This is a genomic window from Phenylobacterium sp. (genome assembly GCF_035309685.1).
Lineage (GTDB): Bacteria > Pseudomonadota > Alphaproteobacteria > Caulobacterales > Caulobacteraceae > Phenylobacterium.
This window is the reverse complement of record NZ_DATGEX010000067.1, coordinates 1-109,085: the sequence shown is the minus strand read 5'-3', so window position 1 is coordinate 109,085 and position 109,085 is coordinate 1. Positions and strand designations below refer to the sequence as shown.

Genomic DNA, 109,085 nt, shown 5'->3' with positions numbered 1-109,085 from the left:
GGTAGTATTCCAGGCAACGGTCCGCCGCGAGGTTGGTCTTCTTGTCGGCGCAGAGCTTCTGCTGGTCGGCGGCGCAGGCCAGCCGCATCTGCGGCACGGCGATCTTCAGCCCATCGTTGACCTGCTGCACCATGCGGGTCTGCAGGCCGCTGGGCAGCGGGCTGATTTCCCGGCCGATGGGGCGCCCGGGATCGTCGTAGCCATCCCAGAGCTCCGGATTGGTCCAGTGGGAGCCGAGCGGTTGGACCGGCGGCGGCCCGAAGGCCTCGCTGCGCTGAAAGCCGCCGGCGACGCCGCCGGTGGGCCCGGGCTGGGCTATGGCGATGCCGCCTGCCACGAGGGCGGCGAGACCGGCGACGACGATCTGGGAACGTATGGCCATTCGAACCTCCATCCGCGCTGCATATTCGGCGGTTCACATATCGCGATTATTTCAACGACATAAGAAATCCATAAAATCCCGTCAGTCGTCTCGACTTGCGCGGGGGCGCGAACCGCGCCTCCATGCCCGGAAACAGCCACGCCTGTTTCGGGGGATCTTGGATGGACGACCGAAGAACGTTCCTGCGCTTCCTGGCGGCGAGCCCGCTCTACGCCGGCCTGCCTTGGGCGGCTGCGGCCTTGGCCCAGGCCCCGGACAGCGAGCCTCTGGTCACCCGCGCCCAGGACGCGCTCGACGTCTTCGACCTGGAGAAGGTGGCCCACAAGACGATCCCCGTGGCGCACTGGGGCTACCTGATGACCGGGGTCGACGGCGAGGAGACGCTGAAGGCCAACCGCGAGGCCTATGCGCACTGGCAACTGCGCACGCGCCGGCTGGTGGACCTGAGCAAGCTGGACATGGGGACGGAGCTGTTCGGGGTGCGCTACGCCAGCCCGATCTTCCTCTGCCCGCTCGGCAGCCAAAAGGCGTTTCAGGCCGAGGGCGAACTGGCCTCAGCGCGGGCGGCGAAGGCCAGGAACACGCTGCAGATCCTGTCCTCCGCCACCTCGACCGGCGTGGAAGACGTGGTCGCCGCGCATGGCGGGCCCCTCTGGTACCAGCTCTACACCTCGTCCGATCTGAACGTGGCGATGAAGATCGTGGCGCGCGCCGAGCGGGCGGGCTGCACGGCGGTGGCGGTGACGGTCGACCTGCCGGCGGGCCGCAACACCGAGACGCTGAGCCGCGCGATGCGCGCCGACACCCGCCAATGCGCGGCCTGTCACGGCGACGCCGGGCCGGGGGCGCTCTCCGCCCGTCCCATGTATCAGGGGATCGACACCAAGGGCCTGCTCAACACCTCCCCGGCCCTGACCTGGGATTTCATCAAGCGGCTGCGCGACGCCACCAGGATGAAGGTGCTGGTGAAGGGCCTGGAGTCCGGCGAGGACGCCGCGCTGGCGGTGAAATACGGCTGCGACGGGGTGATGGTCTCCAACCACGGCGGGCGCGCCACGGAGACCGCGCGCGGCACGCTGGAGAGCCTGCCCGAGGTCGTGGCGGCGGTGAAGGGGCGCATTCCGGTGCTGGTGGACGGCGGCGTGCGGCGGGGCACCGACGCGCTGAAGGCGCTGGCGCTCGGCGCGACAGCGGTCGGCATCGGGCGGCCCTACATCTGGGGCCTGGGCGCCTTTGGACAGGCGGGCGTCGAGCGGACGCTGGATGTGCTGAACAACGAACTGCGGCTGGCGATGGGCGGGGTCGGCGCGCGGACGGTGAAGGAAATCACCCCCGCAGCCCTGATCCGCCGCGCCTAAGTCTCCTTCGCGGCCTCCGCCTTGACTCGTTCCGCGACGCGGATCGCCTCCCCGGCCTCGTCGAACATGAAGGGCAGATAGGCGTAGCGGACGCCGGAGGTGACGCGGCGCACCCCGTGCAGGATCGCGGCCGGAAAGACCACCGCCCAACCGGCCGGCGCCTTATAGCCGGCCAGGTTGTACTCGGGGAACACGACCTCGCCGCCCTCGAAGTCGTCGTTGAGATTGATCGAGACGGCGAAGCGCCGGTGCGCCGTCGAAGGGGCCCCGTTGTCCACATGGGGCATGAAGTGGCCGCCGTCCGCGGCCGAGTAGCCGCCGATCAGGTGCCGTTCGACGTAGCTGGCCCGCATGAAGAACAGCTTCTCGATTTCCGGCAGCACGCGCCGGCCGAGCTTCTCCTTCAGGATCTCGATCAGCGCCGGGTCGGCGATGCTGACGTCGCTGCGGCTCTTGAAGCTTGGATCGAACACCTTCTTGCCGCCGCGAAAGAAGCCGATGTCGCGGCCGCCCCCGCCGGCATGCAGATCGACCAGACGGCGGCAAAGCTCCGGCTCCAGCACGTTGGGCAGCATCAGCACGGGCGCCGGCCGGCTGACGCCGCCGAAGCGGTCCGGCGGCGGCAGGGCCTCGACCGTGGCGATCACCGCCTCCACGGGCGTCTCGCGCATGGGCCAGATGTTCACGACGCGCATCGAGGGATCGAGCAGGATCCACTTGCGGCTGACCGCGGAGATGTTGTCGGAGGCCGCGTTCAAGGGGGTTGCGCCGCAGACGTCGGACATCCGCCGGTCGAAATCCCAGACGAACCGCACGCCGGGCTCGGCGTTGGCCAGGCGGTGGGCGTCGCGGTCGCCCGGCATGACGCTGACGCCGAAGAACGAGGCATGGACGTCGTCGAACAGATCGCGGCGCGCGGCCACCGCCTCGATCGCCTGACGGATCGCGGGGTCGTCGGCCGAAAGGAAGAAGCCATAGAGCTGATAGCGGCCGGCCAGGGTGACGAAGGCGAACTTGGCGTGGTCGCCGCAAAGCTGCGGCTCCGCCGGGAACCGGTCGCCGGGCAGCAGCCGCTTGTAGATGGCGCTCGCCGGCGCGGCGGCGTCTGGATCGGCGGCCTTGGTCATCGGCCGACGATATCGCAGAACCGCGTCGCGTCTCCAGCGGCGAGGATAAGGCGCTTACGTCCCGCGCGGCTTGGCCCGGGCGGTGGGCTCGGCGACCGACGGGTCCTCCGGCCAGACGTGCTTGGGATAGCGGCCGCGCATGTCGGCGCGAACGTCCTTCCACGAGCCCTTCCAGAAGCCCGGCAGGTCCTTCGTGGTCTGGATGGGCTTGTGGCCCGGCGAGAGCAGCGAGAAGGTCAGCGGGACGCCGGCGACGGTGGGATGCGTCGTGAGACCGAAGACCTCCTGCACGCGCACGTCGATGCGGGGTCCGGCGTCGCCAGCGTAGTCGACGGCGAAGCTGTTGCCGGTAGGCGCGGTCCAGCGCGCCGGCGCCTGGCTCTCGAGGCGGCGCTGCAGGTCCCAGGGGATGAGTGTGCGGAGCGCCGCGTCCAGGGCGTCGGGCTTCAGGGCTGAGAGCGCGCGGACGCCGGGCAGGATGGGCGCGAGCCAATCATCGAGGCTGGCCAGCAGGGCCGCGTCCGACAGATCGGGCCAGCCGGCACCGGCCTCACGCAGGAAGCCCAAGCGGCGGCGCAGAGACTTGGCCGCCTCGCCCCAGGGCAAGGCCTCGACGCCCTCGGCGCGGACGCGGTCCAGCAGGGCCGCGGCGATGAGCGCGGGATCCGGATTCTCGTCGAAGGTTTCACGCACGACGAGGCGGCCGAGCCGCGTCAGCCGCTTGGCGCGCAGGCGCCCTGCCCCGCTTTCCTCCAGGCGGTCCTCGGTGGTGAGCTGGTGCGCGAAGGCGGCGACGAGTTCGGCCTCCTCGACCGGGGCGGCCAGCAGGATGCGGTCGCGCCGCTCGGCCCCGCCCAGTTCGGCCACGGCCAGCCAGGTCTCGCGGGCCAGGGCGTCGGTGGGCTCGACGAAGGCGCCGCGGCCGCTGACCAGCTGGAATTCGCCCTGCGGTCCGCGCGCGCGGGCGATGCGCTCCGGATAGGCGAAGGCGAGCAGTAGGCCGTCGGAGAGTTCTTCCCCCTTCCCCGGCTGGCCGGCCATCCCGGCCCAGCGCTCGGCCAACGCCTTGGCGTCGCGGGCGCGTGGGGAACGGTCGCGCTCCAGGCCGTCCAGGCGATGGCGCAGGTCGACGTCGCGGCCGCCGAGGTTGCGCTCGGCGATGAGCGCGGCGATGCGGGCCGCGCGGGCAGCCTGCCCCGTCCCGGCGGCCTTGAGGATCATGTGGGCCAGGCGCGGGCTCAGCGGCATATCGGCGAGCGCCCGGCCGTGGGCGGTCAGCACGCCGTCCTCGGTGAGCGCCTCCAGGCGGATCAGCAGGGCGCGGGCCTCGGCGAAGGCGGCGGCGGGCGGCGGATCGAGGAAGGCGAGGCCCGACGCGTCCTTGGCGCCCCAGCGGGCGAGGTCGAGGGCCAGGCCCGAGAGGTCGGCGTCGAGGATCTCGGGATCGGCGTAGGCGGGAAGCGCGCGGGTCTCGGCCTCATCCCACAGGCGGTAGCAGACGCCGGGCTCGGTGCGTCCCGCCCGGCCCCGGCGCTGGTCGGCGGCGGCGCGGGAAACGCGGACGGTGGAGAGCCTCGTGAGCCCGCTGGCGGGGTCGAAGCGCGGCACGCGCGCCTGGCCGGAGTCGATGACCACGCGGACGCCCTGGATGGTCAGGCTGGTTTCGGCGATCGAGGTGGCCAGCACCACCTTGCGGGCCCCGTCCGGCGCCGGGGCGATGGCGCGGTCCTGGTCGCGCGGGTCGAGCGCGCCATAGAGCGGGGCGATCTCGACATTCGGCCTGGGTCGCTCGTTCAGCCGCTCAGCGGTGCGCAATATCTCGCCCTGCCCCGGCAGGAAGACCAGCAGGCTGCCCGTTTCGGCGGCAAGGGCCCGCTCGACAGCGCGGACCACGCGGTCCTCCAGGCGCAGGCGCTCGTCCCTGCCAAGATAGTGGGTCTCGACGGGCCAGGCGCGGCCGAGGCTTTCGATGACCGGGGCGTCGGCGAGGAGTCGGGCGACCGCCGCGCCGTCGAGCGTCGCCGACATCACCAGGATGCGCAGATCGTCGCGCAGGACGCCTTGCGCATCCCGCGCCAGCGCCAGGCCAAGGTCGGCGTCGAGGCTGCGTTCGTGGAACTCGTCGAAGATCACGCAGGCGACGCCCGCGAGCTCCGGGTCGGCGAGGATCATGCGGGTGAAGACGCCTTCAGTGACCACCTCGATTCGCGTGGCGGCGGAGACCTTCGACTGCATCCGCACACGAAAGCCGACGGTCTTGCCCACCGGCTCGCCGAGCGTCGCGGCCATCCGCTCGGCGGCGGCGCGGGCGGCCAGGCGGCGCGGTTCCAGGAGGATGATCTTGCCCTGAATCAGCCAGGGCTCGGCCAGCAGTTCCAAGGGGACCACGGTGGTCTTGCCGGCCCCCGGCGGCGCCACGAGCACCGCGGTATTCCGTTCGGCGAGCGCCGCCTTCAGCGCCGGCAAAGCCTCATGGATGGGGAACATTCTTGCGCTCTAGCGGTCACTTGCCGCAACGCCAAGCCTTCCCGCTTGACCGTAGACGCACAACCAAGCCACGGTCCGGCCAACAATTTTTCGGCGGCCCAAAGGGGAAGCCGCTGTTCGGAGGGAATATGTGGCGCATTAAGTCGCTCGACGCGATCCTGGCGACCGCGGAGAAGAAGTCGCTTCACCGCTCGCTCGGGCCATTCCAACTGACGATGCTGGGCATCGGCGCGGTCATCGGCACCGGCATCTTCGTGCTCACCGCCACGGCGGCGCAGAAGGCCGGGCCGGGCATGATGGTCTCCTTCATGATCGCCGGGGCGGTCTGCGCGGTCGCCGCGTTGTGCTACTCCGAACTGGCCTCGATGGTGCCGGTCGCGGGCTCCGCCTACACCTACTCCTACGCGGTCATGGGCGAGTTGGTCGCCTGGCTGGTGGGTTGGGCGCTGATCCTGGAATATGCGCTGGGGGCCAGCGCGGTCGCCGTGGGCTGGTCCGGCCACATCGTGGGCCTGTTCGAGGCCATGGGCGTGCACATACCCCACGCGCTGACCGTCGGCCCCAAGGTGGTCATCGGCTCGTTCCTGGAAGGCGGCGAGGTCGGCGGGCTCGTCAACCTGCCGGCGGTGATCATCACCGTCCTGGTCACGACCCTGCTGATCATCGGCACCAAGGAGAGCGCCACCGTCAACGCCGTGCTGGTGGCCATCAAGGTCGCCGCGCTCACCCTGTTCATCGTGCTGACCATCCCGATGGTGACCGGCCACATGCAGCACTTCACACCCTTCACGCCGCGGGGCTGGGGCAATCCGCTCGGCTCGTCGGGAACGGGGGTGTTGGGGGCCGCCGCCTCGATCTTCTTCGCCTACGTCGGCTTCGATGCGGTCTCGACCGCCGCCGAGGAGACGAAAAATCCGCAGCGCAACGTGCCGATCGGCCTGATCGGCAGCCTGCTGATCTGCACCCTCTTCTACCTGCTGGCCGCCGGCGGCGCGATCGGCGCCTTTGGGGCCCAGCCGCTGGTGGGGCCGAACGGCGTGCCCTACGATCCGGGTTCGCCGGAGTTCTCCGCCGCCTGCACCGCCATCGGGGCGCACACGCCGCTGGTCTGCTCCAAGGAGGCCCTGGCCTACGTCCTCCGAGAAGTCGGCCATCCGTTCTTCGGCAATGTGGTGGCGCTCGCGGCCACGATCGCGCTCCCCTCGGTCGTGCTGCTGATGATGTACGGCCAGACGCGGATCTTCTTCGTGATGGCGCGCGACGGCCTGCTGCCGCCGGTGCTCTCGACCGTGCACCCGAAGTTCAAGACGCCCTGGATCATCACGCTGGTGACCGGGCTCGTCGTGGCGATCTTCGCGGCCTTCCTGCCGGTGGGTCAGCTCGCGGACTACTCGAATTCCGGCACGCTGTTCGCCTTCGCGGCGGTGTCGCTGGGGGTGATGATCCTGCGCTTCACCGATCCGGGCCGGGCTCGACCGTTCCGCACGCCGCTGCTGTTCCTGGTCGCGCCGGCCTCGATCATCGGCTGCGCGGTGCTGTTCATGAGCCTCGACGGCAAGTCCAAGGGCCTGTTCATCACCTGGACGGCCATCGGGCTGCTCTTCTACTTCTGCTACGGCTTCTGGAAGTCGAACGTCCGTCTGGGCGTCGACGAGAACGAGCCGCTGGTCGAGGGCCCGGGCGGCACGCCGCTCTAGGTCCGCCTGCAAAATCTGCGATGGAAAGGCCCGGGTTTCGCCCGGGCCTTTTCTTATATGGCGTAAAGCCCGATCATGGAGCCACATGAACGCGCCGCAAAAGCCCCCGCTTCCGATCCGCGCCCTTATCGCGCCCGTGACGCCGCTGCAGCAGAACTGCACCATCGTCTGGTGCGCCAAGACGCTGAAAGCGGCGATCATCGATCCCGGCGGCGAAGTCGACCGCCTGCTGGGCGCGATCGCCGACCAGGGCCTGACGCTGGAGAAGATCTGGATCACCCACGGCCACCTGGACCACGCCGGGGCCACCCAGGCGATCAAGGACCGCACCGGCGTCCCCATCGAGGGGCCGCATCCCGACGACGCCTTCTGGATCGACCAGATCGACGCCTCGGGCGCCAAGTGGGGCATGCCGGAGGCGCGCGGCTTCACGCCTGACCGCTGGCTGCACGACGGCGACGTCGTCACGCTCGGCGAGACGCAGTTCGAGGTCTACCACTGCCCGGGGCACACGCCGGGCCACGTGATCTTCTTCCACCGCGAGGCGCGCTTCGCCCAAGTGGGCGACGTGCTGTTCCAGGGCTCGATCGGCCGCACCGACTTCCCGCGCGGGAACCACGCCCAGCTGATCGAGGCGATCACCACCAAACTCTGGCCGCTGGGCGACGACGTGCGCTTCGTGCCCGGCCACGGACCGATGTCCAGTTTCGGCCAGGAGCGTCAGACCAACCCGTTTGTCGCCGACGACGTGTTGTCGCACACGTGATTGCAGCCTCGAAATCGAGATGTTACGCGCCGCGACCAGGGTCGGCGCCATGGAGCAGATCCTCGAAATGAACAACGCGGGCGCCCGCATCCTGATGGTCGATGACGACCCCGGCATCCGGGACGTCGTCTCCGACTTCCTGGGCAAGCACGGCTACAAGGTCGACACCGCCGGCGATGCTCAGGAGATGGAGCAGGCGCTGGAGCGAGGCCCCGTCGACCTGATCGTGCTCGACGTCATGTTGCCGGGCGAGGATGGGCTCGCGGTCTGCCGGCGCCTGGCCAATGGCGAGGGCGGCCCGCCGATCATCATGCTGTCGGCCATGGGCGAGGACACCGACCGGATCGTCGGCCTGGAGCTCGGCGCCGACGACTATCTGGCCAAGCCCTGCAATCCGCGCGAACTGCTGGCCCGGGTGCGCGCGGTGCTGCGCCGCGCCGAGCAGCGTTCGAACAACGGCAGCGTCGGGGCGGGCTGCGAGTTCGCCGGCTGGCGGCTCGACCTGGTGCGCCGCGAACTGCGCTCGCCGGCCGGCGTGGTGGTGAACCTGTCCTCGGGCGAGTTCTCGCTGCTGCGCGCCTTCGTGGAGCGGCCGCAGCGGGTGCTGACCCGCGACCAGCTGCTGGAATTCGCGCGCGGCCCCGACAGCGACGCCTTCGACCGCGCCATCGACGTGCAGATCAGCCGCCTGCGCCGCAAGCTCGACGATGGCGGCGGCAGCCACGAGCTGATCCGCACCATCCGCAACGAAGGCTACATGTTCACCGCCAAGGTGAAACGGACGTGATGTTCTCGCGCAGCGTGCGGCCGACCGCCTCGCTGTTCGTCCAGCTCGCGACCCTTGTCGGCCTGGCCCTGGTGCTGGCCGAGGCGATCAACCTCTTCCTGCTGTTCAACCTGCCGCCGCCGACGCCCGATTTCTATCGCCTGTCGGAAATCGAGCAGACCTTCCGCGGCCCCACGCCCGTGTTCACCGAGCGGCGACCGTTGCAGGTGAGCACCGTGGCCAGGCCGCCAGGACCGGCGATGGAGGGCGACACTGCGGCCCGCATCCGCAACCAGTTCGCCAAGGATCTCGGCAAGCCGCAAAGCGAGGTGGTGATCGCGGCCAATCGAGGGCCGTTCGCCGACCGCCGCGTCGGACGGATCATCCGCGACCGCATCGCCCGCGCCGGCGTCAGTGAAGAGCACTTCCTGGTGGCGCCCTTCGATGTCGCCATCCGCCAGCCCGATGGCCGCTGGCGCGTCGTTCGCCCGGAGCCGGCGTTCGGCCTGGACCCCTGGCAGACCCGCATCGCCCTGTGGTTCGTGATCTCGGCCCTGGTCATGGCGCCGGTGGCCTATGTGTTCGCGCGACGCCTGTCGCGGCCGATCAAGCAGTTCGCCGACGCCGCCGAGCGCCTGGGCCGCGACCCGAAGGCGCCGCCCCTGCAACTGAAGGGCTCGTCCGAGATCGGCGTCGCCGTGCGCGCCTTCAACGACATGCAGGAGCGCCTGCGCCGCTATGTCGACGACCGCACCGCCATGGTCGGCGCCATCGCGCACGATCTGCGCACGCCCTTGACCCGCCTGCGGTTCCGCATCGAGAGCTTGCCGGACGATCAGAAGGCCAAGATGGGCGCCGATATTGACCAGATGGAGGAGATGATCTCCGCGGCCCTGACCTTCGTGCGGGACGCCAGCCGACCGGGCGAACGCACGCCGCTGGAGCTGTCCTCCCTGCTGGAGAGCCTTTGCGACGAGATGGCCGAGACGGGCCATTCGACAGAGGTCGCATCCGGCGAGAAGGTGGTGCTGGAGGGCGACCCCATGGCGCTGCGGCGCCTATTCTCCAACCTCCTGGAAAACGCCGTGAAGTTCGGCGGGCGGGCGCGGGCGCGGGTGTTCCGCGACGCCTCCAACGCCTTCGTCGAGATCGACGACGACGGCCCCGGCATCCCGCCGTCGGACCGCGAGAAGGTGTTCGAGCCCTTCTATCGCCGCGAGCCGTCGCGCAGCCGTCAGACCGGTGGGATCGGCCTGGGCCTGGCGGTGGTGCGCTCCATCGCCCGCGGCCACGGCGGCGACGTGGACCTGGTCAACCGGGCCGGCGGCGGCCTGACGGCGCGGGTTCAGTTGCCGCTCTAAGGGCGATCTCGCGCCTTTGTGATGTGGCGCTAAACGCCTGTCGGCACTGCAAAGCTTCCCCAACGGAAGCGCTCACCCCGCAAGTCCGTCGTTTTTCGACGCAACCTTGACCGCGCCTCGCGGGTTAGCCCCTTCGCAACCGTCCAGTGACGCCCGAGGAGCGTAGTCCCAATGCCTACCGTCGACACCGGAAAGCCCCGCGCCCGCAGAGGTTTCGCGGCCATGAACCCCGAACGCCGCCGCGAGATCGCCCGCAAGGGCGGCGCCAGCGTGCCCGGCGAGAAGCGCAGTTTCGCCAAGGACCGCGATCTGGCCGCCTCGGCCGGCCGCAAGGGCGGCGAAGCCAGCCGCGGCGGCGGACGCACCCGCGGCCGCGACCTCTAGCTCAACCGCTACTGAGCGATTAGCGACACGACGGCGAAGGCCGGCTCCGCGCTGAGCCAACTGGCTTCCAGCGTCCAGCCCGCCTTCGCCGCCAATCGCGCGAACCCTTCGACCGTGAACTTGGCGGAGTTCTCGGTGTGGATCGTCTCGCCGGCCGCGAAGCGGACCGTGCGCCCTGCCACCCTCACCTTCTGATCCTTCAAGCTCTCCAGGTGCATCTCGATCCGGCTGGCCTCCGGGTTCCAGACGGCCCGGTGCCGGAAATTCGCCAGATCGAAGTCGCCGCCCAGCTCGCGGTTGATGCGGGTGAGCAGGTTGAGATTGAACGCCGCGGTGACGCCCTGCGCGTCGTCGTAGGCGGCGACCAGGGTCTGAGCGTCCTTCACCACATCGATGCCGACCAGGAAGCGCGCGCCGTGACCCAGCAGGCCCCGCGCGCCCTCCAGGAAGGCCTGAGCCTCCTCCGGCGTGAAATTGCCGATGGTCGAGCCCGGAAAGAAGCCGGTGACCGGGCGGCCCTGCGCCTGCGCGGGCAGGGTCAGCGCGCGCGTAAAGTCCTCCAACAGCGGCGCGACCGTCAGCCCCGGATAGTCCCGGCGGATGGCGGCGGCGGCCTCGTCCAGGGCCGCGGCGCTGATGTCGATGGGCGCGTAGGCGCCGATCTGCGGGGCCGCGTCCAGCAGGATGCGGGTCTTCACGCTCGCGCCGGAGCCGAATTCCACCAGCGCCGCGCCCGGCGAGATCAACTTGGCGACCTCGGGCGCGATCTGGCGCAGGAGGCCGATCTCGGTGCGCGTCGGATAGTATTCGGGCAGTGCGGTGATCGCCTCGAACAGGCGCGAGCCCTCCGCGTCGTAGAAGTATTTCGGCGGCACGGCCTTCTGTGGCTTGGCGAGGCCCGAAAGCACATCGGCCTCGAACTCGCGGGTGACGTCTTCGCTGGCGTCATGCGCCACGTCGCGGGCCAGGCGGACGCCGGAGAACATCCAGCGCTGGTGCGGATAGAAGAAGTTGCGGTAGCTGGCCCGCACGTGGCCGGTGGGCGTGACCGCCGCGCCGCCCCGCAGGACGAACTGGCCGGCCATGAACTTGCCGTTGTACTCGCCGACCGCGCCGGCGGCGGGCCTGAACCCCGGATAGGGCGAATAGGCGCTGCGGGTCCATTCCCAGAGATCGCCGAACATCTGGCGCAGGCCGGCGCCGGGCGGCGACGCCGCGGCGGCCAGGCGTCCTGAGCCGGTGAAGTTGCCCGCGACCGTCAGATCCTGGGCGGCATGCTCCCATTCCGCCTCGGTCGGCAGGCGCGCACCGGCCCATGTGGCGTAGGCTTCCGCCTCGTAGAAGCTGACGTGGCTGACCGGCGCCGCGGGGTCGAGCGGGCGCAGGCCGTGCAGAGTCATGGCGCTCCAGGCCTCCGCCTCGCCCGGCTGCCAGTAGAGCGGCGCGTCCCAGCCCTCGGCCTGGGCGCGCGCCCAGCCTTCGGCCAGCCACAGCTCGGCGCGCCGATAGCCGCCGTCGGCCATGAAGGCCAGCCACTCACCGTTGGTCACCAGCCGGTCGGCCAGCTCGAAGCGCTCCAGCCAGACCTTGTGGCGCGGGCTCTCATTGTCGAACGCAAAGCCGCCCTCTTCCGACATAGGGCCCGAATGGCCGATCTCGACCAGGCCGCCCTCGAAGGCCACGAAGCGCAATGGGTCCGCCGCCGGCGCGGGCGTCAGATTGCGCGGCGGAGCATAGGCCGGCTGCAGCGGCGATTGGGCGAAGAGATGCAGGATGTCCATCAGGATCAGCTCCTGATGCTGCTCCTCATGGGCGAGGCCAAGGTCGATCAGGGCCGAAAACTCGTCCGCGCGCTCGGCCAGCAGCGCGCCCATGGCGGCGTCCACGTGCGCCCGATAGGCGATGACGTCGGCCAGCGAGGGGCGCGTCAGCAGGCCCCGCTCCGGCCGCGGCTGACGGGGTCCCAACGCCTCGTAGTAGGAGTTGAACAGATAGTGAAAGCGCGGATCGAACGGCTTGTAGCCCGCGAGATTGGGGACCAGCAGAAAGGTCTCCCAGAACCAGGTGGTGTGCGCCAGGTGCCACTTGGTGGGGCTGGCGTCCGGCATGGACTGGGCGAGCTGATCTTCCGGCGTCAGCGAGCGGGTGAGCGCTTCGGTCGCCTGGCGCACGGCGCGGTAGCGATGCAAGGCGGCTGACGCGGGCGCGCGCGCCGGCGCAGCGTCGGCGCGCGCAAGCGCCTGCGGATCGTCCGCCGACGGGTCCTGGAACTGGGCCATGTGCTCCTCTCCCACGCGCCCGTGTCCGGACGCGCTCTCCCGCCAGAACCAGACCTAAGCATTCCTCGGCGCGGTACAACCCAGGCTGGCTAACGCCGGTCTGAAAAAAGGGGCATGACGCCCCGCTCGCGCACCGGAACGGATAATCGGGGCTCGCGTTCATCGGGACGCCGGAAAAGTCGGAGGCCATTCGCCTCCGCATCCGGCGAGTTTCGAGGGCGTGATGGATGCGACGCTCAGCTGGCGTGACGATGTCGTCGGATTGATCCCGGCGCTCAGGGCCTTCGCCTGGTCCCTGAGCCACAACGGCTCCGACGCCGACGATCTGGTGCAGGACACCCTGATCAAGGCTTGGACGAACAAGGACAAGTTCGAGCCCGGCACCAATCTTCGGGCCTGGCTGTTCACGATCCTGCGCAACACCTACTACACCGCCGTCCTGCGACGCCGCCGCGAAGTGCGCGACGAGACCGGCGAATACGCCGGCGCGCTGAAGACCCCGCCGACCCAGGACTGGAGCGTCGCCCTGCATGCGCTGCGCGACGCCCTGCAGAAGCTGCCCGACGAGCACCGCGAAGCCCTGATCCTCGTGGGGGCCGCGGGCCTTTCCTATGAGGAGGCCGCCGAAATCTGCGGCTGCGCGCTGGGGACGATCAAGAGCCGGGTGAACCGGGCCCGGGCGCGCCTCCTGAAGATCATGGACGCCGAAGACGCCACCGAGGTGATGGCGCTCGAAACCCTGGGGGTCGCGGTCCACGCCTGAGCCGCGCAACAAGCGGAACTGTGGGGCCGGAAATCCGTTGTGAACGGCAGGGGCGCGTCACTTCGGGAAAGGGAAAGAAAATGGCCAGCCGCTATGACAATCACCCTCAGGGCGTGGGGTCCGATCGGCCGCGGGGCCTGGGCGAGGACCTGGACGCGGCCCGCCCGCCCGGCGGCCGCAGCTTCCGCGGCGAGGACGCGCATCTGTCGGCGGATATGAAGCGCTACAACGCCCGCTATGGTCCGTCGCACGTGGACTACGGCCACGACCAGAACTACCGCCCAGGCTACCACGAGGGCGGCAGCCGCTTCGGCTTCTTCGGGCCGGAGAACGACCGCGGCGTGGACCGCGAGCAGGAGTTCGACGCCGACTATCTGATCTGGCGCGACCAGCAGATGCAGCGCCACGACCGCGACTACGCCGATTGGCGCCGCGAGCAGCACCGCAAGTACGACGACGACTACTGGCGCTTCCGCGCCGAGCGCCGCGACGACTTCCACCAGCGCTTCCAGGACTGGGTCGCCCAGCGCGCCGCCGAGGCGGCCGCCGCGGCGGTCAAGCCGGACGACAAGCTCTAGGTCGCTTCAGCGGCTACTTCCCGTCGGGATAGACCACCGGCAGGACCAGGGCCGAGGGATGGGTCGCGTCCATGTAGACCGTATTGGTGGCCACCCGCGGCGGGGTCTTGCGGTCGCCGGGCGCAGCGCCGTTGTTATTGTTCACCTCGAAGCGCGGGCTGCTGGACGAGGTGATGTGCAGCGCGATCCGGTGGCCCTTCTCGAAGGTGATGGCGGTCGACCACAGATCGATGTCCAGCTCCTCCGGCGCGTTCGGGGTCATCATCTTGATGTCGTCGGGCATCCGGCCGTGGCGGAAGCGGGTGCGGATCGGGGCGTCGAGGACCAGGGCCTCGTAGCCGTCGGGATAGACGTCGACCAGCTTGGCCATGAAGTCGGTGTCCGGACCGTCGGTGGCGCCGTAGAGCTCGACCTTCACCGGGCCTGAGATGGTGACGTCCTTGTCCAGGGCCGGGGTCTGGAACCGCAGGTAGTCCTGGCGCGCGGGGATCGCGCGCTGGTCCATCGGGCCGCGTTCGAAGGTCAGGTTCGCGCCGCCCACCGTCGGGACCGGATTGGCCGGGTCGTCGCGGTAGCTGATCTTGCCCCCCTCGCCGCCCGGCGCCTTACCGGCCAGCGTCTTGTCGGGGCTCAGGTAGTAGCGGACCTCACGGTAGGCCGGCGGCCAGTTGGCGGCGGTCAGCACGCGGTTCTTCGGGCTGATCGCGCCCTTCTCGGCGGCGGCCATCATGAAGTAGGTGACCGGCGGCTCGGCCATGATGCCGTTGTCCACCCCCTTCAGCCAGTAGTCGAACCAGCGGATCTCCTCGTCGCCCGCGAGGCTCAGGCGATCGGCGCCCGGATAGCTCAGGTTCCCGGACAGGTTCCCGTGCCCGAAGGGACCCATCATCAGCTTCTGATTGCCGCGGGCGCCCTTGGCGCCGTGGTTCTGCAGATATTCGAAGTTGGAAATGTTGCCGTGGTTGAAGATGTCGTACCAGCCGCCGACGTTGTAGATCGGGATCTGGATGTACTTGCGGTTCTCGCTCATCGCCGAGCGGTTCCAGAAGATGTCGTCCACGACGCGGCTGCGCTGCCGGTCCAGCACGTCGTCGGCGACGCCCTGGCCCTTCGACCAGCCGATGACGTCCTTCTCCTTCAGGACCCCGCCGATGTAGCTGTTCTGCAGCAGGTCGTAGGGCGCGACCACCACATAGGCCGCCTTCAGGTGCGGCGGGGCGGCCATCGCCGCCTCGTTGGAGGTGACGCCCATGGCCGAGCCGCCGGAAAGGCCGATCTTGCCGTTGCTCCACGGCCGGGCGGCGGCCCATTCGACGCTGTCGTAGCCATCCTCGACGTCGTTCTCGAAGGCGGCGTAGAAGCCCTGGCTGCGCCCCTTGCCGCGGGTGTCCTGCAGCACGAAGACATAGCCGGCGTCGGTGTAGTGCTTGGCTTGTTTGGTGAGCGCCTCGCGCATCTTCGCCCCGTCCGGATCGTGCTCCTTGTCGATGCGGCCGTCCTTCAGATAGGGCGTGCGGGTCATGACCACGGGCCAGGGCCCGGCGCCGGCGGGCTTGAAGACGTTGGCGGCGAGCTTGGTCCCGTCGCGCATCGTGGCGATCTCTTCCACCGCGCCAGGCGGCAGGCCGGGCCATTTGTCGGCCGCCTTGGCCGCGGCGGCGGCCTTCGCCGGCTTGTCGGCGGGCTTGTCGGCGGCGAGCGCCCCGCCGCAGGCGAAGCTCACGGCCAGCGCCGAGGCGAGCGCGAAGTGGGTCAGCTTGGTCATCTGGTCGTTTCCCCCAAGCGGGTCTGGCGCCCGCGCAGGGTATCTAAGCACAGCCTCCGCCGCCGCGTCAGCCCGCCGCGACGCGCTCCAGCCATGCCGTCAGGTCGGCGACCACCTCGGCGCGGTTGGTCTCGTTGAGCATCTCGTGACGGCCGCCCGGATAGACCTTCACCTCGACATCGGAGAGGCCCGCGTCGCGGTAGCGGCCGACCAAAGGTTGCAGCAGCGCCAGGTCCTGGTTGATGGGGTCCTTGTCGCCCACGAAGATGTAGATCGGCAGGTCCTTGCGGATCTTGCCGATCTCGGCCGGATCGCGCACCCGGGCGGCCAGCCGGCCGAAGCCGCTGTCGCCGCCGGCCTTGCGCGAGAAGCCGCAGAGCGGGTCGGCTATGTAGGCGTCGACCTCGGCGGGATCGCGCGACAGCCAGTCGAAGGGCGTGCGCGGCGCCTCGCCGTCGAGGCGGACCTCATCCAGCCGGCGAGGCCCATCGGTGCGATCGCCGAAGGCCGCGGTGCCGGACAGCACCAGGCCGTCGATCGCGTGCGAGTGGTCGAAGACGAAGGCCTGGGCGAAGAAGGAGCCCAGGCTGTGGCCGAGCAGGATCAGCGGCAGGTCGGGATGCTCGGCGCGGGCGAGCGAGGTCAGCCGACGCAGGTCCTCGACGATCAGTTGCGCGCCGTTCCGGCCGAAATCGCCGTAGTGCTCCGGCGAGGCCGCCGTCAGGCCGTGGCCGCGATGGTCGTCGGCGTAGACCACCCAGCCGGCCTCGATCAGGGGCGTCAGCGGCGCGAGATAGCGGCGCGCGTGCTCGCCCATGCCGTGGGCGACCTGCAGCACCGCGTGCGGCGTCACCGTGTCGTCGGCCCACCGGAAGCCCGCGATCTCGGCGTCCTCGGCGCCCGCGAAGCGGAAGGTGCGTTCCCGGATGGCCATCGCGCGGTCCCTTCCTGAAAAAGCCCCCTTTGCTGAAAGAGTTGGGGCGCTCTAAGACGCCTTGATGCCCTGCGCACAGCCTGACTCGCAACCGTGACCCGCGACGACGCCCAGGCGCTCGACGCCGCCGACCCGCTGGCGGGCCTGAAGGCCGCCTTCGCCCTCCCCGACGGCCTGATCTACCTGGACGGCAATTCGCTGGGGCCGCCGCCGCTGGCGGTGCATGAGCGCATGGCGGAGGTGACGCGGCGCGAATGGGGCGAGGGCCTGGTGCGCAGCTGGAACACCGCCGACTGGATCGGCGCGCCGCTGCGCGTCGGGGCCAAGATCGCGCGGCTGATCGGCGCGGCCCCCGGCGAGGTCACCGTCGCCGACTCCACCACGGTCAATCTCTTCAAGCTGGCCGCCGGCGCCTTGTCGCTGCGGCCCGGGCGCTCGACGATCCTGTCGGAGGCCGGCAACTTCCCGACCGACCTCTACGCCCTGCAGGGTCTGGCGGCGCTGCTGGGCGGCCGCGCGACGTTGAAGACCGTGGCGCCGGAGGATCTGGTCGACGCCATCGACGAGGACACCGCCTGCGTGGTCCTGACGCAGGTGCACTACAAGACCTCGCGCCGCTGGGACCTGGCTGCGGTGACGGCGGCGGCGCACGCCAAGGGCGCGTTGATGCTCTGGGACCTCTGCCATAGCGTGGGCGCGATCGCGTTGGACCTGAACACGGCCCAGGCGGACCTCGCCATCGGCTGCAGCTACAAATACCTGAACGGCGGCCCCGGCGCGCCGGCCTTCCTGTTCGTGGCCGAGCGGCATCAGGCGCAGATGACCTCGCCGCTGACCGGCTGGATGGGCCATGCCGAGCCCTTCGCCTTCGAGGACGGCTACCGCCCCGCCGCCGACATCCGCGGCCAGATCACCGGCACCCCGCCGATCCTGGGGCTGGCGGCGCTCGAAGCCGGCGTGGACCTGCAGCTGCGGGCCGACCCAGCGCTGGTCGAGGCCAAGGGCCTGGCGCTCGCCGGGCTGTTCATCGCCGAGGTCGAGGCGCGCGCCGCCGACCCGGCCTTGATGCTCACCGGCCCGCGCGAGCCGTCGCGGCGCGGCCTGCACGTCTCTTTCGCCCATCCTGAAGGCTACGCCGTCGTGCAGGCCATGATGGCGCGCGGCATCGTCGGCGACTTCCGCGCCCCGGACATCGCCCGCTTCGGCTTCTCGCCGCTGTTCCTGAGCTATGCGCAGGTCTGGGAGGCCGCCCACGCACTAGCCGACATCCTAGCCTCGCGCGGCTGGGACCGGCCAGAGTTTAAGGCCCGCGCCGCCGTCACCTGAGGACGGCCCGGCTACAACCCGCAACTCAACCGTCAGTCGTAACCTTACGTCAGGGATTTGCAGTCATTTTTGCCTGGAGAGGAGTACCCGCCGATGTCTCCCCGCCCAGGAAACGCCTCTACGTCCGTCCACTCCGCGCAGCAGGCCGTTGCGTTCGTGGTGCACGCCAGCCGCAATATCGTCGTCCAGGCGCTGGGCGTCGGCATGGTGGTCGTCACTGGGCTCAATGTGACGCCCTGGCCCTACGTGGCCGGTTGGACCGCCATGGCGGTGGTGGTTCTCACCGCCGAGGACCAGCTGCTGCGCGCCGCGGCGGAGACCAGGGCCTTCGCCCGGCGCGCCGCCGCCTGGGCGCCGATGCTGCGCATCGCGGCGACCTCGCTTTACGCCCTGGCCGCCCTGGCCCTGATCGCCCGAGGCGCCGCGCCGGAGCGGTTGTTCGCCTTCGCACTCATCTGCTGCTCCATGGTCCACGTGCTGATGCGCTACTACCGCTCGCGGTGGATCCTGATCGTCGCGCTGGCGCCCTATCTCGGAATCCTCGCCCTCCTCGCGGTGACGGAGTTCCGGCAGGCGATCGCCCAGGGCCACCCGCTGTCGGCAGTGATCGCGACGTTCACGCTGGCGACCTTTGGCCTGCAGTTCTGGTCCGCGCGCGCCCAGCTGTCGGCAGCCTGGGGCGAGCTGATGGACGCCCGTGAAGCCGCCGAGGAACGCGAGCGCGCCGCCGAGACCGCCAACCGCGCCAAGTCCAACTTCCTGGCCACCATGAGCCATGAGCTGCGCACGCCGCTGAACGGCGTGCTGGGCATGGTGCAGGCCCTGACCACCGAAGAGCTGACCAAGGTTCAGCACGAGCGCGTGAAAATCATCCGCCGCTCCAGCGAGAGCCTGCTGGCGGTGCTGAACGATCTGCTGGACCTGTCGAAGATCGAGGCCTCGACCCTGGAGCTCGAGGTCGCGGAGTTCGATCTGGAGCACTTGGTGCGCGGCGTTGTGGCGGCCTACCAGCCGCTGGCCGACAAGAAGGGCCTGACCTTCGAGTTCGAGATCAGCGAGGCGGCGCGCGGCCGCTACGACGGCGACTCGGCGCGGATCCGCCGCATTCTCTACAGCCTGGCCGACAACGCGGTGAAGTTCACCGAGGCCGGTGGAATCCGCCTCGAGGTCGGCCTGGCAGCGGGCGAGGTGGTGTTCAGTGTCGCCGACACCGGCATCGGCATCGCCCCGGCCGACATCCCGCATCTGTTCGAAGGCTTCTACCAGGCCGACGCCAGCCGCACGCGGCGCTTCGGCGGCGCGGGTCTGGGCCTGGCGATCTGCCGCGAGATGACCCAGCTGATGGGCGGCGCGATCGAGGCGTCGAGCGAGCCCGGCCAGGGCTCGACCTTCGTGGTTCGCCTGCCGCTGGCGCCGGCTGCGGCCCATGCCGAGACCGCGCGCGCCGAAGCGGCCTCCGATCAGCCCGACACCGCCGGCGAGCTGCGCGTACTGGCGGCCGAGGACAACGACACCAACCAGCTGGTCCTGAAGACCCTGCTGTCGCAAGCCGGCGTCACGCCCACCCTGGTGGAGAACGGTCGCCAAGCTCTCGAGGCCTGGGAAGCGCAGCACTGGGACATCATCCTGATGGACATCCAGATGCCGATCATGGACGGCGTCGCCGCGACCATCGCCATCCGCGAGCGCGAGGCCGAGACCGGCCGGGCCCGCACCCCGATCATCGCGGTCACCGCCAACGCCATGACCCACCAGGTGACCGAATACCTGGCCGCCGGCATGGACGGCATGGTGCCCAAGCCCGTCGATATCACCGCCCTCTTCCACGCCATGGAGCGCGCGCTGGAGCCGGCCGAGGACGAGAGCCAGCCGCAAGCGGCGGCGACCGCCTAGACGTAGGCCAGCCTGCCAAGCCGCCGTTTTTGGCAGCGGAGACGGCCCTCCTTCGCCAAGGCTTCGGAGGGCATCCTGCTTCGCCCCCTGAGGCCAGGACTTGTCCTGCGAAGCTCGTAGAGCGAAGCAGGATGGCGGTGACGGAGGGATTCGAACCCTCGATACCCTTTCAGGTATGACGATTTAGCAAACCGTTGCCTTCAGCCACTCGGCCACGTCACCTTGTTGAAAACGCTCGGGTTTCGCCGAGCGTCGTCGTCCCGCCGCGGGGCCTGGCTGGCAGGCCCGCGCCGGGATCGCGGTTTCTAGCCGACGATGGGGCTTCTGCCTAGACCGCCAGAGCGGCGCGGCGGCGGCGAAGCATCGAACCCAGGCCGAAGAAGCCAGTCAGCATCATCGCCCAGGTCGCCGGTTCCGGCACGGCCGCGTTGAAGATGTAGTTGGCCGACCGGTCGGCGTTGCTGGCGTGCAGCACCACATCGCCGTGGTCATTGATCCCGAAGGCTTCGACGTCGTCGAAGCCGGCCACGTTGATCTCGGTGAAGACATTGGTGTTCGCGTTGAACTCGAACGCGTGGTCGGCGCCGGTGGAGTCGAGCCACATGCCGGCGACCAGGCCATGGTTGTTGATGTTCTCGAAGATCGTGCCTGTGGAGCCCGGGGCGGCGTTGGGGTCGCTGTAGGTGGTGAAGGAGCCGCCGACATCGATGAAGCCCACCTGGGCGGGGCCGATGAAGGCCCAGCCGGCCACCGTGCCATCGTCCTCGACCGCGCGCGCCGCGGTCCGGCTTGCCAAGGGCACATTGATGTTCGTGAGCGTGGTTCCGTCGAGCGTATAGCCCGTGGTCGGCACAACCCCGCTGGTGATGTAGTCGCCCACGATCACGCCGTGGTTGTTGGCGCCCTCGGCGATGCCGTGCAGCGGGGCCGAGGTGTTCGGGTTCGCCAGGATGGTCACCGTGCCGGTCGACGTGCGGGCGAACTCGTTGTCGGTGCTGAAGTTTCCGGAGATGTCGGTGGCGTAGCCGTAGACAGTGTTGGAATTGTCGATGCCTCGCCCGAAGGTCGAGGTGTTGACCGAGAAGGTCGTGTAGGTCCCGCCCGCGTCGCGGACGAAGCCCAGGGTCTGGCCGCCGACGACGACGCTGCCGGTCATCCAGCCGGCGTTGTTGATCCCAAGCACGCTGGTCGAGCTGGCGAGCGGATCAGAGGGAATGAGGGTCAAGGTTCCAGCCTGGGCGGCGCCCGAGACGAGAACAGCGGCGGTGGCCGCCAAAAGCAGAGTCCGCGTATTCATGTTGTCAGCCCCATCCGGGCCGACCGCACATGATCGCCCTCAAGCGCCACTATGCAGACGTTACATGTTACGCGAACGCAAGCGGTCACTCCTGGGGGGCGAATTCCTCTCGGCTGGCGCGATCAGCGGAGACCGCGGCGCGGAGGCCGCAGCCGGTCCGATTCAGGCCCCTGGGCCTCAGCCGTGCGCGAGCCACTCGCGGGCCTGACGCTGGGCCTCGGCCACCTCGTCGGAGGCCATCTCCTCGGAGAGCTCCTTGCGGTAGACCTTGGCTTCGACCGAACCGCGCATGGCGGCCAGGTTGAACAGCATGTGGGCCGAAACATAATCCAACGGCGCCCCGCCCTGGCCGGTCGAATAGAGCAAGCCCAGGCGGAAGAGTTCGTCGCCCGAGGCTTCCGGACCCGGAAGCGGGAGACCCTCTTTGGCGACTTGCAGTTGCGCAAGCATGACCTTTGTCCCTGTTGTGGCCGGTGAAGCTCCGTTCTGGAACTCCTCGCCCGGCCTTATCGGAGCCCATGGAAACAGGCCCGCGCTGAACACATGGTTAAGACCGCTGTTGTCGGGCCTTCATCTGGCCACAGTGGTTAAAAGGTCGCAGGTCGCGGTTCGTTGAATCTCGGGACGGCGCTTTTCGCGCTTCGCAAAACACCGGCAACGCTTGTCCCTGATACTGGTTGTTCAGGCGCAGTTCAGGCGTCGCTGACATTGTACGCATGACCGAGGACGCGTTTTTGAGGATGATTGGCGAAATGCGACGCCTGATCTCCCTCCTGGCCGCCGCCGCGCTGATAGCTGGACCCCTGGCTACGGCCGGCGCCGCCATGGCGAAGGATGACCACCGTGAGGCGCGCCGCGAGCAGCAGGCGCCGCGCGGCGGCATGCCCCGCTGGATGGGCGGTGGCGGGCGTCAGGCCGGCCCGGCCTATCGCGGCGCCCAGGAATACCGCTACGAGCGGCCGGAAGGCCGCGGCGACCCGCGCAGCGACCCCCGAAACGATCCCCGCAACGACCCCAGGGTGAACGGCTACCGCTCCGAGGGCGCGCCGGACCCGCGCTATGACCCGCGCGCCTACGGGCCGCCCGCGCCCGCGCCCTATTCCGCGCCGCCGCGGCGCGGGGGCTATGTGGGCCCGGGAACGGGCGGTGCGGTGATCCAGGATCCGGGCCGCTACCGCCTGCGCCCGCCGCCGCGGGGCTATGTCTGGATGCGCACGCCCAACGGCATGGCCATGGTCTCGCAGTCGACCGGCCAGATCTACGACATGGTGCCCTACCCGCCGTACTAGCCCTAAGCTAGCCGCCGAGCTTGGCCTTCAGCATCTGGTTGATGACGCCCGGGTTGGCCTTGCCCGCCGTGGCCTTCATCACCTGGCCGACGAACCAGCCGATCGCCTGGGGCTTTTCGGCCACCTGGGCCGCCTGGCCGGGATTGTCGGCGATCAGCTTGTCGATGATCGCTTCCAGTTCGCCGGTGTCGGAGACTTGCCGGAGGCCCTGCTTTTCGACGATGTCGTTGGCGCGGCCCTCGCCGTTCCACATGCGCTCGAAGACGTCCTTGGCGATCTTGGAGGAGATCACGCCCTCCTCGATCAGCTGGACCAGTTCGGCGATGGAGTCGGGGTGGATCGGGCTGTTCTCGATCTCGATGCCGCCGGCGGTCAGGCGCGCGGCCAGGTCGTTGGTCACCCAGTTGGCGGTGAGCTTGGCGTCGCGGCCCCCTTGGGCCGCGGCCTCGTAAAAGTCCGCCCGCGCCTGTTCGCCGATCAGCACCTGGGCGTCGTAGGCCGAGAGGCCATACTGCGACTGGAAGCGCGCCTTCTTGGCGTCCGGCAGCTCGGGAAGCGTCGCCTCGATGCGCTTCACCCAGGCGGGGTCGAGATCGAGCGGCAAGAGGTCGGGATCGGGGAAGTAGCGGTAGTCGTGCGCCTCTTCCTTCGACCGCATGGAGCGCGTCTCGCCCTTGGTCGGATCGAACAGGCGGGTTTCCTGGTCGATCTTGCCGCCGTCCTCGAGGATCTCGATCTGGCGCCGCGCCTCGTACTCGATGGCGGCTTGGATGTAGCGGTAGGAGTTGACGTTCTTGATCTCGCAGCGCGTGCCCAGGTGGCTGAAGCTGCCGGTCTCGCGGAACTTCTCGTAGTCGCCGGGACGGCAGACCGAGACGTTCACGTCGGCGCGCAGGTTGCCCTTCTCCATGTCGCCGTCGCAGGTGCCCAGATAGACCAGGATGGTGCGCAGCTTCTTCACATAGGCCGCCGCCTCTTCCGAGGTGCGCATGTCGGGCATGGAGACGATCTCCATGAGCGCGGTGCCGGCGCGGTTCAGGTCGACGTGGGTGGCGTTGGGGTCCTGGTCGTGCAGAAGCTTGCCGGCATCCTGCTCCAAGTGCAGGCGCTCGATCCGCACCGTGAAAGTCGAGCCGTCGTCGTGCTCGACGATGACCTCGCCCTCGCCGACGATGGGGTGCTTGTACTGGCTGATCTGATAGCCCTGCGGCAGGTCGGGGTAGAAGTAGTTCTTCCGGTCGAAGTGGCTCTTCAGGTTGATCTGCGCCTTCAGGCCGAGACCGGTCTTCACCGCCTGCTCCACGCAATGGCGGTTGATCACCGGCAGCATGCCGGGCATGCCCGCGTCGACGAGGCTGACCTGCGCGTTCGGCGCCGCGCCAAAGCCGACGGCGGCGCCGCTGAACAGCTTGGCGTTGGAGGCGACCTGGGCGTGGACTTCCAGCCCAAGGACGATTTCCCACGGGCCGGTGCGGCCCTCGATCTGCTTGCTCTTCTCAGTCATGGCGTCTCCCTAGCCGATTTTGCCGGGCAAGGGAGCCCCGCGGGCGGACGCAAGGTCTGTCGCGCCTGTGGAAAATCGATGGGGCGCCACACCGGCGCCACAGACGCGCAGGAAAAACCGTGACGCTAGCGTCACCATTGCAAGCCGACACAAAAAACTGAGATAAGGCCGTAACGCTTCGCCCTCGCCGTACTCGGGGACGAGGCTCTCACCCCGTCAAACTGGGTGAGCCACATAGCCGCGCGGTCGCTTCTCGGCTTGCGCGGCGCCCCGTCGTTGCGCTCATGCTTCGCGGGACTACCACTCGGGGAAGGAACCCATCCGATGAAGACCAAGCTCGTCGCCGGCCTCGCCGCCCTCGCGACCCTCGTCGCCGTCCCGGCGTTCGCTCAAGCCCCGGCGCCGGCCGGCGGCCCGATGTCGGTCGACAAGACCACGATCGGCGCGCTCTGGGCCAACCCGACCTCCAAGGCCGTCCTGGAAAAGGACGTCCCCGGGATCGACCAGTACATGGACCAGATCAAGGACATGACGCTCGCTCAAGTCGCGCCGATGAGCCAAGGCGCCATCGACGACGCCAAGCTGAAGCAGATCCAGGCCGACCTGGACAAGGCGAGCGGCAAGTAAGCCACGCGGAAGCTTCAAGAGATCAAGGGCCCCTCGCCTCGCGGCGGGGGGCCTTTTTCGTTGTGGGGCGGCGGCTATTGCGCGGTGGGCGCGGCCTGTTTGAGCAACGGCGTGACCAGGGCGTCGAAGCTCTCTTCGTTGAACGCGCCCGCGGCGGCGAACCGCACGACGCCGCCACGGTCGATGACATAGCTGGTCGGCACCGCGCTCTTGATCCCATACCCCCAGCCCAGGACGCTGAGCCCCAGCGGATAGTGCAGGACGCCCTGAAGCGGCTTCAGCTGCTCAGACGGGACGCTGAGCTCCGTGGTGACGGCGTAGATCTTCAGATCGGTGTCCGGATGGGTGCGCAGGTAGTTCTCAAAAACCACCATCTCGGCCTTGCAGGGCGTGCACCAGGTCGCCCAGCGGTTGACGATGACAGCCTTGCCCCTGAGCTGGTCGGACGAGACCACCGACTTGTCCAGCAGGTAGATCTTATACGGCCTGGCCGGCTTGCCGACCTCGTCCGCGCGCGCCGCGCCGACGGCGGCCAGCGCCAGGGCGCACGCCAGGACGGCGATGTTCCGGTGTTTCATTCTGCCCCCCCAATTGCCCCTCGCAACCTGAGGAGCAACGGGAGGCTACCACCACTTCTGCGGCTTGGCGCGGAAGTTGGCGGCCTTTTCCACCGCGGCGCCCAGCGAGAACAGGGTCCCCTCGTCGAGCGCGCGGCCGATCAGCTGCAGGCCGAGCGGCAGGCCTGAGGCATCGAGGCCGGCGGGCACGCTCATGCCCGGCAGGCCGGCCAGGTTCACCGTCACCGTGAAGATGTCGTTCAGGTACATGGCCACCGGATCGTCCGACCGGTCGCCGAGCGCGAAGGCCGCCGAGGGCGCGGTGGGCGTCAGCAGCGCGTCGACCTTCCCGAAGGCCTGGTCGAAGTCGTCGGCGATGCGGCGCCGCACCTTCAGCGCCTTCAGGTAATAGGCGTCGTAGTACCCCGCCGAGAGGACGTAGGTGCCGATCATGATGCGGCGCTTCACCTCGTCGCCGAATCCGGCGGCGCGGGACTGCTCGTAGGTGTCGGTGAGGTTGCCGCCCTCGACGCGCAGGCCGTAACGCATGCCGTCGTAGCGGGCGAGGTTCGAGGACGCCTCGGCGGGCGCGACGATATAGTAGGCCGGGAGCGCATATTTGGTGTGCGGCAGCGAGACCTCGACGATCTCGCAGCCGGCGTCCTTCAGCCAGGCGATGCCCTGTTCCCAGAGCGCGTCGATCTCGGCGGGCATGTTATCGACGCGGTACTCCTTCGGGACGCCGATCCGCAGGCCCTTCACCGACTTGCCGACGAAGGACGCGAAGTCCGGCGTCTCCACCGGCAGGCTGGTGGAATCCTTCGGGTCGTGGCCGGCCATGGAGGTCAGCAGGATCGCGGCGTCCTCCACGGTCCGCGTCATCGGTCCGGCCTGATCGAGCGACGAGGCGAAGGCGACGACGCCCCAGCGCGAGCAGCGGCCGTAGGTCGGCTTGATGCCGACCGTTCCGGTGAAGGCCGCCGGTTGGCGGATCGAACCGCCGGTGTCGGTCGCCGTGGCGCCAAGGCACAGCTCCGCCGCGACGGCGGCCGCCGAGCCGCCGGACGAGCCGCCCGGCGTCAGCTGGGCGTTGCCGCCGTTCGCCCGCCACGGATTGACCACCGGGCCCCAGCAGGAGGTCTCGTTGGACGAGCCCATGGCGAACTGATCCATGTTCAGCTTGCCCAGCATCACCGCCCCGTCGCGCCACAGGTTGGCGGTGATGGTGCTCTCGTAGGTGGGGACGAACTCGCCGATGATCTTTGAGCCGGCGGTGGTGCGCACGCCCTCGGTGCAGAACAGGTCCTTGATCCCGAGCGGGGCGCCCTCGAGCGGTCCGGCGGCGCCCTTGGCGCGGCGCGCGTCCGAAGCCTTGGCCATTTCCAGCGCCTTTTCCGGCGTCTCCAGCACATAGGCGTTGAGCGCGCGCGCGGCCTCGACGGCCTCGATGTGGGCCTGGGTGATCTCAACCGAGGAGAACGACTTGTCGGCCAGGCCGTCCAGCGCGGCCTTGAGCGTGAGCGAGGTGAGCGACGTCATCTATTCGACGACCTTCGGCACGACGAAGAAATTGCCCGCGCGCTTCGGCGAATTGGACAGCACCACCTGCGGGTCGCCGCCCTCGGTGACCACGTCGTCGCGCATCGGGGCCGGCATGTGGACGGCCGAGGTCATCGGCTCGACGCCGTCGGTGTCGACCTCGTTCAGCTGTTCGATCCAGCTCATGATGCCGTTCAGCTCGCGGGCGAGCTGCTCCAGCTTTTCCTCCGGCTCGGCGATCCTCGCCAGCCTGGCGACCTTGCGCACGGTCGCCACGTCGATGGTCATGCCATCCTCCTCAAGTCTCAGGGGCGTGGGTTAGCCGTGCGGCGGCAAATTATCAACGTCATCCCGGACGGCCGTCAGGCCGAGCCGGAACCGAGGGCCGACCGCACAGCCTGAACCCTGGATCCCGGCTCTTCGCTTCGCTACGGCCGGGATGACGGGTAAGGAGCGGTATGGCCGTCGTAGACCTGCTCGAACTCCCTGCCCTGTTGCCGCAGTACGCGCCGCTGGCAGGCCTCGATCTGGGCGAAAAGACCATCGGGGTCGCGGTCTCCGACGCGACGCGGTCGATCGCCACGCCGCTGGAGCTGATCCGCAAGGTGAAGTTCACGGACGATGCGAATGCGCTCTTCAAGCTGATGGAAAGCCGCGGCGCGGCCGGCATCATCATCGGCCTGCCGGTCAACATGGACGGGACCGAGGGGCCGCGCTGCCAGTCCAGCCGGGCGTTCGCCCGCAACCTGTTGCGCCTCAAGGACATCCCCATCGCCTTCTGGGACGAGCGGATGAGCTCGATGGCCGTCAACCGCATGCTGATCGACGAGGCCGACATGAACCGCGCCCGCCGCGGCGAGGTGGTCGACAAGGCGGCGGCGGGGTGGATCCTGCAGGGCGCGCTGGATCGCTTAAGGAACGCCTAGAGCCCGCCGGCGAACAGGTCGACCTTGCCGATCTGGACGCCCTTGGACCGCAGGATGCCGTAGGCCGTCGACAGGTGGAAATAGAGGTTGGTGGTGGCGAAGACCGTCAGCCACTGACCGGCTGGAAGGGTCGGCGTCATGCCATTGCCGATCTCGACCGTCAGGGGTGCGTCGTCGCGGCCGGCGAACTGCTCGGGCGTCAGCGCGGCCAGCCAGGCCTTGGCGTCGGCGATCGCCGCGCGAAAGGCGGCGAGGTCGAGGTCGGCGTCGATGGCCGGCGGCACGTCCGCTCCGATGACGCGCGCAGTCCACTGGCGCGTGAAGTTGCACAGGACCATGGCCTGGAAGCGGAAGGGCTGCATGTCCTCGATCAGGCTCCAGTCGAGGAAAGCCTCCTCCGACCCGCCCTGCGCCTTGGCGAATTCCGCGCCCTTGTTCAGCAGATGCTCCAGGGTGACGAGCTGGCGCGCATAGAGGTCGACGAAGGTGTAGAGGCTGACGGTCATCTGGGCGTCCTGAGGTCGACGAATCCGGGTTTTGGGCGCGCAGCCTAGGCTGGCGCCGGCGCGGCGCTCAAGCCCGGCAAACCCGCCCTTCCCTCCCACGTCAAAGCCGCCTAAGACGGCGCTTTAATGAACACGGCCCCGCCTGGTCTGAACGAGGTCCTGCAAAGGACCTTCTCCTTTCCGAAAAAGCATTTCCTGTCCGCCACCGACCTGAACGAGGTCGAGGTGGCCAATCTGCTCGACCTGGCCGACGGCTTCGTCAGCCTGAACCGGCAGACCTCGAAGAAGCTCGACCTGCTCAAGGGTCGCACGCTGATGAACCTTTTCTTCGAGAATTCAACGCGGACGCAGAGTTCCTTCGAGCTGGCGGGCAAGCGGCTGGGCGCCGATGTGGTGAACATGAGCCCGCGCTCGTCGTCGATCTCCAAGGGCGAGACCCTGATCGACACGGCGGTGACCCTGAACGCCATGCAGCCGGACCTGCTGGTGGTGCGCCATTCCTCGTCCGGTGCGGCGTCCCTGCTCTCGCAAAAGGTCAGCTGCTCGGTGGTCAACGCCGGGGACGGCCAGCACGAGCACCCGACCCAGGCCCTCCTGGACGCGCTCTCCATGCGCCGCGCCTTCGGGCGGATCGCCGGGCTGAAGGTGGCGATCTGCGGCGACGTCATGCACAGCCGCGTGGCGCGCTCGAACATTGCGCTCCTGCAGATGCTGGGGGCCAACGTCCGGCTGGTCGGGCCGCCGACGCTGATCCCGCCCGCAGCAGACCGCTGGAACGTCGAGATCTTCCACGACATGCGGCAGGGCATCGCCGGCTGCGACGTGGTGATGATGCTGCGCCTGCAGCTGGAGCGTATGGACGGCGTCATGGCCCCCAGTCAGCGGGAGTATTTCCGCTTTTTCGGCCTCGACCGCGAGAAGCTCGCCTGCGCGGCGGATCATGTGCGGGTGATGCACCCTGGGCCGATGAACCGCGGCGTGGAGATCGACTCGGACGTCGCCGACGACCTTTCCGTCAGCCTCATCCAGGACCAGGTGGAGATGGGCGTCGCCGCGCGGATGGCGGTGCTGACGTCTCTGGCCGCGCGGCTGGAGAACGACCGATGACCCTCCTTCGCCAAGGCTTCGGAGGGCTCGGCCCGATGCTTCGTAGCTCCCTGGAAGGGAGCGAAGTGGCATGAGCGGGGTGACGGCCTTCGTCAACGTCCGGCTGGTCGACCCCGCCAGCGGTTACGATGGGCCGGGCAGCGTGGTCGTGGCTGAGGGCGTCATCGCTGACGTGGTGCAGGCGGGCGACCCTAAGGCGCTCGCCAAGGACGTCGAGGTGATCGACGGCCGGGGCGCGATGCTGCTGCCGGGCCTGGTGGACATCCGCGTCAAGACCGGGGAGCCGGGATCGGAAACCAAGGAGACCCTGAAGTCGGCGGCCCTGGCGGCGGCGGCGGGCGGCGTCACCTCGATGGTCGTCCAGCCGGACACCCACCCGGCGGTCGACGAGCCCTCGGTGGTGGACTTCATTCTGCGCCGCGCCCGCGACATCGAGCTGGTGAAGGTCTACCCGGCCGGCGCCGCCACCAAGGGCGCGCAGGGCGAGCGGATGGCCGAGATCGGGCTGATGGCCGAGGCCGGCTGCCTCTACATCACCGACGCCGACCGGCCGATCGTCGATTCCAAGGTGCTGCGGCGCGTGCTCTCCTACGCCAAGGCGTTCGGGGTGCTGGTGGCGCACCGCCCGGCCGACCCGTGGCTCTGCGCCGGCGCGGCGGCCAGCGAGGGCGAGTTCGCCTCGCGCATGGGCCTGCCCGGCGCCCCGGCCATCGCCGAGAAGATCATGCTGGAGCGGGATCTGGCGCTGGTGGAGCTGACCGGGGCCCGCCTGCTGGTCGACCAGCTGACCACCGCCGACGCCATCGAGAGCTTCCGCCGCGCCCGCGCCAGGGGCCTGCCGGTGACCGCCACGACCTCGATCAACCACCTGTCGTTCAACGAGATCGACATCGGCGACTACCGCACCTTCTGCAAGGTCGAGCCGCCGCTGCGCAGCGAGGACGACCGCCAGGCGGTGATCGAGGCGGTGGCCGCCGGCCTGATCGAGATCGTGGTCAGCGCGCATGCGCCGGCCCCGGCCGAGGACAAACGCCTGCCCTATGACGAGGCGGCGCCCGGCGCCGTCGGCCTGCAGACCCTGCTGCCCGCCCTGCTGACCTTCCACCATGAAGGCCGCATTCCGCTGATCGACCTGATCCGCACGGTGACCTGCGCGCCCGCCGACCTCCTGGGCCTGCCGCAGGGGCGCCTCGCCAAGGGCGCCCCGGCCGATCTGGTGCTCTGCGACCTCAACGCGCCGATCCTGATCGACGCCGACAAGCTGGTCTCGAAATCCAAGAACTCGCCCTTCGACGGCCGGCGCCTGCAGGGCAAGGTGCTGCGGACCGTGGTGGACGGGCGGACGGTGTTCGGGGGCTAGGCCGCCGCCTCGGGCTTCAGGCTATCGCGCAGTTCGCGGCGCAGGAACTTGCCGCTGGCGTTGCGGGGCAAGGGCGTGTCGAGGATCCAGATGTAGCGCGGGATCTTGTGCTTCGCGGTCAGCGCGGCGCAGTGCTCGCGCAGGTCCGCGGCGCTGACGTTCTGGCCCGGCCGCATGACCACGGCTGCGCCCACTTCCTCGCCCAGGCGGTCGTCGGCGACGCCGAAGACGCTGCATTCGGCGACGCCGTCGTGCTGGTGCAGCACCGCCTCGACCTCGGCGCAGTAGATGTTCTCGCCGCCGCGCAGGACCATGTCCTTCTTGCGGTCGACCAGAAACAGGAAGCCGTCGGCGTCCATATAGGCCACGTCGCCGGTGTGCAGCCAGCCGTCGGTGATGCTCTCGGCCGTGGCTTCCGGGCGGTTGATGTAGCCCTTGATCACCGGCGCGCCCTTGACCCACAGCTCGCCCGACTGGCCGGGGCCGAGCGTCTCGCCGTCCTCGCCGACGATGCGAACGTCGAAGGTCGGCATGGCGCGGCCGCAGCTGGCCGGCTTGTCGATGAAGAAGTCGCCGGCCACCGCGGTGATGATGCCGCAGGTCTCGGTCATGCCGTAGCCGGTGTTGGGCCGGGCGGTGGCGACCGCGGAGTCGATCTTCGAGACCAGGTCCGGCTGCAGCTGAGCGCCGCCGCCGCCGACGGTCAGCAGGCTGGAGGTGTCATACTTGGCGAAATCCGGGTGGGTGACCAGTTCGCGCGCCATCACCGGCACGCCGCTGACCGCCGAAATCCGCTCGCGCTGGATCAGCTCCAGGGCTTCGGTGGCGTCCCAGCGGTACATCAGCACCATCTTGCCGCCGCCCGCCGTGGTGGCGTAGCCCGAGCAGTTGTTGGCGGTGACGTGGAACAGCGGCGTGGTGATCAGGGTCGCCGGGATCGGCGCCGGCGCGTTCGGGTCAATGGCGACGCCGGTGGCCATGGCCGTGGCCAAGGCCTGAGCCTGGCCCTGGAAGACCATGTTGAACAGGTTGGAGACGCAGCCCCGGTGGGTGAGCTGCGCGCCCTTCGGAAAGCCGGTGGTGCCGGAGGTGTAGAAGATGCAGGCGTCGGCGTCGGGATCGACCTCCACGTCCGGCAGTTCGCCGCCAAACGCCCCGACCTCGGCCCAGGCGGTCGAACCAGCGGGCGCGTTGTCGGCGCGCACGGCGACGAGGACGGCGTCGCCCAGCATGCCGGGCTGTTCGGCCAGGCGCGCGATGCGCTCGGCGTCGGCGAACAGCACCTTGGGTTTGGCGTCGTCCAGGCCGTAGGCCATCTCGGTGGCGGTCCACCAGGCGTTCATGCCGACCACGGCGACGCCGATGCTGACTCCGGCCCAGTAGATCAGCATCCACTCCGGATAGTTGCGCATGGCGATGGCGATGCGGTCGCCGGGCTTCACGCCGACGCTCATCAGCCAGTTGGCGATCGAGGCCACCTGGCGGTGCGCCTCGCCATAGGTGATCCGTTCGTCGCCATAGACCAGGTAGTCGCGCTCGGCGAAGGCGGCCGTGGAGAGCCAGAGGGCGCGGATATTGGGCGGCGCGTTCTTGAACGACTTCAGCCGGGCGCCGCGCACCTCGATCTCGGCGATCTCGAACGGCGCGCCGGGCGCCGTCAGATCGGCCCAGGCCTGATTTAGTTCCGCGTAGTGCATCCTACCCTCGACTGCGTTTCGCCACGACTTGCGGCTCTTACGGCCGATTGCCCCCTCCCATAGGCGAAGGGCGGTGGCGAAAGAAAGCCCATGTCGGCGATTTCGCCGGATGACGTGGCGGCAGCCCGGAGCCTCAGTCCCCTGTCGGGACCACGCCGGCTTTCTCGACCATCAGCATGACGGTCCGGCGGGGCGCGCGGGTGCGGTGCAGGACGCCCTTGGGCACGGTGAAGCCCTGGTCCGGTGCCAGGCCGACGGTCTTGCCCTCCAGGTCGATGTCAAGGTGGCCGGAGACGACGTAGAAGAACTCGTCCTCCTCATCGTGCTTGTGCCAGTGGAACTCGCCCTCGATCACCGCCAGGCGGACCACCGCGTCGTTGACCTGGCAGAGCGTGCGGTTCCACCAGGGCGTCTGGGCGGCGGCGAGCGCGCCGACGTCGATGTGCTGCAGGGGCTCATAGAGGGCCTGGGTCTCGATGTCGTAGCGGTCGTCTGAAAGGCTCTCTGGCTTGTCCATCGGCGCGGCTCCCTCTAATCAGGACGAACTGTATCGCCACTTAGCCATCTGGCAATATGCCTATTGTCGACGCCCTGAAAGCGCTGGGAAACGACCGCCGCCTGCTGATCTTGGATTGGCTGAAGGCCCCGCGCGCCCATTTCCGCGAGCAGGTGGACGGCGATCTGGTCGACGACGGCGTCTGCGGCCTGCTGATCGCCGAGAAGCTGCAGGTGAGCCAACCGACGCTCAGCGAGCACATGCGCATCCTGGTGGCCGCCGAACTGGTGATCCCCAAGCGGATCAAGCAGTGGACCTTCTACCGGCGGAACGAGGCCAAGATCGCCGCGCTCAAGGCGACTTTCGCGGCGGAGGTCTAGGCGCTACGACTCCCGGCCTCGGGGGAAGCGTCCATGTTCGAAGGCCTCACCACCATCCAGCTCGGCGCCGCGGTCGTGGGCGGATACCTGCTGGGCTCGATCCCGTTCGGGGTGATCGTGATGAAGGCGGCTGGCGCGGGCGATCCGCGCGCCATCGGCTCGGGCAACATCGGGGCGACCAACGTGCTCAGGAGCGGGCGGCGCGACCTGGCGGCGCTGACCCTGCTGGGCGACGGCGGCAAGGGGGCGCTGGCCGTGCTGGTCGCATGGCTCGCCACGCGGAGCTTAAGCGACGCGGCGCAGGGCGTGCTCACCTGCCTGGCCGGCGGCGCGGCCTTTTTTGGCCATCTGTTCCCGGTGTGGCTCGGCTTCAAGGGCGGCAAGGGCGTGGCGACCTTCTTCGGCACCCTGCTGGCGGCAGCCTGGCCGGTGGGGCTGATCGGGGGAGCGACCTGGATCGCCATGGCCTTCCTCTTCCGCATCTCCTCGCTGGCGGCGCTGACGGCGGCGCTCGTGGCGCCCATCGCGGCGCTCCTACTGCATCGCCCGGCGGTCGCGGGTCTGGCCACGGTCATGGCCGTGCTGATCTATATCCGGCACCTCCCCAACATCCGCCGCCTGCTGAAGGGCGAAGAGCCGCGGATCGGCGGTAAGAAGAGCGGCTCGTGAGCGGCAGCCTGTCGGACGCCGAGCGCCGCGACTGGCTGCGGCTGGCGCGCACCGAGAACGTCGGGCCGGTCACCTTCGACCAGCTGATCCAGCGGTTCGGGACGGCGGCGCGCGCGCTGGCCGCCCTCCCTGATCTCGCGCAACGCGGCGGACGGCGCATCGCGCTGGCGAGCGAGGCCGCCGTCGACAAGGAACTGGCGGATGGCGGCAAGCTCGGCGCGACGCTGATCGCCTCCTGCGAGACCGCCTTTCCCAAGGCGCTCGCGGCGCTCGATCCGCCGCCGCCGCTGATCTGGGCGCGAGGCCGGGTGGAGATGCTCGATCGCACCAGCGTCGCCATCGTCGGCGCGCGGGTGGCGTCCGCCGCAGGCCAACGGTTCGCCCGCGGCCTGGCCAGCGAACTGGGCCAGAGCGGCCAGGTCATCGTCTCGGGCCTGGCGCGCGGCATCGACGCCGCCGCGCACGAGGGCGGTCTGCCCACCGGCACGGTGGCCGTGCTCGGCGGCGGGGTGGACGACATCTATCCGCCGGAGCACCGCGACCTCTACGCGCGCATCGTGGACGCCGGCTGCGTGGTCTCGGAGAGCGAGCCCGGCCGGGCCGCCGTGGCCCGCGACTTCCCACGCCGCAACCGGATCATCTCCGGGCTCTGCCGCGCTGTCGTGGTGGTGGAGGCCGAGATGCGCTCCGGCTCGCTGATCACCGCCAGGCTCGCGGCCGAACAGGGGCGCGAGGTGCTGGCGGTCCCAGGCTCGCCGCTCGACCCGCGCGCCAAGGGGACCAACGACCTGATCCGCCAGGGCGCGGCGCTCTGCGAAGGCGCGGAGGATGTGCTGCGCGCCCTGGAGGGCCTGCGCGGCTTCCGGGAACCCGAACGCGGCGCCTATGACGGCCTGCCGGCCAACGACCCAGACGATCGCCTGCGTGAGGCCGTCGCCGCCCTGCTCTCACCGACCCCGGTCTCCCGCGACGAGATCGTCCGCGCCACCGGCGCCGCGCCGGCCGCGGTGTTCGCCGCCCTGGTGGAATTGTCCCTGGCCGGGCGCTGCGAGTTGCAGCCCGGCGGCATGGTCTCGTCCAGCTAACGCCGCAATCCGACCGCAAGCCGCTGAAATATTTGCGGTAGGGACCGGGGCTAACGTGAAGCCTCAAAAACCAAGTCGGAGACCACCTCTATGAAGCTCAGGATCGCAATCGCTCTTTCCACGCTGGCCCTCGCCGGCGCGGCCTTCGCCCAGCAGCCGGCCGGCGGCGGCGGTGGTGGGCAGGGCCCCTCGCCGGAAATGCAGGCCGCACGTCAGGCCATGATGCAGGCCTGCTCGGCCGACATGAAGTCGCTCTGCGACGGCAAGCAGGGCCGCGAAATGATGCAGTGCCTGCGCGGCTCGGCCGACAAGGTCAGCGCGCCCTGCAAGGACGCCATGTCGAAGATGCCGCAGCGGCCGCCGCCGCCCGCCGGCTGATCGCCGACTCGGACACAGAGACGACTGGGCCGGCGCTCTTTCCCGGGGCGCCGGCCCTTTCGCGCCCGCCTCGTACCCAAGCCTCGAAAAAAAGAGCCCCTTTAGGGGGCTCGCGCGGCGGGGCGTTTAAGCCCCGTTGACAGGCCCTAGGGGCCAACCCCACTTTCCGCGTCCTTTACAGCCCCCGGCGACGCTGGGCGGCGCGGCCATGGAACGTCAGACCCCGCACAGATGAACATCGTCGTCGTCGAAAGCCCGGGCAAGGCCAAGCCCATCAACAAGTACCTGGGCTCTGACTATAAGGTGCTGGCCTCCTACGGCCACGTGCGCGACCTGCCGGCCAAGGACGGCTCGGTCCGCCCCGACGACGACTTCGACATGAGCTGGGAAGTCGACGCCAAGGCCGCCAAGCGGCTGGCCGACATCGTGGCCGCGCTGAAGGGCGCCAAGACCCTGATCCTCGCCACCGACCCCGACCGCGAGGGCGAGGCGATCTCCTGGCACGTGCTGGAGGTGCTGAAGAAGAAGAAGGCGCTGAACGGGGTCGCCGTGCAGCGGGTCACCTTCAACGCGATCACCAAGACCGCGGTCACCGAGGCCATGAAGGCGCCGCGTGACATCGACATGGAGCTGGTCGACGCCTACCTGGCGCGCCGCGCGCTGGACTATCTGGTGGGCTTCACGCTCTCGCCGGTCCTGTGGCGCAAGCTGCCGGGGTCGCGCTCGGCCGGCCGCGTGCAGTCGGTGGCCCTGCGGCTCGTGGTCGACCGCGAAATCGAAATCGAGAATTTCAACACCCAGGAATACTGGACCGTCGAAGCCGACGTCTCGGCCGGCGGCGATCCCTTCCTGGCGCGCCTGACCAAGCATGAGGGCAAGCGCCTCACCAAGTTCGACCTGGGCAACGAAACCGCCGCCTTCGCCGCCCGCGATGCGGTCAAGGCCGCCAGCTTCACCGTCGCCGCCGTCGAAAAGAAGCCGGCCCGGCGTTCGCCGCCGCCGCCCTTCACCACCTCGACCCTGCAGCAGGAGGCGGCTCGCAAGCTCGGCTTCAACGCGCAGCGGACCATGCAGGCGGCGCAGAAGCTCTACGAGGGCATCGACATCGGCGGCGAGACCGTCGGCTTGATCACCTACATGCGGACCGACGGCGTCCAGACGGCCCCCGAAGCGCTCGACGAGGCCCGCGACGTGATCGGCGGCCTCTATGGCCGCGACTATGTGCCGGAGAAGGCGCGGATCTATTCCACCAAGGCGAAGAACGCCCAGGAGGCGCACGAGGCGATCCGCCCCACCAGCCTCGCCCGCAACCCCGGCAAGCTGCGCCTGGAGCCGGATCTGGGGCGGCTCTACGAACTGATCTGGAAGCGGATGATCGCGTCCCAGATGGAGAGCGCGCGGATCGAGCGCACGACCATCGACCTGGAAAGCAGCGACGGCAAAACGGCGCTGCGGGCGAGCGGCGACGTCACCCTCTTCGACGGCTACCTGGCGGTCTACGAGGAAGGCCGCGATGACGCTGACGAGGAAGCCGTCTCCAAGCTGCCGGCGGTGACGCAGGGCGCAGCGGCCAAGACCATCGCCACCCGCGCCGACCAGCACTTCACCGAGCCGCCGCCGCGCTATTCGGAAGCGAGCCTGGTCAAGAAGATGGAGGAGCTCGGCATCGGGCGGCCCTCGACCTACGCCTCGGTGCTGACCGTGCTGCGCGACCGCGCCTATGTGCGGATGGACAAGAACCGGTTCGTGCCCGAGGACAAGGGCCGCCTGGTGACCATCTTCCTGGAGGAATTCTTCAAGAAGTACGTCGAGTACGACTTCACCGCGGGCCTGGAAGAGAAGCTCGACCTGGTCTCGGCCGGCGACCTCGACTGGAAGGTCCTGCTGCGCGAGTTCTGGAAGGACTTCCATCCGAAGACCGAGGAGATCCTGGGCCTCACCACCCGCTCGGTGCTGGACACGCTCGACGAGGCCCTGGCGCCCTTCCTCTATCCGCCGAAGGCCGATGGCTCCGACGTGCGGGTCTGCCCGACCTGCGGATCGGGGCGGCTCAGCATGAAGACCAGCCGGTTCGGGCCCTTCGTCGGCTGCTCCAACTATCCGGAATGCCGCTACACCCGGCCGATCGGCGAGAAGGAGGACGGCGAGAGCCCGTCTGGCGACCGCGAGCTGGGCGTCGACGACGTCACCGGCATGACCGTCTTCCTGAAGTCCGGCCGCTTCGGCGCCTACGTCCAGCTGGGCGACGGCGAGAAGCCAAAGCGCTCAAGCCTGCCAAAGGGCTGGTCGGCGCCGGACATGGACCTGGAGAAGGGCCTGCGCCTGCTGCGCCTGCCGCGCGAGGTGGGCCTGCACCCGGAGGATCAGCAGCCGATCCTGGCCGGCATCGGCCGCTTTGGACCCTTCGTGCTGCACGCGGGCACCTACGCCAACCTGCAGGGCGCCGACGAGGTGTTCGAGGTCGGGCTGAACCGCGCGGTGACCCTGCTGGCCGAGAAGCGCTCGGGCGCCCGCGGCGGGCGCGGCGAGACCGCGGCGCTGAAGGACCTGGGCGCCCACCCGGCGGACGGCGCGCCGGTGAAGGTGCTGTCCGGCCGCTACGGCCCCTACATCAAGCACGGCGCGACCAACGCCAACGTGCCGCGCGGCACAGATCCGCTGGACGTGACCCTGGAACAGGCGGTCCTGCTGCTGGCCGAACGCGCGGCCAAGGGTGGCGGCAAGCGCAAGCCCGCCCGCGCCGCCAAGGCCAAGGCGGCGCCGAAGTCTGCGGCGGCGGGCGCCAAGGCGCCGGCCAAGAAGAAACCCGCTGCGAAGAAGAAGCCGGCGGCGAAGAAAAAGGCCTCGGCCTAACCCTTTTCCGCTCGTCCCTTCGAAAGCCGGGATCCAAGCGGACTTGCAGACACGCCGACCGCGATGATCAATCGCGGACTCAGCTTGGGTCCCGGCTGCCGCCGGGATGAGCGGAGTTTGAAATGCCCTTCACGACCGCCAACGGCCTGAAGCTGTACTACGAGCGCGCCGGCGATGGCCCGCCACTGCTGTTCATCTCCGGCACCGGCGGCGACCTGCGCAACAAGCCCAACGTGTTCGACGGGCCCTTGGCGAAGCGGTTCGACCTCTTGGCCTACGACCAGCGGGGCCTGGGACAATCGCAGAAGCCCGACCTGCCCTATTCCATGGCCGACTACGCCGATGACGCCGCGGCCCTGATGGCGACCCAGGGCTGGGATGAGGCCGCGGTGATCGGGGTCTCGTTCGGCGGGATGGTGGCCCAGGAGCTGGCGATCCGGCATCCGGAGCGGGTGAAGCGCCTGGTGCTGGCCTGCACCTCGCCCGGCGGCGCGGGCGGCGCGTCCTTCCCCTTCCACGAAATCGAGCACCTGAAGGGCGAAGCCCGCGGCCGCCACATGATCCCGATCAGCGACACGCGCCGCGACGAGGCCTGGGCCGCCGCCAACCCGGATCAGTACGCGCTCTTCGTCGCCATGGGCGCGGCGGACCCCTATGCCGACGAGCCCGGCCACGCCACGGGCGCGCATCGCCAGCTCGAAGCCCGCGCCGCGCATGACACCTGGGACCGGCTGCCGAGCATCGCCTGCCCGACCATGGTCGCGGCGGGCCGCTTCGATGGCATCGCGCTCCCGGCCACGCAGGAGAAGATGGCGGCGCGTATTCCGGGCGCGAAGCTGCAGTGGTTCGAAGGCGGCCACCTGTTCATCATCCAGGACCGCACGGCCGCGCCGGCCATGGCCGATTTCCTGACGGAGCGCTGACGCCATGGACGCCCAACTCGCCCTGCTCTGCGCGCTGACCTTCGTCATCCACCTGATCGGGGCGCTGGCCTATGCCGCGCGGATCGCCGGCGTCAGGACCCGGCGGATCGCGGTCTCCTTCGCGCTTTTCAACGTGCTGATCCTGATCTCGCGGGCCTCCAACTCCTTCCAGGGTCCGTTCCTCGGCAAGCGGATCGAACTCAGCTTGGCGCAGGGGGCCGGCGGGCATCTGCTGGGCGATTTCCGCTGGCTGCTGATGTCAGCGACGGTTGCGGCGGTGGCGGGCGCCCTGTCTGTCCCAACCTTCCAGCGGATCTTCAGCCGCGCGGTGCAGCACTTCCAGGTCCACCGTTCGCTGCCCAAGCTGCTGCTGCACGGCTTTGCCCGCGGCGGGCTCTCCTACATCCGCGACTCGGTGACCGTCCCCTCGGTCAGCCACCTGACGGGCCTGCGCCGGGAGGTCGGCGTGCCGGTCAGCGTCATCCTGCTGAACATCGGCGCCCAGACCCTCCTAACGGTGGGGGTCTTCGCGGCGCTCTACGCCGGCTATCTGGACCCACGGTTTCGGGTGACGGCGGTCAGCCTCTCGTCGGTGATCAACGGGGTGGCGACCATCCTGCTGTTCGTGTTCATCGACCCGCACCTGTCGGTGATGACTGACGACGTGATGGATGGGCGCACCAGCGAGGCGAGCTTCCGCCGCGCGGTGGTCTGGCTGTCGGCGAGCCGGGTGGCCGGGACCCTGCTGGCGCAGATCATGCTGCTGCCGGCCGCGGCGGCCATCGCGGTGATCGCCCGCTCGATCTAGCCGGGCCGAGCTAGCGGCCGCGATACTGGTCGGTGATCTGGAAGCGGTAGGTCTGCTCGATCCAGTCGGCGACTTTCGGATCGAGGTCGAGGGCCCGATCGCGGACCTTGCGGGCCCCGGCGAGGTCGCCGCGCATCGCCATCACCAGGCTGTGGCCGAAGAGGCCGCCGGCGCTTAGCGGATCGATCAGCGCCGCCTTCTGGAAGTCGGCGTCGGCGGCGGGGTTCTTGCCCAGCACCAGCTTCAGGAAGCCCCGGTCGACGATCACCGCCGCCGAAGCCGGGTTCAGCGCCACGGCGTGGTCGCACTGCTTGGGCAGCGACGGGTTCCAGCGGCCCCGGGCGCCGGCCGCGCAGACCCAGGCGGCAAGGTCGGGATCCTTCGGACTGGCGTCGGCCTGGGCGATCAGGTTGTCGGGTGGCGACTGCACGTCGCGCTGGGCGGCCTTGTAGCCCTGCGCCACGCGCAGGCCGGTCGGCGGCGCGGCGGCGCAGACCGCCGCGACCTCGGCGTCCAGGCCGTCGGCGGCGCGGCCGACCGTGCTCGTCAGGATCTCGCTGTTCACCAGCTTGCCCGCGCTGTCGTACTCCCCGGCCATCTCGTCGCGGATCGAATGCGCGGCGCAGTCGATGGTCTCGCGCTTCACCTGGAAGGCGTAGCGGTCGTTGATCGCCTTGGGACCGGTCCCGACCAGCAGCACCGTGGCCTGGGCGGTGGTCCCGGTCTTCGCCGTGGCGTCCGGCGCGAGGTAGCGCGCCTGGGCCAGGTGGGACTCCAGTTCCTCAAGCTTGCCTGTGGGCAGCGGCGGCGCGGCGGTCGCCACAGCCGGCCCAGCCCCGCCGGAAGACCCTCCGCGCAGGAACAGCCAGACCGCGGCCGCGCCCATCACCACCACCAGCCCGACGAAGACCAGCGCGAGCGTCGGATTCGATTTCCGCTTCGCCATTAGGTGTTTCCCCTCTGAGCGCCTATATGACCCTCGCGCCCTTGTGCGCCGAAGATTGCCGCGAACCGCGCAGCCGGTCCATCGACCGCCGCGACGCCGGCCTTATTTGATCCTTCCATTCCGATCCTGAAGATCGCTACCGAAAGGTGCTAAGCACCCCCTATGCCTAAGACACGCGCCCCCAAGGGCTCACGTTTCCAGAACAACCCCGCCGGCAAGAGCGCCGACGCTTCCGCGGCCAAGCCGGCCGCCCATCATCCCAAGAAATCCGCACACAAGTCCGCGTCCAAGGGCGCGCCACGGCCGCAACGCGGCATCCCCGACCGCGACACCCTGCTCAAGTACATCCGTGAAGGCGGCGAGACCGACAAGGCGACGCTGGCCAAGGTCTTCGGCCTGAAGGGCGAGGAGCGCCGGGCATTGCGCCAGATGCTGCAGACCCTGCAGGAGGACGGCGCGCTCGCCAAACGCGGCCGGCGCGGCTTCGCCGAGGTTGGCGCCCTGCCCGAGGTCGGCGTCGTCGACGTGATCGAACGCGACGCCGACGGCGACCTCTTGGTCAAGCTGACCAAGGGCGAAGACGCCCCGCTGGTGGCCCTGGCCCCGGCCCGCAAGGGCGACGTTGGGCCCGCACCGGGCCTCGGCGACCGCCTGCTGGTCCGCTTCGTGAAGCTGGAGAGCGGCGAACACGAGGCGCGGCTGATCAAGTCGCTGGGCGCCGGCGCGCAACGCATCCTGGGCGTCATCCGCAAGTCCCATCGCGAGGTGCGGGTCGAGCCGGTGGACCGCCGGTCCAAGGACACGCTGCTGCTGACCGACCCCACGGCCCAGGAACTGCGCGACGGCGATCTGGTGCTGGCCCAGGCCACCGCCGCCGAGACCCGTTTCGGGCCCAAGCGCGGCAAGCTCCTGGAGGTCATCGGCCGCGAGGACGAGCCGCGCGCCGCCTCCCTGCTGGCCATCCATGCCCACGGCATCCCGACCGGCTTTTCGCCCGCCGCCGAGGCCGAAGCCGCCGCCGCCCAACCGCCGACGCTGAGCGGTCGCGAGGACCTGCGCGACGTCCCCTTCATCACCATCGACCCGGCCGACGCCCGCGACCACGACGACGCGGTCTACGCCGAGCCCGACACCGACGAGAAGAACCCCGGCGGCTGGATCGTCTGGGTGGCCATCGCAGACGTCGCCGCCTACGTGCGGCCCAACTCGGCGCTGGACGAGACGGCGCGCGAGAAGGCCAACAGCGTCTATTTCCCCGACCGCGTGGAGCCCATGCTCCCCGAAGTGCTCTCGAACGGCCTCTGCAGCCTGCGGGAAGGCGAGAACCGCGCCTGCATGGCTGTGCGCATGGTCTTCGGCGCCGACGGCCGCAAACGCAGCCACAGGTTCGTCCGCGGCCTGATGCGCTCGGCCGCCAAGCTCTCCTACGAGCAGGCCCAGGCGGCCGCCGACGGCGCGCCGGACGACAAGACCGGCCCGATCGCCAAGACGATCATCGCGCCGCTCTACGCGGCCTATGCGGTGCTGAAGAAGGGCCGCGACGCCCGCTCGCCGCTGGCCATCGAAAGCGCTGAGCGGCGCATCGTCATCTCCAAGGACGGCGAGGTCGCCTCGATCACGCCCCGCGCCAGCCTCGAGGCCCACAAGCTGATCGAGGAGATGATGATCCAGGCCAATGTCTCGGCGGCGGAAACGCTGGAAGCCAAGCGCACGCCGCTGATCTACCGCATCCACGACACGCCGAGCGCCGAGAAGGTCCAGGCGCTGGCCGACTTCCTGCAGACGCTGGACATCGCCTGGTCGAAGGGCGAGGCGCCGCGCACCGACCGCTTCAACAAGCTGTTGAACGAGACGCGGGGCACGGAACACGCCGACATCGTCAACGAGGTGGTGCTGCGCACCCAGATGCAGGCGATCTATTCGACGGAGAACATCGGCCACTTTGGCCTGAACCTGGCGAAGTACGCCCACTTCACCTCGCCGATCCGCCGCTACGCCGACCTGATCGTCCATCGCGGGCTGATCACCGCGCTCGGCCTTGGCTCCGACGGGCTGAGCGAGCGCGATATCCAGAAGATGAAGGACACCGCTGAGAGCATCACCTTCGCCGAGCGCCGCGCCATGGCCGCCGAGCGCGACGCCACCGACCGCTATGTGGCCGCCTTCCTGGCCGACCGGGTCGGCGCGGAGTTCGACGGAAGGATCACCGGCGTCACGCGCTTTGGCCTGTTCGTGCGGCTGGACGAGACCGGCGCCGACGGCCTGGTCCCGGTCTCCAAGCTGGGCGGCGAGTACTTCGTGCACGACGACAAGAGCCACGCCCTGGTGGGCGAGCGCACCGGCGCGCGCTGGCCGCTGGGCATGACGGTGACCGTCAAGCTGATGGAGGCCACCCCGATCACCGGCGGCCTCTTGTTCGGCATGGTCAGCGAGCCGCTGGCGGCCAACCCGACCGCGCCCCGGCCCCGCCTGGGCATGCGAGCCCGCGGCGACCACCGGCCGGGCGGCGGCGGGCCGAAACCCGGCGGCGGCTTCCGCGGCCCCAAGCGCGGGCCGCAGGGCCGGCCGAAGAACATCCGCACCGGCAAGAAGGGCGGGCCCCGGCGCTAAACGAGGGGGGCCGCTAGGCCGGGCTGGACGCCGCCGCCGGCTTCAGGAACCGCGCATAGAGGGCGATCTGCAGCGGGATCAGCACGAAGCTGAACTGCGCCCAGTGCAGCCGGTGGAAGAGCAGAAGGACGATGCCGAGGCCGAAGGCGACGCCGGGGCTGGCGGCGCGGGCCGCGCGGTAGAGCCTCTCGCGCGGCGTGCAGCCGCCCATCAGCCGCCCGCCGTCGCGCGAAACCGTCAGCACCAGGGCGAGGTTCGCTAGCGAGCTCGCCAGCATGACCCCGCAGTACATTCCCCAGGGGAACGGCGCGTTGAGGTCCCTGCCCCACCAGGCCGTGGCGAAGGGGATCAGGCAGACCGGGAACATGAAGGCCAGGTTGGCCACGGCGGTCGGCCAATCGAAGTGGCGCAGGCGCCGCGTGGTCGCCAGGTGCGCGATCCAGAACACCCCGATCACCACGAAGCTCATGACGAGCGCGAAGAAGTGCCCGGCCATGCTCTGCAAGGCTGCGTCATTGCCTGCCACGCTCGCGAAAGCTGGTGGCCGCAGGTCCAGGATCATCAAGGTCATGACGATGGCGAACACCGCGTCGGTGAAGAAGATCACGCGGTTCAGCAGCCGCTCGTCGATGGTCTCGTGCTTGGTGACGTTGCTCTCGCCGCTGTCGCTCATGACGCTCCCCGAACTCGCAGGGGCATGATGCCGCGCGCCGCCGGCTTCCGCAAAGGCGCCCTTCCCTTCGCCCGGCGCGCGGCCATACAGTTGTTTGATGACCGATGACGCCGCCGCCGAGACCATGACCAGAAAGCCCGAGGGCCCGCCGAGGGTCCCGGGCGCCCGCGCCGTGCGGCCGAAGAACGCCGCCACCGTAATGATCATCCGCCGCGATGCGAAGAAGCCGCGCGTGCTGATGGGCAAGCGCCACGGCGGCCACAGCTTCATGCCCGACCGCTGGGTGTTCCCGGGCGGCCGCATCGACCGCTCCGACTACCGCGCGCCTGCCGCGACCGAGATGAAACCGGACGTCGCCGCCGTCTTCGACGCCTATCTGCCGGCCGGCCGGGGGCGCGCGCTCGCCGCGGCCGCCGTGCGAGAAACCTGGGAGGAGACGGGTCTGCTACTGGCCCAGCCCGCGCCTGTGCGGCCCGCCGCCGGGCCCTGGCGGGACTTCGTGGCGCAGGGCGCGCTGGCCGACCTCGCCGCCGTGGACGTGATCGCGCGCGCCATCACGCCCCCCAGCGTCGGCAAGCGCTTCGACACCTGGTTCCTGCTGGCCGACGCGGAGCGGCTGATGAGCCTCGACCGCCAGGCCGACTGCGGCGAGCTGGAAGAGATCGCCTGGGTCGATTTCGACGAGGCGCAGAGCCTCCCGCTGCCGACCGTCACCCGGATGATGCTGAAGGAAGCGGTGCTGCGGATGGACGATCCGAGCCGGCCCAAGCCCTTCATGCGGTTCCGTCAGGGCGCCATGCGGCCCGACAAGCTCTAGCGGCTCATTCGCCGCACGCCATTGACTTTAGGCCGCGGATTCGTATTTTCCGCGGCTCTTCGAACACCTAGCCGCGGGCCCGCCCGTCCGGCCCCGCCCAAGGACCCGCCATGGCGAAGCCCGCCTCCATAAAGATCCGCCTGAATTCGTCGGCGGACACCGGCTTCTTCTACGTCACCAAGAAGAACGCCCGCACCAAGACCGACAAGCTGGTCATGAAGAAGTACGACCCGGTCGTGCGCAAGCACGTGGAATTCCGCGAAGGCAAGATCAAGTAGCTTAGTCAAACCTTTGATTGGTTTCTGAAAACGCCCGGGTCAGCCCGGGCGTTTTTCGTTTGGGCTGGCCCCTCTTGAGAGGCCTCTGAGATGCCTGCACTCTCCCGCGATCAGCGTCGGCGCTTCGACGAGCGTGGCCTCGTTCGCCTCGAAGGCCTGATCGCCCGCGCCGACGCCGAGACCCTGGCCGACCGGCTCTGGGGCGAACTCGCCCGCAGGCACGGCATCCGCCACGGCGAGCCGGCCACCTGGACCGCTGAGCGGCCCGCGCAGCTCGGCGCCTTCCAGAAGACCGGCGCCTTCAACGCCATGGCGACGGACGAGGTGCGGGCGATCCTGGACGAGCTGATCGGGCGCGGCGCCTGGATCGAGCCGGGCGGCTGGGGCCTTCCGCTGGTCTGCTGCCCGACGCCCGGCAAGCCCTGGGCCCTGCCCCACAAGGTCTGGCATCTGGACCTGTCGCCGGCGCCGAAGCACCCCGGCCTGATCGTCGGACGGATCTTCGTCCTCTTGGCGCCGCTTCGGCCGCAGGGCGGCGGGACCCTGGTGGCCGCCGGCTCGCACCGCGCGGTCGAGGCCCTGGCGGCGCGGCGTCACGACCGGATGAGCTCTCAGGAGGTGCGTCAGGCCCTGGCGGGCGAGCATCCGTGGTTCGCGGACCTGATGGGCTCGCCGAAACGCGGCGAAGACCGCATCGCGAGGTTCATGGGCGCCGAGACGGTAGCGAACGGCGTGCCGCTGCAGGTCGAGGAGATCACCGGCGAGCCTGGCGACGTCTGGCTGATGCACCCGCACGCCCTGCACAACGGCTCGGCCAATGTGCTGGACACGCCCCGGCTGGCGCTGACCCAGACGATCTATCCGAAGGCGTGGAGCTCGGCCTACTAGGCGGCCTTGGCGATGACCCGGTTGCGGCCGTGGGCCTTGGCTTCGTACATCGCCTCGTCCGCCCGCTTGACCAGCTTGAGCGGGGTGTCCTCGGCGAGGCTCGCGGCGACGCCGATGGAGATGGTGACGGTCAACAGCTCCTCGCCGCCCATCACGCGGAAGGGCGAGCCGGCCACATGCAGGCGGATGCGCTCGGCGATGCGGTGGGCATGGGAAAGCTCGGTCTCCGGCATCACCACCACGAACTCCTCGCCGCCGAAGCGGACCGGCAGATCGATGGCGCGGACGTTGGAGGCCAGACGCACCGCGAACTCGCGCAGCACCTCATCGCCGACCCCGTGGCCGAAGCTGTCGTTGATCTTCTTGAAGTGGTCGATGTCGATGACCAGCAGGGCGACAGGATCGGAGCCGCCGACCACCGCGCGGCGGACGAGCGCGTCCAGCTGGCTTTCCATGTAGCGGCGATTGTGCAGGCCGGTGAGCTGGTCGGTGACCGCCAGTTCCAGCGACTGGTCGAGGTTCTCGCGCAGATAGTCGGTGTAGCGCTTGCGGCGGATCTGGGTCTTCACCCGCGCGGCCAGCTCCTGCGGATCGATCGGGCGCGGCAAGACGTCGTTCACGCCGATCTCCAGCGCCTTCACCAGCCTCGGCCGCTCGTCGAAGTCGACGATGGCCAGGATCGGCAGGCTGCGGGTCTGCTCGTCCGAACGGATCTGGGCGGCGAAGCGCAGGCCATCGAAGCTCTTGGCCGCGGCGTTGATGATGATCAGGTCGACCGGCCCGCGCGCCGCCAGCATGGCGGTCTCCGGTGTCGTCTCGACAACCGGTCGATGGTCGATGGCCAGTTCCGCGCAGACCCGCTGAGCCTGGCGTTCGTGGTCGTCGACGATGAGGATGCGGCCGCCCGAACCGCCGAGCCGCGAGGCGACGCCGGCGATCACCCCCATGCGCCGGCCCGAGGCCTCGCGCTGGCGCAGCTCATCGATCACCGATTTCAAGCGGGTCAGGCTGCGCACCCGGGCGAACAGCATGACGTCGTCGATCGGCTTGGTCAGAAAGTCGTCGGCGCCCGCCTCCAGCCCCGCCACGCGGTCGGCGCGGCCGTCCAGGGCGGTCAGGAGGACCACCGGGATGTGGCGGGTCTCGAGGTCGTCCTTCAGGTGGCGGCAGACGGTGAAGCCGTCCATGCCGGGCATCATGACGTCGAGCAGGATGATGTCGGGTTTTTCGGCGGCCGCGACGATCAGCGCGGTCGGGCCGTCGGGCGCGGTCAGCACCTCGTAGTACTCAGCTTCGAGCTTGGCCTGCAGCAGGCGGACGTTCGCCTCGATGTCGTCAACCACAAGGATACGCGCGGACATCGGGTCAGCCCATCAGGCGGCGGATAGTTTCAAGGAAATGTACGACCGAGATCGGTTTTGAGATGTAGGCCTCGCAGCCGCCCTCGCGAATCCGCTCCTCGTCGCCCTTCATGGCGAAGGCGGTGACCGCCACGACGGGGATCGAGGCCAGGTCGTCGTCTTCCTTGAGCCACTTCGTGACCTCGAGGCCCGAGATCTCCGGCAGCTGGATGTCCATCAGGATCAGGTCGGGCCGATGCTCGCGCGCCAACGCCAACGCCTGAAGCCCCTCACGGGTCTGCAGCGTCTCGTAGCCCTGGGCGTCGAGCAGATCATGAAAGAGCTTCATGTTCAGCTCGTTATCCTCGACGATGAGGACCTTCTTGGCCATTTAGGACCCGGCTCTTCAGTTCGTGGATCCCGCGCTGCTCGCGGACTGCCCCACCCTGGTTTGTTCATCCCATGGATATCCTTAAACTTCGTTAGCCCAAGGAGAGTCCGTGGCCGACCCTGCCGCCCAGCCAAGCGCGCCGAGCCTCCAGAACCCCTCCTTGGAGCGCTTGGGACTCGCGACCGACCGCCCCCTGGTGATCGTCGACGTGGACGAGGTGCTGGGGCTGTTCATGCTGGGCTTCGGCGCCTGGATCGCCGAGCGGGGCTATGAGCTGCGGTTCGAGCGATTCGCGCTGTTCCAGAACATCTACCGGCCGGGCGCAGTGGAGAACGTCGACCTGGCCGAGGGGCGCCAGCTGTTCGACGACTTCTTCGCCAGCGGTTGCGGCGAGCTTGAGCCGGCGCCGGGCGCGGTCGAGGCGCTGCGGCGGCTGAGGGCCAGGGCGGAGATCCTGATCCTCTCGAACGCGCCCGCCTCGGCGGAACAGCTGCGCGGGGACTGGCTGAAGAAGCACGGCCTGCCGGAGGCGCTCATCCTGTCGAGCGGGCCGAAGGGGCCGATCACCGCCGCCCTCACCGCCCAGACGCGCGGCAAGACCGCCTTTGTGGACGACCTGATCCCGAACCTGGATTCGGTGGCCGCGCATTCACCGGCGACGGCGACCTTCCAGCACGTGGCGGACCTGCGCCTGCGCCCGCTCGCGCCGCGGTCGGAGCGGCATCCGCGCATCGACGACTGGGCGGAATTGGGCGAAGCGATCGAGGCCGCGATCAGTTGAGCGCCTGCTCCAGGTCGGCGATCAGGTCGTCGACGTTTTCGACGCCCACGGACAGGCGAATGAAGGCGTCGGAGATGCCGAGTTCCTCCCGCACGTGCGGCGGGATCGAGGCGTGGGTCATGATCGCCGGATGCTCGATCAGGCTTTCGACGCCGCCCAGGCTCTCGGCGAGGGTGAAGAGCTCGGTGCGCTCCAGCATCCGCAGAGTCCCTTGCAGGTCACGGTCGAGGACGACGCTGACCATGCCGCCGAAGCCATGCATCTGGCGCCTGGCGAGCTCGTGCTGCGGATGGCTGGCGAGGCCCGGATAGATCACCTGCTTCACGGCAGGGTGCGCCTCCAGGTGCTCCGCGATGGCGAGCGCGTTGGAACAGTGGCGCTCCATGCGCAGCGCCAGCGTCTTGACGCCTCTGAGCGCCAGGAAGCTGTCGAAGGGGCCGGCGACAGAGCCCACGGCGTTCTGCAGGAAGGTCAGCTGGTCGGCGACCTCTCCTTCCTTCCCCGCCACGACCACGCCGCCGACCACGTCGGAGTGGCCGTTCAGGTATTTGGTGGTCGAGTGCATCACCATGTCGAAGCCGAACTCCAGCGGCCGCTGGCAGTAGGGGCTCGCGAAGGTGTTGTCGGCGGCGATCAGGATGCCCCGCGACTTGGCGAGCGCCGCCAGGGCTTCCAGGTCGGCCAGGCGCAGCATCGGGTTGGTGGGCGTCTCGACCCAGATCAGCCGGGTCTTGGGCGTGACCGCGGCCTCGACGGCGGCCATGTCGGCGAGGTCCACGAAGCTGAACGTCAGGCCGGCGGAGCGCTTGCGCACCTTGTCGAACAGCCGGAACGAGCCGCCGTAGAGGTCGGACGAGGCGATCACATGCGCGCCGGCGTCGAGCAGTTCCAGGATCGTGCCGATGGCGGCCAGGCCCGAGGCGAAGGCGTAGCCCTTCACGCCGCTCTCCAGGTCGGCGACGCAGCGTTCGAAGGCGTAGCGGGTCGGATTGTGGCTGCGGCTGTACTCGAAGCCCTTGTGCACGCCCGGGCTTTCCTGGGCGTAGGTCGAGGTGGCGTAGATCGGCACCATGACCGCGCCCGTGGTCGGGTCGGTCTGCTGGCCGCCGTGGATCGCCCGCGTCTCGAACGCCAGGCGATTGGAACCGTCCGTCATGGTGTCTCCGAGCAGCCGGCCTTAAGCGCGGCGCAGGTGGTTGATCAGGTCGACGCGGGTGATCAGGCCCAAGAACTCGCGGCCTTCGAGGACGATGGCCACCTCGTCACGTTCGAATATGGGGATGAGGGCGTCCAGGGGCTCATTGGCCTGCAGGGTGTTCAGCTTGGCGACCATGGCGCTGGCCACGCGGTCGCTGAAACGGTCGTGGCCGCCTTCGACCGCGGCCAGGAGGTCGCTCTCGTCCAGTAGGCCGATCAGCCGTCCGTCGTCGAGAACCGGCAGCTGGCTGACGTCGGCGGTGCGCATCCGCTTGTAGGCGGTGTCGAGCGTGTCGTCGGGGCCGACGGTCTCGGCGCCGCCCAGCTGGGCGTTGCGGGCCACGAGGTCCCGCAGCGAGCCGGTGATCGGCCGGTCGGTCAGACCCTGGTCGGAGAGCCAATGGTCGTTGAAGACCTTGGAGAGGTACTTGTTGCCGCTGTCGCAGACGAAGGTCGCCACCCGCTTGGGCGTCGTCTGGGCCTGGCAGTAGCGCAGCGCCGCCGCCAGCAGGGTCCCTGAGGACGAGCCGCCGAGCACGCCAGCCTTGGACAGGAGGTCGCGGGCCGCCTGCACGCTCTCGCGGTCGGTGACCGAGAAGGCGTTCCCCATCTTCACTAGGTCCAGGTCGCAGTTGTCGGGCACGAAGTCCTCGCCGATGCCTTCGACGATCCAGGACCCTGGCACGACCGTTTCATTGCGGTTGATCAGGGGCTCCAGGATCGAGCCCGCCGGGTCGGCCAGCACCATCTCGGTCTTCGGACTGACGCGGGCGAAGTAGTGGCCAAGGCCCGACAGCGTGCCGCCGGAGCCGACGCCGACCACGATGGCGTCGACGTCGCCGTCGAGTTGTTCGAAGAGCTCGGGGCCGGTGGTTGTCTCGTGGGCCAGCGGGTTCGCCGGATTGCTGAACTGGTTCATGTAGACCGCGCCCGGCATGTCGTCGGCCAGGCGCTGGGCGATGTCCTGGTAGTAGTCCGGATGGCCCTTGCCGACGTCGCTGCGGGTGATGCGCACGTCGACGCCCAGGCCCCTCAAGTGCTGGATCTTCTCGCGCGCCATCTTGTCCGGCACCACCAGCACCAGCCGGTAGCCCTTGAGGATGCCCACCTGCGCCAGGCCCAGGCCCGTGTTGCCGGCGGTGGCCTCGATGATCGTGCCGCCCGGCTTCAGGCGGCCGTCGGCTTCCGCCGCCTCGATCATGGTGCGCGCGATGCGGTCCTTGATGGACCCGCCCGGATTGGCGCTCTCCAGCTTGGTGAAGAGGCGGCACGGCCCGGTGTCGAACATGCCGGTCAGCTCCAGCACCGGGGTGCGGCCGATCAGGTCGAGGGCCGAGGTCACCGGTGCGGGCGCGTGGGTCTCGGGGGCGGAGGTCTTGGCGGCGGGAATCATCTTCAGAACCGACTCCGTGCGAACGGCCATCACTACCCCACATGGGCTCAACGCAACATCCTTGCGCTGAGATGCGCCGGCCGCGTGGCTATTCCCCAACCGGCCGAAGGTGCTAGGGCACGCCCATGTCCATCAACATCCGTATCTGGGTCGAAATCTCTCATCAGGCGGCGTTCCGCGCCGGCGGCTGGGCCTTTGTGCTGGCCGAAGGCAGCGCGCTTTCCGGCGTGGCCGGCGGTGACCGCGCGCCGGCCGCCGCGCCGATCGCGCTGGCCGGGCTGATCGAGGCCCTCAAAGGCGCGCCGGCCGGCTCGACGGTCGAGGTGCGGAGCGCCAGCGCCGCGGTGCTGGCGATCCCCCGCCAGCTGGCCGACGCGGGCGGCGCGCCCGACAGCGACCTCGACCTCTGGACGCAGCTCGCCGCGGCGATGAAGGGCCGCGCGGTCCGGTTCGCCCCGACATCTGTTCAGCCGCGCACGCCCGCCGCCTTCGCCGCGGCCTGGGCGGAGCTGGCGCGCGACAAGGCCAAGACCCGGCCGTTCCACGCCGCCATCCCCAAGGTGAACCTCGCCAAGGCCGGCGTGCCGGCCTGAGCTGCCGCTACCAGATGCGGACCCGATCGGCGGGCGCGAGGTAGAGCTTCTCGCCTGGCTTGACGTTCAGGGCCGGATACCAGGCGTCCATGTTGCGCGCGGTGTCGGCGCGGAATTCGTCCAGCGCATGGCCGTCGGTGACCACGATCTGGCGGATCAGCGCCTCGCGGAACTTGGCCCGCCAGCTCTGGGCGAAGGCGATGAAGAACTGCTGGTCGCCCGTGAAGCCCTGCTGGCTCGGCCCTTCCTTGCCGCCGTTGGCGATTCGGTAGGCGTCGTAGGCGGCGTTCAGGCCGGCGATGTCGGCGATGTTCTCGCTGAGCTCCTGCTCGCCCTTCAGCGGCAGGTCCGGGAAGGCGTGATACTGGTCGAACTGCTTCGCCAGCGCCTTGCCCGACGCCTGGAAGTGGGCGAGGTCGGCCGGCGTCCACCAGTTCTTCAGCTGGCCGTCGGCGTTGAACATGGCGCCCTGGTCGTCGAAGCTGTGGCTGATCTCGTGGCCGATGGTGGCGCCGGTGGCGCCGAGGTTCATGGCGATCGGATTGCGCACGTCGAAATAGGGCGCCTGCAGGATCGCGGCCGGGAAGTTCAGCGCGTTGCGCACCGGCAGGTTCACGGCGTTGACCAGCTGCGGCGTCATCGCCCATTCGCCGCGGTCGACCGGGTGGCCGAACTTGGCGAGGTTGCGACGGTACTCGAACATCTCGGCGCGCTGGGCGTTGCCGAGCGCATCGCCCGGCACGACCTTCAGGCTGGCATAGTCGATCCAGTGGTCGGGGTAGCCGACGCCGACCTTGAGGGTCGACAGCTTGCGCTCCGCCTCGGCCTTGGTGGCCGGCGCCATCCAGTCGAGTTTCTCGATCCGCACCCGGAAGGCGGCGATCAGGTCGCCCACCATGGCCTGCACCTTGGCCTTGGCTTCCGGCGGGAAGTATTTGGCGACGTAGAGCTTTCCGACCGCTTCACCGAGCGCGTTGTTGGTCGAATTGACCGCCCGCTTCCAGCGCGCCTGCTGCTGCGGCGTACCCGACAGCGTCGTGCCGTAGAAGGCGAAGCGCTCGTCGGCGAAGGCCTTGGGCAGGACGCCCGAGTAGTGGTTGATCTGCAGATAGGCGAGATAGGCCTTCCAGGTTTCCAGCGGCTGGCTCGCCACCAGAGCCGCCTCGCCGGTCACCGCGCCCGGATGCCAGACGATGAACTGCGGGCGCGCCTGCAGCCCCGCGGCGGTGAAGTAGGCGGTCCAGTCGAGGCCAGGCGCCTTCCTGGCGAAGTCGGCGCGGGCCCAGGGATTGTTGGCCTTCAGAACGTCCTCGGAATCGCCGCGCGGGGCGTGCGCCTTGGCGATGGCGGTCTCCAGGTCGAAGATCCTTTGCGCCTGCGCGTCGGCGTCCTTCTTGCCCGCCAGCCTCAGGACCTTGGCGATGTGGGCCTTGTAGGCGGCGCGGATCTTCTCCATCCGCGGGCTGTCTGACAGGTAGAAGTCGCGGTCGGGCATGCCCAGACCGCCCTGCAGCAGGTAGGGCGCATAGCGCTTGGTGTCGTTCAGGTCCTGCTCCACCCACAGGCCGAACAGATGGTCGGTGTAGAAGTTGGTGGAGTTCAGCGCGTCGACGTCGGCGCGCAGTTCGCGGCCGAACTCGGCGGCCAGGCCCTTTTTGTCCTTGATGGCCGCGATGCGGGCCAGCGTCGGCTGCAGGGGTTTGAGGCCCAGGGACTCGATCTTCTTCTCGTCGAGATAGGCCAGATAGTAGTCGCCGATCTTGCGCGCCTCTGTGCCGGGCTTGGCCTTGGCGGCGCCCTGGATCAGCGCCTGGGTGCGCGCGGTGGTGAGCTCGGTCAACTCCGCGCCGACGCCCCAGCTCGAACGGTCGGCGGGGATCTCGGTGGTCGCCAGCCAATGGCCGTTGGCATAGGCGAAGAAGTCGTCGCCCGGCTTCACGTTGCGGTCCATGCCGGCGAGGTCGAGGCCGGCCGGATGGGTGTTGGCCAGCGACTGCGCGGCGGGCGGTTGGGCGTTCGCGGCCGAGGCGGCGAGCGTCAGGCTGGCGCTGAGCGCCAGCAGGGTCGGGGTGCGTTTCATGGCGGCCAACCTAGCGGCTCGCAACGCTCTGTCCACGGGGCGTCCGCAGTTCGCCAGCGACACGCGCCGCCGCCGCGACGGGCGCTCAAATCAGCTATACCGGGCCCATGATCCGGATCGGCGTGGACTTTGGCGGCACCAAGATCGAGGCGGCGGCGCTGGACGCTGAGGGGCGCTTCCAGGCCCGCGTCCGTGCGGCCTCGCCGGGGAGCTACGAGGCCAGCCTTGAGACGGTCCGCGACCTGATCGCCGAAGCGGAGCGTGAGGCGGGTGTCAGCGACGCCAGCATCGGCCTGGGCATCCCGGGCTCGCCCTCGCCGGTCAGCGGCATGATCCGTAACGCCAACACCACACACCTGAACGGCAAGCCCCTGCAGGCGGATATCGAGCGGGTGCTGGGCCGGCCGGTGCGGATCGCCAACGACGCCAACTGCCTGGCGCTGTCGGAGGCCACAGACGGCGCGGGCGCCGACAGCCATGTGGTGTTCGGGGTGATCATCGGCACCGGCTGCGGCTCGGGGATTGCCGTCGGCCGCCAGGTGCTGGCCGGGCACAACGGCATCGCCGGCGAGTGGGGCCACACGCCCCTGCCCTGGCCCAGGCCCGACGAACTGCCGGGGCCCGGCTGCTTCTGTGGCCGGCTGAACTGCCTGGAGAACTGGATTTCGGGGCCCGGCTTCGCGCGCGCCCACGGGACCGGCGAGGACGCCCAGGCCATCGTCGCGGCGGCGCTACGGGGCGAGCCCCGGGCGGTCGTGTCGCTCGACGACTACATCGACCGGCTGGCGCGCGGGCTGGCGGTGATCGCCGACATCGTCGATCCCGACGTGATCGTTCTGGCCGGCGGCATGTCGAACGTCGAGCCGCTCTACCCGCGCCTGCCCGCCGCCATCGAGAGCTACACCTTCTCCGACGCCAACACGACGCCAGTCAGAAAGGCCGTGCATGGCGACTCGTCCGGCGTGCGCGGCGCGGCCTGGCTCTGGCCCCTGGAGCCGGGCGGATGAAGGCCTTCTGCCGCGATTGCTTCTGGCAGGGCGAGCAGGCGGTGCGCCGCTGTCCCATCTGCGCCAGCCCGCGGATCGTGGCGCACGAGGACCTGGCGACACTGGCCATCGCCCACATGGATTGCGACGCCTTCTACGCCAGCGTGGAGAAGCGCGACCGGCCGGAGCTGCGCGACCAGGCGGTGATCGTCGGCGGCGGCAAGCGGGGCGTGGTGACCACCTGCTGCTACATCGCCCGCATCAAGGGCGTCCGCTCGGCCATGCCGATGTTCAAGGCGCTGAAGCTCTGTCCCGAGGCGGTGGTGATCAAGCCGGACTTCACCAAGTACCGGGCGGCCAGCAAACAGATCCTGGGCATGGCCGGCGATCTGACGCCGCTGATCCAGAACCTGTCGCTGGACGAGGCCTGGATGGATCTTTCCGGCACCGAGCGGCTGCACGGCGCGCCGCCGGCGATCACGCTGGCGAAGCTGCAGGCCAGGATCGAAGCCGAGACGGGGCTGACGGTTTCCATCGGGCTGGCCCCCAACAAGTTCCTGGCCAAGGTCGCCTCCGACCTGGACAAGCCGCGCGGCTTCTCGGTGATCGGCTCGGAGGCCCAGGCCTTCCTGGCGCCCAGGCCGGTGGGCATCCTGCCGGGCGTCGGGCCGGCGATGGTCGCTAGCCTGGAGAAATCCGGCTTCCGCACCGTCGGCGACCTCGCCAAGGCCGATGTCAAGGCGCTCGCCGAGCGGTTCGGATCGCACGGCCTGCGCCTGTCCCGCCTGGCGCACGGGCAGGACAGCCGCGCGGTCAATCCCAGCGAAGAGCGCAAGGGGATCAGCGCGGAGACCACCTTCAACGAGGATCTTTCGGCGCTCGGCGACCTGGAGGACGTGCTGGCCGAACTCGCCGAGAAGGTCGCCCGCCACGCCCGCGCCGACGGCCTGGCCGGGCGGGTGGTCACGCTGAAACTGCGGACCACCGATTTCAAGATCCACACGCGCCGCCGCACGATTCCCGTGCCGACCCAGACCGCCAAGACCCTGTTCGCCGTCGGCCGCGAGCTCTTGGCCAGGGAAGCGACGGGTCGGCCCTACCGACTGATCGGTGTCGGCCTGGCCGACCTGATCGAAGCCGACGCCGTCGAGGACGATTTCTTCGCCGGCGACGAGCGCAAAGCCCTGGCCGGCGAAAAGACGCTGGACGCCATCCGCGCGAAGTTCGGCGCCGGCGCGGTGACCTCCGGGCGCATTTTCCGGGCAAAAGGCGCGGCGAAAACCGACTAGGTCCGGGTTTTCCCGCCAAATCCTCGCCCCAGGCGCGAGTCCCGCACGGTTTCGCTGGCCACCGTGACGATTCGACCCTTCCAAATGGATGCGAGTTGCATATCTAATCGAATGGCGGCGTCACGGCAGCGCCGGCAGGAGATTCACTAGATGGCCGAACGGAAGGTGAGCGACCAGGATACCGGCATTCGGTCGGCAGTGGTCACTCAAACCAAGCCCAAGACGCAAAAGCCCTCGATGTATCGAGTGCTGATCTTGAACGACGACTACACGCCTATGGAATTCGTCGTCTATGTGCTTGAGCAGTTCTTCAATAAGTCGCGCGAAGACGCGACTCGCATAATGCTCCATGTCCATCAACACGGCGTGGGGGTCTGTGGGGTGTTCACCTACGAGGTGGCGGAAACAAAAGTGGCCCAGGTCGTTGATACGGCGCGGCGGCATCAGCACCCGCTGCAGTGCACCATGGAAAAGGACTAGAGGCCTTTGCCTTCATTCTCGCGTCCCCTTGAGGAATCCCTGCATCGCGCGGTGGCCTATGCCAACCAGCGCAAGCACGAATACGCGACCCTCGAGCATCTTCTCCTGTCGCTCGTCGATGACGAGGACGCCGCCGGCGTGATGCGCGCCTGCGATGTGGACCTGGGCGCCTTGCGCACCACGCTCACCAACTATGTCGACACCGAACTGCGCTCCCTGGTCGTGGACGACGGCGAGGACGCCAAGCCCACCGCCGGCTTCCAGCGGGTGATCCAGCGCGCGGTGATCCACGTGCAGTCCTCCGGCCGCGAGGAAGTCACCGGCGCCAATGTGCTGGTGGCGATCTTCTCCGAGCGCGAGAGCCACGCCGCCTACTTCCTGCAAGAGCAGGACATGACCCGCTATGACGCGGTAAACTACATCGCCCACGGCATCGCCAAGAAGGCCGGCGCCACCGAATCCAAGCCGGTGAAGGGCGCCTCAGACGACGAGGACAAGCCCACCGTCAAGACCGGCGGCGAGGCGCTGGAGGCCTATTGCGTCAACCTCAACGAGAAGGCCAAGCAGGGTAAGGTCGACCCGCTGATCGGCCGCTCGGCCGAGGTGGAGCGCTGCATCCAGATCCTATGCCGGCGGACGAAGAACAATCCGCTGCTGGTCGGCGATCCCGGCGTCGGCAAGACCGCGATCGCCGAGGGCCTGGCCCGCAAGATCGTCAACAACCAGGTGCCTGAGGTCCTGGCCGGTTCGACCATCTTCTCGCTGGACATGGGCTCGCTGCTCGCCGGCACCCGCTACCGCGGCGACTTCGAAGAGCGCGTGAAGCAGGTGGTCAAGGAACTGGAGAACCACCCGGACGCGGTGCTGTTCATCGACGAGATCCACACGGTGATCGGCGCGGGCGCCACGAGCGGCGGGGCGATGGATGCGTCGAACCTGCTGAAGCCGGCGCTGGCGTCAGGCACCCTGCGCTGCATGGGCTCGACGACCTACAAGGAGTTCCGCCAGCACTTCGAGAAGGACCGCGCGCTGGTCCGCCGGTTCCAGAAGATCGACATCAACGAGCCGACGATCGACGACACGATCAAGATCCTGAAAGGGCTCAAGATCTACTACGAGGAGTTCCACAAGCTCCGCTACACCAACGACGCCATCAAGGCGGCAGTGGAACTGTCGGCCAAGTACATCAACGACCGCAAGCTGCCGGACAAGGCCATCGACATCATCGATGAGGCCGGCGCGAGCCAGATGCTGCTGCCCGAGGGCAAGCGGAAGAAGATCATCGGCCTGAAGGAGGTCGAGGCCGTCGTCGCCAAGATCGCCCGCATCCCGCCGAAGTCGGTTTCCAAGACCGACACCGAGGCGCTGAAGCAGCTCGAGGCCGACCTGAAGCGTGCGGTCTACGGCCAGGACGACGCCATCGACCAGCTGTCGTCGGCCATGAAGATGGCCCGGGCCGGCCTGCGCGACGCGAACAAGCCGATCGGCTGCTACCTGTTCAGCGGCCCGACCGGCACCGGTAAGACCGAGACGGCCCGCCAGCTCGCCTCCACGCTCGGCATCGAACTCCTGCGGTTCGACATGAGCGAATATATGGAGCGCCATACGGTGAGCCGGCTGATCGGGGCGCCGCCCGGCTATGTGGGCTTCGACCAGGGCGGTCTCCTGACCGATGCGGTCGATCAGCATCCGCACGCGGTCGTGCTGCTCGACGAGATCGAGAAGGCGCACCCGGACGTCTACAACATCTTGCTGCAGGTTATGGACCACGGGGCGCTCACCGACTCCAATGGCAAGAAGATCGACTTCCGCAACGTGGTCCTGATCATGACCACCAACGCCGGCGCCGCCGACGCGCAGCGCAACTCGATCGGTTTTGGCCGCGGCAAGCAGGACGACGAGGCCGAGGAAGCGATCAAGCGGGTGTTCACGCCGGAGTTCCGCAACCGCCTCGACGCGGTGGTGGCCTTCAAGTCGCTGACGCCGGAGATCATCAAGCAGGTGGTGCTGAAGTTCGTGATGCAGCTGGAAGCCCAGCTCGCCGACCGTCACGTGACCATCGAGACGACTGACGACGCCGCCGACTGGCTTGCCAAGAACGGCTTCGACGAGCTCTACGGCGCCCGGCCGCTGGCCCGGGTCATCCAGGAGAACATCAAGAAGCCGCTGGCCGACGAGATCCTGTTCGGCAAGCTGGTCAAAGGCGGGCACGTCAAGGTGGTGCTGCGCGACGGCAAGCTGGCCTTCGACATCGAAGGCGAGACCCGCGAACCGGGCGCGCCGGTCATCGAAAGCCCCGCCGAGGAAGGCGAGGTCGCGCCGCTCACGGTGGACTAGGGCTCTCAGGCCTCAGAAACAGGAAAGCCCCGGGTTCGCGCCCGGGGCTTTTTCGTTGCGGTGGTTCGTCAGTGGGCCATTTTCATCGGCGCATCCGGCGTACCGTCCGACCACTTCGCGACCGGCACCATGAACGTCGTCGCCGGGTCGACGCCGCCCTCGTCGCCGCCCATCACCGGCGAGCCCGCGGCGCCGGCGCCCCAGGCCGACGCCGGCAGGCGGGGCGTGAAGAACATCAGGTGCGGATGCCAGGGACCGTTGGCCTCGTCGCCCAGGTGGCCGCCTTTCGACAGCATGTAGCACATCGACCCCGGCTCCGGCGCGGCGATCTGGTGCGCGGCGATGGCCGCCTTGGTCTTCTCGAGCAGCTGCGGCTTCGTCGCGCCGGCCAGCACCCATTCGGTGCGTTTCAGGTAGGTCGGCAGGACCGAGCGGGCTGAGGCGGCGTTGAAGCAGATCGGCCCACGCACCTTCGGGTTCCAGAAGTCCGGATGGTTGAAGTCGTTGGCCCAACCCCGCTCGACGATGCAGACGAAGCCGTTCGCGCCCTTGGCCGCGGTCTCATAGCCGTGAGCGCCCAGCACCAGGACCGTGGCGTCCTTGGAGATCGAGGACGGCGCAGCGGTGCGGGCCAAGGCCGCCTCATCGGCGGTGCGGTACTTCTCGATCGGCGCCATGGCTGGATAGGAGCCTTGGGCCGCCACGGCGGCCCCCGACAGCGCCACAGCCACGAGGCCTGCGCCTGCCGCCAGTGTCTTGGAATGTTCGAACATGACTCAGCTCGCCCCATTAGTTTCCCATTTGGTGAACTGTTGGACCGAGCCGGTGCGCCTGTCAACGGCCGATGAACCGTGGCTGACCGCGCGCCTCGCCCACGGTTCAGCTTCGCGAACCTAGCGTGGCCGTGGGCTGCAAAAGCCCGGCTTGCTGAAGGAGATACTCCCGTGAAGAAGACCATCCTGACGATCCTGGCGATGACCTTTGCGGCCACCGCCCTTTCCGCCTGTGTCGTCTATAGCGGCGGCCCGCATCCGCGCGTGATCGAAGAGCGCGAGAACTGGATTCCGGGCCACCACGACGCCGCCGGCGAATGGATCCCCGGCCACTGGCGCTAGCTGATCTGCGCCGCGATCTGCTCGGCCAGCGCCTTCAGCTCGGCCGGATCGGCCATGCCGCCCTCACCGTGCCGGCCGAGCGCCACGCCCTCCCAGCGCGGGATGATGTGGAAGTGCAGGTGGTAGACGGTCTGGCCGGCCGGCGCGCCGTTGAACTGAGTGACCACGATGCCGTCGGGCTTGAGCGCCGCGCGCACGGCCCGCGCCACCCGCTGGACCCCGAGGATCAGCGGCGACAGCACCGCCGGTTCCTCGTCCAGCAGGTTGCGCGCGGTCGAGTGCTTGGGAATCACTAGCGTGTGGCCCCTCGCCTGCGGGAACACATCCATGAAGGCGTAGACGTGCTCGTCCTCGAACACCCGGGCGGACGGCATCTCGCCGCGCAGGATCTTGGCGAAGATATTGCCGTCGTCGTAGGTCCCGTCCAAGCTCATGCGCCGCGCTCCTGAGGTCGCTCAGGTCGTAGCAAATCGCCCGCGAGGTTGGAACGATGGCCGCCAACACCAAACCGCCTGCTCCACCGTCCGGTCTGTCGCCCCGCCAGCAGAAGTGGTTCGCCTCGGTACAGGCGAGCCTGGAGCGGGACACCGGCAAGACGCTCGACGAATGGGTGGCGATCGCCAGGACCTGCCCGGAGACTAAGCCCCGCGCCCAGGCCGCCTGGTTCAAGGCCAACTACGGCCTGCTGCAGAACCGCGCCATGCACGTGCTGTCGGTGGCCTTCCCGAGCGAGACCGGCGGCTGGGCCGAGGGCGACACCCTGCGCGACGCCCTGTGGACCGACCCGGCGTCGCGCGCGATCCTGGAGGCGGTGCAGGCGGCCGCCACCGCCCTCCCCGACGTGGTCATGGGCCAGCGCAAGCAGTTCACCGCCTTCTCCCGCGAATTCCAGTTCGCCTCGGTGAAGCCGCTCAAGGGCGGTAAGGCCTCGCTGGGTCTCGCAGTGGCCCCTGACGCCGACCCGCGGCTGGAGGTCCCGAAGAACGAGAGCTGGTCGGAGCGGCTGAAGTCCAAGCTGCTGCTGGAGAATGCCGCGGCGGTGGATAGGTCGGTGACCGCCCTGCTGAAGGCGGCTTGGGATCGCTCCTGAAGCGAACGCCGACTCGCCCGCCGGGGGAATCGAATTGCGAACAGAATCCTAACGGTGTTCTTTGTGCCAGAGGCGGTTATGCCGGTAACGCTCGACGGTCGGGCGGTTGGCGCACTGTCGCACTGTGGGGACACGATAATGAACACGACCCGGCTTCTTCTGGCCTCCGCCGCAGCGGTCGCCCTGCTGACGGTGGCCTCCGCCGCCGGCGCGCAGACCTATTCCAACGGTCCGGACATCGGGGCGATTGGCGACTTCGGCTTCCCGGACACCCAAACCTACGGCGAAGTGTTCACCGCCCAGGCCTCCGGGCAACTGACCAGCTTCACCATGGAGTTGAGCAGCCCGATCGGTGGCACGCTCTACGGCGGCATCGGCGCCTGGAACTGTGGAGATACCTTCACCTTCGGCTGCGGCGAAACCAGCAACCTTTACTCCAGCGGCACTGTCGCGGCGGACCACGGCGGCGGCTACACCTTCTCGCCGGACGTGTCCGTGACGGCTGGCAACATCTATGTGGCTTACCTCAGCGTCTTCGGCGCCAACAACGACGGTCAGGGCGCGACGGTCATGCCGACCGGCTCGCGCGGCGGCGGCTTCAACTACTTCGTGTGGAACAACTCGAACGGCGGTCCGACGAGCTCGTCGTGGAATTACTTCGGAGATTTCGGCGATGGCCGTCTCGACTATACCGTCGGCGGCGCCGTGCCGGAGCCCGCGACCTGGGCGATGATGCTGGTCGGCTTCGGTGGCCTCGGCGCGCTCATGCGCCGTTCGCGCCGCGCCGCAGCGCTCACCGCCTAGACCTTTTCGCCGGAGACGGTGATCGGAAGGGGCCGCCGAAAGGCGGCCCTTTTTCTGTCTAGGTCTCCGCCTTGAACGGCGAATATTCCTCCGCCAGCCACTCCATCTCCTGCTCGACGCCCGCGCGTTCCTGCATGACGAAGCGCTCGACGGGACCGCGCAGCGCTGGGTCAGCGATGTAGTGGGCGGAGTAGACGGGCCTGGGGAGATAGCCGCGGGCGATCTTGTGCTGGCCCTGGGCGCCGGCCTCGACGCGCGCCAAGCCCCGACCGATCGCCCATTCGATGGCCTGATAGTAGCAGAGCTCGAAATGCAGGAAGGGCACGTCCTCGACGCAGCCCCAGTTGCGGCCGTAGAGGCAATCGTCGCCGATCAGGTTGAGCGCGCCGGCGATCCAACGGCCCTCCTTCCGCGCCATGACCAGCAGCACCCGCTCGGCCATCCGCTCGCCCAGCAGCGAAAAGAACGGGCGGCTGAGATAGGGGCGGCCCCATTTGCGAGAGCCGGTGTCCATGTAGAAGCCGAAGAAGGCGTCCCAGTGCTCTTCCGTCAGGTCGCGGCCTGTCAGGCAGAGTATCTCCAGCCCCTCGCCCGCGTCGCGACGTTCGCGCCGGATGGTCTTGCGCCGGCCGGATGAGAGCGCGGCCAGGAAGTCGTCGAAGCCCGCGTAGCCGCGGTTCTCCCAGTGGTATTGCTGGCCCTCGCGCAGCGCCAGGCCCTGCGCGCCCATCCAGCGCCACTCGTCCTCGGTGGGGAAATTGACGTGGAAGGAGGACGAGCCGTAGCGCTCGCAGAGCGTCAGGGCCCCGCCGAGCAGGAAGCTCCGCGCCTCCTCGGCATCCACGTCCGGACGCGCCAGCAGCCGCGCGCCGGTGGCCGGCGTGAACGGCGCCGCGGAAAGCAGTTTCGGGTAGTACTGGCCGCCCGCCCGCTCATAGGCGTCGGCCCAGGCATGGTCGAAGATGTATTCGCCCTGGCTGTGGGACTTCCGGTAGAGCGGCATGACCGCGGCGACCCGGCCCTCGCCGTCCTCGATGGCCAGGTGCTGCGGCCCCCAGCCCGTGCGCTCGGTGGCGCAGTTGGTCTCTTCCAGGGCGTCCAGGAAATCGTAGCGGATGAAGGGGTTGCCGGCGTAGGCCGGGTTGGTCGCGCAGGCGTCCCAGGCCTCGCGGCCAATCTCGGCGATGCGCCGGCAGACCCTGACCGCCGGTTTCAGGCTCACGCCACACTCACCGTGGGGTCGAAGCCTTCGAAGATCAGGTTGTCGCAGTCCGCGCGGACCGCCTCCCACTGGTCCTGGCTGCGGACCGTCCAGGCGATTACCGGCAAGCCCTCGATGCGGAAGCCCTTGGCGATGTGGCTCGGCAGCATGTCCAGGCCAAGCGCCAGGAAGTGCGGCTTGGCGATGGCGACGTGTTCGAGCCTGGCGAAGCTCGCCCGCTGCTCCTCGTCCATGTGCGGCGCGCGCTTGTAGGAATAGGAGTCTAGGCCGCGCAGGACGCCGGGAAACCGCTCGGCGAACCAGGCGTGGGAGTAGGGATTGAAGCCGATCACGCAGATCGGGCCATTGTGATCGATGATGACCTCGTGGGTCCGTTGCTCCAGCGGCCCGACCTGGCCATAGGGCGTCTTGAGTTCGACGTGGACCATGGCCCGGTGGCCGACTTCCACCAGGGCTTCCGCGAGCGTCGGGATCCGCTCGTCCGAGCCCTTCAGCCGCATCTGGACAAGGTCGGCGGCCGTGTGGTCGGCGATGCGGCCCGGCTGGCCGGTCATCCGCTTCAGGTCGTCGTCGTGGAAGACGATGGCCTCGCCGTCGGCGGAGAGCTGCACGTCGAGCTCGATACCGAAGCCGGCGGCGCAGGCGGCCTGAAAGGCGCCCAGCGAATTCTCCGGTGGGCCGTCGGGGCTCCAGAGCCCGCGGTGCGCGACCGGCGGGTCGAAGAGCCTCTCCCAGGCCTCCCCGAAACGATCCTTCACCGGACCGCCACCACCGCATCGACCTCGACGGCGAAGTTCATCGGCAGCCGGCAGACGCCCACCGCGGAGCGCGCGTGCCGCCCGGCGTCGCCGAACGCCTCGACCATCAGGTCGGAGCAGCCGTTGATCACCTTGGGGATCTCGAAAAAGCCGGGCCCCGCCTGGACGAAGCCGTTCAGTTTCACCACGCGAACGACGCGGTCGAGGTCGCCCTCGCAGGCCGCGCGCATCTGCGCCAGCAGCGACAGGCCGCAGAGCCGGGCCGCGGCCGTGGCGGTGGCGAGGTCCACATCCTCGCCGACCACGCCCTTGATCCCGCCGTTGGCGTCGACCGAGACCTGGCCGGAGATGTGGATGAGATCGCCGACCCGCACGAACGGGACGTAGTTGGCGACGGGGGCGTTGGGCTGCGGCAGGACGACGCCCGCGGCGGCCAGTCGGTCTTCGATCTGGGACATGGGGCAACGTCTAGCGCCCCGTCCGCCCAGAGAACAGACCCCAAAAGAACGGATCCCGGAAACGAAAAGGGCCGGAGCCGATGCTCCGGCCCTTCAACCCCATACGCTAAGCGGGGCCTTACTGCACTTGGGGGTCTCTGCGCGGCTTAGCGAGCGGCCTGCAGGCGCTCGACCATAGCGGTCACGCGCTCGTTCAGCGGCTTCATGCTGTCTTTCACCGAGGCCGAGACGGTCTCGGACATGCGGCCCATTTCAGCCATGTAGGCTTCCAGCGCCGTCTTGGCGAAGGAGGTCTGCAGTTCGACGACTTCCTGCACGCTCTTGGCGGCGGTCAGCGACTTGGCGGCGGCGACCTGGGTCTCGAAGGAGGTCTTCGAGTAGGCCATGGCCTGCGCGCCCAGAGCTTCGGCGCCCTTGGTGGCGGCGGTCACCGAGGCGACGACGGCTTCCAGGTTCTTCTTGGAATGGGCGTTGGCGTCGTTCAGCGCGGCGAGGGTCTTTTCGACGCCGTCCTTGAAGGCGACGTTGGAAGCAGCGGTGAATTGGTCGACGGTGGTCTTCACGGCGTCAGCGGCGGCGGCCATTTGATCGTCTCCTGGTTTGGGTGCGCGGCTCGCGCCGCAGTGCAACTGAAAAGCGGGGGCAACTGGTGATTCGAGGGCGATTGCCCGATAAACGCAGAGGCTATGTCTCATGTTGCAGTGCAGCAGTCAATGATTTTTTGTGCAGTGCACAATGGCGTGATCTCCTCTCAGGGAGAGCCGCTTTTCGGGCGTGTGGGACGCACCGCGACAAAAGAGCCCGTTCAACTCCTGTTTACTCTAATTTCAGGTTCGGGCTGTCATGGTACGAAGATTCAAGGGCGGTCCAGCGGCCGTTCGCAAACCTTTGATTCGACGGACGAAGCATGATCCAGCCCGCCCGCCGCCTGTTCCTAGCGTTAGGTCTGGCCGCCGCTACCGCCCTCTCCTCCCTCGCGACCCCGGCGAGCGCGCAGCTTCCTAACTTCCAGGAACTGCTGGCCGCGTCGCAGACAAAATATGCTGCGGTCGTGGTGGACGCGAAGTCGGGCGAAATCCTCTACGCCAAGCACGCCGACAGCCCGCGCTACCCCGCGTCGATCACCAAGATCATGACGCTGTATCTCACCTATGAGGCGCTGGCCTCCGGCAAGCTGCACCTCGATGACCGGGTGCCCTTCTCGCCGCACGCCGCCGCGCAAGCGCCGTCGAAGCTGGGCGTGCGCCCGGGCGACTCGATCACGGTCAACGAAGCCATCGAATCGATGACCACGCTGTCGGCCAACGACGCCGCGGTGGCCATGGGCGAGAAGATCGGCGGCACCGAAAGCCGCTTCGCCGCACTGATGACGCTCCGCGCCCAAGAGCTGGGCATGCAGAACACCCACTTCGCCAACGCCAACGGCCTGCCCGACAGCCGCAACATCACCACGGCGCGGGACATCGCGATCCTGTCGCGGGCGGTAATGCGGGATTACCCGCAGTATTATCACTACTTCAGCCTGGAGGCCTTCGACTTCCGGGGCCGTGAGATCGGCAGCCACAACCACCTGCTGGGGCCTGGCGTCGACGGCCTGAAGACCGGCTTCACCAATGCGTCGGGCTTCAACATCGCGATTTCCGGCGTGAAGGATAACCGCCGCCTGATCGTGGTGGTGATGGGCGGCCCGACGCGGGTGGCGCGCGACCAGAACGCCGAGGACCTGCTGCAGACCGGCTTCAGCGTCATGCATCGCCGCGCGATGGGCGAGAAGATCGTCGTGGCCCAGAACCAGTTCGAGCCGACCGAGCTCAACGGCCCGATCGTGCGCGCGCCTGTCGAACAGGGCGACGGCGACCAGGACAGCCTGCGGATTCAGCTGACCGGCGCGCCGCGCGCCCAGGCCGGCAAGCTTGAGGTCATGGGCCGCAAGGGACATGAGGCCAAGGCCAAGTGGGCCGTCCAGGTCGGGGAGTTCCGTTCGAAATCCGACGCCCATGCCCAGATTGCGCTCGTCGAGAAGAAATTCGCCGACAAGTTCGACGGCGTCCGGGGCGCGGCCGACAAGGTGGGCCGCAAATACAAGGCGGTGTTCACCGGCTTCACCGAGACCGACGCCAAGGACGCCTGCCATGCGCTGAAGGCCCGGCGCCTCGCCTGCATGGTGATCGAGCCTGCCTGATCGGGGCTAGCCGTCCGCCCCTGCCGGATGCGGCCGCGGCGGGTTGTAGCCAACCACGTCCTCGTCGCCGACGATGATGATTGATGGCCACTCCTTGATCGGACCGCTCATCAGCCGCTCGATCTCGTCCGCCGTGAGTTGGGGTTCACGGTCCCCAGCGAATTCCTGAGGCGGGCGACGGTCCATGGATTTTCAACGACGCGCCCGCGAGTCGAGTTCCCGACCAAGCTTGGCCGCAGCGCCCATTCGTCCGAGCCGCGAGCTCCGTGGGTTCGGCGGAATTTATTCGCCCAGCAGCCGGTCGCGCGCGGCGTTCAATTGGCTCGCCAGCCCGGTCGTGCCGCCCTTGTCCGGGTGGGCCATGCGGATCAGGCGCCGATGGGCCGCCTTGATCTCTTTGGGCGTCGCCTCGGCGCCCACGCCCAGGATCGAACGGGCTTGCTCCAGGTCCATCTCGCGGGAGCGCGACGGCGGAGCGGCGGCGGCCGGCGGCGGGGCGCTGATCCGCGCCGTAGTGATCAGCCACAGGCCCATCAGGGCCAGGATGACCGAGATCTCCCAGACGCCGCGCAGGCCCGCATAGGCGGCGCCGGCGAAGGCGGCGAGCGCGACGACGCCCGAGAGGAAGCGCCATTCGCGGCGTGGAAACAGCCGCTGGCTGCGGCCAAGACCCACCAGCAGCCACAGGATCGCGGCCCCGATGGCCAGGTAGATCATCGGCCCTATTCCGCGGCGATCTGCTCTGCGTCGGAGAAGCCCGAGAGGCCAAGCGCGGTCATCAACGCCCGCAATTCCTGGCGCGCCGCCACGTGCTGCAGCGACATCACCACCGGGCGGATGGCCGGCGACAGGTCCGCCACCGTCAGGCCGAAGGGGAAGAGCTCGCGGTAGATCACCCGGTCGCGCAGACCCGGCCCGATGCGGAAGCCGACCTTGCGGGACAGCGTCTCGATCCGCTCTTCCAGGCGCTTGCGGTTGCGCGCCTCGGTGGGGGCGAGCCGGTTGCGCAGCACCACCCAGTCGATCTGTTTGCGGTCCTTGATGGCGCGGGCCTTGCGGCTTTCCCAGACCGTCTCGGAATAGAGGCTGTGGCGCTTGAGCTCCAGGGTCACCGGATCGACCACGCCCAGCATGTCGAAATCGACGAAGCTGTCGTTCATCGGGGTGACGATCAGGTCGGCGCGGCCGTGGGCGGCGCGACTGATGGCGGTGTCGCTGCCGGGCGTGTCGATCAGCACGAAGTCGGCGTTCTGACTGACGTCGTCGAACGCCTCCTCGAAGCGCGCCAGCGCCTCGGCGTCTGTGGCTTTGGCGAGCGCCGCCCCGTCGGCGCTCAGCGGATGCTCGATGGGCATCGGCGCGACGACGTCGTTGGCCGCCGTCCACGCCTTGCGGTTGGCGAAGAAGTGCGAGGTCGACTGCTGGCGCAGGTCCAGGTCGAGGATCGCCACCTTGGCGTCCGCGTGCAACAGGGCGGTGGCGGTGTGGATGGCGATGGTCGACTTGCCGGCCCCGCCTTTCTCGTTGCCGACCACAATGACGCTGGCCTGGCCCATGTTCAGCACTCCTCAAGACTCAGCCTGGGCCGAATCACCTGGAGCTAGGGGAGCGCGCCTGGCGGACTCGCGTCAACGCGCCGATCCGCGCGGCCTGTGGACGAAGCCTAGGCTACCAGGCCCCGACTTCGCGCAGCTGGCGCGCCAGTTCCTGCGGCACGTCGCCGAAGCCGTCCTGCGCCAGATCGGGCGGCGCGTCCTTCGGCTCCAGATAGCGCCAGCCCTGGAAGGCCCGCCTGGGCGTCGGCGTCACGCGCACGATCTCGGGGTCCAGCGTCACCTCGCAGCGAGCGGTGACGCCCTCGCCGACCGTGTTCACGTCCAGCACCGCCTGGCGGCAAAGAATCATGCCCTTGAACACGCGATAGACCGAGCCGCCGTCGATCATCTCCGCCGCCCGCTTGGGCGTCTGGCGGGTGCGCAGAATCCAGGGGTCGGCGGGCTGGGAATGGCTCGCGCGCCATTCGAGCAGTCCCTCGACGGTGTCGCAACCGACCACCAGCTTAATCATGTGCAGGGCCATGACCCTGGATTAGGACGCGACTCTGGACTTGCCTAGAGGCCGTAGCTGCGACTCTCCCGCCAAGCTAGGCTCGCGCCCGTGTCCCGGTTGCCCGATATCCTCGACGAGTCGGCGCTGGCGCGGCTCTTCCTGCAGGAGCGCGTGCAGGAGGATTCCACGTGGTTCTCGCTGCCCGGCGGCCAGACCCTGTTCGCGGCCGGCGATCCGTCGGAGCAGCTGTATTTCGTGCGCGCCGGGCGGCTGGGCGCCTTCCGCCGTGAGCTGGGACACGAGACGCAGTTCCTGGGCGTGATCCGCCCGGGCGAACCGGCGGGCGAGATGAGCCTGATCGCCGAGGCGCCACACTCCGCCGATGTGGTGGCGCTGCGGGATTCCGAGATCATCGCGGTGCCCCGCGACACCTTTTTCGAGGCCTGCGAGGCCGACACCGCGGTGATGATCGAGCTCGCCAAGCTGATGATGCTGCGTTCCCGCCAGGCGGTGACCCGCGGCGGGGTCGGCGAGCCCTCGGTGTTCGGCTTCGTCTCGCTGGGTGCGGCCAACACGCTGCGGCCCCTGGTGGAGCGCCTTGCCCGCGAGATCCTGAAGCTGGGCTATTCGGTCACCACGATCGGGTTCGAGGCGCAGACCGCGCCCACCGAGTGGTTCTCCGACGTCGAGCGGACCCACGACTTCGTCCTCTACGTCGCCGAGGCCACAGATGGCGGCTGGCGCCAGGTGGTGGCGCGCCAGGTGGACCGCCTGTTCCGGGTCGGCCGAGGCGACAAGAGCCCGCCCAAGGCGGAGGCGATGGTCGATGTCCCATCACCGCTGCAGGCCCAGCAGCTGGTCGATCTGGTGCTGCTGCATCCGCCGGACACCGACCGGCCGCAGGGCTCGGAGGCCTGGCTCGACATCGCCAAGCCGGCGCGGCTGTTCCATGTGCGGCGCGACCACGAGGGCGACCTCCAGCGGATGGCCCGCGTGCTCACCGGCCAGTCGGTGGGCCTGGTGCTCTCGGGCGGCGGCGCCCGGGCCTATGCCCACGTGGGCGCGGTCAAGGCGCTGCGCGAGCGTGGCGTGCCCATCGACTTCGTGGGCGGGGTCTCCATGGGCGCGGTGATCGCCGCCGGCGTCGCCATGGGCTGGGACAACGAGGAGATGGAGGTCCGGATCCGCCAGGCCTTCGTCGACACCAGCCCGCTGGCCGACATCGCCTTCCCGCTCCTGGCCATGACTCACGGCATCCAGGTCAACGAGCGGCTGGCGCACCACTTCGGCGACACCCAGATCGCCGACCTCTGGCTGCCGTTCTTCTGCCTCTCGTCGAATCTGACCACCGGCGCCTATCAGATGCACCGCCGCGGCCTGCTGCGTCGCGCGCTCAGGGCCTCGATCTCGCTCCCCGGCATCCTGCCACCGGCCACCGACGACCAGAACGTGCTGGTGGATGGCGCGGTGATGAAGAATTTCCCGGCGGACGTGATGCGCGCGGGCCAGCTCGGCCCCATCGTGGGCGTCGACGTCACCGGCGGGCGCAGCATCACCGCCGACGACGTGGCGCGGCCGGCCTCGGTCTGGCGCTGGTTCTGGTCGGGCCAGTGGCGCAACGGTCCGCCGATCGTCTCGCTGCTGATGCGGGCGGCGACGGTCTCCACCTCCCGCGACCTTACCGCGGCGCGCGACGCCACCGACGTGCTGGTGATGCCCGAGGTCTCCAAGGTGGAAATCCGCGACTTCAGCGGCGCCTATGACGAGGCGGTCGCCGAGGGCTACCGCGCGACCATCGAGGCGCTGGACAAGCTCGACCGCCCCGTCCAGTCGCTGCGCCGCCGCCGCAGCCTGGAAGAGGTCCGGCAGGCCAAGACCCAGAGCTCGAACACGACCGCCGCGACGGGCTGAAAATCCGCCGGCCTGCGGCAAGGCGGTGTTTGCGTGAAGCTCCGAAGCGACCCATATTGCGGGTCCTTGCTCAGCAACTGAAAGGAGGTGATCCAGTGTCTCATAGTGAAAACCGTAGCCCGGTGACCGTGACCTGGACCTCCGCTTGCGGGGTCCGCGCCTAGGCCGAAGCTTTGGCATAGGGTCGCGTACCGCTCTGCGGTCCGACTATGGAAAGGCCGTCCTGGCGACAGGGCGGCCTTTCGCATTTCCAGTGCTGGGCCTGGGGGCCGCCCCCAAGGATAACCGTTGCGAGGGGAATTAATCCCCTCAGGGGGGAAAATTAACCAATACTTCCCCAGATAGTGGTGTTTCGGGAAAATTTTCTTCGGCGCTCGCCGGAAAGCTGTGCTACGGCAACCTTTCGTTGACCATCCCGAAAGCGATGGCTCCCCTCAGCGAAGTTTTCAAAGAAGGTTGTTCGTATGAAGGTTTTGGCTTTTGCGGTCGCCGCGGTTGGCGCGCTGACGATCACGGGCGGGGCCCAGGCGGCGTCGATCGTCGGGCTTTACAACACCGGCGTGACCAACGCCGGCGTCCAGGCGCCGAACGGCGTCGACAGCCATTGGACGCTGGACGGCGGCAATGCCTACATCAGCGGCACCCAGGGCCAGTTTCCGCTCGGCCCCTGGCTGTCGGAAGCGACCGACACCACCTCGCGCTGGATCACGCCGACCGCGAACGCGGCCGACTCCGTCGACCCGCGGAACGACGGTTTCTACCAGTATTCCGAGACCTTCGACCTGACCGCCGCCCAGGCGGCGGGCGCCAGCTTTGCCGGCCAGTTCGCGGCGGATAACGGCATCCTGTGGATCAAGGTCAACAACACCGCCATCCTCGGCGCCGACAACGGCCCGGCGCTCGGCGGCTTCACCAGCTGGACCGGCTTCTCGGCGGACTCGTCGGTGTTCCAGGCCGGCGAGAACACCGTCACCTTCGACGTGATCAACTTCGGCCAGGCCACCGGCAACCCGAGCGGCCTGCGCGTGGAGTTCCTCTCCAGCACCGAAGGCGGCGTGCCTGAGCCCGCGACCTGGGCGCTGATGATCGGCGGCTTCGGCGGCATGGGCGCGATGCTCCGCCGCCGGCGTCAAGCGGCCGCCCTCGCCGCCTAGACCGGCGCGACACGGCCGATCAAGCTGCAAAGGCCGCCCTGGCGACAGGGCGGCCTTTCGCATTTCGGGTCCTTGCAATCGCCTCTCTTGCTTTCGCGGGCGCGCCTGCGAAGTTCCGCCAGGAGTCGGTTCGGGGATTTCGTATGTCCAAGACGCGTTTCGCAGCCCTTTTCCTGGCCGGCCTGGCCCTGGCCTCGCCGGCCTTCGCGGCGGCTAAGGCGGCGCCGAGCGCCAAGGCCCGCCTGAAGGCCGAGGCTGCCCGCGTCACCATCACCCGTGACGACTGGGGGATCGCCCACATCCACGGCAAGACCGACGCCGACGCGGTCTTCGGGATGATCTACGCCCAGGCGGAAGACGACTTCAACCGCGTAGAGATGAACTACGTCACCGCCATGGGCCGCAGCGCCGAGACCGAGGGTCAGGCGGCGATCTGGAAGGATCTTCGTCAGAAGTTGATCGTCGATCCGGCTGATCTGAAAGCGAAATACTCCACCTCGCCGGCCTGGTTGAAGACTCTGATGGTGAGCTGGGCCGACGGCCTGAACTACTACCTGGCGACCCATCCCAAGGTCACACCGAAGGTTATCAAACATTTCGAACCCTGGATGGCGCTCAGCTTCACCGAGGGCAGCATCGGGCCGGACATCGAAAAGGCGCCGCTGGGCGGGATCGAGGCCTTCTACGGCCAGGTTCAGACCGCCTCGCTGTCCGACGACGAGAGCCTGAAATTCAAGGAGCCCTCCGGCTCCAACGGCGTCGCCATCGGCCCGCAGCTCAGCGCCGATCATCACGCCATGCTGCTGATCAACCCCCACACCTCGTTCTTCTTCCGCGCCGAGCAGCAAGTGACCAGCGACGAAGGCCTCAACGCCTATGGCGCATCGACCTGGGGCCAGTTCTTCATCTACCAGGGCTTCAACGATCACGCCGGCTGGATGCACACCTCCACCGGCGCCGACGCCATCGACGAGTTCGCCGAGACCATCGTCCACAAGGACGGCAAGCTCTTCTACCGATACGGCGCGGACCTGCGCCCTGTCACAGTGCAGACCATCCGGGTCCCCTACCGCACGCCGGACGGCGGCATGGCGGCCAAGACCTTCACCACCTACCGCACGCACCACGGTCCGATCGTCCGCGCCGAGCACGGCAAGTGGATCGCGATGGCGCTGATGAACCGGCCCGTCGAGGCGCTGGAACAGAGCTTCGGGCGCACCAAGACAAGCGACCTGGCCTCATTCCTGAAGGTGGCGGAACTTGCCGCCAATTCGTCCAACAACACCCTTTTCGCCGACACCAAGGGCGAAACGGCGCTGTTGCTGCCGCAGTTCATGCCCAGGCGCGACAACCGCTTCGACTACACCAAGCCCGTCGATGGCTCAGATCCGGCCACGGACTGGAAAGGGATCACGCCCTTCGCCGAGATGCCCAAGGTGATCAGCCCGCCGAACGGCTGGGTCTACAATTCCAACGACAGCCCATGGCAGGCGGCGGGGCCGAACAGCCCCAAGGCCGCAGCCTTCCCGCGGTATATGGACCAGGCCGGCGACAATCCGCGGACTCCGCACGCCGTTCGCGTGCTGAGCGCGGCGCATGATCTGAACCTCGACCGGCTGATCCACCAGGTCGATTTCGACAGTTGGCTGCCCGCCTTCGACCGGATGATCCCAGGCTTGGCGGCAGCCTATGACGCCCTGCCCGCCGCCGACCCGCTGAAGGCCAAGCTCGCCGAGCCGGTGAAGGCGCTGCGCGCCTGGGACGACCGCTGGTCGGCCGGCTCGGTGGAGACGTCCGTCGCGGTTGGCTGGGGCGAAGCCCTCTGGGAAAAGACCGCCAAACAGGCGAAGGCGGTCGGGTTGAACCCCTACGAGTACATGGCGGAGCGCGCCACGCCCGCCCAGAAGCTGGAGGCGCTGGCCGAGAGCGTCGATCGGCTGACGCAGGACTTCGGGACCTGGAAGACCCCCTGGGGCCAGATCAACCGCTTCCAGCGGATCAACGACGACATCACCCAGCACTTCGACGACGCCGGCCCCTCGATCCCGGTGCCCTTCGCCTCGGCCCAGTGGGGCTCGCTCGCCTCCTTCGGCGCCAAGCGCTACCCGGACACTAAGAAATACTACGGCTCCAGCGGCAACAGCTTCGTGGCCGTGGTGGAATTCGGCGACCGCATCCATGCCCGCGCGGTCACCGCCGGCGGCGAAAGCGGCGACCCGGCGTCCAAGCACTTCGACGACCAGGCGCAGCGTTACGCCTCGGGTGATTTCCGCGAGGTCTATTTCTACCCCGACCAGCTCGTCGGCCACGTGGAGCGGAAATACCGCCCGGGCCAATAGGCTCAGGGCTTCCAACCGCTGTCGCGCGCCGCGCGCTCAGCCCTTGCGTCGAGGGCCTCGCCGGCGATCAGGCTGTCGACCGCGGCGAGGACGGCGGGCGGGGTCTCGGCGCCGGCCGTGCGATAGGCGCTCGCCGCGGGCGGCGTCCAGGCGCTGACCGCGCGCGCCGTCCAGCGGCCACCGTCGCGGCAGGCCACCCCGGCCAGGCGGTCGGCGGCCATTTCGAAGGTGCGGCAATAGCCGCCCTCAGCCGTGCGGAAGGTCAGGCCCACCCGCACCGGCCCCGCATCCGACGCCAGCTGCGTGGTCAGCGCCGCGCTAAGGCCGCCCTGGGCGATCAGCGCCCCATGGCGGCTCGCCAGCGGGCCCTCAGCGGGGCGCACGGCCAGTCCCACCGCGGCGCCCACAGCCAGGCAGGCCGCCATCGCCGCCCAACCGCGCGCGCCGATCTGCGGGCCGCGCCGATCATTGGCCGCCTGGGCGGCGAGGGCGAGCGCCAGGGGGACAGGCTGCGTCAGCACGGGGTCGTAGGCGGCGGCCAGACGGTTCGCGAGCGCCCGCTGGCGCGCCACCTCGGCGGCGAGCGCGGGGTCCGAGGCCATCTGGGCTTCGAAAGCGACGCGCGCCTCGGGCGAAAGTTCGCCATCGACATAGGCGGCCACGGTTTCCGGCGACGGTGTCACGGCGCGGCCTCCTCGAGATCGGCCAGCAGGGCCGAGCGGCCGCGCACCAGGCGGCTGGTCAGCGTGCCTTCCGGCACCTGCAGCACCGCAGCGGCCTCCCGGTAGGACAGCCCCTCGATCAGCACCAGAGCCACGGCCAGACGCTGATCGTCCGGCAGGCGCGACATAGCGCGTTCGACCTCGCCGACCACCAGCCGATCTTCCGCCGCCGCCGCGCCGGCGTCGCCCACCCGCTCGCCCTCCTCCGCCGGAGCCAATATGGCGCCGCGGCGGCGGCGGGCGCGGGTTTCGTCGATCCAGGCGTTCTTCATGATCCGAAAGATCCAACTGTCGAAGCGGGTCCCCGGACGCCACTGGCCACGATGCGCCAGCGCCCGTTCGACCGTTACCTGGGCCAGATCATCGGCGTCCGCGGCGTTGCGCGCCAAGGCGCGCGCCAGCCGCCGCAGACGCGGCAGGAGTTCGACGATCTCGTGGTCCAGGCCGCTCAAGGGCTACCTTTGTCTCAAAGGATGAAACGACCGCGCCGGCGCGTTTCATCCCCAGGGGGTCGCAAAAAGTGAAACGCACAGCGGCGCCAAGCGCTGCCTTGGGAGTTTATCCAACGTGACCCCCGCCGTTCAGCCCCACGACCGACACCGCCGCCTCGCCGCCTCGGCGCTCATCACCTGTGCGATCCTCGTTGGCGGATCGCCGGCGGCGGCGCAGATTCTGCGCGGCGGCCTGGGCCTGCCAGGCGCGCCCATAGGTCTGCCGAACCTCCCGCCATCCAGCCTGCCCGCACGCGTGACCGATTCCGTCGCGGGAGGCGCCAACGCCCTGACGGACAGGGCCGTTTCGGAGCTGATGGGCGCGCGGGCGCAGGCGGCGCAGCGGCTGATCCGCGAGCATCGCGATGTCGTCGAGGCCGATGACCATGGCCAGCCGGTGGTGCGCGGCGAGGCGCTCGGTCTTGGCGTCTCCGACGCCGCCCTCGCACACCTTCGCGAGGCGGGCTTCACCGTCCGCTCGGCCGGCGAGATTGCCGGGCTGGACCTGCAAGCCGTGGTGCTCGGCCCGCCCCGTGGCATGTCTGCGGTCGAGGCCCTTCGGCGGCTCCGGACGCTCGATCCCGCCGGGCAGTATGAATTCAATCATCTCTATCAGCCGGCCGGCGCGGTCGGCGCCGCCGCATCCGGCGCCGTGGGCGAGGGTCCAGGCGCCCTTGAGCGGTCGGTCGGTGTCATCGACGGGGCTGTCGCGGCGAGCGCGCCCACCCTGTCGAACGCTCGTCTCGTCCAGCAGGCCTTCGCGCCAGGCGGCGCGCACGTCACGGCCCACGCCACCGCCGTCGCCTCGCTGATCGCCGGCCAGGCCCCTGGCTTCCGCGGCGCGGCGGCGGGCGCAACGCTCTATGTGGCGGACGTCTACGGCCCGACGGCGGCCGGAGGCTCTGCGGAAGCTGTCGCGCGCGCCATGGGCTGGCTGGCTCAGATGCGCGCGCCGGTCATCAGCATCAGCCTGGTGGGCCCGCCCAACCGGCTGCTGCAGGCCGCTGTGCAGTCCCTCATCGTGCGCGGATATCTGGTCGTGGCGCCGGTCGGCAACGACGGCCCGGCCGCGCCGCCGCTCTATCCGGCCGCCTACCCCGGCGTGATCGCGGTGACCGGCGTCGGTCCCGACGGCCGACTGCTGCCGGAGGCGGGCCGTGGGCTTCACGTCGACTTCGCCGCGCCCGGGGCCGGGATCGTGGCCGCGGCGCCGGGCGGCGGCGTCACGGCCGTGCGCGGGACCTCGTTCGCCGCGCCTATCGTCGCCGGGGCGCTGGCCGGGCGCATGACCGGGCCCGACCGGGTCCAGGCCGAAGCCGCGGTTTCGGCTCTGGCGCGCGAGGCGCGCGCCCCCGCCCGGTTGGCGCGGGCGGCAGACCTTGGACACGGCCTGATTGGGATGAATGTTCCGGCCCCGACATCGTCGCGGGCGGAAAAACTCAAGCCCGCGGGATGAAATCCGCGGCCTGTGTCGTTGGGTCTTCAGGAAGCCTCGAACCACAGGAGATTTTCGATGCGCAAGACCCTAGTCCTCATCGCCACCGCCCTGAGCGCCAGCCTTGCGCTGGCCAGCGCCGCTGACGCTCAGCTGCTGGGCGGCGGAGCGCGCGGCGGCCTCGCGGGCGGCCTCATGAGCGGCCCCGCAGGCCTGGGCGGCGGCCTGACAGGCTCGGCGGCCGGCCGCGGGAGCTTTGACGCCAATTCCGATCTCATGGGCCACACGGGCGACAGCGCCTCGCGGATCCCGCGCTCCACCGCTTCGAAGGCGCGTGGCGCGGCCGCCGGCGCGGCGGCGAACGGGCAGGCCGCGGCCTCCGGCGCCGCCAGTTCCGGCCAGACGGCCGCCGCCGGCGTTGCGGGCTTCGGCCAGGCGAGCGCGGCCGGCGCGGCGCAGGGCGCCGCGGGCTTCGCCAGCCAAGCGCAGCAGCGCGCCGCCAGCGCCGCCGACCAGGGCGTCTCAGCCTCCGGCCAGGCTGGGGGCTCCGGCCAAGTGCAGACCCGCCACGTCGGCGCCAGCGGCTCAGCCCAGGGCTCCAGCGCCGCCTCGGCGACGACCGCGCCGCCCCGCGCATCGGCCGATACGGCGGCCAGCGGATCGGCGAACGGCTCGGCTTCGGTCCGCCGCTAGGCCGCGCACAGCTCTGCGGCGGCGCGGCCGACCTGGAGAGGCTCGCTGAGCTTGTCGGTTACGTTTGCCGTGGAGGGGCCGTCGGAGCGATCCGGCGGCCCTTCGGCTTTTCCGGCGTTCAGAAGGAGACGCAGGACGACTGGGTGATCAAGAGCACCGAGTCCTGGTGGAAGCGGGCCTTGTAGGCGTTGCGCACCGCCTCGATGCGGCCCGACGCATCGCCGCGCTTCGGCAGGACGATCAGCACCACCTTGGCCGCCTCGCGGATCAGCTTGTTCTCGTCGCCGCGCCACTGGCCGCCGCCGTCCATCACCGTCAGACCATCCGGGAATTTGGGCGTTATCTCCTGATCGATGAACTTCTGGAACTCGGCCTCGCTGACGCCGGGCTGGCCGCCGATGTTGCGGCCGAAGAACAGCTGCGCGGTGCGCTGCGCCTCCTGCCCCGCGGGACAGGCCGGCGGCGGCACGGTGTAGGTCGAGATGCAGCCGGTCAGGCCAGCCAACGACGCCGCAACGATCAGAGCCCCCGCGAACTTCATCCGCCGATCAACTCCCGTCCGATCAGGAAACGCCGGATCTCGTTGGTGCCGGCGCCGATGTCGTAAAGCTTGGCGTCGCGGACCAGCCGCTCCACCGGATATTCCTTGGTGTAGCCGGCGCCGCCCAGCGCCTGCACCGCCTCGAGGCTCACCCGCACGGCGTTCTCGGACGCCATCAGGATCGCGCCGGCCGCGTCGAAGCGCGTGGTCATGCCCGCGTCGCAGGCCTTGGCGACCGCATAGACGTAGGCCCGCGCGGAATTCAGAGCCACGTACATGTCGGCGATCTTGCCCTGCATCAGCTGGAAGGAACCGATGGCCTTGCCGAACTGCTTGCGCTCGCGGACGTAGGGCAGGACCACATCCAGGCAGGCCTGCATAATGCCGAGCGGTCCTGCGGCCAGCACCGCGCGCTCGTAGTCCAGGCCGCTCATCAGGACGCCCACACCCCCGTTCTCGGGGCCCATGACATTCTCTTCCGGGACCTCGCAGTCCTCGAACACCAGCTCGGCGGTGTCGGAGCCGCGCATGCCCATCTTGTCGAGCTTCTTCGACACGCTGAAGCCCTTCATCCCCTTCTCGATCAGGAAGGCGGTGATGCCCTTCCCCGCCGCGTCGGGGTCGGTTTTGGCGTAGACGACCAGCGTGTCGGCGTGCGGGGCGTTGGTGATCCAGAATTTCGTGCCGTTCAGCACATAGCGGTCGCCGGTCCGGCGCGCGGTGGTGCGCATGGAGACCACGTCGGAGCCGCTGCCGACCTCACTCATGGCCAGCGAGCCCACATGCTCGCCGCTGATCAGCCCCGGCAGGTAACGGCGCTTCTGCTCGTCGCTCCCCCAGCGGCGGATCTGGTTCACGCACAGATTGGAGTGCGCGCCGTAGCTGAGCCCCACCGAGGCTGAGGCCCGGGAGACCTCCTCCATCGCCACCACATGCTCGAGGTAGCCCAGGCCCAGCCCGCCGAATTCCTCCTCGACGGTGACGCCGTGCAGGCCAAGCTCGCCCATCTGCGGCCAGAGGCTGCGCGGAAAGGCGTTGGTCTCGTCGATTTCCGCGGCGATCGGCGCGATGCGGTCGGCGGCGAAGCGGGCGGTGGTCTCGCGGATGGCGTCAGCGGTCTCGCCGAGGCCGAATTCCAGGCTGGGGCCGTGGTTGGGGATCATGCGGCGCGGCTTAGCATGCGTCGCCGGCTCTCGCGAGTTTTGGGCTTAGCGGTACTCGCGCGCGTCCCGCTCGGCGGCGCGGCCCAGCCGGTCGAGGAGCAGATAGACAGCGACCACGAAAAAACCGACTCCGGCCACCCCGGCGAGACCGCCCACCAGCCGCGGACCGAACAGGCCGGCGCTCGCGCCGGTGTGGGCGTAGGTCGCCCAGAAGATGCCGCCGCCGAAGAAGATCAGGCCCAGCGCCGCGAGCGCGATCAGGGTCAGGAGTCCGCCCTCCGGGCGTTCCGGCAGCGGCTGCACGACCGGGGCGTCGAAGGCGAAGGGCGTCGTATCGTCGATCAGCACCCGGTCGCGGTCGAAAGGCTCGCCGTCCTCGAAGCCGGCCTCATCCTCGGCGGCCGGGTCTTCGACGCCGTCCGACTCGCTGGGCGCGAAGAGGTCGCCACCCTGAGCCGCCGCCTCGCCCGCGTCGTCCAGCTCGGGGTGCGAGGTCCAGGTGGCGATCGGCTTGACCTCGTCCTCGGGCTCGGGCTCCGGCGCGCGCAGGAAGAAGGGCACCGGCTCTTCGAAGGGCGCCGGCGGCGCCTCGGGGGCGGCGTCCGAAGGGGCCGGCGCCTCGCCGGACTCCTGGAAGATGGTGGAAAGCCGCGCACTCACCGCCTCGGCGGCGGCCTTGGCCGGCCCCTGCGCTTCATCCTCTTCCGGCGGGATGGGCGCGGGTGCGGGTTCGCCGTCGCGCAGCACCACCAGCTGGTCGCCCTCGACGACCGCGGTCACCTCCACCGGCGCCTGCAAGGGCACGACACCCTCGGCGTCGGTATCCAGCAGCGGCTGCAGGATCGGCGTGGGCGCCGAAACCCAGGCCTCCCCCGGCGGCGTCAGGAACAGGGTCTTTTCGGCCGAGCGGCGGCGGACCAGGGCGTCGACGACGATGCGCTCACCGCCGACATTGGCCTTGCGCCACAGCTCCATGGCGCAGGCCGCCTGGATCAGCGCGCCCTCGTTCAGGCGCCTAAGCACCCCCGACTGGTGGAAGCTGTCCAAGCCGATGTTGAAGACGAAAGAGGCCAGCGCGTCGAACTGGTTCTGGGTGAGCGGCGTGAACACCGCCTCGTTCAGGGCGTGGGCGACGCCGATCAGGTCGTAAAGCAGCAGGGCCTCGGCGTCGTCCGGCGAGACGCTCGCGCCCTCGCGCGCCGTCAGCGTGTGGCCATGACCGATCGTCCAGCGCCCATCGGGCAGCTGAGCGGCCGCTTGGCGGTAGCCCTCGAACCGCTTGATCAGCTCGATCGCGGCTCGGGACACACGGTGGCGAGGCTGCATACCCTCTGTGACCCAGTTTGACGCACCCCCCGGGTGCGCCGGCTTCGCGCGGCAAGTTCCGGGCCGCTAGGCCTAGTCCGCCAATCCTTACAACAGGATAAGGGCGGCAATTGCCAGCACGGCGAAGAATCCCATGAAATCGGTCAGGAAGGTGATGAAGATCGACGACGAGACCGCGGGGTCGCGTCCGGTCCGCTCCAGCGCCAAGGGCACGAGGATCCCGCCCACGGCGGCGGTGAAGATGTTGGCCACCAGGGCCAGGCCGACGGTCAGCGCCAGGCGGACCGCAAAGTCCCAGTGCTGGTGATAGATCACCGTCACCGCGGCCCCCATGGCCAGCGCGACGACGACGCCATTGACGATGCCGGCGCCCATTTCGCGCCAGAAGATGCGCGCGGCGTTGGAGGCGTTCAGCTCGCGCTGCGCGAGCGCGCGCACGGCGACCGCCAGGGTCTGGGTGCCCGCATTACCGCCGACCGAGGAGACGATCGGCATCAGGACCGCCAGCGCGGTGATCTTGGCGATCTCGTCCTGATAGATGGCGATCGCGCCCACCGCCACCGCCTCGGTGGCGAGGTTCAGGACCAGCCAGAGCAGGCGCGAGCGCACGATGCCGAACACGTTCGCATCGCGGCCGGCGTCGGACACGCCGGCCAGCGCCAGAATATCCTCTTCGGTCTCTTCCTGGATGATGCCGACGATGTCGTCGACGGTGATCTGGCCGACGAGCCGGCCGCCCGGCTCGGTGACCGGCGCCGAGATCAGCCGGTATTTGTTGAAGATGTAGGCCACCTCTTCCTGGTCCATATCGACCGGGATTTCCGTGACCTGCTCCATGATCTGGGCGAGCGGCGTGTCGCGCGACGTGCGCAGCAGATGGCTGACCGGACAGGCGCCCACCGGTTTGAAGGCCGGGTCGACGATGTAGACATCGAAGAACAGCTCCGGCAGCTCCTCGCTCTCGCGGCGCAGATGGTCGATCGCTTGGCCGACGGTCCAGAACTGCGGGGCGGCCACCACCTCGCGCTGCATCAACCGCCCGGCCGTCTCGTCCTCGTAAGCGAGCGTCGTCTCGATGGCCGCCCGCTCGGTCTCCGGCATGGCGGCCAGCACCTGGGCGCGCTTGTCGGCCTCCAGGTCGTCGACGACGTCGGCGGCGTCGTCGCTCTCCATCTCGCCCAGCGCCTTGGCCAGGACCTGGCTGGGCACGTGCTCAAGGATTTCCTCGCGGATCTCGTCGTCGAGTTCGGTCAGCACCTCGCCCAGGATCTCGGGATCCAGGTGGGGAACCAGCTCCTCGCGGTCATCCGCCGAGAGGAAACCCATCAGGTCGGCGACGTCGGCCGGGTGCAGGGCGCCCAAGAGCTCGCGCAGACGCTCGGTGTCCCCGCGGTCGAGCGCGTCGACCACCATCGGGACGTAGGCCGGATTTAGGGAATAGTCCTCGCCAAGCGCGAGGTCTTCCAGGTCCTCCTCGGTCTCAGGTCGCTCCTTCAGCTCAAGGTCGTCCGTTTCACGGCTCATGCGGACCTTCCTGGCTTATTTCGAAGCGCTGTTTTCCTGAGGGTTATTAGGACCTTGTTTCACTGGTGCGGTCGAGAAGACTCGAACTTCCACGGGTTGCCCCACAGCGACCTCAACGCTGCGCGTCTACCAATTCCGCCACGACCGCTCGTGGTGAGGCGCGGGGGGTAGCAAACGGCGACGGCTTTGTGAAGGGCGGGAAACGCCTGCGCGGCGCGGACGCCTATTGGCCGCCGGCCATGAAGTCGTAGACGTTGGCCTCGCGGGTCACGGCGATGGAGATCTTCTCATCGTTGATCTGGATTTCGCCGCGGGCGATCGGGTGGTTGTTGGCGAGGATCCAGACCTCGTCGTTCACCTGGGTGTCCAGCGGGATCACCGCGCCGCGGCCCATGCGCAGCAGCTGCTGCATGGGGAGCGTCGAGCGCCCCAGCACCACCTGAATCTCGACATTGACCGCCTTGACCTGGCTCACGGATGCACGCCCCAAGAAACTCTGCAGACTTTCACACGGGCTTTGCGCTTCGCAGGCCCAGCGCCCACATTGGCCGTGACATGCTTGACCGGGTGTTAAATCCAGCGGCGAAAGGCCCGATTTTCGGCCGCGATGACGCTTTGCCGGCCGGTTGGGCGGTTTCGGCCGCGCCGGTGGCCTATCCGGACGCCGTGGCGGCCATGGAGGCTCGCGCCGCGGCGATCGCCGAGGGGCGCGCCCGCGAGCTGGTCTGGCTACTGGAGCACCCGCCGCTCTACACCGCCGGCGTCTCGGCGAAGCCTGGCGACCTGCTGGAGCCGGAGCGGTTTCCGGTGTTCGAGAGCGGCCGCGGCGGCCAGTTCACCTATCATGGCCCCGGCCAGCGGGTGGCCTATGTGATGCTCGACCTGACCAGGCGCGGCCGCGACGTGCGCGCCTTCGTCGCAGCCCTGGAGTCCTGGGTGATCGGAGCGCTTGGGCGGTTCAATGTCGTCGGCGAGGTCCGCGCGGGCCGCGTCGGCGTCTGGGTGGCGCGGCGCGAGGCCGGCCAGCCCGTCCGCGAAGACAAGATCGCCGCCATCGGCGTGAAGTTGCGCCGCTGGGTCTCCTTTCACGGCGTCTCGCTGAACGTCGAACCGGACCTCGCCCACTTCGCCGGCATCGTGCCCTGCGGCGTGACCGATCACGGGGTGACCAGTCTCGTCGACCTGGGCCTGCCGGTGACGATGGACGAGGCCGACGCGGCGCTCCGCGCCAGCTTCGAGGCCGTGTTCGGACCGGCCACGGACGCCACGCCGCCTGCTTAAGCAGGCTTCACGAACCGCCTCGTCGATGCGATGTGGGGCGCAATGCGCAGCTTATCCCTGTCCTTCGCCGCCCTCGCCCTGTCGTTCGGGGCCGTCCTCGCCGCAGCCGCGCCGGTCTCGGGCCAGACCTTGCCGGTGAGCTATCCGCCGTCGCGCGCGCTCAGCGACATCACCGCCTGGCTGCAGCGCGAGACCCCGATCGCCCCCGGACAGGTGGTGGACATCAGTCCCTCGGCGGTGACCGCCGTCACCGGCGCCCAACCTACCGGCCAGCCGCGCGGCTTCCTGGCCGCGATCAGTTCGGAAGCGCTCGACCCGCAAATCCTCAGCCACGAGGGCATCGCCTCCTGGTCGATCCCCGTCGAGATCGACTGCGACAAGCGGTCGGTGCGCCTGGGCGTCATGACCGGCTTCACCGGCCGCGACCTGAAAAACGATCCCAGGACCGTGCGCGAGGCCGACGCCAACTGGGTCACGCCGACCGCGTCGGCGCCGCTGGGCGCAGTGATCCGCGCACTCTGCGACCGCGATTTCCGACGCCCGCTCATGGCCAAGGTCAAGGCCGGCGCGACGCCCAAGACGCCCGAACCCGCCAAGGCCCCGACCGAAGCGCCGATCCAGACCGCCCAGGCCGCGCCCGAGCCCAAAGCGCCCAAGGCCCAGCCGGCTCTGCGTCCGGGCCTGCCGCCGGCCAAGCCCGCCGCGGTGGCCGAGGCGCCCCCGCCCAAGGCCAAGCCGCCGTCCGGCGGCGCGATCGCCGTGCAGATCGGCGCCTCGCCCAGCAAGCCGGACATCGAAGGCCTGCTCGCCAAGTTCAGGAAGAAGTTCGCCGGCGAGATGGGCGGCCTGAGCGGCAGCGTGGCGACGGTCGAGGTCGATGGAAAAACCGTCAACCGGGCCCTCATTTCAGGCTTCGGCACGAACGCCCAGGCCGGCGAGTTCTGCAAGAAGCTGTCCGCCGAAGGCCAGGCCTGCTTCATCCGCCGCTGAAGCCGCCGTCTAGGGGAGGGAAAGCGCCGGATTGAGCGGGTTGGGGCCGTAGCGGTTGGTCCCGGCTTCACCCGGCATGGCGCCCAGGTCGACGCCGGCCCAGATCAGCACCAGGGTGAAGAAGAAGTCGAAGAAGCTGTCGGGGCGCGGCCAGACGGCGAGGATCGAGACCAGCACCAGGGCGGCCCACCAGCCGGAGCGTCCGCGGTCGTGCAGGCGCTTCGACAGCACGCAGGCCCCGCAATAGAACAGCGGCGGATAGACGAACCAGCCGGTGATCCAGTGCACCGCCGACGGCGACACGTTCTCATAGAACACCAGGACGATCAGCAGCGTCGCCGCGGCGATCAGCGACGGCATGCGCGCCGCCCGCCCGTTGGCCGAGAAGAACAGCTCGCTCCAGTCGGTCTGGCCGTTCATGGCGTCCTCAGAGAATCCGCGGCGTCAGCATAGCGCGCCGAAACGCTCAGGCGAACTCCACCAGCACCTCGTCGGCGGCGACGCTGTCGCCGGCCTGGGCGTTGACCGCCTTCACCATCCCGTCCCGCTCGGCGCGGATGATGTTCTGCATCTTCATGGCCTCGATGACCGCGACGGCCTCGCCGGCCCGCACCTGCTGGCCCACGGCGACGTCGAGGGTCACCACCAGGCCCGGCATGGGCGAGAGCACCATCTTCGAGGTGTCGGCGGCCTTTTTTGGCGGCAGCTTCTCGTGCAGTTCGGCGATGCGGGGCGTGAGCACCAACACCTTGGCCTTGGCGGCCCGGTGGCGGATGTTGAAACCCTCGGCGGCCGGCTCAACCTGGGCGGCGAAGGCGCGCCCGTCGAGCACGCCCTTGAACACCGGCTGGCCCGGTCGCCAATCGATGTCCTTCAGCGTGAGCGTTCGCCCCTCGCCCAGGAACTCAACGCTCAGCGCCGCGCCATTGGTCACGCGCACCAGCCGCCGCTCGCCGTTCTCGATCACCACCCAATCGTCGCGCATCAGCTCCGGCGCGGCGCGGCGGGTCAGCACCCGGTGCATGGCGCAGGCGACGGCGGCCATCAGGTCGCGCTGGAAGGCCGTCGGCGCCGCGCCCGCAAAGCCCTCGGGGAACTCGTCCTTGATGTAGTTGGTGGAGAGCTTGCCGGAGCGGAACCGCGCCTGGTCCATCACCGCGGCCAGGAACGGGATGTTCTGGCCCAGGCCCTCGATGTGGAAGTCCTCAAGCGCCGCGCCCATGGCGTCCACCGCCTCTAGGCGGGTCTTGGCCCAGGTGGAGAGCTTGGAGATCATCGGGTCGTAGAACATCGAGATCTCGTCGCCTTCGCGCACGCCGGCGTCGTTGCGGACCTTGATCTTGCCGATGTCCCCTTCGGCCGGCGGGTCGTAGCGCACCAGACGGCCGATCGAGGGCAGGAAGCCGCGGTAGGGGTCCTCGGCGTAGATGCGGCTCTCGATGGCCCAGCCGTCGATCTTCAGGTCCTTCTGGCTGAAGGCGAGCTTCTCGCCATAGGCCGAGCGGATCATCTGCTCGACCAGATCGAGGCCGGTGATCAGTTCGGTGACCGGGTGCTCCACCTGCAGGCGGGTGTTCATCTCCAGGAAAAAGAAGCTCTTGTCCTGCCCCGCGACGAACTCGACCGTGCCGGCGCTGTCATAGTTCACCGCCTTGGCCAGGCGCACCGCCTGCTCGCCCATGGCCGCCCGGGTCTCGGCGTCGAGCAGCGGGCTCGGCGCCTCCTCGATGACCTTCTGGTTGCGCCGCTGGATGGAGCATTCGCGCTCGAACAGGTGGACGACGTTCCCGTGCTTGTCGCCCAGCACCTGGATCTCGATGTGGCGCGGGCTCTCGATGAACTTCTCGATGAAGATGCGGTCGTCGCCGAAGCTCGCCTTGGCCTCGGCTTTCACGGCCGGGAAGCCCTCTTCCACGTCCTTAGTGTTCCAGGCGACCCGGATGCCCTTGCCCCCGCCGCCGGCCGAGGCCTTGATCATCACCGGATAGCCGATCTCCTCGGAGATGCGGATGGCATGCGCCGTGTCGTCGATCTCGCCCACATGGCCCGGCACCACCGAGACCTTGGCCTTGGCGGCGAATTTCTTGCTTTCGATCTTGTCGCCCATCGCCTCGATGGCGTGGGGATTGGGGCCGATGAAGACGATCTTCTCGGCGGCGCAGCGCTTGGCGAATCCGGCGTTTTCCGAAAGAAATCCGAAGCCTGGGTGGATCGCCTCAGCGCCCGTCTCACGGCAAGCGGCAATGATCTTGTCGGCCACCAGATAGGACTGCGCCGCCGGAGCCGGCCCGATGAACACCGTCTCGTCGGCCATCTCCACGGCCATCGAGTCGGCGTCGGCCTCGGAATAGACCACCACCGTGGCGATCCCCATCCGGCGGCAGGTCTTGATGATACGGACCGCGATTTCCCCGCGGTTGGCGATCAGGATCTTTGAAAACATTAAGCCCGTTCTTCCGAAGCACCGGCCGGGACCTTAGATTGGCCCGCATGACCACGCCACAACTCTCCCCATCCGGCTTCGACCTGACCCCGCCTACCGCAGAGGAACGCAAGGCCCTGGAGGCCTCGCTGACCCGCGAGGAGGCCGAGGTCCTGCTGCATCACGGCACCGAGGCGCCGTTCTGCGGCGGGCTTTTGGATCAGAAGGACGCGGGCGTCTACTGCTGCCGCCTCTGCGGCCTGCCGCTATTCGAGCACAAGACCAAGTTCGAGAGCGGCACCGGCTGGCCCAGCTTCTGGGCCCCGGTGGACGAGACCCACGTCAAGGCGATCGAGGACCGTTCCTACGGCATGCTGCGCATCGAGACGACCTGCGCGCGCTGCGGCAGCCACCAGGGCCACGTATTCCCCGACGGCCCGCCGCCCACGCGCCTGCGCTACTGCATCAACTCCGTCAGCCTCGAGTTCGTCCCCTACGGCGCGCCCCTGCCCGACCGCCTGGGCCGCGGCGAGGGCGTCGCCAAGGCGATGAGTCCCGCCTAGTTCTTGCGTCCGGCGGTAGACTGGCCGCCGCCTGCGCCGCCGGTCCCGTTCGCGGCCGGATCGTCGGGCGTCGCGTCCGCCGCGCGGATCTGGGCGCCCAGCACGCTGTCGCCATAGCCGCGGCCGGGCGTGGTCAGGGGGTTGCCCTTGGCGATGCGCAGGTTGTTCTGCACGTGGGTCACGCCGGAGAGGTCTTCGACCAGGTGCTCGGCGCGGTGCTTGGCCTCGCGGCTCTCCACCGTCCCCGACAGCGTAATCTCGCCGCCGGACACTGAGATTCCGATGTTCGAGGCGTCCAGCCAGGTGTCGTCGGTCAGGCGCTCGTGGGCCTCGTCGCTGATCCGCTCGTCGGAGCGCTTATAGCCTTGGGGACCCAGGCCCCGAGCGCCGCGCCGCCATGTCGTCGGCGTGGGATCGAGGTAATCGCGGTCGTAGATGCGGCCCTCCCCGCCGGCGTTGAACCAGGAGGCCACCTTCTCGCCGGCCCGGTGCAGGAACGCGCCGGCGCTGCGGCCCGCGCCCTCGAAGCGGTCGCCGCGGCTCTCGCCCAATCTGCTGTCTCGGGGCCCGCCGTCGCCATAACCGCGCTCGTAGTCGTAGCCGCCGGTTCCGCCGCTGGCCGGATAGTTCATCTCGCGGCGGAATTCGCCCGGATAACCGCCGTAGCCTGAACGGCCGTAACCTTCGTCGTGATAGCGCGCGCGGGTCGGGCTGTAGGCGCCGTCGTCGTAGCGGCCCGCGTCATAGCCTTGCGGGACGTCGCCATACTCAACGCCGCCCTGGCCGTATTCCTCGCGATAGATGCGGCCGCGGCTGTCGTCGCCGTAGAAACGGCCGCCGCCGGTGCGATAATCCTGCGCGGCGTAGTCACCGCCCTGGAAGCGGCCGCGGCCATAGCCGCCGCCTTCACGCATCGCCGGGCTGACGCCGCCGTAGTTCGGGTCCTGCCAGCCACGCGCGGCCGAGCCCTCGCGGTAGGGGCGCTTGCCCGCATTTCCGTAGCTCACCCCACTCTGGCGCACGCCGAACACCTCGTCGTCGCGCTCCCCAATTGAGTCCCAGGTGCGGTCCTCGTCGCGGCTGGCGCGCGGACTGTCGCCCAGGCCTCGCCCGTCGCGCTCGCGGATTGCACGTTCGCGGTCGTCCATCCAGTTGCCGGCCATGGGAAGTCCTCCGTGTTGTGGGGCGCGGGCAAGAGCCCTTCAGCCACAACCGGAGGCGTGCGGCGGAGGTTCCGCGTCAAAGCGGAATGTTGTCGTGCTTCTTCCAGGGGTTGGTCAGATCCTTCCCCTCGAGGTTCTTCAGCGCCTTGACGATGCGGCGGCGCGTGCCGTGCGGCATGATCACGTCGTCGATGTAGCCGCGGCTGGCGGCGACGAAGGGGTTGGCGAAACGGGCCTTGTACTCGGCCTCGTGCTCGACCAGTTGCTCGGGCGTCTGGTTGCGGAAGATAATCTCCACCGCGCCCTTGGACCCCATCACCGCGATCTCGGCGGTCGGCCAGGCGTAGTTGATGTCGCCGCGCAGGTGCTTGGAGCTCATCACGTCATAGGCGCCGCCGTAGGCCTTGCGGGTGATCAGGGTGATCTTCGGCACGGTGGCCTCGGCGAAGGCGAACAGGAGCTTGGCGCCATGGCGGATCAGGCCGCCCTGCTCCTGCTTGGTGCCCGGCATGAAGCCCGGCACGTCGACGAAGGTGATCAGCGGGAATTCGAAGGCGTCGCAGAAGCGCACGAAGCGCGCGGCCTTGCGGCTGGCGTCGATGTCCAGCACGCCGGCGAGCGCCATGGGCTGGTTGGCGACGATGCCCACCGGCTGGCCGTCCAGCCGCGCGAAGCCGCAGACGATGTTCTTGGCGAAGTCCGGGCTGATCTCGAAGAAGTCCGCCTCGTCGACGACCTTCAGGATCAACTCCTTGATGTCGTAGGGCTTGTTGGGGTTGGCGGGCACCAGGGTGTCGAGGCTGGGTTCGTCGCGGAACGGTTCGTCGAAGCTCTCGCGGACCGGCGGCTTCTCGCGGTTGGAGAGCGGCAGGAAGTCGACCAGCCGGCGGACCTGGGTCAGGGCCTCCAGGTCGTTCTCGAAGGCGCCGTCGGCGACGCCCGACTTCATGGCGTGGATGCGATAGCCGCCCAGGTCCTCGTGGCTGACATCCTCGTGGGTGACGGTCTTCACCACGTCGGGGCCGGTCACGTACATGTAGCTCGTGTCCTTCACCATGAAGATGAAGTCGGTGATGGCCGGCGAATAGACGTCGCCGCCCGCGCAGGGGCCCATGATCACGCTGATCTGCGGGATGACGCCCGACGCGAGCGTGTTCTCCAGGAAGATGTCGGCGTAGCCGGCCAGGCTCTCCACGCCCTCCTGGATGCGCGCGCCGCCGGCGTCGAACAGGCCGATGATCGGGGCGCCCATCTTCAGCGCCTGGCGCTGCACCTTGAGGATCTTCTGGGCGTGGGCGCCGGAGAGAGACCCGCCGAACACCGTGAAATCCTTGGAGAAGACGAAGACCACGCGGCCGTTGATGCGGCCCCAGCCGGTGATGACGCCATCGCCTGGGATCTTCTGGTCGGCCATGCCGAAGTCGGTGGCGCGGTGCTCGACGAACATGTCGAACTCCTCGAAGGAGTCCTCGTCGAGCAGGAGGTCCACCCGCTCGCGCGCGGTCAGCTTGCCCTTGGCGTGCTGGCTGGCGATGCGCCGCTCCCCGCCGCCCTGGCGCGCGTCTTCGCGACGCTTCTCAAGCTCTTCCAGGATATGCTTCACGCGACGTCGCCCTTCCCTGCACGGAACGAAGGCGTAGAGCGCGGCTGCTAGCGTGGCAAGGTCGGGGGCAGGCGCCAGGCGCGCGCTTAAGCGCGCAGGTCGATCAGGCTATCGGAGAGCGCCTTGCGGGCGGCCTGCAGTTGGCGCACCGCGAAGGGTGCGGGGCTGAGCGCCGGCGCATCGTCCAGCCGCCAGATCATCTCGCCAATCCGCTCGGCGGTGTGCTGGCGGATCATGGCCGGCGCGCCCTGGGTGATGCTCGCCTGGGCTTGGATGAGGGCCGCCATGGAGGCCGGCGTCAGATTGATGTTGGAGGCCGCGAGCTGCTGAGCTTCCGAGGCGTCGGAGGCCGTTTGCGAGGCTTCCGGCTGGTCGTCGGCGGATGGCGTTTCAGCCGACGGCGTGACCGCATAGGTCATCGCCGCCTGTGTCAGGCTGAGACTGCCGTAAGACGCGACTGCCGCGACCACCTGCTGACTCCGCTCCATTCCGGCACACGTGCCGTGGATTCGTGGTCATCGAGGCAAGTTTCGCGCCGAACGCGGGTCATGCCCGGGCGGCGGGCTCCATCATGTGCTCTTCCTTCGGCAGGATTTGACGCCCTGCTTGCGGCCGGGTCTGCCTGAGAGCCGAAATACCGGCGCCAGATTGTCACTGCCTACCGCCGGCGCCTCTTCGTCTAGTCGCCGCCACACTATGTATGAAATTGGAATAATACTTACATTTGAACACGAATAAACTGCAATCTGTTCGCATAGTGATGAATTCGACGAATCATCTTTGATATTTGCAGGAATAGCTCCAAGACGTGACGCGCATGGATTTTTGCCACGCGAGTTCGGACCTCAATTGAAACTTCTGAATTTCTTGCTGTCAGCCTTGACGCCCGACGATCTGGCTGTGTTGTCACCCGGATTGGTTGAGGTCGTGCTCGACAAGGGCGTGGTGCTTTTCGAGCCCGGCGAAATCCTGGACGCGATCTATTTCCCGGGCGGAGCCTGCGTTTCCATCGTCACCATCCTGGCGGACGGGCGCACTGTGGAGAGCGCCTCGGTGGGCCGCGAGAGCGCGGCGGGCTTGCTGGAGGCGATCACCAACCAGGCGGCGACCGTGCGCGCCTTCGCGCAAATCGGCGGCAGCGCCATGCGCATCCCCGCGGTTCTCTACCGTGCGCGCATGCTGCAAAGCCCAGCGCTAGCGCAGCTGACCATGCTGCACGTGCGGGCCAATTCGGTGCAGGCCGAACAGGGCGTCGCCTGCAACGCGGCCCACGACGTGCCCGCCCGGCTCGCACGTTGGCTGCTGATGACCCACGACCGGGTGGGCTCGACGTCCTTTCCGCTCACCCAGGACTACATGGCGGTGATGACCGGGGTGCAACGCTCTACCGTCAGCCTTGCGGCCAGCGCGCTCAAGAAGCGCCGCCTCATCGACTATTCCCGCGGCCAGGTGACCATCCTGGACCGCCCTGGACTGCAGCGGCAGGCCTGCGAGTGCTACGACATCATCGCCTCGCAGTTCGAAAGCCTGCGCGCCACGGTCAACGGCTAGGCCCCCGCCAGCGCCTCGAACCAACGCTGCAGCATTGCAGCCTCGCCAGCCAGGCGAAGGGTCCGCTCGGCGGCCTCCTCGTCGACGCCCCACTTCTCTTCCTGCCAGGCCTCATCGAGCCGCGAGAGGCCGAAGGCCGCCTCTCCGTTCAGCCAACCGCGCTGGACCGCGAGCGCCAGGACGGCCGAGCCGAACAGGGCCGCGCCGAACGCCAGCCCCGTCAAGCTGAAATCGTCGAGGTCGAGCGCCAGCGCCTTCACCTTGGCCAGCGTCTCCGGCGGCTGGACCTGATGCACGATGCCGGCGGCGCGGATGAACCGCAGGCCCTCCCGCGCCTGCGCCTCCTCCAGCACTGGAATCCACAGCCGCTGCTGGCGCTCCAGCAGGCCCGCCGGCGCGGTCGCGTAGTAGCAGAGCAGGTCGGAGCCCGCGTAGTCGGCAATCTCCTGGGCCGTCGCCTCCCGGACCTTTGGCACCGACTCGATGGCGGTGTTGGCGAGCCGGGTGGCGTGCATGGCCGCCAGCGCCAGGCTCTCGCCCTGCGCAGCCCACTCCTGCGCCACCAGCTCGGCCAGCGCCTTCGTGGGCAGCACCAGCTGCTCGCCCTTGGGCCCGCGCAAGGCGCGCGCGTCCAGCAACACGGTAAAGCCGCTGTTCATCGGAGCGACAGAAACTTGAGCGTAGAACCGCCTGGGCTTGTCGCCGGGTTCGTGAAATCCTCGCGCCAAGGCCTTGAGTAACTCCCGTAACGTCCCGGCCCGCATTGCGCCGCTTTTGGGTGACATGACGGTGGACAGGGACAAGCGCAAGGAGACATCGGCGGTGGCGCTTGCTGATAAGGACATGTTGGCCGCGATCGCGGTCACCCGCTTCGGCCTGGGCGCCAAGCCCGGAGAGATCGCCGAGGCCGCCCGCGACCCGCACGGCTTCCTGCGGGCCCAGATTCGCCGCTCCGGCGCCGACCAGCCGCCCGGCCAACCCGTCACCAGCCGCGAGCGCATGGGCGAGTTCCGCGATTATCAACGCGAACGCCGCGAGGCGCGCCTGGAAAAGACCGCCGACGTGCGCCCGGCCGCGGCGGCGCCCGCGAACGGCGCCGATCCCACCATGGCCGACGCCAGGCCGAAGCGACGCGACGTGGCCGACCCGGTCAAGGCCGTCGGTAACATGCTGCGGGAAGACATCAGCTCCGACTTCACCGCGCGGACCCAGCTCGCCGCCTCCACCGACGCGGCGTTCCGCGAGCGCTGGACCCTGTTCTGGGCCAACCACTTCACCGTCTCGGCGACCAAGGCGATCACCGGCACGGTTGTGGGCCCGTTCGAGCAGGAGGCGATCCGGCCCAACGTCTTCGGCCATTTCGAAGACCTGCTGGGCGCGGCGGAGAGCCATCCGGCGATGCTGACCTACCTCGACCAGATCCAGTCGATCGGGCCGGACAGCCAGTTCGCCAGCATGCAGCGCCGCGGCGGGCCATTTGGCGTCGGCGCACGACCGCAACAGGCGGCGCTCCGCTCGCCGGGTCTCAACGAGAACCTCGCCCGCGAGATCATGGAGCTGCATACCGTGGGCGTGAACGGCGGCTACACCCAGGCCGACGTCACCGAGTTCGCCCGCGCCATGACGGGCCTCTCAATCGGCAACGAGCGTGACGGAAACTACGGCGCCGCCGTCTTCCGCGAGCAGGCGCACGAACCTGGCGCGCGGATGATCATGGGCGTGCGCTACGATCAGCGCGGCAAGGAGCAGACCAACGCCATCCTGACCGACCTGGCCGCCAAGCCGCAAACCGCGCGCTTCATCTGCGGCAAGATCGCCCGGCATTTCGTGGCCGACGATCCGCCGCCGGCCTTGGTGGCGCGGCTGGAGGACGCCTGGCGCTCCAGCAAGGGCGACCTGGCCTATGTCGCCGACACCCTGATCTCGGCGCCCGAGGCCTGGGACCCCACGCCCGCCAAGTTCAAGACGCCCTACGAATTCATCGTCTCCAGCTTCCGCGCCGCTGGGGGCCAGCCGCAGACCTTCCAGTCGTTCGGCCCGATCCTGACGGCGCTGGGCCAAAAGCCGTTCTCGGCGCCATCGCCGAAGGGCTGGCCTGAGGACGCCCAGTCCTGGGCGGCCCCAGACGCCATCGTCAAACGCATGCAGTTCGCCCAGGCCTTCTCCGTCAATACCGTCCGCGACCGCGACCCCAAGATCTTGGCCGCCGACGCGCTGGGCGAACGGCTGACGCCTGACACCGCCAAGGCCATAGCGCGGGCTGAATCGCGCCAGGAGGGCTTCGCCCTGCTTCTGATGAGCCCGGAGTTCCAACGCCGATGAACGCCTTCACCCCTTCCCGCAGAGGCCTGCTCGCGACCGCGGCGGGCTTTGGACTGTCGCTGCAGCTGTTGGCCGTGCCGGCCGTCGCCGCCGACGCCGCGCTCAACAAGAAGAAGGTGATCGTGGTGATCTGCCGCGGCGGCATGGACGGCCTGTCGGTCGCCCCGCCGGTCGGCGACAGCGACTACCACGGCCTGCGCGGCGCGCTGGCGTTCGGCAGCGAGGCCCTGCCGCTGGACGGCACCTTCGCCCTGCACCCGCAGCTCACCGCCGTCCACGCCATGGCCAAGGCCGGCGAGGCGCGGATCGTGCCGGCGGTGGCGACGCCCGACCGGGCGCGCTCGCATTTCGAGGCGCAGGACGTGCTGGAAACCGGCGCGCCGGGCGTCTATTCGACCACCTCCGGCTGGCTGAACCGCACCGTCGAGACGCTCTCGGCGCACCGCAAGGTCGACGCCATCTCGATCGGCCCGACCGCGCCTCTGCTGCTGCGCGGCAAGGTGCAGACCGCCTCCTGGTCGCCGGGGCGCGGCGTCGACGCCGAGGCGCGGCTCCCGACCCTGCTGCAAGACCTCTACCGCAACGACGCCCTGCTAGGCCCGGCGCTCGCCCGCGGCCTCGCCACCGAGACCATGGCCAAGGACGCCACCGCCGGCCTCGACGGCGGCCAGGGCGCGATGATGGCCCAGAACGGCGGCAAGGCGGGCGGCGGCTTCAAGGCCGGCGGCGGCGCGCAAGGCGCACAGGGCGGCCGCGAGGCGGCCAAGACGCTGGGCGAATCCCTCGCCGGCTTCATGCGCGAGCCCGGCGGCCCAACCGTGGCGGCCATCTCGCTCGACGGCTTTGACAGCCACGCGGGCCAGGCGGGCTTGCTGACCCAGCGTCTGGCCTATCTCGACGCGGTGCTGGACGGGGTCCACACCGGCCTTGGCCCCGAGTGGAAGAACACCGTGGTGCTGGTCGCCACCGAATTCGGCCGAACGGCCAGGACCAATGGCACCCAAGGCACCGACCACGGCACCGGCTCCACGGCCCTGATCCTCGGCGGCGCGCTCAAGCCCGGCGGCATCGTCGGCGACTGGCCGACCCTGAAGCAGAGCGCCCTCTTCGAGAACCGCGACGTGGCCCCGACGCTGGACATGCGCGGCCTCTTCAAGGGCGTGCTGGCCGAGCACATGGCCGTTGACCGCACCGCGCTCGACAATACGGTCTTCCCGAGCAGCGCGGCGGTGAAGCCGGTCCTAGGGCTCGTCTAGACGCCTACTTCGGCACGACGTCGAAGGCGATCGACATCCGGGCCTCGTCCGTCGTGAACGGCACGGTGCCGTGCCACATATAAGAGGGGAACAGCACCAGCCGCCCCGGCTTGGGCCGGACGTAGCGCTCTGCCGGCAGCGGCGGGCTGGTGAAGAATGGGGGCTGGCCGAAGCGGATCCAGCCCTGACGCTCCTCGGTGTCCAGCGCCGCGTCGGGCGTCTCGACATAGAAGGCCGACGACAGCCAGCCATCCGGATGGAAATGGTCGCGGTGATAGCCATTGGGCGTCAGCCGCACCGACCAGGCGCCGACCATGCGATGGTCGAAGGTGTTGCGGCGGCGCAACGGATCGTCGCCCTGCCCGAGCCTGGCCATGTGCTCGCGGATCGGCTTGTCGACCGCCTCGAAGAAGGCCTTGATCGGCGCGGCGTTGGAGCCCGAGAGCATATGCATCGTCTGGCTGCCGTGGCGCATCGACTGGTTGGTCGGGTGCTGCCGGTAGACGTGGGCCGCCTTCAACTCCTTTGCCAGGTCGGCCAGGAACGCCTCCAGACTCGGCCAACCGGACGGCGCTTCGAGATCGTAGACCCCGACCATCTGCTCGTAGTCGCAGAGCCGCGCGTACAGCGGATCGCCAACCGCGCGGGCGGCGACCGCCATCCAGCCCCATAGGGACTGGTCGTTGGGGTGATCCTTGAGGGCGCCCTGCAGCTTACGGAAGGCCTCGGCCGGGCGGCCGGCGGCCAGATCGACGATCGCGGAATACTGGATGACGCTGCGCGAGCGCGGCTCGGCCGCCTCGGCGCGGCGCTGGAAGGCCTCCGCGGCGTCCAGGCGGTTCAGCCGCAGCGCATATTCGACGGCGGCCATGTGTGCGTAGGCGTCATCCGTCAGGCGGTCGCTGGCCTTCTCCATCAGCGAATAGGCCCGCTCCGAATCGCCCGCGGCCTCGTAGAGCGTGGCCTTGGCGATCAGCAGCGGCGTCGGCGGGGCGCCGGCGTGGAAGGCGGCGTCGAGCGCGCTGTCGGCAACCTTAAGATCCCCCGTTATCATCCAGAGGTGATTAGCGAATTCGGAAGCCACCCCGACCTCGGCGGGGGCGCGCATCAGGCTCTGGCGATAGGCGTAGTCGGCGCGCTCGTGGTTGCCGACGGCGCGCAGGGCGCGGGCATAGACGGCGAAGGTCTGCGCCGCGTCCATCCCGCGCCGGAAGGCGGTCTCGCAGGCCTCCACCGCCTCGTCCGCCCGGCCCAGGTCGTCGAGCGTGGCGGCATAGTTGTGCCAGGCGATGGGGCTTTCGCCGAACCGCTCGATGGCCTGGCGGTCGAAGTCGAGCGCCTCGGGGCTGCGCCCAGCGAGCTTCAGGGCGCCCGAATGGACGGCCAGCGCCAGGTGCGTGGGCTGCGCTGTGGTCGCCATGGATTCGGTAAGCGCCAAGGCCTGATCGATGTGGCCGTCGGCCATCAACGCTTCGGCCCGGGCTACGGCGGCGGCTTCACTCATCGACGGGCCTTCTTCGGTGCGGTCTTTTTGGGAGCGGTTCTCTTAGGCGCGGTCTTCTTGGGACCGGCGCCTTTCGAGGCGGTCGTCTTGAACGGTTTCGTCTTGGCCGGCTTGCTGCTGAATGGCTCGGGATCGGCCTCGTGCGGGTCGAAACCAAAGGTGCGGAAGCCCTCACGCATCTCCGGGCTGAGCGGCGCCTCGAGCACCAGCTGGCCCCGCGACGGATGAGCCAGGACCAGCCGGCGCGCGTGCAGCTGCAGCTTCAGGCCGCCGGAGAGCTCACTGGAAGCCTCGGTGTTATACTTCGGATCGCCCAGGATCGGGTGGCCCATGGCCAGCATATGGGCGCGCAGCTGGTGGGTGCGGCCGGTGTGCGGATAGAGCGCCATCCAGGCCACCTTGTCTCCGGCCCGCGAGAGGGTCACGAACTCGGTCTGGGCCGGCTCGCCCTGCGGATCGTCAGAGTCGGCGGGCTGCACCATTTCGCGGTCGCCGACGCCCCGCTTGACCAGCGGCAGGTCGAGGACGCCCTCGCCCGGCTTCGGGAAACCCGCCACCAGCGCCCAATAGGTCTTTTGCGCGCGGCGTTTGGCGAAGGCGCCGGCGAGCTTGGCCGTCGCCCCGGGCGACTTGCCCAGCACCAGCACGCCGGAGGTGTCGCGGTCGAGGCGGTGGACCAGGCGCGGCCGTTCCAGGCCCTCGCCCCAGGCCGACAGCAATCGGTCGATGTGTTTCGAGGTCTTGGTTCCGCCCTGCACGGCGAGGCCCGCCGGCTTGTTCAGCACCAGCACCTCATTGTCCTCGTAGAGCACCAGGGACTTGGCGAAGGCGACCTCGCGCGGGTCCAGCGCGTCCTTGTCGCGCGGCGGCGGGGCGTCGGGCAGCGGCGGCACGCGGATCTGGGCGCCGGCGGCGAGCCGCGTGTCCGGCTTGGCGCGGCCGCCATCGACGCGGATCTGGCCGGAGCGGGCGAGCTTCTGGATCTGGATGTGGTTCAGGTGCGGCCAGCGGCGCTTGAACCAGCGATCCAGGCGCACGCCATCCTCGCCGGCGTCCACATAGATGGTGCGGACCTCTTTCACGCCAGCAGCTTGCGCATCAGGAACATGCCCAGGAACACCGCGGACACCCCGGCGATGACGGAGCCGAGGCTATAGCCCAGCGCCTGGCCCCAGGCCCTGGTCTCGACCATCCGCGCCAGCTCCAGGGAGAATGAGGAGAAGGTCGTGTAGCCGCCTAGGAAGCCCACAGCGATCAAGACGCGCCAGCGGTCCTGGTGTTCGCCGCCGCGCAGGGCCAGCACGCCGACGAGGATACCCATAAGGAGCCCGCCCACGACATTCGCGGTCAGCGTCCCATAGGGGAATTTGAGGCCGAGCAGCCGCCCCGCCGCGACGCCGGTCAGGTAGCGCATGACTGAGCCGAAGGCGCCGCCGACGGCGACAAGCAGGATGTTCAGCGGCATGCCCCCTTATGCGACAGCCCGCCGTCGCCGCAAAGCGTCTGGCGCCTAGGCCGGCCGCCGCGCGATGGTCTGCTGCACGCCGCGGGCGTCGTAGACGTCGGGACCGGGCGGCCGCGCGCCCTTGCCCATCACCACCTCCAGGGTCGCGACCGGGGCCGGTCCGCCGCCCAGGTTGAAGCCGGTGCCGACGCTGCCGCCCACCGCGCTGCCGCGGCCGAAGCTCGCGCCGCCGATCCCCAGGCCGATCCGCGGGCCGTTGCCGCCGACCCAGCCCATGTCGCGGCCATAGACCCTAAACCAGTCGTAGCCGTCGCTCACCGCCAGGTCGGCGGCGCGCCGAAGGGCGTAGTCCTGCGCCTGCACGGGCGGCGCGCCGGGGCCGGCGCGGAAGGTCACGCGATAGCGCCCAGGCTCGATGCGCATCTCCGAGAAGCCGACGGCCTGAGGGCCGCCGACGGGCTGATACAGAGTGGGCTGCGGCGTCTCGCAGGCGCTGAGCGTCAGGATGGCCAGGGCGGGCAGGATCAGGCGTTTCATCGGTCTCACTCCGCCCGCGAAACGGCGCAGGCCGAGCTCGCGTTCCCGAAGCGTCAGCCCAGGCCCAGGGCCGCAATCAGCCCGGCCATATCGGCGGGGATCGGCGCTTCCAACCGTTTCTCGCCGCCCGAGGGATGCGGAAAAGTCAGTGCGGCGGCGTGCAGCATCAGCCGCGGAACCGCTTGGCCGCCGACCACCAGGGCCCCGCCATAGCGCGCGTCGCCGGCGATCGGGCGGCCGAGGTGAGCCAGGTGAACGCGCAACTGATGCATCCGCCCGGTCTCCGGATCGAGCTCCATCAGCGCCGCGCCGGGCGCCTCGGCCAGCGTGCGGTAGCGGCTGCGCGCCGCCTCCGCGTCGGGATGTTCGGGCGCGCAGACCCGCATGAACGCCTCACGCCCCTGCTCGTCGCGGCGCAGGGGGACGTCGATGGTCCCCGCCGCGGGCTCCGGCGCGCCCGGCGTGACGATGGCGCGGTAGGTCTTGGCGAACTGTCGGGCCATCATCGCCTTACCGAGGAAGCCGGCGGCGGGCTTGGTCCGCGCGGTCAGGATCACGCCGGAGGTGTCGCGGTCCAGGCGATGTATCAGCCGGGGCCGCGCCTTGCCGGGCTTGGCGAAGGCCCAGAGTAGTTCGTCCAGGGTATGGACCTGCCCTCGCCCGCCCTGGCTGGACAGGCCCGCCGGCTTGTTCAGCGCCACGATATGCGGGTCCTGGTAGATCACCAGGCTTCGGACGAACTCGATCTCGGCCTTGGAGAGCTGGATCGGCGTCACCGGCGCGCGATCCGGACGCGGCGGGCGGCGACTCAAGAGCGTTCCTTGCGCAGCGCCGCCCAGCGGTCGAGGCGCTCCTTGATCCGGGCCTCCGCGCCGTCGCCCTTGGGGGTGTAGAAGGTTTGGCGGTCCATCTCGTCGGGGAAGTAGTTCTGGCCGGAGAAGCCCTCGGCGGCGTCGTGGTCGTAAGCGTAGCCCTTGCCGTAGCCCAAGTCCTTCATCAGCCGCGTCGGCGCGTTGCGGATGTGCATGGGCGGACCGAGTGATCCGGTCTCACGCGCGGCCTTCATCGCCGCGCCATAGGCCCGGTAGACGGCGTTGGACTTGGGCGCCGTGGCCAGGTGGATGGTGAGCTGGGCGAGCGCGATCTCGCCCTCGGGGGAGCCCAGGAAATCGTAGGTGTCCTTGGCGGCGTTCGCCAGGATCAGCGACATGGGGTCGGCCTCGCCGATGTCTTCCGCCGCCGCGCGGATCAGCCGGCGCGCCACGAACAGCGGGTCCTCGCCGCCGGCCAGCATGCGGGCCAGCCAATAGAGCGCCGCATCCGGATCGGAGCCGCGGATCGACTTATGCAGGGCCGAGATGAGGTTGTAGTGCTCCTCGCGGTCCTTGTCGTAGGCCGGGCTGCGCTTCTGCAGCACCTGGCCCAGGTCCTTGGTGGAAAGCGGCTTGGCCGAGCCGATGTTGAACAGGGTTTCGGCCAGCGTCAGCAGGTAGCGGCCGTCGCCGTCGGCGAGCGCGGTCAGCGCCTGGCGGGCCTCCGGCTCCAAAGGCAGGGCGCGGCCCTCGAACGCCTCGGCCTTTTCCAGCAGGCTCTCAAGGGCTTCGTCGTCCAGGCGCTTGAGCACGAACACCTGGCTGCGGGACAAGAGCGCCCCGTTCAGCTCGAAGGACGGGTTCTCGGTGGTCGCGCCGACCAGGGTGACGATTCCTTCCTCCACGAAAGGCAGGAAGCCGTCCTGCTGGGCGCGGTTGAAGCGGTGGATCTCGTCGACGAACAGCAGGGTCGACTGGCCGGCGAGGCGCCGCACGCGCGCCTGCTCGAAGGCCTTCTTCAGGTCCGCGACGCCGGAAAACACCGCCGAGAGCTGCTGGAATTCATAGCCGGCCTCCTTGGCCAGCAGGCGCGCGATGGTGGTCTTGCCAGTGCCGGGCGGACCCCAGAGGATCATCGACGCCAGCCGCTTGGCCGCCGCCATCCGCCCGATCGGCCCGTTCGGGCCCAGCAGGTGATCCTGCCCCACGACCTCGGCCAGCGTCTGCGGGCGCAGGCGGTCGGCGAGCGGAGACGGCGCCTGGGGCGTCAGGCCCGCGGCTTCAAACAGATCGGCCATGGCGGATGTCTAGCAGCACTCGACCATCGAAGCCTCAATCGTTCTGGGTGTCGAAACGCGCCCGGGCCGCCTCGATTTCGGCGCGGTTGGCGAAGGCCCAGGCGCCCAGGGCGTCGATCGGGGCGTGCAGCGACTGGCCGAGCGGGGTGAGCTCGTAGTCCACCCGCGGCGGAATGCTCGGCGTGACGGTGCGGGTCACCAGGCCGTCGCGCTCCAGGCCGCGCAGGGTGAGCGTCAGCATCCGCTGCGAAATCCCGTTGATCGCGCGCTTGATCTCATTGAACCGCTTGGGCCCGGGGCCCAGCAGCCGCACGATCATCACGCTCCACTTGTCGCCGACCCGCGAAAGGATCTCGGTGATCGGCCGGCAGGACTCGGCGACGGAATGCACGCCGTCCTTCTCGATCCGGGCAAACAGCTCCTCGCTGGAGGCGGCGCATGGGGCGGTGGTCACATCGGTGTGGTCGGGTTTCAAAAAAGTGCCTTCTTGTGAGGCCTGGGGCAGTTACTCAAATAGTGCTGGTCACAAACCTATACCAGCATGAGGCCCCACCCGTGAACCTGCTCCACATCGATTCCAGCATCCTCGGCGACCATTCGGTCAGCCGCAAAGTCTCCGCCGCCGCCGTGGCCGCGCTGACGGCCGCCAACCCCGGCGCCACGGTGACCTACCGCGATCTCGACGCGCAACCGGCGCCGCACCAGTCCGGCGCCCTGATGGCCGCGCGCGGCCTCGACGCCGCCGCCCGCGACGCCGACCAGGCGCGCGACGTGGCCCACGCCGACGCGATCCTGGAGGAATTCCTGGCCGCCGACACGGTGGTGATCGGGGTTCCGATGTACAATTTCGGCATCCCCAGCACGCTGAAAAGCTGGATCGATCACCTGGCGATCGCCGGCAAGACGTTCAGCTATTCCGAGGCCGGCCCGAAAGGCCTGGCCGGCGGCAAGCGGGTGATCCTGGCGTCCTCGCGCGGCGGCTTCTATGGCCCGGACAGCCCCGTGGCCTCCTTCCAGCACCAGGAGAGCTACCTGCGCGGCTTCTTCGCCTTCATCGGCATCCCCGAGCTTGAGGTGGTCAGCGCCGAAGGCGTCAACTATGGCCCCGACCAAAAGCAGACGGCGCTGGACGCCGCCGTCGCGCACGCCGGCAAACTGGGCCAGGTCCTGCAGGCGGCCTGAGTCTGGAGGATTTGGCCTAGGTCTGGAAGGTCGCGGTCAGCTGGTGGCCGTTGCGTTCGATGGTCACCTGCCACAGGCGCGCCGGCGCGACGACGGCGCTGGTCAGGTCGGCGACGTTCTTGATGTCGCGCCCGTTCACCGCCCGGATGATATCGCCCGGCTGGACGCCGACCTGCTGCGCCTGCCCGGCCGACGTCTTGGTGACGACCACGCCGGCGCGGGCGAAGGGATCGAGACCCACTTCTTCCGCGACCGCCGGCGACAGGTTGACCACCGTCGCGCCCTGGAAGGGGTTGCGGCCGGCGATCACCTGCTCGTCGCGGGCGGGACTGGCCGGCGCGGGTTCGGCGCGGATGGTCAGCGCCTGCTCGGCCTTGTCGCGGCGCACGCCGAACCGGACGGTGTCGCCCGGCCGATGGGTGCCCATGGCGTAGTTCAGCGAGGCGGCGTCGACGACCGGAGCGCCATCCACCGAGGTGACCACATCGCCCTTCTTCAGGCCGGCGCGGGCCGCCGCGCCATCCGGCCAGACCTCGGCGACCTGGGCGCCCGACGGCGTCGGCAGGCCCACGGTCTTGGCGATCTCCGGCGTCACGCTCTGCAGCTTGGCGCCGAGCCAGGGCCGCACCACCGCGTGGCCGCCGCCCATCGCCGTCTCCACCACCCGGCGCACCACGACCGCCGGAATGGCGAAGCCGATGCCCGACGACTGGCCGGACTGGGAATAGATGAAGCTGTTCACCCCGATCAGGTTGCCATCCATGCTGACGAGCGCGCCGCCTGAGTTGCCGGGATTGATCGCCGCGTCGGTCTGAATGTAGGCGCCGGCGTCGCCGTTCGGGTCGGCGGTGCGGTTGGTGGCCGAAATGATCCCGTTGGTCACCGTCTGGCCGACGCCGAAGGGGTCGCCGATGGCCAGCACCAGATCACCGACCTGGGTCTCGGTGCGGTCGTCGATGGCCATGACCGGCAACTTCTCGCCGGCCGGAAGGTCGATCTTCAGGATCGCCAGGTCTGTGCGTTCGTCGGCGAGCAGCACCTTGGCCGGGAACTCGCGCCGGTCGAACAGGGCGACGGTGATCTCCTGGCCGTGCTCGATCACGTGGTTGTTGGTGACGATGACGCCATCGGAGCGGACGATCACGCCGGACCCGAGCGAGCCTTCGACGCGCTCACGCGGCGCCCCCATGCCGAAGCGCTGCCAGAAGGGGTCGACCTGCTGGCGGATCAGCCGCTTGGCGGAGATGTTCACCACCGCCGGCGCCGTGCGCTTCACGATCGGGGCGAAGGACTGCTTCATGGCCGCCGCGCTGATGGGCGGGACACGGACCGGTTCGGCCAAGGCCGGCGTCGGGGCCTGGGCCGCCCCATGCGCCGCGCCGGCGGCGAGAAGGGCGAGGGTCGGGATCAGGACGCGATAGGCGCGCATGGTCGCTCCGGGGCTTCGAACACCATAGCAGTTCGCCCGGCATTTCGGGGGGAGTTTTCAGGCGCTTTAATGGCGAGGCTTCAGGCGTCCGGCTTGGGGCCGGGGCCCCGGTGGACCCGCAACCCGAAGACGAAGGCGATCACCAGCAGGCCCGAGGCCAGGAAGATCGGCAGGCCGGGCGTGTGCAGTGTCGCGTCATGCCGCACAGCCCAGGCGAACAGCGTCCCGAACAGCAATGGCCCGAGGATCGAACCGATGCCCTGCAGACTCTGGTTGGCGCCCTGGAGCTGACCCTGCTCCTGCGGCCCGACCCGCCGGGTCATCAGTCCCTGCAGGCCCGGCTGCATCAGATTCATCAGGGCGAAGATCGGCGCCGAGGCGAGATAGATCCAGCCGGTTGGCGCGAAGCCGTAGAGGGCGAAGCCAATGGCGCCGCCGAGCGCGCCCAGCAGCAGCGTGTTGCGCTCTCCGATCCGCGACACGATCGGCCCCACCAGCAGCAGCTGGACGCCGACGCCCAGCGCGCCGGTGCCCATCAGCGTCAGTCCCATCATCAAGGGCGTCCAGTGATAGCGGTAGCCCGCGTAGAGCACGAAGATCGACGGCAGCACGTTCTGCGCCAGGTAGAAGAGGAAGTTGATGAAGGCGAGGTCCAGAAGCTCCGAATGAGCGCGCAGGAAGTTCAGCGACCCGATCGGATTGGCGCGGCGCCAGTCGAAGCGGGTGATGCGCCGCTCCGGCGCCAGGGACTCCGGCAGCACGAAGAGGCCGTAGACCCAGTTGAGGCTGGTCAGTCCGGCCGCGACGAAGAACGGCAACCGCAGCGACTGCTGGGCCAGCAGGCCGCCGAGGGCCGGGCCGATCAGGAAGCCGAAGCTGAAGGCCGAGCCCAGCCAGCCGAAGGCCTTGGCGCGGTTCTGCGGCGGGGTCACGTCGGCCACATAGGCGCCGGCGGTGGAGAAGCTGGCGGCGGTCATGCCGTTGATCACGCGGCCGATGAACAGCCAGGCCAGGTTGGGCGCGAGCGCCATGAACAGGAAGTCCACGGCCAGGCCGAACAGGGAGATCAGCAGCACCGGACGTCGCCCGATCCGGTCGGACAGCAGGCCGAGCACTGGGCCGCAGAAGAACTGCATCAGGCCCCAGACCGTCGCGAACAGCACATTGGTCAGAGAGGCGGCGGCGAAGTCGCCGCCGGTGAACTGTTTGATCAGGTTGGGCAGCACCGGGATCATGATGCCGAACGAGATCGCGTTCATCAGCGCCGTGGCGAAGATGAAGCCGAAGGCCGCCTGGCGGCCGGGCCGTGCGGCGGACGCTGCTGGACTGGTCATGAACTATCCCCTGCACGGACCATGAAACAAACCGAGAACTGACGCAACGGCCTTATCGCGTCCGCTCGCCGAGCGCGACGATCTGCGCCCGCCAGAAGTCCGCCAGACGCATCAGCAGCACCTGATCGGGGAAGCCATGGCGCGCGGCGCCGGACGGCACGCGATCGAAGCCGCGATGCTCGATGCTGACCCGGGTCTCCTCGCCGACGGCCTCGAAGCCCACCTCGACCTCGGTCGTCAGGTCGAGCGGGAAATTGGCCTGGCGCCAGGTGAAGACCAGGCGGGCCGGCGGCTCCCAGGCCGTGATCCTGCCGATCTCGAACACCTTGCCGCCGGCGCGCGTCTCGATCAGCCGTCCGCCCTCGCCTTCCCCGTCCGGGAGTTCAAACGACAGCACACCCGGCCTGGGCGTGGTCTCGAACAGCGGGCTCGGCCGCCACCAGGCGCCGATCTCGCCAACGAAGGCCGCGAACGCCCGCTCCGGCGTCGCCTTCACGCGCAGCGCCACATAGACCTTGGAGGTCATCCGTCGCGCTCGATTTTGGCGTCCTTCTCGATGTGCGCCTTGAACGCCGCGAGCTGCTCACTCCACAGCTTTTCGGCGTCTTCGAGCCAGCGGAGCAGATGCACCATGGGTTCTGGCCTCAGCGCATAGATGCGCACGCGCGCATCGAAGGGGGGATGGGATTCCTCAACCAGCCCGCTGTGGCGCAGCGTCCGCAGATGGCGGCTCATGGCCGGCGGCGAGAGTTCGAGTTCACGGGCCAGGTCGCCGGCGGCCCGAGGCCCGTGGATCAGCAGGTCCACAACCTTGCGGCGGTGTGGGTCCGCCAGCGCGGCCAAGGTCTGATCGAGCTGGGCGTTCGTCGGGGCCATCACAGGGGGCGGTGCGTCGTGCCGGCGCCATAGGTGACGAACAGCATCCGCATCGGCTCGGCGATCAGCGCGCGATGCCAGGTCCCCTTGGGGATGACCAGGGTGGTCCCGGGCTGCATGGCGTGGCGCGTCTCCTCGCCGCCGCCGTCCAGCACCATGGTCGCCCGCCCCTCAAGCAGCACCAGGATCTCGTCGCCCTGCGGATGCATCTCCCAGCTCGTCCAGTCGCGGTCGCCGCCCGACACCGTCACCAGCGTGCCCAGGATGTCTCGGTTCTGGCCGATGGTCGCCCAGAAGTCCGGCCCGACCGGATGCACGCCCACGGCGCCCTGGCCGTCGAGGCTGAGGTAGGTGGTTTCCAGGTCGAAGGCGGCCATCACACCGCCCCCGTGATCTTCAGGCCGGTCTGCGCTTCCATCTGCTCGCGCGTCACCGTCGCCACCGTTTGGGCGACGGTCCAGATATGGCCTTCCGGGTCGCGGCAGCGGTAGGTGCGATCGCCGTAGAACTGGGTCGCCGGCTCCATCAGGATCTCCGCGCCCGCCGCCCGCGCGCGCTCGCAGTGGGCGTCGACGTCGGTCTCGACCTGGATGTGCACCGTCTGGGTGTTCTTGCCGCCGAGGGACAGGGGACTCTTGTGGTCGGCGCTCCACTCGTTGCCGACCATCACCACCGAGGCGCCAAAGCGCATCTCGGAATGGGCGATGTTCCCTTCGGCGTCCTCGATCAGCATGGAGACCTCGAAGCCGAAGGCCTTCTCGAGCCAATCGAGCGCCGCGCGAGGATCGAGGTAGCAGACCGCCGACGACAGGCTTGGGAATGGCTCAGCCATGGCTCTTCTCCGGCAGTGAGGTGGCCATCTTCAGGCCTGTGGCGGCCTCCATCTCCTGGAGCGTCGGCTGAGCGAGCGGCTGGGCGAAGTTCCAGACGTGGCCCTCCAGATCGAGGGCGCGATAGGTGCGCTCGCCGTAGAACTGATCCTCCGGCGGCTGGGTGATGCGCGCCCCGGCGGCCTTGGCCCGCTCGTAGTGGGCGTCGATCCCCTCGGGCAGGTGGACGCGGATGAACTGGGTGCCGCGCCCCTCGATCTCCAGGGGGCTCACCATCCGCGCCTCGCCGATGATCGGGCTGACGAAGCCCGGATTGATGCTCACCGCCCCGCCCAGGAAGCTCATCTCCGAATAGCCCACCCGGCCCTCGGCGTCGGTCACCAGGCTGGTGGTCTCGAAGCCGAAGGCGGCCTCAAGCCAGCGCAGCGCCGCCATAGGGTCGAGGTAGAAGGCTGTGGGTTTGAACGTCGGTTCGTCGGCCACGGCGCACTCCTTGCGTTGGACGACAATATTTAACGCATATCGAAATTAGTTGGTCAAGGCGGGCGCCAGATCGGTCAGGGTCCCGTCGTTCGGCTGCGGCGTCACCCCGATCAGCTTGGCGAGAAGCGGGTAGACGTCGACGTTGTCGAAGGTCGGCAAGCTGACGCCGTGGCGGAAGGCCGGGCCGGCGGCGATGAAGGTGGCGCGCATTTCCGGGGCGGCGTTGTCATAGCCGTGATCGCCCAGGCTGGGCTCGCGGGGATGATAGTCGTGCGTGGTCAGCGACCAGCCGACCTCGGAGAGGCAGAAGACCGGCGCGACGCGGGGGTTGTGGCCGTAGTGCAGGCGCTCGGGGATGTCCGCCTTGCGCCAGCATTGGAAATGAGGGTGCGGCGCCGTTAGCACGCGTGCGACCTCCGCCTCGTGGCCGGGGTTCGGATAGATGGAACCGATCGGGCCGAGCTCAAGGGCGCTGTAGGCGTCCTTGTCGAGGAGATCGTCGATGAAGATGCGGCGGTCGTCGCTGAGCGCCGCCATGCCGTGGTCAGACACGATCACCAGGTTCGCGACGATTCCGCGCGCCGCCAGCCCCGCCTGCAGCCGGCCGATCGCGGCGTCGACCTTGGCTGCGGCGGCCGTCACCTGCGGCGAGTCCGGACCGAAGTGGTGGCCCGCGTAGTCGACGATGTCGAAATAGAGGGTGGCGAACTGCGGCCTGGTCTCGGCTGGCAAGGCCATCCAGGCCATCAGCATGTCCACGCGCAGGTCCGAGGAAAACGACTGATCGAAATGCGCCCAGTGCTTGGGCCAGAGACCGTGGATCGGCGCCTCCGACCCCGGCCAGGACACCGTGCCGGTGAGAATCTTCGCCTTTTCGGCGGTCACCCAGATGGGTTCGGCCTCATCCCACCAGCGGCGATCCAGCACCGCCAAGGTGTTGCTCATGGCGAACTTGACGCCCGGGATGGCGTCGTCGGTCATGTTGTTGGCGACGATGCCGTTCTTGTCCGGACGCAGCCCGGTCACCATGGCGTAGTGATTGGGGAAGGTCTTCGAGGGAAACGACGGGCGCATGGCGGCCCTGACCCCCGACCTGGCCAGCGCCAGCAGGTTGGGCGTGACGCCCCGGTCCAGGTAGTCAGGCCGGAAGCCGTCGATGGAGACCAGGATGGTCACCGGCGGTGGTGGCGCGGCCGCCGGCGACGGCTGAGCGAAGGCCGGCTCGGCGACGAGCGCGAACAGCAGGGCGATGGCGGCGGCGAGCTTGCGGAGGGTCATGGCCCGACCCTAGCTGGGCTATGCGGCAAGTCGATTTCAGTCACGGCAAAAGCCGCAAACGCAAAAGCCCCGCAGGATGCCTGCGGGGCCTTCGAATTCAGTAGCTTAGCTGAAAAAGCTTAGTCGCCGAAGGTCGCGGCGACCGGGCCGGAATCCTTGCCCTTTTCGGCCGGGTCGCGATCGACGAACTCGATGACCGCCATGGCCGCGTTGTCGCCGTGGCGGAAGCCCGCCTTCAGGACGCGGATGTAGCCGCCGTTGCGCTCCGCATAGCGCGGGCCCAGCACGGCGAACAACTTGCCGACCTGCTCGACGTCACGCACGGCGCTGATCGCCTGGCGGCGCGCATGCAGATCGCCGCGCTTGCCGAGCGTCACCAGCTTCTCGACGAAGGGCCGCAGCTCCTTGGCCTTCGGCAGCGTGGTCACGATCTGCTCATGCTTGATCAGGCTGGCCGCCATGTTGGCGAACATGGCCGTGCGGTGGGCGGTCGTGCGACCGAGTTTGCGATGGGCTGAACCGTGGCGCATTTCGTATCTCCTGGACCGTCTGGCCCACCAAGGACGCTCCTTAGGGATACGTCCTGCCTGATCAAATCCCAGCCTGCTCCCGCCTGGGTCGTAGCGATGCGCCGGAGCCCTTCACCGCGGTTGCGGCTTCATCGGGCCCGGGCCGCAAAAGCGGCCCCGGAGTCGGCGCAGGGTTTCCTACATCTGGTCTTCGAACTTCTTGGCCAGCTCTTCGATGTTCTCGGGCGGCCAGTTGGGCACGTCCATCCCGAGGTGCAGACCCATGCCGGCCAGCACTTCCTTGATTTCGTTCAAGGACTTGCGGCCGAAGTTCGGGGTGCGCAGCATCTCGGCTTCGGTCTTCTGGATCAGGTCGCCGATGTAGACGATGTTGTCGTTCTTCAGGCAGTTGGCCGAGCGGACGCTGAGCTCCAGCTCGTCGACCTTCTTCAGCAGCGCCGGGTTGAACGGCAG

The 109,085-nt window shown here is 69.0% G+C and carries 108 protein-coding genes, 2 tRNA genes and 2 pseudogenes (1 of these 112 running past the window's edge); 48 read left to right on the top strand and 64 right to left on the bottom strand.

Going from position 1 to position 109,085, the window contains the following annotated elements:
• Positions 1-382, bottom strand: the 5' portion of a protein-coding gene (locus VKQ35_RS21825) for a hypothetical protein (RefSeq protein ID WP_324365096.1). The gene continues 71 nt to the left of window position 1, outside the view; only the first 382 of its 453 coding nucleotides appear in the window; it begins with the start codon at positions 380-382; the stop codon falls past the left edge of the window.
• A 161-nt stretch (positions 383-543) separates the two neighbouring features.
• Here VKQ35_RS21825 and VKQ35_RS21820 point away from each other — a divergent pair, with 161 nt between their 5' ends.
• Positions 544-1,740: an alpha-hydroxy acid oxidase gene (locus tag VKQ35_RS21820; protein ID WP_324365095.1), complete on the top strand. Its 1,197-nt coding sequence runs from the start codon at positions 544-546 to the stop codon at positions 1,738-1,740.
• Here VKQ35_RS21820 and VKQ35_RS21815 read toward each other — a convergent pair.
• Both VKQ35_RS21815 and hrpB read right to left on the bottom strand, forming a co-directional pair.
• A complete protein-coding gene (locus tag VKQ35_RS21815) occupies positions 1,737-2,867 on the bottom strand; it encodes a 2OG-Fe(II) oxygenase (protein ID WP_324365093.1) in 1,131 nt (376 codons plus the stop codon). The two genes, VKQ35_RS21820 and VKQ35_RS21815, sit on opposite strands and share 4 nt — an antisense overlap.
• A 54-nt stretch (positions 2,868-2,921) precedes the next feature.
• Entirely contained in the window at positions 2,922-5,354 is a 2,433-nt protein-coding gene (gene hrpB, locus VKQ35_RS21810) for an ATP-dependent helicase HrpB (protein WP_324365091.1), read from the bottom strand.
• Between the two features lie 128 nt (positions 5,355-5,482).
• On the opposite strand from hrpB, the gene VKQ35_RS21805 reads away from it, so the two are divergent.
• From VKQ35_RS21805 to VKQ35_RS21785, 5 genes are all read left to right on the top strand, one after another.
• Entirely contained in the window at positions 5,483-7,051 is a 1,569-nt protein-coding gene (locus VKQ35_RS21805; RefSeq protein ID WP_324365089.1) for an amino acid permease, read from the top strand.
• A gap of 85 nt (positions 7,052-7,136) precedes the next feature.
• On the top strand, positions 7,137-7,817 hold the full coding sequence (locus tag VKQ35_RS21800) for an MBL fold metallo-hydrolase (RefSeq protein ID WP_324365087.1): 681 nt from the start codon (positions 7,137-7,139) through the stop codon (positions 7,815-7,817).
• A gap of 49 nt (positions 7,818-7,866) precedes the next feature.
• Positions 7,867-8,604: a response regulator gene (locus VKQ35_RS21795; protein ID WP_324365156.1), complete on the top strand. Its 738-nt coding sequence runs from the start codon at positions 7,867-7,869 to the stop codon at positions 8,602-8,604.
• Positions 8,604-9,944 (top strand): ATP-binding protein, encoded by a 1,341-nt coding sequence (locus VKQ35_RS21790; RefSeq protein ID WP_324365085.1) that lies wholly within the window; start codon positions 8,604-8,606, stop codon positions 9,942-9,944. Before VKQ35_RS21795 ends, VKQ35_RS21790 begins: the two co-directional genes overlap by 1 nt.
• Positions 9,945-10,115: 171 nt before the next feature.
• Positions 10,116-10,328: a general stress protein gene (locus VKQ35_RS21785; protein WP_324365084.1), complete on the top strand. Its 213-nt coding sequence runs from the start codon at positions 10,116-10,118 to the stop codon at positions 10,326-10,328.
• A gap of 8 nt (positions 10,329-10,336) precedes the next feature.
• Here the strand turns inward: VKQ35_RS21785 and egtB are convergent, their stop codons facing one another.
• Complete coding sequence (gene egtB / locus VKQ35_RS21780) at positions 10,337-12,607, bottom strand: ergothioneine biosynthesis protein EgtB (protein WP_324365082.1); 2,271 nt, start codon at positions 12,605-12,607, stop codon at positions 10,337-10,339.
• A gap of 223 nt (positions 12,608-12,830) precedes the next feature.
• Between egtB and VKQ35_RS21775 the strand changes: the two genes are divergently transcribed.
• The gene (locus tag VKQ35_RS21775; protein WP_324365080.1) at positions 12,831-13,370 is read left to right on the top strand and encodes a sigma-70 family RNA polymerase sigma factor; all 540 of its coding nucleotides are present in this window, start codon (positions 12,831-12,833) and stop codon (positions 13,368-13,370) included.
• Positions 13,371-13,450: 80 nt separating this feature from the next.
• Positions 13,451-13,948: a hypothetical protein gene (locus tag VKQ35_RS21770; protein WP_324365078.1), complete on the top strand. Its 498-nt coding sequence runs from the start codon at positions 13,451-13,453 to the stop codon at positions 13,946-13,948.
• A 13-nt stretch (positions 13,949-13,961) separates the two neighbouring features.
• On the opposite strand, the gene VKQ35_RS21765 is transcribed toward VKQ35_RS21770, so the two are convergent.
• Both VKQ35_RS21765 and VKQ35_RS21760 read right to left on the bottom strand, forming a co-directional pair.
• Complete coding sequence (locus VKQ35_RS21765) at positions 13,962-15,713, bottom strand: CocE/NonD family hydrolase (RefSeq protein WP_324365076.1); 1,752 nt, start codon at positions 15,711-15,713, stop codon at positions 13,962-13,964.
• A gap of 67 nt (positions 15,714-15,780) precedes the next feature.
• Complete coding sequence (locus VKQ35_RS21760; protein ID WP_324365074.1) at positions 15,781-16,647, bottom strand: alpha/beta fold hydrolase; 867 nt, start codon at positions 16,645-16,647, stop codon at positions 15,781-15,783.
• A gap of 93 nt (positions 16,648-16,740) precedes the next feature.
• Between VKQ35_RS21760 and kynU the strand changes: the two genes are divergently transcribed.
• Both kynU and VKQ35_RS21750 read left to right on the top strand, forming a co-directional pair.
• Complete coding sequence (gene kynU, locus VKQ35_RS21755; RefSeq protein WP_324365072.1) at positions 16,741-17,973, top strand: kynureninase; 1,233 nt, start codon at positions 16,741-16,743, stop codon at positions 17,971-17,973.
• 93 nt (positions 17,974-18,066) lie between these two features.
• Positions 18,067-19,866, top strand: coding sequence for an ATP-binding protein (locus tag VKQ35_RS21750; RefSeq protein WP_324365070.1), 1,800 nt, complete (start codon positions 18,067-18,069; stop codon positions 19,864-19,866).
• A gap of 132 nt (positions 19,867-19,998) precedes the next feature.
• On the opposite strand, the gene VKQ35_RS21745 is transcribed toward VKQ35_RS21750, so the two are convergent.
• The 3 genes and pseudogenes from VKQ35_RS21745 to VKQ35_RS21735 all read right to left on the bottom strand — a co-directional run bounded on the left by VKQ35_RS21745 (position 19,999) and on the right by VKQ35_RS21735 (position 21,613).
• A tRNA-Ser gene (locus VKQ35_RS21745) sits at positions 19,999-20,088 on the bottom strand.
• Positions 20,089-20,194: 106 nt separating this feature from the next.
• Positions 20,195-20,290: pseudogene (locus VKQ35_RS22105) on the bottom strand (PEPxxWA-CTERM sorting domain-containing protein); the annotation flags it as partial.
• Between the two features lie 1,050 nt (positions 20,291-21,340).
• Complete coding sequence (locus VKQ35_RS21735; RefSeq protein ID WP_324365066.1) at positions 21,341-21,613, bottom strand: sel1 repeat family protein; 273 nt, start codon at positions 21,611-21,613, stop codon at positions 21,341-21,343.
• 302 nt (positions 21,614-21,915) lie between these two features.
• Between VKQ35_RS21735 and VKQ35_RS21730 the strand changes: the two genes are divergently transcribed.
• A complete protein-coding gene (locus VKQ35_RS21730; RefSeq protein WP_324365064.1) occupies positions 21,916-22,452 on the top strand; it encodes an RcnB family protein in 537 nt (178 codons plus the stop codon).
• A gap of 7 nt (positions 22,453-22,459) precedes the next feature.
• On the opposite strand, the gene gatB is transcribed toward VKQ35_RS21730, so the two are convergent.
• Positions 22,460-23,956 carry an Asp-tRNA(Asn)/Glu-tRNA(Gln) amidotransferase subunit GatB gene (gatB, locus tag VKQ35_RS21725; protein WP_324365063.1) on the bottom strand — a complete coding sequence of 499 codons (1,497 nt, stop codon included), beginning with the start codon at positions 23,954-23,956 and terminating at the stop codon, positions 22,460-22,462.
• A gap of 324 nt (positions 23,957-24,280) precedes the next feature.
• On the opposite strand from gatB, the gene VKQ35_RS21720 reads away from it, so the two are divergent.
• The gene (locus VKQ35_RS21720) at positions 24,281-24,583 is read left to right on the top strand and encodes a hypothetical protein (protein ID WP_324365061.1); all 303 of its coding nucleotides are present in this window, start codon (positions 24,281-24,283) and stop codon (positions 24,581-24,583) included.
• A gap of 74 nt (positions 24,584-24,657) precedes the next feature.
• On the opposite strand, the gene VKQ35_RS21715 is transcribed toward VKQ35_RS21720, so the two are convergent.
• From VKQ35_RS21715 to gatC, 3 genes are read right to left on the bottom strand one after another with little or no spacing between them, the layout of a single operon-like run.
• On the bottom strand, positions 24,658-25,161 hold the full coding sequence (locus VKQ35_RS21715) for a TlpA disulfide reductase family protein (protein ID WP_324365059.1): 504 nt from the start codon (positions 25,159-25,161) through the stop codon (positions 24,658-24,660).
• A 45-nt stretch (positions 25,162-25,206) separates the two neighbouring features.
• Complete coding sequence (gene gatA / locus VKQ35_RS21710; protein WP_324365057.1) at positions 25,207-26,679, bottom strand: Asp-tRNA(Asn)/Glu-tRNA(Gln) amidotransferase subunit GatA; 1,473 nt, start codon at positions 26,677-26,679, stop codon at positions 25,207-25,209.
• Positions 26,680-26,967, bottom strand: coding sequence for an Asp-tRNA(Asn)/Glu-tRNA(Gln) amidotransferase subunit GatC (gene gatC / locus VKQ35_RS21705; RefSeq protein ID WP_324365055.1), 288 nt, complete (start codon positions 26,965-26,967; stop codon positions 26,680-26,682).
• A gap of 170 nt (positions 26,968-27,137) precedes the next feature.
• Here gatC and ruvX point away from each other — a divergent pair, with 170 nt between their 5' ends.
• A complete protein-coding gene (gene ruvX, locus VKQ35_RS21700) occupies positions 27,138-27,605 on the top strand; it encodes a Holliday junction resolvase RuvX (RefSeq protein ID WP_324365053.1) in 468 nt (155 codons plus the stop codon).
• Here ruvX and VKQ35_RS21695 read toward each other — a convergent pair.
• A complete protein-coding gene (locus VKQ35_RS21695) occupies positions 27,602-28,111 on the bottom strand; it encodes a DUF1993 domain-containing protein (protein WP_324365051.1) in 510 nt (169 codons plus the stop codon). The genes ruvX and VKQ35_RS21695 overlap by 4 nt on opposite strands.
• 126 nt (positions 28,112-28,237) lie before the next feature.
• On the opposite strand from VKQ35_RS21695, the gene VKQ35_RS21690 reads away from it, so the two are divergent.
• Both VKQ35_RS21690 and pyrC read left to right on the top strand, forming a co-directional pair.
• Complete coding sequence (locus tag VKQ35_RS21690) at positions 28,238-29,218, top strand: aspartate carbamoyltransferase catalytic subunit (RefSeq protein ID WP_324365049.1); 981 nt, start codon at positions 28,238-28,240, stop codon at positions 29,216-29,218.
• Between the two features lie 70 nt (positions 29,219-29,288).
• A complete protein-coding gene (gene pyrC / locus VKQ35_RS21685; RefSeq protein WP_324365047.1) occupies positions 29,289-30,578 on the top strand; it encodes a dihydroorotase in 1,290 nt (429 codons plus the stop codon).
• Here the strand turns inward: pyrC and VKQ35_RS21680 are convergent.
• Positions 30,575-32,275, bottom strand: coding sequence for a class I adenylate-forming enzyme family protein (locus VKQ35_RS21680; protein WP_324365045.1), 1,701 nt, complete (start codon positions 32,273-32,275; stop codon positions 30,575-30,577). The genes pyrC and VKQ35_RS21680 overlap by 4 nt on opposite strands.
• A 133-nt stretch (positions 32,276-32,408) precedes the next feature.
• Complete coding sequence (locus VKQ35_RS21675) at positions 32,409-32,792, bottom strand: cupin domain-containing protein (protein WP_324365044.1); 384 nt, start codon at positions 32,790-32,792, stop codon at positions 32,409-32,411.
• A gap of 56 nt (positions 32,793-32,848) precedes the next feature.
• Here VKQ35_RS21675 and VKQ35_RS21670 point away from each other — a divergent pair, with 56 nt between their 5' ends.
• The 7 genes from VKQ35_RS21670 (at position 32,849) to VKQ35_RS21640 (ending at position 39,867) form a co-directional block, all read left to right on the top strand.
• Entirely contained in the window at positions 32,849-33,151 is a 303-nt protein-coding gene (locus VKQ35_RS21670; RefSeq protein ID WP_324365042.1) for a winged helix-turn-helix domain-containing protein, read from the top strand.
• Between the two features lie 33 nt (positions 33,152-33,184).
• Positions 33,185-33,820 (top strand): glycerol-3-phosphate 1-O-acyltransferase PlsY, encoded by a 636-nt coding sequence (gene plsY / locus VKQ35_RS21665; protein WP_324365040.1) that lies wholly within the window; start codon positions 33,185-33,187, stop codon positions 33,818-33,820.
• Positions 33,817-34,905 (top strand): DNA-processing protein DprA, encoded by a 1,089-nt coding sequence (gene dprA / locus VKQ35_RS21660; protein WP_324365038.1) that lies wholly within the window; start codon positions 33,817-33,819, stop codon positions 34,903-34,905. The genes plsY and dprA overlap by 4 nt, the downstream gene beginning before the upstream one ends.
• Before the next feature lie 90 nt (positions 34,906-34,995).
• On the top strand, positions 34,996-35,283 hold the full coding sequence (locus VKQ35_RS21655) for a hypothetical protein (protein WP_324365036.1): 288 nt from the start codon (positions 34,996-34,998) through the stop codon (positions 35,281-35,283).
• A 231-nt stretch (positions 35,284-35,514) separates the two neighbouring features.
• On the top strand, positions 35,515-38,136 hold the full coding sequence (gene topA, locus VKQ35_RS21650; protein WP_324365034.1) for a type I DNA topoisomerase: 2,622 nt from the start codon (positions 35,515-35,517) through the stop codon (positions 38,134-38,136).
• 122 nt (positions 38,137-38,258) lie between these two features.
• A complete protein-coding gene (locus tag VKQ35_RS21645; RefSeq protein ID WP_324365032.1) occupies positions 38,259-39,059 on the top strand; it encodes an alpha/beta hydrolase in 801 nt (266 codons plus the stop codon).
• A gap of 4 nt (positions 39,060-39,063) precedes the next feature.
• Positions 39,064-39,867: a lipid II flippase Amj family protein gene (locus VKQ35_RS21640; protein WP_324365030.1), complete on the top strand. Its 804-nt coding sequence runs from the start codon at positions 39,064-39,066 to the stop codon at positions 39,865-39,867.
• Positions 39,868-39,877: 10 nt separating this feature from the next.
• On the opposite strand, the gene VKQ35_RS21635 is transcribed toward VKQ35_RS21640, so the two are convergent.
• Entirely contained in the window at positions 39,878-40,813 is a 936-nt protein-coding gene (locus VKQ35_RS21635; RefSeq protein ID WP_324365028.1) for a hypothetical protein, read from the bottom strand.
• A 162-nt stretch (positions 40,814-40,975) separates the two neighbouring features.
• Here VKQ35_RS21635 and rnr point away from each other — a divergent pair, with 162 nt between their 5' ends.
• Positions 40,976-43,423 carry a ribonuclease R gene (gene rnr, locus VKQ35_RS21630; protein WP_324365026.1) on the top strand — a complete coding sequence of 816 codons (2,448 nt, stop codon included), beginning with the start codon at positions 40,976-40,978 and terminating at the stop codon, positions 43,421-43,423.
• 13 nt (positions 43,424-43,436) lie between these two features.
• Here the strand turns inward: rnr and VKQ35_RS21625 are convergent, their stop codons facing one another.
• Complete coding sequence (locus VKQ35_RS21625; RefSeq protein WP_324365024.1) at positions 43,437-44,096, bottom strand: TMEM175 family protein; 660 nt, start codon at positions 44,094-44,096, stop codon at positions 43,437-43,439.
• 97 nt (positions 44,097-44,193) lie between these two features.
• Here VKQ35_RS21625 and VKQ35_RS21620 point away from each other — a divergent pair, with 97 nt between their 5' ends.
• The 3 genes from VKQ35_RS21620 (at position 44,194) to VKQ35_RS21610 (ending at position 46,079) form a co-directional block, all read left to right on the top strand.
• Positions 44,194-44,913, top strand: coding sequence for an NUDIX hydrolase (locus tag VKQ35_RS21620; protein WP_324365022.1), 720 nt, complete (start codon positions 44,194-44,196; stop codon positions 44,911-44,913).
• Between the two features lie 110 nt (positions 44,914-45,023).
• The gene (rpmG, locus tag VKQ35_RS21615; RefSeq protein ID WP_111458827.1) at positions 45,024-45,191 is read left to right on the top strand and encodes a 50S ribosomal protein L33; all 168 of its coding nucleotides are present in this window, start codon (positions 45,024-45,026) and stop codon (positions 45,189-45,191) included.
• A 90-nt stretch (positions 45,192-45,281) separates the two neighbouring features.
• Positions 45,282-46,079, top strand: a complete 798-nt coding sequence (locus VKQ35_RS21610) for a phytanoyl-CoA dioxygenase family protein (protein WP_324365017.1) — start codon at positions 45,282-45,284, stop codon at positions 46,077-46,079.
• On the opposite strand, the gene VKQ35_RS21605 is transcribed toward VKQ35_RS21610, so the two are convergent.
• Together VKQ35_RS21605 and VKQ35_RS21600 are read right to left on the bottom strand one after the other, a co-directional pair.
• On the bottom strand, positions 46,076-47,440 hold the full coding sequence (locus tag VKQ35_RS21605; RefSeq protein WP_324365015.1) for a PleD family two-component system response regulator: 1,365 nt from the start codon (positions 47,438-47,440) through the stop codon (positions 46,076-46,078). The genes VKQ35_RS21610 and VKQ35_RS21605 overlap by 4 nt on opposite strands.
• 4 nt (positions 47,441-47,444) lie before the next feature.
• Positions 47,445-47,810, bottom strand: a complete 366-nt coding sequence (locus VKQ35_RS21600) for a response regulator (RefSeq protein ID WP_324365013.1) — start codon at positions 47,808-47,810, stop codon at positions 47,445-47,447.
• A 169-nt stretch (positions 47,811-47,979) separates the two neighbouring features.
• Here VKQ35_RS21600 and VKQ35_RS21595 point away from each other — a divergent pair, with 169 nt between their 5' ends.
• The gene (locus tag VKQ35_RS21595) at positions 47,980-48,591 is read left to right on the top strand and encodes a hypothetical protein (RefSeq protein ID WP_324365012.1); all 612 of its coding nucleotides are present in this window, start codon (positions 47,980-47,982) and stop codon (positions 48,589-48,591) included.
• On the opposite strand, the gene VKQ35_RS21590 is transcribed toward VKQ35_RS21595, so the two are convergent.
• Both VKQ35_RS21590 and VKQ35_RS21585 read right to left on the bottom strand, forming a co-directional pair.
• Complete coding sequence (locus VKQ35_RS21590; RefSeq protein WP_324365010.1) at positions 48,584-49,747, bottom strand: cystathionine gamma-synthase; 1,164 nt, start codon at positions 49,745-49,747, stop codon at positions 48,584-48,586. The genes VKQ35_RS21595 and VKQ35_RS21590 overlap by 8 nt on opposite strands.
• A 21-nt stretch (positions 49,748-49,768) precedes the next feature.
• Complete coding sequence (locus tag VKQ35_RS21585; RefSeq protein WP_414692376.1) at positions 49,769-51,211, bottom strand: pyridoxal-phosphate dependent enzyme; 1,443 nt, start codon at positions 51,209-51,211, stop codon at positions 49,769-49,771.
• Positions 51,212-51,306: 95 nt separating this feature from the next.
• Here VKQ35_RS21585 and VKQ35_RS21580 point away from each other — a divergent pair, with 95 nt between their 5' ends.
• Positions 51,307-51,774, top strand: a complete 468-nt coding sequence (locus VKQ35_RS21580) for a hypothetical protein (protein ID WP_324365009.1) — start codon at positions 51,307-51,309, stop codon at positions 51,772-51,774.
• Positions 51,775-51,781: 7 nt separating this feature from the next.
• On the opposite strand, the gene VKQ35_RS21575 is transcribed toward VKQ35_RS21580, so the two are convergent.
• Positions 51,782-53,854 (bottom strand): M13 family metallopeptidase, encoded by a 2,073-nt coding sequence (locus VKQ35_RS21575; protein WP_324365007.1) that lies wholly within the window; start codon positions 53,852-53,854, stop codon positions 51,782-51,784.
• 107 nt (positions 53,855-53,961) lie between these two features.
• Between VKQ35_RS21575 and VKQ35_RS21570 the strand changes: the two genes are divergently transcribed.
• From VKQ35_RS21570 to clpA, 4 genes are all read left to right on the top strand, one after another.
• On the top strand, positions 53,962-54,861 hold the full coding sequence (locus VKQ35_RS21570; RefSeq protein WP_324365005.1) for an ROK family protein: 900 nt from the start codon (positions 53,962-53,964) through the stop codon (positions 54,859-54,861).
• A complete protein-coding gene (locus VKQ35_RS21565) occupies positions 54,858-56,129 on the top strand; it encodes a DNA polymerase IV (RefSeq protein ID WP_324365003.1) in 1,272 nt (423 codons plus the stop codon). The genes VKQ35_RS21570 and VKQ35_RS21565 overlap by 4 nt, the downstream gene beginning before the upstream one ends.
• A 150-nt stretch (positions 56,130-56,279) precedes the next feature.
• A complete protein-coding gene (gene clpS / locus VKQ35_RS21560; RefSeq protein ID WP_324365001.1) occupies positions 56,280-56,609 on the top strand; it encodes an ATP-dependent Clp protease adapter ClpS in 330 nt (109 codons plus the stop codon).
• 6 nt (positions 56,610-56,615) lie between these two features.
• Entirely contained in the window at positions 56,616-58,946 is a 2,331-nt protein-coding gene (gene clpA / locus VKQ35_RS21555) for an ATP-dependent Clp protease ATP-binding subunit ClpA (protein ID WP_324364999.1), read from the top strand.
• Positions 58,947-59,014: 68 nt separating this feature from the next.
• On the opposite strand, the gene VKQ35_RS21550 is transcribed toward clpA, so the two are convergent.
• Positions 59,015-59,719 carry a hypothetical protein gene (locus tag VKQ35_RS21550; RefSeq protein ID WP_324364997.1) on the bottom strand — a complete coding sequence of 235 codons (705 nt, stop codon included), beginning with the start codon at positions 59,717-59,719 and terminating at the stop codon, positions 59,015-59,017.
• A gap of 171 nt (positions 59,720-59,890) precedes the next feature.
• Here VKQ35_RS21550 and VKQ35_RS21545 point away from each other — a divergent pair, with 171 nt between their 5' ends.
• Positions 59,891-60,061 carry a hypothetical protein gene (locus VKQ35_RS21545; RefSeq protein WP_324364995.1) on the top strand — a complete coding sequence of 57 codons (171 nt, stop codon included), beginning with the start codon at positions 59,891-59,893 and terminating at the stop codon, positions 60,059-60,061.
• Here VKQ35_RS21545 and VKQ35_RS21540 read toward each other — a convergent pair.
• Positions 60,058-60,495, bottom strand: a complete 438-nt coding sequence (locus VKQ35_RS21540; protein WP_324364993.1) for an HIT family protein — start codon at positions 60,493-60,495, stop codon at positions 60,058-60,060. The genes VKQ35_RS21545 and VKQ35_RS21540 overlap by 4 nt on opposite strands.
• A gap of 56 nt (positions 60,496-60,551) precedes the next feature.
• Here VKQ35_RS21540 and VKQ35_RS21535 point away from each other — a divergent pair, with 56 nt between their 5' ends.
• Both VKQ35_RS21535 and VKQ35_RS21530 read left to right on the top strand, forming a co-directional pair.
• Positions 60,552-61,151 (top strand): DUF4287 domain-containing protein, encoded by a 600-nt coding sequence (locus VKQ35_RS21535; protein WP_324364991.1) that lies wholly within the window; start codon positions 60,552-60,554, stop codon positions 61,149-61,151.
• Between the two features lie 138 nt (positions 61,152-61,289).
• Entirely contained in the window at positions 61,290-61,955 is a 666-nt protein-coding gene (locus tag VKQ35_RS21530) for a PEPxxWA-CTERM sorting domain-containing protein (protein ID WP_324364989.1), read from the top strand.
• 58 nt (positions 61,956-62,013) lie between these two features.
• On the opposite strand, the gene VKQ35_RS21525 is transcribed toward VKQ35_RS21530, so the two are convergent.
• The 4 genes from VKQ35_RS21525 to VKQ35_RS21510 all read right to left on the bottom strand — a co-directional run bounded on the left by VKQ35_RS21525 (position 62,014) and on the right by VKQ35_RS21510 (position 64,977).
• The gene (locus VKQ35_RS21525; protein ID WP_324364987.1) at positions 62,014-63,177 is read right to left on the bottom strand and encodes a GNAT family N-acetyltransferase; all 1,164 of its coding nucleotides are present in this window, start codon (positions 63,175-63,177) and stop codon (positions 62,014-62,016) included.
• Entirely contained in the window at positions 63,174-63,935 is a 762-nt protein-coding gene (locus VKQ35_RS21520; protein ID WP_324364985.1) for a glycerophosphodiester phosphodiesterase, read from the bottom strand. The genes VKQ35_RS21525 and VKQ35_RS21520 overlap by 4 nt, the downstream gene beginning before the upstream one ends.
• Positions 63,932-64,393 (bottom strand): RidA family protein, encoded by a 462-nt coding sequence (locus VKQ35_RS21515; protein ID WP_324364983.1) that lies wholly within the window; start codon positions 64,391-64,393, stop codon positions 63,932-63,934. The genes VKQ35_RS21520 and VKQ35_RS21515 overlap by 4 nt, the downstream gene beginning before the upstream one ends.
• Before the next feature lie 146 nt (positions 64,394-64,539).
• A complete protein-coding gene (locus VKQ35_RS21510) occupies positions 64,540-64,977 on the bottom strand; it encodes a TIGR01841 family phasin (RefSeq protein WP_324364981.1) in 438 nt (145 codons plus the stop codon).
• Between the two features lie 323 nt (positions 64,978-65,300).
• Between VKQ35_RS21510 and VKQ35_RS21505 the strand changes: the two genes are divergently transcribed.
• On the top strand, positions 65,301-66,575 hold the full coding sequence (locus VKQ35_RS21505) for a D-alanyl-D-alanine carboxypeptidase (protein WP_324364979.1): 1,275 nt from the start codon (positions 65,301-65,303) through the stop codon (positions 66,573-66,575).
• 6 nt (positions 66,576-66,581) lie between these two features.
• On the opposite strand, the gene VKQ35_RS21500 is transcribed toward VKQ35_RS21505, so the two are convergent.
• From VKQ35_RS21500 to VKQ35_RS21485, 4 genes are all read right to left on the bottom strand, one after another.
• A complete protein-coding gene (locus VKQ35_RS21500) occupies positions 66,582-66,761 on the bottom strand; it encodes a hypothetical protein (protein ID WP_324364977.1) in 180 nt (59 codons plus the stop codon).
• A 96-nt stretch (positions 66,762-66,857) separates the two neighbouring features.
• Positions 66,858-67,292, bottom strand: a complete 435-nt coding sequence (locus VKQ35_RS21495; RefSeq protein ID WP_324364974.1) for a J domain-containing protein — start codon at positions 67,290-67,292, stop codon at positions 66,858-66,860.
• A 5-nt stretch (positions 67,293-67,297) separates the two neighbouring features.
• Positions 67,298-68,131: a division plane positioning ATPase MipZ gene (locus VKQ35_RS21490; RefSeq protein ID WP_324364972.1), complete on the bottom strand. Its 834-nt coding sequence runs from the start codon at positions 68,129-68,131 to the stop codon at positions 67,298-67,300.
• Between the two features lie 112 nt (positions 68,132-68,243).
• A complete protein-coding gene (locus VKQ35_RS21485) occupies positions 68,244-68,654 on the bottom strand; it encodes a DUF1489 domain-containing protein (RefSeq protein ID WP_324364970.1) in 411 nt (136 codons plus the stop codon).
• A 78-nt stretch (positions 68,655-68,732) separates the two neighbouring features.
• On the opposite strand from VKQ35_RS21485, the gene VKQ35_RS21480 reads away from it, so the two are divergent.
• The 3 genes from VKQ35_RS21480 (at position 68,733) to VKQ35_RS21470 (ending at position 74,028) form a co-directional block, all read left to right on the top strand.
• Positions 68,733-70,535 (top strand): patatin-like phospholipase family protein, encoded by a 1,803-nt coding sequence (locus VKQ35_RS21480; RefSeq protein ID WP_324364968.1) that lies wholly within the window; start codon positions 68,733-68,735, stop codon positions 70,533-70,535.
• A 464-nt stretch (positions 70,536-70,999) separates the two neighbouring features.
• Positions 71,000-71,689, top strand: coding sequence for a PEPxxWA-CTERM sorting domain-containing protein (locus VKQ35_RS21475; protein WP_324364966.1), 690 nt, complete (start codon positions 71,000-71,002; stop codon positions 71,687-71,689).
• A gap of 143 nt (positions 71,690-71,832) precedes the next feature.
• Complete coding sequence (locus tag VKQ35_RS21470; protein ID WP_324364965.1) at positions 71,833-74,028, top strand: penicillin acylase family protein; 2,196 nt, start codon at positions 71,833-71,835, stop codon at positions 74,026-74,028.
• Between the two features lie 2 nt (positions 74,029-74,030).
• On the opposite strand, the gene VKQ35_RS21465 is transcribed toward VKQ35_RS21470, so the two are convergent.
• Positions 74,031-74,711, bottom strand: a complete 681-nt coding sequence (locus VKQ35_RS21465; RefSeq protein ID WP_324364963.1) for an anti-sigma factor — start codon at positions 74,709-74,711, stop codon at positions 74,031-74,033.
• Complete coding sequence (locus VKQ35_RS21460) at positions 74,708-75,202, bottom strand: RNA polymerase sigma factor (RefSeq protein WP_324364961.1); 495 nt, start codon at positions 75,200-75,202, stop codon at positions 74,708-74,710. The genes VKQ35_RS21465 and VKQ35_RS21460 overlap by 4 nt, the downstream gene beginning before the upstream one ends.
• A gap of 115 nt (positions 75,203-75,317) precedes the next feature.
• Between VKQ35_RS21460 and VKQ35_RS21455 the strand changes: the two genes are divergently transcribed.
• Entirely contained in the window at positions 75,318-76,697 is a 1,380-nt protein-coding gene (locus VKQ35_RS21455; protein WP_324364958.1) for a S8 family serine peptidase, read from the top strand.
• Between the two features lie 57 nt (positions 76,698-76,754).
• On the top strand, positions 76,755-77,369 hold the full coding sequence (locus VKQ35_RS21450; protein ID WP_324364956.1) for a hypothetical protein: 615 nt from the start codon (positions 76,755-76,757) through the stop codon (positions 77,367-77,369).
• A gap of 118 nt (positions 77,370-77,487) precedes the next feature.
• On the opposite strand, the gene VKQ35_RS21445 is transcribed toward VKQ35_RS21450, so the two are convergent.
• The 6 genes from VKQ35_RS21445 to VKQ35_RS21420 form a co-directional block, all read right to left on the bottom strand.
• Entirely contained in the window at positions 77,488-77,910 is a 423-nt protein-coding gene (locus VKQ35_RS21445; protein WP_324364954.1) for a DUF3574 domain-containing protein, read from the bottom strand.
• Positions 77,907-79,073, bottom strand: a complete 1,167-nt coding sequence (locus VKQ35_RS21440; protein WP_324364952.1) for an isovaleryl-CoA dehydrogenase — start codon at positions 79,071-79,073, stop codon at positions 77,907-77,909. The genes VKQ35_RS21445 and VKQ35_RS21440 overlap by 4 nt, the downstream gene beginning before the upstream one ends.
• A 45-nt stretch (positions 79,074-79,118) precedes the next feature.
• Complete coding sequence (locus tag VKQ35_RS21435; protein WP_324364950.1) at positions 79,119-80,381, bottom strand: lysozyme; 1,263 nt, start codon at positions 80,379-80,381, stop codon at positions 79,119-79,121.
• Between the two features lie 105 nt (positions 80,382-80,486).
• Entirely contained in the window at positions 80,487-81,923 is a 1,437-nt protein-coding gene (mgtE, locus tag VKQ35_RS21430) for a magnesium transporter (RefSeq protein ID WP_324364948.1), read from the bottom strand.
• Between the two features lie 63 nt (positions 81,924-81,986).
• Positions 81,987-82,071: transfer RNA gene (locus VKQ35_RS21425), tRNA-Leu, on the bottom strand.
• 75 nt (positions 82,072-82,146) lie between these two features.
• On the bottom strand, positions 82,147-82,425 hold the full coding sequence (locus tag VKQ35_RS21420; RefSeq protein ID WP_324365154.1) for a FliM/FliN family flagellar motor switch protein: 279 nt from the start codon (positions 82,423-82,425) through the stop codon (positions 82,147-82,149).
• A gap of 53 nt (positions 82,426-82,478) precedes the next feature.
• Between VKQ35_RS21420 and lipB the strand changes: the two genes are divergently transcribed.
• Both lipB and VKQ35_RS21410 read left to right on the top strand, forming a co-directional pair.
• The gene (gene lipB / locus VKQ35_RS21415) at positions 82,479-83,204 is read left to right on the top strand and encodes a lipoyl(octanoyl) transferase LipB (protein ID WP_324364946.1); all 726 of its coding nucleotides are present in this window, start codon (positions 82,479-82,481) and stop codon (positions 83,202-83,204) included.
• Between the two features lie 42 nt (positions 83,205-83,246).
• Positions 83,247-84,194 carry an SPOR domain-containing protein gene (locus tag VKQ35_RS21410; protein ID WP_324364944.1) on the top strand — a complete coding sequence of 316 codons (948 nt, stop codon included), beginning with the start codon at positions 83,247-83,249 and terminating at the stop codon, positions 84,192-84,194.
• Between the two features lie 9 nt (positions 84,195-84,203).
• Here the strand turns inward: VKQ35_RS21410 and VKQ35_RS21405 are convergent, their stop codons facing one another.
• Together VKQ35_RS21405 and VKQ35_RS21400 are read right to left on the bottom strand one after the other, a co-directional pair.
• The gene (locus VKQ35_RS21405; protein WP_324364942.1) at positions 84,204-84,614 is read right to left on the bottom strand and encodes a DUF805 domain-containing protein; all 411 of its coding nucleotides are present in this window, start codon (positions 84,612-84,614) and stop codon (positions 84,204-84,206) included.
• 46 nt (positions 84,615-84,660) lie between these two features.
• Entirely contained in the window at positions 84,661-86,637 is a 1,977-nt protein-coding gene (locus VKQ35_RS21400) for an acetyl/propionyl/methylcrotonyl-CoA carboxylase subunit alpha (protein ID WP_324364940.1), read from the bottom strand.
• A gap of 47 nt (positions 86,638-86,684) precedes the next feature.
• On the opposite strand from VKQ35_RS21400, the gene msrB reads away from it, so the two are divergent.
• Positions 86,685-87,179 carry a peptide-methionine (R)-S-oxide reductase MsrB gene (msrB, locus tag VKQ35_RS21395; RefSeq protein ID WP_324364938.1) on the top strand — a complete coding sequence of 165 codons (495 nt, stop codon included), beginning with the start codon at positions 86,685-86,687 and terminating at the stop codon, positions 87,177-87,179.
• Here msrB and VKQ35_RS21390 read toward each other — a convergent pair.
• The 3 genes from VKQ35_RS21390 to VKQ35_RS21380 all read right to left on the bottom strand — a co-directional run bounded on the left by VKQ35_RS21390 (position 87,176) and on the right by VKQ35_RS21380 (position 90,415).
• Positions 87,176-88,342 (bottom strand): BON domain-containing protein, encoded by a 1,167-nt coding sequence (locus VKQ35_RS21390; protein WP_324364936.1) that lies wholly within the window; start codon positions 88,340-88,342, stop codon positions 87,176-87,178. The genes msrB and VKQ35_RS21390 overlap by 4 nt on opposite strands.
• 76 nt (positions 88,343-88,418) lie before the next feature.
• On the bottom strand, positions 88,419-89,945 hold the full coding sequence (locus tag VKQ35_RS21385; protein ID WP_324364935.1) for an acyl-CoA carboxylase subunit beta: 1,527 nt from the start codon (positions 89,943-89,945) through the stop codon (positions 88,419-88,421).
• 86 nt (positions 89,946-90,031) lie between these two features.
• Complete coding sequence (locus VKQ35_RS21380) at positions 90,032-90,415, bottom strand: hypothetical protein (RefSeq protein WP_324364933.1); 384 nt, start codon at positions 90,413-90,415, stop codon at positions 90,032-90,034.
• A 457-nt stretch (positions 90,416-90,872) separates the two neighbouring features.
• On the opposite strand from VKQ35_RS21380, the gene VKQ35_RS21375 reads away from it, so the two are divergent.
• Complete coding sequence (locus tag VKQ35_RS21375) at positions 90,873-91,496, top strand: Crp/Fnr family transcriptional regulator (RefSeq protein ID WP_324364931.1); 624 nt, start codon at positions 90,873-90,875, stop codon at positions 91,494-91,496.
• Here VKQ35_RS21375 and VKQ35_RS21370 read toward each other — a convergent pair.
• The gene (locus tag VKQ35_RS21370; protein WP_324364929.1) at positions 91,493-92,260 is read right to left on the bottom strand and encodes an ATP12 family chaperone protein; all 768 of its coding nucleotides are present in this window, start codon (positions 92,258-92,260) and stop codon (positions 91,493-91,495) included. The genes VKQ35_RS21375 and VKQ35_RS21370 overlap by 4 nt on opposite strands.
• A 58-nt stretch (positions 92,261-92,318) precedes the next feature.
• On the opposite strand from VKQ35_RS21370, the gene VKQ35_RS21365 reads away from it, so the two are divergent.
• Positions 92,319-93,818: a DUF1800 domain-containing protein gene (locus VKQ35_RS21365; protein WP_324364928.1), complete on the top strand. Its 1,500-nt coding sequence runs from the start codon at positions 92,319-92,321 to the stop codon at positions 93,816-93,818.
• Positions 93,815-95,074, top strand: a complete 1,260-nt coding sequence (locus tag VKQ35_RS21360; RefSeq protein ID WP_324364926.1) for a DUF1501 domain-containing protein — start codon at positions 93,815-93,817, stop codon at positions 95,072-95,074. The genes VKQ35_RS21365 and VKQ35_RS21360 overlap by 4 nt, the downstream gene beginning before the upstream one ends.
• 4 nt (positions 95,075-95,078) lie before the next feature.
• Here the strand turns inward: VKQ35_RS21360 and VKQ35_RS21355 are convergent, their stop codons facing one another.
• The 7 genes and pseudogenes from VKQ35_RS21355 to VKQ35_RS21325 form a co-directional block, all read right to left on the bottom strand.
• On the bottom strand, positions 95,079-96,578 hold the full coding sequence (locus tag VKQ35_RS21355; RefSeq protein ID WP_324364924.1) for a putative 2OG-Fe(II) oxygenase: 1,500 nt from the start codon (positions 96,576-96,578) through the stop codon (positions 95,079-95,081).
• Between the two features lie 95 nt (positions 96,579-96,673).
• A pseudogene (locus tag VKQ35_RS21350) lies at positions 96,674-97,660 on the bottom strand (RluA family pseudouridine synthase); the annotation flags it as partial.
• Positions 97,657-98,043 carry a fluoride efflux transporter CrcB gene (gene crcB / locus VKQ35_RS21345; protein WP_414692375.1) on the bottom strand — a complete coding sequence of 129 codons (387 nt, stop codon included), beginning with the start codon at positions 98,041-98,043 and terminating at the stop codon, positions 97,657-97,659. The pseudogene VKQ35_RS21350 and the gene crcB, both read right to left, overlap by 4 nt.
• Positions 98,044-98,088: 45 nt before the next feature.
• Positions 98,089-98,580 carry a CC0125/CC1285 family lipoprotein gene (locus VKQ35_RS21340; protein ID WP_324364922.1) on the bottom strand — a complete coding sequence of 164 codons (492 nt, stop codon included), beginning with the start codon at positions 98,578-98,580 and terminating at the stop codon, positions 98,089-98,091.
• Between the two features lie 53 nt (positions 98,581-98,633).
• Complete coding sequence (locus tag VKQ35_RS21335; protein ID WP_324364919.1) at positions 98,634-99,392, bottom strand: RluA family pseudouridine synthase; 759 nt, start codon at positions 99,390-99,392, stop codon at positions 98,634-98,636.
• Complete coding sequence (locus tag VKQ35_RS21330; RefSeq protein WP_324364917.1) at positions 99,389-100,690, bottom strand: replication-associated recombination protein A; 1,302 nt, start codon at positions 100,688-100,690, stop codon at positions 99,389-99,391. Before VKQ35_RS21330 ends, VKQ35_RS21335 begins: the two co-directional genes overlap by 4 nt.
• Positions 100,691-100,724: 34 nt before the next feature.
• Positions 100,725-101,165 (bottom strand): helix-turn-helix domain-containing protein, encoded by a 441-nt coding sequence (locus tag VKQ35_RS21325; protein ID WP_324364915.1) that lies wholly within the window; start codon positions 101,163-101,165, stop codon positions 100,725-100,727.
• 80 nt (positions 101,166-101,245) lie between these two features.
• On the opposite strand from VKQ35_RS21325, the gene VKQ35_RS21320 reads away from it, so the two are divergent.
• The gene (locus VKQ35_RS21320) at positions 101,246-101,872 is read left to right on the top strand and encodes an FMN-dependent NADH-azoreductase (protein ID WP_324364913.1); all 627 of its coding nucleotides are present in this window, start codon (positions 101,246-101,248) and stop codon (positions 101,870-101,872) included.
• A 16-nt stretch (positions 101,873-101,888) separates the two neighbouring features.
• On the opposite strand, the gene VKQ35_RS21315 is transcribed toward VKQ35_RS21320, so the two are convergent.
• From VKQ35_RS21315 to VKQ35_RS21270, 10 genes are all read right to left on the bottom strand, one after another.
• Positions 101,889-103,301 carry a Do family serine endopeptidase gene (locus VKQ35_RS21315; protein WP_324364911.1) on the bottom strand — a complete coding sequence of 471 codons (1,413 nt, stop codon included), beginning with the start codon at positions 103,299-103,301 and terminating at the stop codon, positions 101,889-101,891.
• A gap of 80 nt (positions 103,302-103,381) precedes the next feature.
• Complete coding sequence (locus VKQ35_RS21310) at positions 103,382-104,635, bottom strand: TCR/Tet family MFS transporter (RefSeq protein ID WP_324364909.1); 1,254 nt, start codon at positions 104,633-104,635, stop codon at positions 103,382-103,384.
• A gap of 52 nt (positions 104,636-104,687) precedes the next feature.
• Positions 104,688-105,161, bottom strand: a complete 474-nt coding sequence (locus tag VKQ35_RS21305) for an SRPBCC domain-containing protein (protein WP_324364907.1) — start codon at positions 105,159-105,161, stop codon at positions 104,688-104,690.
• Entirely contained in the window at positions 105,158-105,511 is a 354-nt protein-coding gene (locus tag VKQ35_RS21300; RefSeq protein ID WP_324364906.1) for a metalloregulator ArsR/SmtB family transcription factor, read from the bottom strand. Before VKQ35_RS21300 ends, VKQ35_RS21305 begins: the two co-directional genes overlap by 4 nt.
• On the bottom strand, positions 105,511-105,888 hold the full coding sequence (locus tag VKQ35_RS21295) for a cupin domain-containing protein (protein WP_324364904.1): 378 nt from the start codon (positions 105,886-105,888) through the stop codon (positions 105,511-105,513). Before VKQ35_RS21295 ends, VKQ35_RS21300 begins: the two co-directional genes overlap by 1 nt.
• The gene (locus VKQ35_RS21290; protein WP_324364902.1) at positions 105,888-106,343 is read right to left on the bottom strand and encodes a VOC family protein; all 456 of its coding nucleotides are present in this window, start codon (positions 106,341-106,343) and stop codon (positions 105,888-105,890) included. Before VKQ35_RS21290 ends, VKQ35_RS21295 begins: the two co-directional genes overlap by 1 nt.
• Positions 106,336-106,824: a VOC family protein gene (locus tag VKQ35_RS21285; RefSeq protein WP_324364900.1), complete on the bottom strand. Its 489-nt coding sequence runs from the start codon at positions 106,822-106,824 to the stop codon at positions 106,336-106,338. The genes VKQ35_RS21290 and VKQ35_RS21285 overlap by 8 nt, the downstream gene beginning before the upstream one ends.
• A 45-nt stretch (positions 106,825-106,869) precedes the next feature.
• Positions 106,870-108,102 carry an ectonucleotide pyrophosphatase/phosphodiesterase gene (locus VKQ35_RS21280; RefSeq protein ID WP_324364898.1) on the bottom strand — a complete coding sequence of 411 codons (1,233 nt, stop codon included), beginning with the start codon at positions 108,100-108,102 and terminating at the stop codon, positions 106,870-106,872.
• Positions 108,103-108,221: 119 nt separating this feature from the next.
• Positions 108,222-108,632: a 50S ribosomal protein L17 gene (gene rplQ, locus VKQ35_RS21275; protein WP_324364896.1), complete on the bottom strand. Its 411-nt coding sequence runs from the start codon at positions 108,630-108,632 to the stop codon at positions 108,222-108,224.
• A gap of 177 nt (positions 108,633-108,809) precedes the next feature.
• The coding region (locus tag VKQ35_RS21270) for a DNA-directed RNA polymerase subunit alpha C-terminal domain-containing protein (RefSeq protein ID WP_324364894.1) at positions 108,810-109,085 on the bottom strand (276 nt) is incomplete at its 5' end.

What these genes read in the sequence shown, in the direction of transcription:
- VKQ35_RS21820 (WP_324365095.1), top strand. Translation starts at nt 544, where the DNA reads ATGGACGACCGAAGAACGTTCCTGCGCTTCCTGGCGGCGAGCCCGCTC.
- VKQ35_RS21815 (WP_324365093.1), bottom strand. Translation starts at nt 2,867, where the DNA reads ATGACCAAGGCCGCCGATCCAGACGCCGCCGCGCCGGCGAGCGCCATC.
- hrpB (WP_324365091.1), bottom strand. Translation starts at nt 5,354, where the DNA reads ATGTTCCCCATCCATGAGGCTTTGCCGGCGCTGAAGGCGGCGCTCGCC.
- VKQ35_RS21805 (WP_324365089.1), top strand. Translation starts at nt 5,483, where the DNA reads ATGTGGCGCATTAAGTCGCTCGACGCGATCCTGGCGACCGCGGAGAAG.
- VKQ35_RS21800 (WP_324365087.1), top strand. Translation starts at nt 7,137, where the DNA reads ATGAACGCGCCGCAAAAGCCCCCGCTTCCGATCCGCGCCCTTATCGCG.
- VKQ35_RS21795 (WP_324365156.1), top strand. Translation starts at nt 7,867, where the DNA reads ATGGAGCAGATCCTCGAAATGAACAACGCGGGCGCCCGCATCCTGATG.
- VKQ35_RS21790 (WP_324365085.1), top strand. Translation starts at nt 8,604, where the DNA reads ATGTTCTCGCGCAGCGTGCGGCCGACCGCCTCGCTGTTCGTCCAGCTC.
- VKQ35_RS21785 (WP_324365084.1), top strand. Translation starts at nt 10,116, where the DNA reads ATGCCTACCGTCGACACCGGAAAGCCCCGCGCCCGCAGAGGTTTCGCG.
- egtB (WP_324365082.1), bottom strand. Translation starts at nt 12,607, where the DNA reads ATGGCCCAGTTCCAGGACCCGTCGGCGGACGATCCGCAGGCGCTTGCG.
- VKQ35_RS21775 (WP_324365080.1), top strand. Translation starts at nt 12,831, where the DNA reads ATGGATGCGACGCTCAGCTGGCGTGACGATGTCGTCGGATTGATCCCG.
- VKQ35_RS21770 (WP_324365078.1), top strand. Translation starts at nt 13,451, where the DNA reads ATGGCCAGCCGCTATGACAATCACCCTCAGGGCGTGGGGTCCGATCGG.
- VKQ35_RS21765 (WP_324365076.1), bottom strand. Translation starts at nt 15,713, where the DNA reads ATGACCAAGCTGACCCACTTCGCGCTCGCCTCGGCGCTGGCCGTGAGC.
- VKQ35_RS21760 (WP_324365074.1), bottom strand. Translation starts at nt 16,647, where the DNA reads ATGGCCATCCGGGAACGCACCTTCCGCTTCGCGGGCGCCGAGGACGCC.
- VKQ35_RS21750 (WP_324365070.1), top strand. Translation starts at nt 18,067, where the DNA reads ATGTCTCCCCGCCCAGGAAACGCCTCTACGTCCGTCCACTCCGCGCAG.
- VKQ35_RS21735 (WP_324365066.1), bottom strand. Translation starts at nt 21,613, where the DNA reads ATGCTTGCGCAACTGCAAGTCGCCAAAGAGGGTCTCCCGCTTCCGGGT.
- VKQ35_RS21730 (WP_324365064.1), top strand. Translation starts at nt 21,916, where the DNA reads ATGCGACGCCTGATCTCCCTCCTGGCCGCCGCCGCGCTGATAGCTGGA.
- gatB (WP_324365063.1), bottom strand. Translation starts at nt 23,956, where the DNA reads ATGACTGAGAAGAGCAAGCAGATCGAGGGCCGCACCGGCCCGTGGGAA.
- VKQ35_RS21720 (WP_324365061.1), top strand. Translation starts at nt 24,281, where the DNA reads ATGAAGACCAAGCTCGTCGCCGGCCTCGCCGCCCTCGCGACCCTCGTC.
- VKQ35_RS21715 (WP_324365059.1), bottom strand. Translation starts at nt 25,161, where the DNA reads ATGAAACACCGGAACATCGCCGTCCTGGCGTGCGCCCTGGCGCTGGCC.
- gatA (WP_324365057.1), bottom strand. Translation starts at nt 26,679, where the DNA reads ATGACGTCGCTCACCTCGCTCACGCTCAAGGCCGCGCTGGACGGCCTG.
- gatC (WP_324365055.1), bottom strand. Translation starts at nt 26,967, where the DNA reads ATGACCATCGACGTGGCGACCGTGCGCAAGGTCGCCAGGCTGGCGAGG.
- ruvX (WP_324365053.1), top strand. Translation starts at nt 27,138, where the DNA reads ATGGCCGTCGTAGACCTGCTCGAACTCCCTGCCCTGTTGCCGCAGTAC.
- VKQ35_RS21695 (WP_324365051.1), bottom strand. Translation starts at nt 28,111, where the DNA reads ATGACCGTCAGCCTCTACACCTTCGTCGACCTCTATGCGCGCCAGCTC.
- VKQ35_RS21690 (WP_324365049.1), top strand. Translation starts at nt 28,238, where the DNA reads ATGAACACGGCCCCGCCTGGTCTGAACGAGGTCCTGCAAAGGACCTTC.
- pyrC (WP_324365047.1), top strand. Translation starts at nt 29,289, where the DNA reads ATGAGCGGGGTGACGGCCTTCGTCAACGTCCGGCTGGTCGACCCCGCC.
- VKQ35_RS21680 (WP_324365045.1), bottom strand. Translation starts at nt 32,275, where the DNA reads ATGCACTACGCGGAACTAAATCAGGCCTGGGCCGATCTGACGGCGCCC.
- VKQ35_RS21675 (WP_324365044.1), bottom strand. Translation starts at nt 32,792, where the DNA reads ATGGACAAGCCAGAGAGCCTTTCAGACGACCGCTACGACATCGAGACC.
- VKQ35_RS21670 (WP_324365042.1), top strand. Translation starts at nt 32,849, where the DNA reads ATGCCTATTGTCGACGCCCTGAAAGCGCTGGGAAACGACCGCCGCCTG.
- plsY (WP_324365040.1), top strand. Translation starts at nt 33,185, where the DNA reads ATGTTCGAAGGCCTCACCACCATCCAGCTCGGCGCCGCGGTCGTGGGC.
- VKQ35_RS21655 (WP_324365036.1), top strand. Translation starts at nt 34,996, where the DNA reads ATGAAGCTCAGGATCGCAATCGCTCTTTCCACGCTGGCCCTCGCCGGC.
- topA (WP_324365034.1), top strand. Translation starts at nt 35,515, where the DNA reads ATGAACATCGTCGTCGTCGAAAGCCCGGGCAAGGCCAAGCCCATCAAC.
- VKQ35_RS21645 (WP_324365032.1), top strand. Translation starts at nt 38,259, where the DNA reads ATGCCCTTCACGACCGCCAACGGCCTGAAGCTGTACTACGAGCGCGCC.
- VKQ35_RS21640 (WP_324365030.1), top strand. Translation starts at nt 39,064, where the DNA reads ATGGACGCCCAACTCGCCCTGCTCTGCGCGCTGACCTTCGTCATCCAC.
- VKQ35_RS21635 (WP_324365028.1), bottom strand. Translation starts at nt 40,813, where the DNA reads ATGGCGAAGCGGAAATCGAATCCGACGCTCGCGCTGGTCTTCGTCGGG.
- rnr (WP_324365026.1), top strand. Translation starts at nt 40,976, where the DNA reads ATGCCTAAGACACGCGCCCCCAAGGGCTCACGTTTCCAGAACAACCCC.
- VKQ35_RS21625 (WP_324365024.1), bottom strand. Translation starts at nt 44,096, where the DNA reads ATGAGCGACAGCGGCGAGAGCAACGTCACCAAGCACGAGACCATCGAC.
- VKQ35_RS21620 (WP_324365022.1), top strand. Translation starts at nt 44,194, where the DNA reads ATGACCGATGACGCCGCCGCCGAGACCATGACCAGAAAGCCCGAGGGC.
- rpmG (WP_111458827.1), top strand. Translation starts at nt 45,024, where the DNA reads ATGGCGAAGCCCGCCTCCATAAAGATCCGCCTGAATTCGTCGGCGGAC.
- VKQ35_RS21610 (WP_324365017.1), top strand. Translation starts at nt 45,282, where the DNA reads ATGCCTGCACTCTCCCGCGATCAGCGTCGGCGCTTCGACGAGCGTGGC.
- VKQ35_RS21605 (WP_324365015.1), bottom strand. Translation starts at nt 47,440, where the DNA reads ATGTCCGCGCGTATCCTTGTGGTTGACGACATCGAGGCGAACGTCCGC.
- VKQ35_RS21600 (WP_324365013.1), bottom strand. Translation starts at nt 47,810, where the DNA reads ATGGCCAAGAAGGTCCTCATCGTCGAGGATAACGAGCTGAACATGAAG.
- VKQ35_RS21590 (WP_324365010.1), bottom strand. Translation starts at nt 49,747, where the DNA reads ATGACGGACGGTTCCAATCGCCTGGCGTTCGAGACGCGGGCGATCCAC.
- VKQ35_RS21585 (WP_414692376.1), bottom strand. Translation starts at nt 51,211, where the DNA reads ATGGCCGTTCGCACGGAGTCGGTTCTGAAGATGATTCCCGCCGCCAAG.
- VKQ35_RS21580 (WP_324365009.1), top strand. Translation starts at nt 51,307, where the DNA reads ATGTCCATCAACATCCGTATCTGGGTCGAAATCTCTCATCAGGCGGCG.
- VKQ35_RS21575 (WP_324365007.1), bottom strand. Translation starts at nt 53,854, where the DNA reads ATGAAACGCACCCCGACCCTGCTGGCGCTCAGCGCCAGCCTGACGCTC.
- VKQ35_RS21570 (WP_324365005.1), top strand. Translation starts at nt 53,962, where the DNA reads ATGATCCGGATCGGCGTGGACTTTGGCGGCACCAAGATCGAGGCGGCG.
- VKQ35_RS21565 (WP_324365003.1), top strand. Translation starts at nt 54,858, where the DNA reads ATGAAGGCCTTCTGCCGCGATTGCTTCTGGCAGGGCGAGCAGGCGGTG.
- clpS (WP_324365001.1), top strand. Translation starts at nt 56,280, where the DNA reads ATGGCCGAACGGAAGGTGAGCGACCAGGATACCGGCATTCGGTCGGCA.
- VKQ35_RS21550 (WP_324364997.1), bottom strand. Translation starts at nt 59,719, where the DNA reads ATGTTCGAACATTCCAAGACACTGGCGGCAGGCGCAGGCCTCGTGGCT.
- VKQ35_RS21540 (WP_324364993.1), bottom strand. Translation starts at nt 60,495, where the DNA reads ATGAGCTTGGACGGGACCTACGACGACGGCAATATCTTCGCCAAGATC.
- VKQ35_RS21535 (WP_324364991.1), top strand. Translation starts at nt 60,552, where the DNA reads ATGGCCGCCAACACCAAACCGCCTGCTCCACCGTCCGGTCTGTCGCCC.
- VKQ35_RS21530 (WP_324364989.1), top strand. Translation starts at nt 61,290, where the DNA reads ATGAACACGACCCGGCTTCTTCTGGCCTCCGCCGCAGCGGTCGCCCTG.
- VKQ35_RS21515 (WP_324364983.1), bottom strand. Translation starts at nt 64,393, where the DNA reads ATGTCCCAGATCGAAGACCGACTGGCCGCCGCGGGCGTCGTCCTGCCG.
- VKQ35_RS21510 (WP_324364981.1), bottom strand. Translation starts at nt 64,977, where the DNA reads ATGGCCGCCGCCGCTGACGCCGTGAAGACCACCGTCGACCAATTCACC.
- VKQ35_RS21505 (WP_324364979.1), top strand. Translation starts at nt 65,301, where the DNA reads ATGATCCAGCCCGCCCGCCGCCTGTTCCTAGCGTTAGGTCTGGCCGCC.
- VKQ35_RS21500 (WP_324364977.1), bottom strand. Translation starts at nt 66,761, where the DNA reads ATGGACCGTCGCCCGCCTCAGGAATTCGCTGGGGACCGTGAACCCCAA.
- VKQ35_RS21495 (WP_324364974.1), bottom strand. Translation starts at nt 67,292, where the DNA reads ATGATCTACCTGGCCATCGGGGCCGCGATCCTGTGGCTGCTGGTGGGT.
- VKQ35_RS21490 (WP_324364972.1), bottom strand. Translation starts at nt 68,131, where the DNA reads ATGGGCCAGGCCAGCGTCATTGTGGTCGGCAACGAGAAAGGCGGGGCC.
- VKQ35_RS21485 (WP_324364970.1), bottom strand. Translation starts at nt 68,654, where the DNA reads ATGGCCCTGCACATGATTAAGCTGGTGGTCGGTTGCGACACCGTCGAG.
- VKQ35_RS21475 (WP_324364966.1), top strand. Translation starts at nt 71,000, where the DNA reads ATGAAGGTTTTGGCTTTTGCGGTCGCCGCGGTTGGCGCGCTGACGATC.
- VKQ35_RS21470 (WP_324364965.1), top strand. Translation starts at nt 71,833, where the DNA reads ATGTCCAAGACGCGTTTCGCAGCCCTTTTCCTGGCCGGCCTGGCCCTG.
- VKQ35_RS21450 (WP_324364956.1), top strand. Translation starts at nt 76,755, where the DNA reads ATGCGCAAGACCCTAGTCCTCATCGCCACCGCCCTGAGCGCCAGCCTT.
- VKQ35_RS21445 (WP_324364954.1), bottom strand. Translation starts at nt 77,910, where the DNA reads ATGAAGTTCGCGGGGGCTCTGATCGTTGCGGCGTCGTTGGCTGGCCTG.
- VKQ35_RS21440 (WP_324364952.1), bottom strand. Translation starts at nt 79,073, where the DNA reads ATGATCCCCAACCACGGCCCCAGCCTGGAATTCGGCCTCGGCGAGACC.
- mgtE (WP_324364948.1), bottom strand. Translation starts at nt 81,923, where the DNA reads ATGAGCCGTGAAACGGACGACCTTGAGCTGAAGGAGCGACCTGAGACC.
- lipB (WP_324364946.1), top strand. Translation starts at nt 82,479, where the DNA reads ATGCTTGACCGGGTGTTAAATCCAGCGGCGAAAGGCCCGATTTTCGGC.
- VKQ35_RS21410 (WP_324364944.1), top strand. Translation starts at nt 83,247, where the DNA reads ATGCGCAGCTTATCCCTGTCCTTCGCCGCCCTCGCCCTGTCGTTCGGG.
- VKQ35_RS21405 (WP_324364942.1), bottom strand. Translation starts at nt 84,614, where the DNA reads ATGAACGGCCAGACCGACTGGAGCGAGCTGTTCTTCTCGGCCAACGGG.
- VKQ35_RS21400 (WP_324364940.1), bottom strand. Translation starts at nt 86,637, where the DNA reads ATGTTTTCAAAGATCCTGATCGCCAACCGCGGGGAAATCGCGGTCCGT.
- msrB (WP_324364938.1), top strand. Translation starts at nt 86,685, where the DNA reads ATGACCACGCCACAACTCTCCCCATCCGGCTTCGACCTGACCCCGCCT.
- VKQ35_RS21390 (WP_324364936.1), bottom strand. Translation starts at nt 88,342, where the DNA reads ATGGCCGGCAACTGGATGGACGACCGCGAACGTGCAATCCGCGAGCGC.
- VKQ35_RS21370 (WP_324364929.1), bottom strand. Translation starts at nt 92,260, where the DNA reads ATGCGGGCCGGGACGTTACGGGAGTTACTCAAGGCCTTGGCGCGAGGA.
- VKQ35_RS21360 (WP_324364926.1), top strand. Translation starts at nt 93,815, where the DNA reads ATGAACGCCTTCACCCCTTCCCGCAGAGGCCTGCTCGCGACCGCGGCG.
- VKQ35_RS21355 (WP_324364924.1), bottom strand. Translation starts at nt 96,578, where the DNA reads ATGAGTGAAGCCGCCGCCGTAGCCCGGGCCGAAGCGTTGATGGCCGAC.
- crcB (WP_414692375.1), bottom strand. Translation starts at nt 98,043, where the DNA reads ATGCCGCTGAACATCCTGCTTGTCGCCGTCGGCGGCGCCTTCGGCTCA.
- VKQ35_RS21340 (WP_324364922.1), bottom strand. Translation starts at nt 98,580, where the DNA reads ATGAAACGCCTGATCCTGCCCGCCCTGGCCATCCTGACGCTCAGCGCC.
- VKQ35_RS21330 (WP_324364917.1), bottom strand. Translation starts at nt 100,690, where the DNA reads ATGGCCGATCTGTTTGAAGCCGCGGGCCTGACGCCCCAGGCGCCGTCT.
- VKQ35_RS21315 (WP_324364911.1), bottom strand. Translation starts at nt 103,301, where the DNA reads ATGCGCGCCTATCGCGTCCTGATCCCGACCCTCGCCCTTCTCGCCGCC.
- VKQ35_RS21310 (WP_324364909.1), bottom strand. Translation starts at nt 104,635, where the DNA reads ATGACCAGTCCAGCAGCGTCCGCCGCACGGCCCGGCCGCCAGGCGGCC.
- VKQ35_RS21305 (WP_324364907.1), bottom strand. Translation starts at nt 105,161, where the DNA reads ATGACCTCCAAGGTCTATGTGGCGCTGCGCGTGAAGGCGACGCCGGAG.
- VKQ35_RS21300 (WP_324364906.1), bottom strand. Translation starts at nt 105,511, where the DNA reads ATGGCCCCGACGAACGCCCAGCTCGATCAGACCTTGGCCGCGCTGGCG.
- VKQ35_RS21295 (WP_324364904.1), bottom strand. Translation starts at nt 105,888, where the DNA reads ATGGCCGCCTTCGACCTGGAAACCACCTACCTCAGCCTCGACGGCCAG.
- VKQ35_RS21290 (WP_324364902.1), bottom strand. Translation starts at nt 106,343, where the DNA reads ATGGCTGAGCCATTCCCAAGCCTGTCGTCGGCGGTCTGCTACCTCGAT.
- VKQ35_RS21280 (WP_324364898.1), bottom strand. Translation starts at nt 108,102, where the DNA reads ATGACCCTCCGCAAGCTCGCCGCCGCCATCGCCCTGCTGTTCGCGCTC.
- rplQ (WP_324364896.1), bottom strand. Translation starts at nt 108,632, where the DNA reads ATGCGCCACGGTTCAGCCCATCGCAAACTCGGTCGCACGACCGCCCAC.